Source organism: Vibrio lentus (assembly GCF_030409755.1).
Taxonomy (GTDB): domain Bacteria; phylum Pseudomonadota; class Gammaproteobacteria; order Enterobacterales; family Vibrionaceae; genus Vibrio; species Vibrio lentus.
The window spans coordinates 2248711-2364053 of the sequence record NZ_JAUFQE010000002.1; the positions used below are offsets into that span (position 1 = coordinate 2248711).

Sequence of the window (115343 nt, forward strand, 5' to 3'; positions counted from 1 at the left end):
TTCCGTCGGGAAGTTAGGCAAGAAGTATTCGCCCAATCGCACGGTGACATTACAACGCTTAGCGATCTCAACACTGTTTTCTAGAGCTTCAGGAATGTCTGAGAACAGCTCACACATCTCTTCTTCGCTACGTAGATACTGCTGTGGGCTGTAGTTTTTTGGTCGACGTGGATCAACCATGGTAAAGCCGTCGTGAATCGCCACACGGATTTCATGAGCGTCAAACAAGTCTTCAGAAATGAATACCACTTCGTTGGTCGCGACAACTGGCAAGTCTTCTTGCTCGGCGAGTTCCAGCGCAAAGTGCAGATAAGACTCTTCATCCGGACGTCCTGTACGGATCAGCTCCAGATAAAATCGGTCGGCAAAGTGTGTTTTGTAAAACTCGACACTACTTGCAACCAACTCTCGGTTGCCTTTCAGCAACGCCTTACCAATCTCACCTTCTTTCGCACCCGATAAAAGAATCAGGCCTTCGGCATGCTCAATCAGCCACTCTTTATCAATCACTGGCTGATGCTGTACGTGACCACGAAGGTAAGCTTTTGAAATCAATAACGTTAGGTTATTGTAACCTTTGTTACTCGTTGCAATAACGGTGAGTTTGGTCAATTCGTCGCCAAACTCAGGAGACTGCATCAGGAAGTCAGCACCAATAATTGGCTTAACCCCACACCCATGGGCTGTACCGTAGAATTTCACCAAACCACATAGGTTGGTAAAGTCGGTCAGTGCTAGAGCAGGCATACCCATCTCAGCAACTTTCTTAACCAGTGGCGGTACCTTTGATAGGCCATCCACCATAGAAAAGTCACTGTGTACGCGAAGGTGAACAAATTTTGGATCTGACATTATTTTTCCTGAGTTCTAGGCTTGAGCCTAGGATTACAACTGTGTGTATTCTATTTTTTTCTACTGCAAGTAGGCAACTTTATTCGATGCCCAGCTCCAATCAATAGGAAGTCACTATCAACAAGAAGCAACTATCAATAGGAAGCCAGAGCAATATAAAGTTTAATCGATGCGCTCTAATCTATGCCAAGAATACGTTTTACTGGCTTAAAGCTTTTGCGGTAATGCTCAGTTACACCATGTTTTTCAATCGCTTCGAAATGCGCTTTGGTCGGGTAACCTTTATGTTGAGCAAAACCAAACTCTGGATGAAGCTTATCAAGTTCTTCCATCTCTTGGTCACGAACTACCTTAGCGATGATAGACGCTGCGCTGATTTCAGCAACTCGCAAGTCCCCTTTCACAATCGCCAAACCATCCATCGGTAATTCTGGAACACGGTTACCATCGATCAGAGCCATGTCTGGCTGAACGCTTAGCCCTGCGATAGCTCGCTGCATAGCAACCATGGTCGCTTGTAGAATATTTAACTCATCAATTTCTTGTGGAGAGCAACGGCCCACCGACCACGCCAATGCTTTCTCTTTTATCTCAGGAAGCAGCGCAAGACGTTTCTTCTCTGACAATTTTTTTGAGTCGTTTAAGCCTTCAATGGGATTATTAGGATCGAGGATAACGGCCGCAGTCACGACATCACCGACTAATGGGCCACGACCCACTTCATCCACACCAGCAAACAACTGGTAGCCTTGAGGGTATTCAAACGGAGGAAGCTCTTTTTTCTCTTTTACTGCCATCATTATTCTCTTAGTGTTCTGTAAACAAGCGTTTTATGACTCAACAAATGGTCGGTTAATCAGTTTCAATACCGCGTTAGCCGCTTGTTTATCCGCGTCTTTACGGATCCAGTGATGCATTTCAGTAAAGCGTTCAATCAATGGCGCATTGTCCGTTGAAAGCATCTTGTCGACCGATGGGAAAAGGTAATCTGGGTGACACTCTTCAAGAATGTGTTCTTTTACGATTTCTTCACCCGCTAGGATATTCGGTAACGAGACAAATTCTGTGATCGACAATTTCTTCACGATATAGCCAGTGAGCTTGTTGACCTTGTAGCCTACGACCATCGGACGCTTAAGCAACATACATTCAAGTGCAACGGTACCAGAAGCTAGTAGAACTGAGTCGGAAGCGGTAATCACGTTTCTCGCAGTATCTTCCACTAGTGTGAATTCCAACTCAGGTGCGGTAGCTTGCCATATCTCGATAAACTGTTTTTTACGCTGTTCATTAACCAACGCAACAACAAAGTTAATATCAGGATATTTCTGCTTAATACGCTGACAAGTCTCGATAAATGGCTGAGCAATCAAGCTCATTTCACCACCACGACTACCCGGCAATACCGCTAGCCACTGCTTATCTTGATCAAGACCTAAAAGCTCTCGAGCGTCTCGTTTACTCGGTTCCAAAGGAATCGAGTCTGCCAACGTATGGCCAACGAATTCACAGGCAACGTTATATTTATCGTAGAACGCTTTTTCGAACGGTAGGAAAGCCAATACCAAGTCGGTTGCTTTATCGATTTTAAAGATACGCTTTGGACGCCAAGCCCATACTGAAGGACTCACGTAATGCACTGTTTTGATGCCAGCGTTCTTAAGATCCAACTCAAGCCTCAGGTTGAAGTCAGGCGCATCAATACCAACAAACACATCGGGTGGATTTTGAGTGAAATACTTCACCAGTTCCGCTTTCACTTTAAGTAAGCGAGGCAAACGTCCCAGTACTTCAACCAAGCCCATCACAGCAAGCTCTTCCATTTCGAAAAGAGACTCACAACCAAGGGCTTTCATTTTGGGGCCGCCAATACCGACGAATTCTGCATTTGGGTATTGTGATTTAATCGCTTTTATAAAGCCTTCACCCAGTGTGTCGCCAGAAAGCTCCCCAACAACGATGCCCACACGCAGTGGTTCGTTCGAAACAAAATTCGAGGTGTTAGTTTGTGTATCTTGCTGTGCCATAGTTTTCCCTTCTCGCCTAAAGCAAAAAAGACCGCCTAATGAGTAGCGATCTTTTTGTTATACCAATCTGATTAAGTAATTACTGTCATACTTGCGCTGATTGGTACACAATCACATCAAGTATTAACGAATAATACCGCGCTCAGAGTTCTCTAGCATTTCTAGCATAGGAGTAACCGAAGTAAACTCTTTTGCCATTTCAACTAAAGCCGCTTTCGCTTCTTCAAGTGTTTTACCTGAACGGTATAACTCTTTGTACGCTTTCTGTAGTGCACGAATTTCAGGTTTCTCAAATCCGTTACGCTTCAAGCCAACAAGGTTCAAACCAAATGGAGCAGCGTGGTTACCCTGTGCAAGCACGTACGGCAGTACATCTTGAACAACTGCAGAACAACCGCCAATGTACGCATAAGCGCCAATTGAACAGAACGGGTGAATCGCAGACAGTGCCATTACGCCAGCGTAATCGCCAACCGTCACGTGACCGCCAAGGATAGCGTTGTTACCAATGTGAGTGTGGTTTCCAACGATTACATCATGCGCTACGTGAGCGTTTACACAAAGTAAGTTGTCGTCACCAATCACTGTGGTTGCTTTGTCTTGAGTCGTACCACGGTGGATCTGAACGGCTTCACGAATCACGTTGCGATCACCGATCACTACTGTTGTTGCTTCGCCGCCATACTTCTTGTCTTGGTTTTCTTCACCAATCACAGCGTGTGGGAAGATACGGTTTTCTTTACCAATGGTTGTGTGACCTTTAATCACAACGTGCGACATAATCTCTGTGTCGTCACCAATAGTCACAGTACCAGCAATGTAAGTGAAAGGCCCAACCGTCACGTTAGCACCGATAGTTACATCACCTTCGATTACTGCTGCCGGGTGAATTTTCGCTGTTTCATGAATCATATTAAAACTCTCTACGAGCACATTTAAGTTCAGCTGAACACACTACAGCGCCGTCAACTTTAGCCACACCGTTAAATGATGCAATGCCACGACGTTCTTTTAGGAACTCAACTTCGATAACCAGTTGGTCACCAGGTACCACTGGCTTACGGAATTTTGCTTTATCAACACTTGCGAAGTAGTAAAGTTCGTTACCAGAAGGCGCACCAAAAGATTTAAATGCAAGAAGACCTGTAGCTTGAGCCATTGCTTCTAAGATCAACACGCCTGGGAATACAGGAAGCTGTGGGAAGTGGCCTGTGAACTGAGGTTCATTAACAGAAACATTCTTAATCGCGGTCAGTGTTTTTTCTTTTTCAAAGCTAGTCACACGATCAACCATTAAGAATGGGTAGCGATGAGGTAATAGTTCCTGAATTTCAGTAATGTTCATCGTTGTCTGTTCAGTAGTCAAAGTCGTATTCCTATGTATATTCTTTATTTAATTAGAAGGATTATAAACGAAAAAGACTCGCTGTACGCGAGCCTTTTATTAGAAATGCTGGAATTATGATTCCGCGCTCTTCTCGATAAGTTTTTCAACGGTTTTCAAACGCTTGTTCATTTCATCAATACGATGAACTCGCGTCGCTGTTTTACGCCAGTCTTTATTTGGCTGTAAAGGAATACCAGATGAATACATACCTTTCTCAGTGATGCTGCGCATTACCATCCCCATACCGGTGATTGTAACGCCGTCAACGATTTCAATGTGACCATTAATCACACAACCGCCACCAATAATACAGTACTTACCTATCGTAGTGCTGCCAGCCACAATAGTACCACCAGCAATTGCCGAACCATATCCGATGTGAACATTGTGAGCAATTTGAAGTTGGTTATCTAAGATAACGTTGTCTTCAATCACTGTATCGTCCAACGCACCACGGTCGATGGTCGTACACGCGCCAATTTCTACGCGGTTACCAACGCGAACCGAACCGACTTGAGGGATCTTAACCCACTCGCCTTTTTCGTTCGCATAACCAAAGCCATCAGAACCAATCACTGTGCTTGATTGAATCAAACACGCAGTGCCAATGATCACTTCATGATAAATACTTACATTAGCCCAAAGCTTAGTGCCTGAGCCAATTTGAGCATTCTTACCAATAAAACAACCAGCACCAATGATCACGTCATCACCAAGGACAACACCAGATTCAATCACAGCATTTGCACCAATAGACACATTTTGTCCAATGGTTGCATCACCGGAGATTGAAGCTGAATCAGCGATAGCCGCAGCCGGTGCAGGAGTAATGTCCAGCGCTTGAGCAACTTTAGCAAAAGCAACATAAGGGTCATTAACCACAATTACATTGGTTTTACACAGTTCGCGTTCACTCTCTTTAACCATAATAGCGGATGCTTTACAGTCACCTAGGTGCTTGCTGTACTTCACGTTAGAAAGGAACGTAATACTTCCTTCTAGCGCTTTATCCATAGGAGCAACCGCTGAAACAGTAATAGTACCGTCTCCGTGTAGCTCTCCCCCGGTAATCGTTGCCAATTCGGCTAAAGTCAGATTCTTCATAAAACTTATTTCAGTGCTTTAATTACTTTCTCAGAGATGTTGTATTCTGGCTTGCCATATTGCAGAGCTTGAATATCAACAATCATGTCGTAGCCTTCTTTCTCTGCAACTTTTGTTACAGCATCTTGAATCACTTTGAATAGCTTCTGCTTCTCTTGTGCTTCACGACGTTGGCTTGCTTTTTCTAGTGCTTGAGCTTTGATTTTGTACTTGCTGTCCAATTGACCAACTTCGATACGAAGTTTTTCAATTTCATCAGGACCTAGCAATTCGCCATCACGCTTAAGCTTTTCGATCTTGGTCTTAGCTTCAGCTTGGATGCTTTGAAGCTCAGCCGCTTTATCTTTGAACTCTTCCTGCATTTTTTGAAGAACAACTTCACGCTGAGGTAGAGCCTGGAATACTTGTGCAGTGTTTACATAACCCACTTTTTGCGCAGCTTCTGCAGCTGTTGCAAAGAAAGAAGAGCTAAGAACTACAAGGCCTAAACCTGCTGCTTTAATCATATTTTTCAAAATATTGTCCTTTAAATATTAGAAAGTTCTACCAATGGTAAATGTGAAGAATTCCTCATCATCACCTTCGTAAATTTTAACTGGTTTCGCTAGAGAGAAAACCAGTGGGCCCATCGGAGACATCCACTGAAGGGCTGCACCATAAGATGAACGGTAATTGGTTGGATCTGAGTAATCGTAGTAGTACTGGCTGCCACTGTTAGGTGCGCCACGGTCTACGAACTCAGTATCCCATACACTTGCCATGTCGAAGAAGACACTGGTTCGAATTTGGCTACGCGCTTCATCAGAAGCAAACGGTGTAGGTACAATTAACTCTAAACTCGCCAAAGCAACCGCGTTACCACCAACCGAGTCATCGGTAGCAGAATCGTATGTAGGGTTGTTACCCGTGCTGTTTCCGTAAACGGCTTTTGGACCCGCTGAGTTAGAACCAAAGCCACGCAGCGTTGTAAAACCACCCGCGTAGTAGTTCTCGTAGAATGGGAACAAGTTATCATTACCATCCGTTTGACCATAACCATTACCATAGCCTAATCGGCCACGCATCAATAGTGTGAACTCATGCTTTTTGGTCAGCGGGATGTAATGTTTTACATCGTACTGCGCTTTGAAGTACTTAGCATCAGAGCCCGGTACGGTCATTTTAGCAAAAGCACGTTGGTGGTTACCTTCTGTAGGGAAGAAACCACGGTTAAGATTGTTACGAGTCCAAGAGATATTGATATCGAAGTCATCGGTTAGGATGTGTTCGTCACCATATTGGTCAATACTTCTCGCGAACTGTTCAACTTGGATATACGTCGGAACGTTACCGATCTTGTTGTGCGTGTAGCCTACGCCAAATTCGATACGGTTAAGCTCATCCACAGGGAAACCCCATGTTAGGCTCGTACCATAACTTTGGTTGGTATAGTCGACGATACCCGCTTCAGATGCTTCAAACTCGTTGTAGAAGATCTTACCGCCCAAACTCACACCATCAAGGTTCCAGTATGGGTCACGGTAGTCCAAGCTCACGTTCTTTTGGTAATCGTTCATCATGGCACTTACGCCAACACGGTTACCAGAACCAGCAAAGTTGTCTTGTTGTAGGCCAACTTGGAAGCTCACACCCGATTCAGTACCGTAGCCGACACCAAAGTTGATGCTACCTGAGTTTGCTTCTTTTACGTTGTAAACCAAATCAACTTGATCGTCACTACCAGGAACACGTACTGTCTGTACATCAACCGTTTCGAAGAAACCTAAACGGTTAAGTCGGCTCTTACCAGTATCAATCGATCGAGAGTTAAGCCAGCTGCCTTCCATTTGACGCATTTCACGACGTAGAACTTCATCTTTGGTCGAGTTGTTACCCGTAAAGCGAATATCACGAACGTAGATACGGCTGCCCGCTTCTACATTGATAACAAGCGAAACCTCTTTGGTCTCATCATCGAATTCAGGAATAGTACGAACTTGTGGGTAGGCATAACCTGATTCACCAAGAATTCGCTTAACGCCTTCTTCTAAAGAAGTTACAGAAGAGCCGTTGTACGTATCGCCATCTTCAAATGGGACTAATGCATCAAAGTCAGCCTCACGGCCAATTAGCTCACCACGAAACGCGACATCTTTAACGGTGTATGCTTCGCCTTCATCAATACCCAGCGTGATGTAAACGCCTTTCTTGTCTGGAGAGATCGCAACTTGTGTCGAATCCACCTTAAACTTCAGATAACCACGATCAAGATAGTAAGATTTCAGAGCTTCGATATCACCCGCTAAAACTTGCTTTTGGTATTTTTCATCCGCAAGGAAATTCCACCATGCAACATCTACGTTTAGGTTAAAACGGCTAAGAAGTTCAGCATCAGAATAGACTTCGTTTCCGATAAAGTTAATTTGCTGAATCTTCGCAGATACGCCTTCAGTAAACACAAACTTAAGGTCAGAACGGTTACGTGGCAATGGAGTCACAACCGCTTTTACTGTCGCGTTGTATTTACCTACGCTGTAGTAAAAATCTTCAAGACCTTTCTCGATGTTACTCAGCGTTGTACGATCAAGCGCTTCACCTTCACGAACACCAGATGCATCTAGGTTCTGTTGAAGTTGCTCTTCTTTAATCGCTTTGTTACCCGAGAATGAAATGCTTGCGATAGTTGGTCGTTCTTTTACTTGAACAATCAAAACACCTTCATCACGCAGTACTTTAACGTCCTCAAAGTTACCTGAAGCATATAATGCACGAATGATCTCAGATACATCGCCTTCTTCTACTTGATCGCCAATACGCACCGGCATTTTCAGTAGAGCAGCACCAAGTGCAACACGCTGTAAACCTTCGATCTTAATATCTTGAACTACAAAGTTTTGTGCTCCGTTCGCAGCCACACTAGTGGCCAATAGACTTGCGAACAGAATTTGCTTAATCGCCATACTTATTCTAATTATTCCTTGCTACTAACAATGTCTGTAAGAAACCATTTACAGACGAGTAAAATCGTTAAATATTGCCAGAGCCATCAAAGAGAAGATAATTGCACTTCCCAGTCGATACCCTATTTCCTGAACTTTCTCAGGGACGGGTTTACGAGTAATGGCTTCAATAGCGAAAAAGAGCAAATGTCCGCCATCAAGCATAGGCAGCGGAACCAAATTAATGATACCTAAGTTAACACTGATCAGAGCCAAAAAGCCCAAGAAGTAAACCAGACCATAATCGGCGGTTGTACCTGCACCTTTAGCAATCGAAATAGGGCCACTTAGGTTATTTAAGCCAACATCACCAACGATGAGCTTTTTAAGCATTGTCAGCGTCAAACCAATGATCTGACCTGTTTTATCAAATGCTTTTCCTACAGACTCAATTACACCAAATTGTAACTCAAAGCGATAATCTTCTGGCCATTCTGCGACTTCTGGAGCAATACCCGCATAGCCGATTGTGGAACCATCAGAAAGCTCTCGACTTTTTGGAGTAAGAACCAATTGCTGCTTCACACCATTTCGCAACACGTTGACGTTTATCGAGGTTTCCGGATTCGCTCGAATTAACTCAACTACCGATTGCCACTTTTCAATAGGTTGCTCATTAATTTCGACAATTTTATCACCCGCTTCGAATCCTGCAGAGTATGCAGCACCGTCTTCAATAATTTGAGCGAGCGTTGTCGATATTTCTGGCGAATACGGTCTAAAACCAAGCGTTGTCATTGCAGATTCAGTTTCTGGGTTAAACGACCAGTCTGAAATGTCCAATGTCATTTGTTGCTCAAAGCCAATATCATCAGGAGAAGAAACCGTTACTGTCATGGATTGATCACCGATATGTGATATCAAACCCATGTTTACTGATTCCCAATCTGCGGTTTTGATTCCTGAAATAGATTTAAGTTCCATCCCACTTTCAATTCCGGCTTGTGCCACGATAGATTGAGGAGTGACTTCTCCAATTACCGGTTTAACCGCTGGTACGCCGATCAAAAATACTAACCAGTACGCGAACACCGCAAAGATAAAGTTAAATGCAGGACCTGCACCCACTATCGCTGTTCGTTTCCATAGCGGCTTCTTATCAAAAGCGTATTGCTGCTCTTCGTCAGAAAGGTCGTCAACACGACCATCAAGCATTTTAACGTAGCCGCCTAATGGAATCACTGACAAGCTGTATTCCGTGCCATCACGGCCAACTTTGCTCCAGATTGATTTACCAAAACCAATCGAAAATTTTTCGACTTTCACACCACAACGGCGAGCAACCCAGAAATGTCCAAACTCGTGAACAGCAACCAGAATGCCAAGCGCTACAATAAAAGATGCGAAGTTCCACAGAATTCCACTCATGCTAGCTGCTCTTTAATAAATTGAATGGCTATTTGACGAGACATATTATCGAGCTCAAGAAGGCTTTCCAAGCTATCTAAGCCCTCAGAGTTATATTGTTCACATACTTTGCTCATAACATGCTCGTTAATGATAGCAATATCGGTAAACTTCACATGATTGTTCAAGAAAGCATCGACTGCAATTTCGTTTGCCGCATTAATTGCTGTTGTCGCATGCTGACCTAAGTAGCATGCTTCGATCGCTAATCTCAAACATGGGTAACGAGTTAAATCAGGCTCTAAGAATGTCAACTCGCCAATCTTAGTAAAGTCCAACGGCTTCACGCCCGCTTCAGTACGATCAGGATAAGACATGGTCAAAGCAATTGGCGTCGCCATATCAGGTTCACCCATTTGAGCCAGTACCGAGCCATCTTTGTACTGAACCATAGAATGAATCACAGACTGAGGGTGGATAATAACTTTGAGTTGCTCTTTAGAGGCATTAAATAACCACTTAGCCTCAATGTACTCTAAGCCTTTATTCATCATCGTAGCTGAATCAACAGAGATCTTAGGTCCCATTGACCAGTTAGGGTGCGCAATAGCACGCTCTGGAGTAACGGATTCAAGCTCTGCAACATCGGTATAGCGGAAAGGACCGCCAGAACCCGTCAAGAGAATATGGTTGATACCGTTCTCTTCCAGATTACAACGACCTAGATTGGTTTGTACATTTTGCGGTAGGCATTGAAAGATAGCATTGTGTTCACTATCGACAGGAAGTAGCTCAGCGCCATATTTTTCGACTGCGTCGATGAACAACTGCCCTGACATCACTAAGGCTTCTTTGTTAGCCAGTAAGATACGCTTGCCCGCTTTAACTGCTGACATAGTAGGAAGCAAGCCTGCCGCTCCAACAATCGCAGCCATCACAGTATCGACTTCTTTTAAAGAAGCGACCTGACACATCCCTTCAGGGCCAGATAGCACCTCTGTTTTAGGATGACTGGCAGACAAAATTTCAGCTAATCGAGACGCTGCATCTGGGCACGCCATAGCTACGTAGCTAGGGTTCCACTTTTCAACTAACGCCAACATCTTGTCGACATTCGAACCTGCTGCTAGTGCGACAACTGAATAGAGCGTCGGGTTTTTCTCAACCACTTTCAGTGTACTTGCACCGATAGAGCCTGTAGCACCAAGGATAGTTAGATTTCGCATCGCATATGACCGTAGAAATGTAATAAAGGGCAGAATCACTGCCCTTTTTATTAGAATGCTAAATAAAGCAGAGCAAAGACAGGGAATGCAGCCGTTAAGCTATCTATTCTATCAAGTATACCACCATGACCAGGAATCAGATTACTGCTGTCTTTGACCCCGGAAACACGCTTAAACATGCTTTCAACAAGGTCACCAAGAACAGAGATAACAACCGTCACGAGGGTGATAACAATCATGTGAAGAGGACTGGTAAACTGGATATCAAACAAATCAGCAAAGATCCAAGCCACGATCACCGCAGTAATAATACCGCCAATAAGACCTTCAATCGTCTTATTTGGGCTTACCGCTGGCGCCATTTTACGCTTACCAAAGCTCTTACCTGAAAAGTATGCGCCGCTATCTGCAGCCCACACGAGCAAGCAAACAAACATCACTAGCTTTGCACCATGATAAGGATCCGCATCGATACCGTTAGCGCGCAGAATCACCACACTCCAAAAGAATGGCAGCAGAGTAAGTAGCCCAAAGCCGTGTCTAAGAATAGAAGAGTCTTTCCATGCAGGCATAGACTTAGGATAAGTCACCGCCATACCACTCGCTATCACCCACCAAATCGAACCAATACTAAGAATGGCGTAGTGAGCACTAGAAAGGTGATTAAGGCTAAATGCATCAAAAGGGATAAAAGCAAAACTGGCAGCACTCACCACAACCGTTGGAATCAACGCTAAATAACGCGATGTGCTTTCAACAAACTGAGTCCACTCCCAAAAGCCTAATAGCGTAATTACCGCTAATGAAAGTATAAATGTGGGAAGTGATAACTCGAAAATACCTAGAATAACTAGGGGAGCCAAAATCAACGCCGTAATAATTCGTTGTTTCAAACCAAAAAATCCTTATTAACTATCCATCAGAGCTTTAATCTGTTCACCCGTGCATCCAAAACGACGCTCACGGTTTACAAACCAAGTCACAGCTTCTACTAAGCTGTCTTCATTAAAGTCTGGCCAGAATTGTTCAGTGAAATACATTTCAGCGTAAGCCAATTGCCAAAGCATAAAGTTGCTAATGCGACATTCACCACTGGTGCGAATCAGCAGATCAACTTCAGGAATATCAGACATTGTTAGGTGCTTTGTAATCATAGCTTCATCAATGTCTTCTACATTAATATCACCAGACTTTACCTGTTGAGCAATAGAGGTCATTGCTTGCTGAATATCCCACTTACCGCCGTAGTTAGCCGCAATATTGATAACCATACCAGTATTGGCGTTAGTCAAAGCCTCGGCTTCTTCTATCTTCTTTTGTAGTCGATCATTGAAACGACTTTTATCACCAATAACACGAAGTTGTAGATTATTTTTATGAAGCTTTTTTACTTCACTAGAAAGGACTGAGATAAACAGTTCCATCAAAATACCGACTTCTTCTTCTGGTCGACGCCAGTTCTCGCTGCTAAATGCAAAAAGTGTAACAGCTTTGATGCCAAGTCTGGCAGCAGAAGAGATGGTTTTTCGAACGGCTTGAACACCGTTTTTATGGCCAAAGACGCGAGGCTTGCCCTGAGCTTTTGCCCAGCGGCCATTACCATCCATAATGATAGCAATGTGTTTAGGAAGAGAGTCTGTGAACGCTTGAGAATTATGCATAAAAGAGTGAATCAAATTCTAATAGTCGAACAGAGTAGCATAAAAAAACGCTGAACAGTGAGTACAGCGTTTTTCCAGTAAGTAAAGAATATGGGAAATTAAACTTCCATCAACTCTTTTTCTTTCGTAGCTAGAACTTCATCTACGTTCTTAACAGCAACGTCAGTTAGCTTTTGAATTTCGTCTTGTGCTTTACGATCTTCATCTTCAGAAATTTCTTTGTCTTTCAGAAGTGCTTTAAGATCGCCATTCGCGTCACGACGGATGTTACGGATAGCAACACGGCCACCTTCAGCTTCGCCACGAACGATTTTAACTAGGTCTTTACGACGCTCTTCCGTTAGCGGTGGAAGTGGAACACGGATAACTGTACCAGCAGACATAGGGTTTAGGCCTAGGTCAGACGACATGATTGCTTTTTCAACAAGAGGCGTCAGTGTTTTATCAAATACAGTGATCGCTAGAGTACGTGCGTCTTCAGCAATAACGTTAGCAACTTGGGTCAAAGGCGTTGGTGCACCGTAGTACTCAACAGTCAGACCAGAAAGTAAGCTCGGGTGTGCACGACCTGTACGAATCTTTTGCAGGCTGTTTTTTAGTGCATCAACACTTTTTACCATGCGCTCTTGAGCGTCTTTTTTGATTTCGTTAATCACAATTTCACCTTGATTATGTTCTTTCTTCAAGAAAGCTTTTTATTTGGAGTGATAAGGATAAGCTTACTAAAGTGTAAACCTCAGTAAGCCCGAAAAATTAGTCAGCATCGCTGATTAATGTACCTTCAGTTTCACCCATAACCACGCGGCGTAGTGCGCCTGGTTTATTCATGTTAAATACACGGATTGGCATTTTGTGATCACGTGCTAGCGTAAATGCAGCCAAATCCATTACTTTCAATTCTTTCTCAAGAATCGTGTTGTAAGACAAAGTATCATACAGCTCTGCGTCTGGGTTTGCTACTGGGTCAGCAGTAAATACACCATCTACTTTCGTCGCTTTTAGAACTACGTCAGCTTCGATTTCGATACCACGTAGACACGCAGCAGAATCTGTAGTGAAGAATGGGTTACCAGTACCTGCAGAGAAGATCACAACGCGACCTTGACGTAGTTGGCTGATTGCATCTGCCCAGTTGTAATCGTCACACACACCTTTAAGAGGGATTGCAGACATTACACGTGCGTTTACGTAAGCACGGTGTAGAGCGTCACGCATTGCAAGGCCGTTCATTACCGTTGCAAGCATACCCATGTGGTCACCAACAACGCGGTTCATACCTGCTTCTGCAAGGCCTGCGCCACGGAAAAGGTTACCGCCACCGATAACAACACCTACTTGAACACCTAGTTCAACCAATTCTTTTACTTCTTGAGCCATACGATCAAGGATCGTCGGGTCAATACCAAAACCTTCTTCGCCTTGTAGTGCTTCACCGCTAAGTTTTAACAGAATACGTTGATACGCCGGTTTAGGGTTCGTAGTCATGGAGTTTACCTTCCAAAGAGTTGATGATTAACAGTCATGGATAAAAACTGATTAGCTCAGTTCGCATTCATAACAGCTAAAAGCCAAAAATAATTCACTATTCATAAAAAGACCGCAGCATTTGCCACGGTCTTTTTTTCAATCAATACGCTAAGGATTAACCTTGTTGTACCGCTGCAACTTCGTCTGCGAAGCTCATTTCAGCAGCTTTCTCGATACCTTCACCAACTTCTAAACGAACGAAGGTAGTAACTGATGCGCCTTTCTCTTTAAGAATGTCAGCAACAGTTTTCTTAGGTTCCATGATGAAAGCTTGACCAGTAAGAGATACTTCGCCCGTGAATTTCTTCATACGGCCGATAACCATTTTCTCAGCGATCTCTTGTGGTTTGCCTTCGTTCATAGCGATTTCTACTTGAACAGCTTTTTCTTTTTCTACTACGTCAGCAGGTACGTCAGATGGGTTAACGTACTCAGGCTTAGAAGCAGCAACGTGCATAGCGATGTGCTTAAGCGTTTCAGCTTCGCCTTCACCAGCTACAACAACACCGATTTTCTCGCCGTGACGGTAAGAAGCTAGTGCAACACCTTCAACAAGCTCAACACGACGGATGCTGATGTTCTCACCGATCTTAGTTACTAGAGCGATACGTGCGTCTTCAAACTTAGCTTGAAGAGCAGTGATGTCTAGACGTTCAGCTAGAGCCGCTTCAGCAACTTCGTTAGCGAATGCAAGGAAACCTGCATCTTTAGCTACGAAATCAGTTTGGCAGTTCACTTCAAGAAGAGCAGCAACGCCAGCTTCTTCTTTAATGATGATTGTGCCTTCTGCAGCAACGTTACCAGCTTTTTTAGCTGCTTTCGCTGCGCCAGATTTACGCATGTTTTCAATTGCTAGCTCGATGTCGCCTTCAGCAGCAACAAGCGCTTTTTTACATTCCATCATGCCCGCTGCAGTGCGTTCACGAAGTTCTTTAACTAGAGCTGCAGTTACAGTTGCCATTCTCTATTCCTTAGTAAATTCTAAAAAAGATAAAAAACAGGGGCCTAATTAATTGGGCCCCTGATATTGACTGTATTCAGTCCGTTAAGCCATCGATTATGACCGCTTAATATGAACTAAATATGGCTCAGAGCCGCTATTATTCAGCTTCTACAAAACCGTCTTTTTCAGCAGCTACAGCAGCAACATCTTTGTTACGACCTTCTTTAACCGCGTCTGCAGCAGCGTTTAGGTAAAGCTGTACTGCACGGATTGCATCATCGTTACCTGGGATAACGAAGTCAACGCCGTCTGGGTTAGAGTTAGTATCAACTACAGCGTAAACTGGGATACCTAGGTTGTTTGCTTCTTTAACTGCGATGTGTTCGTGATCAGCATCGATAACGAATAGAGCGTCTGGAAGGCCGCCCATGTTCTTGATACCACCAAGAGATTTCTCTAGCTTCTCCATTTCACGAGTACGCATTAGAGCTTCTTTCTTAGTAAGCTTGTCGAAAGTACCGTCTTGAGCTTGCGCTTCAAGTTCTTTCAGACGCTTGATAGACTGACGAACAGTTTTGTAGTTCGTTAGCATACCGCCTAACCAGCGGTTGTTAACGTAGAACTGGTTGCTGTTGATAGCAGCTTCTTTAACAGCTTCAGATGCAGCGCGCTTAGTACCAACAAAAAGAACTTTACCTTTCTTCTCGCCAACTTTAGCAATTTCAGCTAGAGCTTCGTTGAACATTGGTACAGTTTTTTCTAGGTTGATGATATGAACCTTGCTACGAGCACCAAAGATGAATGGCTTCATTTTTGGGTTCCAGTAACGAGTTTGGTGACCGAAGTGAACACCAGCTTTAAGCATATCGCGCATTGATACAGTTGCCATTTTAAAATCCTCTATGGGGTTAGGCCTCCACACTCCCCATGAATCCGACCCCTAACAACTAACCACTTTTTCAGCCGTTATCTGTGTTGTTGAGGCACCCCGGAACATGTGTCGGAATGTGTGTGATTTAAAGATATAAGTTAGTGGACACGAAGCTTGTTTCGCCAATTGGAGAAAACAGTCCTGATGTCCGGCGCGCTTTATACCATATTTTGTCCATCTATGGCTAGAAAAAAATATAAAAATGGCGGTTGCTATACTGATCTTTGATGCTGTATTTCTCTTATAAATAGTACCAATAACGCAAGAGGCTATCGGCTTAAAGTTGAACACTATTCAATCACGCTTAGTAGTAACCACCAGCATTATATGGGTATCAGAATGTTGCGCTAAAATGCTGCACTGCTAGAATAGCCCCAATATGCACACTTAGGTGCTACCAAATTAAGAGATATGCAATGGCTGTAAAAATTAAAACTGTTGAAGAAATCGAGAAAATGCGCGTTGCCGGCAAGCTGGCTTCTGAAATTCTAGAGATGATTGAACCTCATATCCAAGTAGGTACAACGACAGAAGAACTGAATAAGATCTGTCATGAGTACGCTCTAGAAAGAGGCGCATACTCAGCACCACTTGATTACCACGGTTTCCCTAAGTCAATCTGTACGTCTATCAACCACATCGTGTGTCACGGTATTCCAGCATCACAAGATGAGACTGGTAGCACAGGTCAATTCAAACCTGCAGTATTGAAAGATGGCGACATTCTAAACGTTGATATCACTGTGATTGTTCCTGATGACGAAAATGCAGATCTAAGCACTCGTCCACAAGGGTACCACGGTGACACATCTAAGATGTTCCTTGTGGGTGAAGTTTCTCCAGCAAACAAACGTCTATGTATGGTTGCTCAAGAAGCACTTTACGAAGGCATGCGCCAAGTAAAACCAGGTGTTCAGCTTGGTCAAATCGGTACCGCTATCGAGAAGTACATCAAAACAAACAATAAGAACAACCCACGCGCTAAGTTCTCTATTGTTAAAGATTACTGTGGCCACGGCATCGGTTCTGAATTCCACGAAGATCCACAAGTGGTTCACTACAAAAACAGCGACCGTACCGTACTGAAAGCTGGCATGTGTTTCACAATCGAGCCAATGATCAATGCTGGTAAGTTTGGCTGCCGTCTTGATGACGAAGATAGCTGGACAGTGTACACAGCAGACAGCAAAAACTCTGCACAGTGGGAACACACACTGGTTGTAACTGAGACAGGTTGTGAAGTACTAACACTACGCAGCGACGATACGATTCCACGTATCATGAAGAACGCTTAGTTCAACAAGCTGAATACATCAGACTTTTAAAAATATCCTCGCATTGTCGGGGATATTTTTTTATCTGCGTAATTTCGATTTTCCATCACCTTCTGTTAAATTGTTAAATACTCTCATTTGCTTGCACGGATAGCAGACTATGCCTTATCAATGCCCTATTACGTTCAATGACGAACAAATTGAAATCTGCGAATTAAAAAACCAACTCGAAATCTTCACGCAGTATCAGAAAGATGAATTTCTCAATCATCACCCAGTGACAGACTTAGTGTTGCTGCGCTCTGAATATATGGATTTGCTCCTCAACCGATTATGGGATCATTTTGAATTTAGCAAACTGCCTCATATCGCGTTGGTCGCTGTGGGTGGTTATGGTCGCGGCGAACTGCACCCGTTATCCGACATTGATATTTTAATCGTATCGCAAAAGACGCTGCCTCCAGCGCTTGGTGAAAAAGTCAGTCAGTTCATCACGCTACTTTGGGATTTGAGACTCGAAGTTGGCCACGCAGTGCGTACCATTGCTGAATGTATTGAGATTGGTAGTGACGATTTAACGGTTGCGACTAACTTGCAAGAGTCGCGCTTACTGTGTGGCAGCGAAGACACCTTCCAAGAGCTGAAACTAAAGATTCATTCCGATTCATTTTGGCCAAGTGAGACCTTTTACAAAGCCAAAATTCAAGAACAAAGAGAGCGTCATGCTCGCTACCACGACACCACCTACAATCTAGAACCGGACATCAAATCAACACCCGGTGGATTAAGAGACATCCATACTCTGAGTTGGGTTGCACGTCGACACTTTGGTGCAACGTCTTTATTGGAGATGAGCAAATACGGATTCCTCACCGATGCTGAATATCGTGAGCTCGTTGAATGCCAAGATTTCTTATGGCGCGTTCGCTTTGCATTGCATATCGAACTACGCCGCTACGACAACCGTCTTACCTTCGCGCATCAGGCTCAAGTAGCCGAACACCTTGGTTATACTGGTGAGGGCAATCGCGGCGTAGAAATGATGATGAAGGAGTTCTACCGAACACTTCGTCGTGTCGCAGAGCTCAACAAGATGCTGCTTAAACTGTTTGACCAAGCGATCATCAACGGTGGTCAGACGCAAGAAGCGGAGATTCTCGACAACGACTTCCAACGTCGAGGCTCACTGATCGAAGCCCGTAAGCCAGCCCTATTCCAAGCTCGTCCGGAAACGATTCTCGATATGTTTATCCATATCGCCAATGACTCTTCCATCGAAGGGGTTAGCCCGCCAACCTTGCGACAACTGCGTACGGCACGTCGCCGATTGAACCGATTTCTACATACCATTCCTGAAGCACGTGACAAGTTCATGGACCTGGTTCGTCACCCAAATGCACTGCACAAAGCTTTTAGCCTGATGCATAAACTGGGCGTGCTATCGGCTTACTTACCGCAGTGGAGCCAGATTGTTGGTCAAATGCAGTTTGATCTGTTCCACGTTTACACCGTAGATGAGCACAGTATTCGTCTGCTCAAGCACATCAACCGTTTTAACCAAATTGAAAACCACGATAAGCACCCAATTTGTTGTGAAGTGTATCCGCGAGTTCAGAAAAAAGAGCTGCTGATCCTCGCCGCTATCTTCCACGATATCGGCAAAGGCCGTGGGGGTGACCATTCGGAAATTGGCGCAGTTGAGGCTTACTCGTTCTGCATCGAACACGGGTTATCAAAACCAGAAGCAAAGCAAGTCGCGTGGCTCGTTCAGAATCACCTATTGATGTCTGTCACCGCCCAACGCCGTGATATCTACGACCCTGATGTCATCACTGAGTTTGCTAAAAAAGTCCGCGATGAAGAATCTTTAGAGCTACTTGTGTGCTTAACTGTCGCCGACATCTGTGCGACTAACCCTGAATTATGGAACAGCTGGAAACGCACCCTGTTAGCGGAGCTATTTCACTCAACACAGCGAGCACTACGCCGCGGCTTAGAAAACCCAGTCGATGTCAGAGACCGTATTCGTCACAATCAGCAGATGGCATCAGCTCTACTGCGTAAAGAGGGCTTCACCGCTCGTGAGATTGAAGTGCTTTGGCAACGTTTCAAAGCCGATTACTTCTTACGTCACACGCACAAGCAAATCGCTTGGCACTGTGAGCACTTACTTCGTCTAGAAGACCCAAGCCAACCGTTAGTTTTGATCAGCAAGAAAGCGACGCGTGGCGGTACTGAGGTGTTTGTTTATTGTAAAGACCAAGCCGCACTTTTTGCGACCGTTGTAGCTGAGCTTGATAGACGCAACTTCAACGTTCATGACGCGCAGGTTATGGTCAGTAAAGATGGTCATGTTTTGGATACCTTTATCGTACTCGATCAACACGGTGAAGCGATTGATGAAGCGAGACACAAAGCTGTGGCTAAGCATTTGACTCACGTTCTGGCTGATGGTCGTCCAACTAAAATTAGAACACGCAGAACGCCACGTAACCTACAGCACTTCAAGGTAAAGACTCTGGTCGAATTCCTACCGACCAAGAGCAAGAAACGCACCTTGATGGAACTCAGAGCACTGGACACACCGGGATTATTGGCTCAAGTCGGTGCAACCTTTGCTGAGTTAGACATCAATTTGCACGGCGCTAAAATTACCACCATCGGCGAACGTGCAGAGGATTTGTTTATCCTGACCAGTGAAGCAGGAGGAAGGCTGTCTGAAGAGCAGGAACAAGCACTAAGAGAAAGATTGACTGAGCATGTTTCGGAACTTGCACCCTAAAAAGAGAATCTAATAATCAGATAAGTGTGGGTAAAGATAGAGAGCGATCTTGCCCACAACTTACAATCAATTCCCATATATCAACTATCTAGCTCGTCGTTAGGCTGCTACATTGATCAAGTCAATTACATAAAAGTATTACATTCATAAACTAGAGGTCGCTTATGTATCCAAACCTCACTGGCTTAGGTATCCACGAACCTAAACAGATTGAACGTTACTCCCTTCGCCAAGAAGCTCACAAAGATATTCTTAAGATTTACTTCCGTAAACAGAAAGGCGAACTGTTCGCGAAAAGCGTTAAGTTTAAGTATCCACGACAAGTAAAAAGTGTGCTTGTTAGCGGTGGCAACAATCAATACAAAGAAGTGACCGAGATTAACCGTAATCTCACACTTGTAATTGATGAGCTCAATAAGATCACCAAGCCGATTCCAACCGCAGAAGTCGATGTGAAACAGAAAATTCTTACTGACTTGCGTCACCTAGAGAAAGTGGTATCGAGCAAGATCGCAGAGATCGAAGCGGATCTAGAAAAGCTAAAATGATCCCGCGGTTCACTATGTACGGTTAATAACTAAATACTCGTTACCCGTCCAAATTGCACAGATATTAAAAAGGGCTGATATCACTATCAGCCCTTTATTTTCTATTGTCTACGTTGACTAGACACGTGTGCGTTTACTTAGACAAACATGCTTCAGCATTCACCAAGCTGGTATCCCACTCAAAGGTTTCAAATAACTTTAACCACGTTTCATCTAGGTTGGCCTTCATCACTAACTCTTTTTTAGTGAAAGGATGGATGAAGCGCAATTCAGAAGCATGCAGTAACAGGCGGTGCGAGTCTAAATCGTCACGGAACAATCGGTTATGTTTACCATCACCATGTGAAGTATCGCCTACAATCGGGTGTCTTAGGTGAGCCATATGACGACGCAGTTGATGTTTACGTCCTGTCTTTGGCATCATCTCAATTAAGCAATAACGACTGGTAGGAAAACGGCCTGTTGAATACGGCACTTCGACTTTCGCTAACGGCTCGTAAACGGTGACGGCTTCTTGTGGTTCTTTATCTTCTTTCGCGAACTTATCGGCTATTTTATCCAGTTCAACCTTAAGCGCATAATCGAGCGTATCGCCCTCTTCTATCCACCCACGCACAATCGCATGATAGGTTTTTTGCATCTCGTGGTTGGCGAACATCGGCATCACCTCAGAGGCAACCTCACTTGACAGTGCAAACACCAACACACCAGATGTAGGTCGGTCTAAACGATGCAGAGGAAAGACGTGCTGACCAATTTGGTCACGCAGTGTCTGCATCACAAACTGAGTCTCGTGTTTATCCAACCATGAGCGATGCACTAGCATACCCGCAGGCTTATTCACCGCGACAAAATACTCATCTTGATAAATGATCTCTAACATTACGCGCATACCTCATCAATGCTCAGAATCGTCACTAGCAATTCCGCTTTCTCTGCCTCATTTTTCCACACTTCACCAAAATAAGGATGAATAGCAAAGCCTTTAGGTAGGCTCATTTGTGCATCCATCATTGCATTGATCTTAACGATGAAGATCCACTGCAACCACTCTTCAGGTTGTAGTGAATCAATAGCGAAAGGTTCAACGCTCGCCAGAGCTTCATCCGAAGGCGGAAGAGTACTCCATAGAGAACATTGGCGCATTTGTTGTTCTAATTGTTGAAGTAAAAGAGGTAACTTTGTGGCTGCTGTCATTTTTCACCAAGTTATTTATCTAGTGACCTTGAAATTGGGGCATAGAGTACCATCTATTTAGGAAAGAAAGTTAGGAGCTTTATTACTATGGAAACGATTCACACGCTCACTCAGTTGCTAAAGAATAGCGGTTGCCAATACGATATCTACGACCTCGGTCGCCGTATCCAGAAGATCGACAACACCCTATTCTCTGATGTTGAGCAGGGGAAACAGCCATACCCGTTTCCACTTCAAAAACAAGCTCACTTAGCGATTAGCTACTGGAACGAACACAAGCAACCTTGGATCTGGTTCCTAAAATTCAAACTCGATGAAAGAGGCTTACTGCATCAAGGGGATGTGGGTAATTTTCTTAAGTTTGTTATCGAAGCAATGGGCACGCGTTTGAACGGTGATATCAGCGAAGAGCAACAACAAAAGCTGTCAAACAACCCTTATACCTTCAAGCCTTCTGAAGACAAAATGGCCGTATTCCATAGCCAAGTAAGAGCAGGTTTAGACCTCGCGACGAGCCAATATTACGAGCACGCTCAACATTACTTCACGGGTGAGCTTGGTTGGGATAACTGGAAAACGGTTGGACTACAAGGCATCACTGATATGTGTGCTCGCCTAGGCAGCCAACAAAACGGTGTGTCAATTCGCAAAGCCATCAATAAGCTGCCATCAGAACCGCTATACGCGACGCTAGGTGCGCTTGAGCATACACAAATCAATGACAAACTCGCGCAACGCTTACAAGAGCTTGCGGAGAATGAGATCGCAAGCAAAGAGCCTGACTTGTTCTTACTTTCAGCTTTGGTTCGTGCCCTTTCCGGTGCAGAACAAGGGATCGCGAATAACATCATTAACCAAGTTCTCGCTAGTCCACGCTTGAGCCACCAAGAAGTGTTGATTGGTTTAGCAGGTCGCAGCTGGCATGCGCTACAAGACCCTGCGATTGCTGAGCAATTCTTGTTACGTCTCGCACAAACGGGTAATCAAAACCTGTTCAATCAGTTATTTGCAGATTTAGTGATGATTCCGACACTAAGAATGGTATTTTTACCCTTGTTGAATTCGAACCCATCACCTGAGCTCGCAAACGCATTGATTGAGTTACAACAAGCGGCTAAGTCTCAATAATTGACTGACGACTAACTCAAAAGCGAGCTAGATCTGTAGCTCGTTAACACAAGCTCAAAATTACGATTGGAATAGAGTGATTAAAAGGAAGTATGGATTAAATGATAGATAACTTATTGGCTATTTTGCTTCTGTGCTTCTTTTGCTTTCTATTTTGGCAGCAGCGCAGGCAATCCGAGCTTGCGAAAGCTGCCATTGCGAGAAAGTGTAAAGAGCTCGACCTACAATTATTAAGTGTCGCCTTCAACGGTCATAAACTTAAGATGCGCCATGAGCTCACGACCATTTGGCGCTGGCATACTGTGTACCATTTTGAATTTTCGGCGTTAGGTGATGACCTGTACCAAGGAAAACTGACCATGGTGGGTTTTCGCTCTATGCGGTTTGAGCTACAGCCTCATAGAATGTAACGTCGCAATACGCGGTATAACTATACTCATGATAAGGGCCAAACTGATCTTGTTTGGTCTCTTTAAATGCAAAGCCTAACTTTTCAAGTAACTTAATCGATGGGTTATGACCAACATTAACGGTCGCGACAACATTCGTTAGGTGTTCTTCAAAACAAACCAAACTAAAGAAAGGTTTTAGCACTTCACTAGCAAGGCCTTGATTCCAAAATTCCTTGTCCAGAATAAATCCCAGTTCATGCTTCCCTTCTTCAGACGAAACAAACAAATGCCCGAGGTATTCGCGGGTTTGGTTATGGATAATGGCTCGGCAAAAACCGACGTTGTCGTTCAGTATTTCTTGAAATAGGTGTTTTGCAGAGGCAATAGAATGCGGCCCATTCATTTCAGCACGATTAATGGGGCAGCAATTCAACTTGATAAAGTCATGTTCTAACTGTTCGGTATAAGGTACCAACAGCGTTCTTGAGGTTGCTATCGTCATAAAACACTCCTTGTGTTGACCATTAGCAGAAAAGCAGATGTCGCGCGCTTAGATAAAAGCTCCTGAATTAAATAGAGCCCCTAGATAGAGAAAAAGCCTTAGGAAAAGAAAAGCCCCGACACCGAAGTGTCAGGGCTAGGGTCTTACTCGCAGCAGTCCGGCTACTAATTAATGCTCCATGCATCATCCATAATAGTGGCTGTAATCCTTCAGCTCTTTCCTTTACTTCGCCGTCCTAGCGGTGTCCAATCATCCTGAAAGCTAACAATCCTAGTTAGCGCACATCACTTGTTCCGTGAGCGGTGTCCTTTACATCGTCCTGATGCTAATCCAACCCTTTAAATCCTAAAGGTGTCCATTGTCATTCCGTTGCAGCTAACTTCCTGTTAACTGACTGTATCCCTACAATGTCCTTACGCTCCATGCTTGACTACTCAATCCTAAGTAACCAAATCTTCATCCTGAAGATAACCAAATCCTTGGTGCTTTCCTGTTCCGTGTCAGAATCCTTCCGACAAGGTTTAATTTACGCGATTTAAGATTTCGGACAATAGATTCGCATCACATTTTGAATTCAATAAAGTTGTTAATTATATAAAACAATTAAAATTCAAAAACTTAGCCATATGCATATCAATCTCTCTAGAGAACTATTTGTGTTATCTCACAGCCTTTGTAAGAGATCTCTCACACGCGATGGGCTGTTTTATGATTCGCTATCATTCACTGGAGCGAGTAAAATGACCGAATACTAAAAATGGAGGTCAACATGCTGACAAAAGATGTGTCTGAAGAGTTGAAATCAGTGCTTGAAGGACTGCAAGCACAAGGGAAAGAGCCAACTGTTGCTTTAGTGAAAGCTCGTATGAGTACATCCGTTCCAATGCCAGCTTTGATTACAACCATCAAGAGCTGGAAAAGTGCGAATCGCGTACCTAAAGTGGAAGTCGCGACACAAGAAGAGCCAGCACTTGATCGTGTTAGCCAACTGGAAAAGCAAATCCTTGAGCTTACCGCTCGCGTTGCCACGCTAGAAGCCAAGTTAACTGATCAATAAGTTAACTGGTCAATAAGGCAACTGAGCAATGAGTTGACCGATAAATAAGCTAACAGAGAAATAGAACACTATGAAGATATGGGTTGATGCGGACGCTTGTCCCAAGGTTATCCGAGAAACAATCGTACGCGCAGCTGAACGCACAGGGGTCGAATGTACCTTTGTCGCGAACCATTTGGTTCCCGTTCCCAAGCGTAACAACATTCACTCAATTCAAGTCCCAAGCGGATTTGATATTGCAGATGATGAAATCGTAAAACGCACTGAACCCGGCGATCTGGTGATTACCTCTGACATTCCTCTGGCTGACGAAGTGATCACCAAAGGTGCGCTTGCTTTAAGCTCTCGCGGCGAGCTTTACACCAAAGAGACTATTAAAGCGCGTCTCAACATTCGTGACTTTATGGATACTATGCGTTCAAGTGGTATTCAAACTGGCGGACCAAGCACCCTTTCTCAAACCGACCGTCGTGAGTTCGCAAACCACCTCGATCGCCTATTAGCAAAGCGCTAACCACAGCTTTCTAATGGCGACAGCTTTAGACGTCGTCTCTTACATCGCTATAGCCCAGATGAAATTTTAATCGACATACTCCGTTCTTGATATTTATTACAATAACGGAGTATTGCTTATGATTCGTCGAATCGCCCTCTCGCTATCCATTGTTTTTGGCAGCACCCAACTTTCTTTTGCTGATGAAGACTTTGCCGATGAACACTTTGCTGATCAAGAGTACGGAATCATCGGAGGCAGCATCACCTATGGTGAAAGTGTTTTCTCGACTAAAAGTGCCCCTCAATTTGGCGCGACACCCAACCTATTCTATTCAGGTCCAAAAGGCTTTATCGATGGTAGCTTAGCCAATTGGCAACTGCTGCCTTACGTAGGGCTATCTGGAAATTGGCGCTTTGCTGAAGTGTCAGACACCTTCGTTGACCTACCTAACGGCATTCAAGACAGAGATGGGAATGGAGAACTGGGGATAACCTTAGGAACAGTAGGCGCACGCCTCACCTACTTACACGATGTAACTTCAGAACATGATGGCTACGAAGTTCAGCTTCACTTAGGCAGAACGTTAGAAACCTGGACGCAGCCATTCACCATTACGCCCTACCTAGAAGTCGATTATCGAGACAAGAAACTGTCCAATCACCTGTATGGTATTTCTAACACCGAGTCATCAGCTTCGGGACTAAACCAGTTTGATGCGGGCTCAACCTTTGTCTATCAAGCAGGGTTAATCGGGCTTTATGAGTTCACGTCAACTTGGATTGGTATCGCTCGAGCAGACCTAATTCATCATGACAGCGACAGCGCGTTGATACAACGAGACGTGGGCTGGTCATTCGAACTAGGCGTTACCTATAGGTTTGCGGGATTGTAAGTTTATTGACTCAAACAAAAAGAGCCTGCATTGATGCAGGCTCTTTGGTATCTCGTCTTTTATTCAGTTAATAAGCGAATTGAAATGTTCGCCTATCACTGTTCACTAAGGCGTGTAGTACGTTGCAGCGCCTGGACCTACTGGTAGACCGAATACGAATACCCATAGGTAGAACAAGATGCTCCAACCGAACATGAATACCATTGAGTAAGGCAACATTGTCGCGATCAGTGTACCGATACCTAGGTTCTTCATGTAGCGAGTTGCTACGGCAAGAATAAGACCGAAGTAGCTCATCATTGGTGTAATGATGTTGGTTGTTGAATCACCGATACGGTAAGCCGCTTGAATCGTTTCAGGTGCGTAGCCTACTAGCATTAGCATTGGAACGAAGATTGGCGCGGTTACTGCCCACTGTGCAGAAGCTGAACCGATCATCAGGTTAATGAAGCCACACATTAGGATAAATGCGAAGAACAACATTGGACCCGTTAGGCCGATATCCTGAAGGAATGTTGCGCCGCCTACAGCGACCACTTGACCAAAGTTAGTCCACTTAAAGAAAGCAACAAACTGTGCAGCAAAGAATACAAGAACAATGTACATGCCCATTGAAGACATAGACGTTGCCATTGCATTAATCACATCACGGTCATTCTTCATTGAACCAGTAACTTTGCCGTAAACAAAACCAGGAATCGCAAAGAATACAAAGATAAACGCGACGATACTTTTCAGGAATGGAGAACCTGAAATCGTACCTGCCTCTGAACGCAGAACACCGTCAGCAGGAACCACAGTCCAAGCTAAAAGTGCACTCACGATTAATACAGCAACACCCGCTAGCTTAAGGCCTTTCTTCTCAATAGCAGTAAGTTTACCCATCGAGTCATTTGAAAGATCTTCAGATGCGTCTTCATCGTTGTATTTACCTAACTTAGGTTCAACAATCTTCTCTGTTACCAATGCACCGGCAATCGAGATAAAGAAGGTCGAAACAAACATGAAGTACCAGTTTGATTCAGGGCCAACAGAGTAAGATGGATCAAGCATTTGTGCTGCTGTTTCTGTGATACCAGAAAGCAGTGGATCAACCGTACCGATAAGTAGGTTTGCAGAATAACCACCAGATACACCAGCAAATGCTGCCGCTAGACCTGCTAATGGGTGACGACCCAATGAGTGGAAAAGCATTGCTGCAAGAGGGATAAGTACTACGTAACCTAGCTCTGAAGCCGTGTTAGAGATAATACCGGCAAATACCACGGTTACAGTAACCATGCGCTGAGATGCGCCCATTACCATGCCGCGCATTGCCGCAGATAATAGACCTGAGTGTTCAGCAATCGCAACACCTAGCATTGCAACAAGCACGGTACCAAGTGGCGCAAAGCCAACAAAGTTCTTAACTAGATTAGTTACGATGAGCTGTAAGCCTTCAGCATTAAGTAAGCTTACAACGTGGATCATGCCATCAGCAGCACGACCGCTAGCACCTTCTGGGCGAGGATCCATTACAGATACTTCGAAGTAACCAGCAATTCCTGAAGAAACTAGGATTGCGACACAGAAGATTGCGAAAAGAGTGATTGGGTGGGGTAAAAGGTTCCCCAAATATTCAACGCCATCGAGAAAGCGGGTAAAAATAGGTTTCTTTGGCGAGTTGTTTTTTATTGAAGCTGATGAACTCATCAGTTCCCTCCTTGTAGTGATTCCTGTGCAATTGTGACAAAAATGTTCAAATTGCCAGCGCAGAGTACGCGACAAAATTATCAATTAGAAATTCAAAATGTTACAAAATGTGTAACAAACGACGATTTTTAACTCTATTTGAACAATTAATTAGCAAATAAATCTATATTAAATACAAAATCTAGATTTATAATTCACAACCAAGCATTCACTACAAATATGACTGCCTATATAACTCATTGATTTACATTAAAATAAAACACACCATACTCTAAAGTGCAGTTCGATATTGGCCAAGGTTCCGCTCGAAGGAAAAGAAAAACAGGCAAATGAATGAAGTTTGACTTTCCCCTCGTTTTTACACACGCGTCACATCATATTGACGGTTATTTTTGAACCGCTTTAAATCTTGGATTGGATTTGCAGATCACATAATGACGCCCTCTGCGCTTAACGATCTGGCAATCTGGGTGACGGCTTTTCGCACTTTTAAGTGATTTAACAACTTTCATTATTTAGCTCCCTTACCTAATTGACCAAAGCGACGAGTAAAGTTGGCAACACGCCCTTCTTTATGTAGCACTCTCTGTTTACCCGTATAGAAAGGATGCGATTTTGCAGACACTTCAATCGTGAAATAAGGGTAAGTATTGCCATCTTCCCATTCGATAGTGCGGTCTGTTTTCAGCGTAGAGCCGATTAAGAAGTACTCATCAACGCTGGTGTCGTGGAACACCACTGTGCGGTAGTCAGGGTGGATATTCGGTTTCATTGTATTTCCCTAAATAATTAAACTGATACGTTATAACATATCAAATGATAATTATTATCAAAAGAAAAACAAGCGATTTTATGATATTTTTCCGCCATAGATCGTAATTAGAGAACGTCCACTCATGTACTCCATTGAACCTATTGGCTTTATAGAGTCTCCCTATAAAGAGAAGTTCGCGGTACCAAGGCAGCCTAGATTGGTGCCAACATCCACCTCAAGAGTCAGGCTGGCTGACGCAGCGAATTGTGTTGAGTCTGTTCGTGATATTGAACAATTTAGCCATGTGTGGTTGTTGTTTTTGTTCGATAAGAACCTTGAGGCAGGCTGGAAACCAACAGTGAGACCACCTCGCCTTGGCGGGAATGAACGCATTGGTGTATTCGCATCGCGTGCCACTTTTAGGCCGAATGGAATTGGCATGTCTGCGGTTGAACTCAAAGGGGTATCCCAAGAAAAGGGACAAACTTGGTTGGACTTGGGCAGTGTTGATCTCGTTGACGGCACACCTATCATCGACATCAAACCTTATATCCCCTACTCGGATTCGATTCCCGATGCACGAGGAGGGTTTGCTGCCGATGAACCTGAAGTGTTAGATGTAAACTTCTCGCAGCAAGCTCAAAGTAAGCTGTCTGGTCACCCGCAGGCGCGCCATATCATTCAGGTGATCAAAGAAGTGTTAGGCCAAGATCCACGACCCGCCTATAAGAAAGGCAAGCCAGACAGTAAAGAATATGCGGTAAATTTGTTCGATCTTAACGTGAAATTCGTTGTTGAAACGCTTTTCATCAATGTTACCGACATTGAACGCTTTTGAGATCCCAAATAGGCTGATATTATATGCGGCTATATCAGATTTGCTGTCGTCACTAACTACAGCAAATTTTCTTTTATCAATGATGAAACGGATACCATAGAATGCGTACCAGTAACTACCTTCTTTCTACTCTGAAAGAGACTCCAAACGACGCAGAAGTTATCAGCCACCAGCTGATGCTACGTGCAGGTATGATCCGTAAGCTAGCTTCAGGTTTATATACTTGGCTACCTACTGGTCTACGTGTACTGCGTAAAGTCGAAAATATCGTTCGCCAAGAGATCGATAATGCAGGTGCCGTTGAAATCTTGATGCCCGTAGTTCAACCGTTTGAGCTTTGGGAAGAGACTGGCCGTTCTGAAAAGATGGGTCCTGAGCTACTTCGTTTCACAGACCGTCATTCTCGTCCGTTTGTTCTTAGCCCAACAGCAGAAGAAGTGGTAACGAGCCTAGTACGTAACGAGATCAGCTCTTACAAACAGCTTCCTCTAAATCTGTACCAAATCCAGACTAAATTCCGTGATGAACGCCGCCCTCGTTTTGGCGTAATGCGTGCACGTGAATTCTCTATGATGGATGCGTACAGCTTTGATATCGATAAAGAAGGCTTAGAAAAGTCTTACCAAGCGATGCACGATGCTTACTGTAAAGCATTCGACCGCATGGGTCTTGAGTACCGTCCAGTATTGGCAGACTCTGGCGCAATCGGTGGCAGCGGCTCTCAAGAGTTCCACGTTCTTGCTGAAAGCGGCGAAGACCTAATCGCATTCTCTTCAGAATCTGATTACGCAGCGAACATCGAGAAAGCAGAAGCACTAGCTCCTACTGAAGAAGTTGCAGCGCCAACTCAAGAGATGGAACTGGTTGATACGCCAAACGCAAAAACTATCGCAGAACTTGTAGAGCAACACGGTCTAGCAATCGAGAAGACAGTTAAGACTCTATTCGTTAAAGCATCTGATGAAGTAGAAGCAGATATCATTGCTCTAATCGTCCGTGGCGACCACGAGCTTAACGAAGTGAAAGCAGAAAACCTTCCACAGATTGCTTCTCCACTAGAGATGGCCTCTGAAGAAGAAATCCGTGCACTTGTTGGTGCAGGTCCTGGTTCACTTGGCCCTGTTGGCCTAGAGCTACCATTCATCGTTGACCGCTCTGTTGCTGTAATGAGCGACTTCGGCGCTGGCGCAAACGTAGACGGTAAGCACTACTTCGGTATTAACTGGGGTCGTGACGTTGAGCTTGCTCAAGTTGAAGACCTACGTAACGTTGTTGAAGGTGACCTTAGCCCATGTGGTCAAGGTACTATCCAACTTAAGCGCGGTATCGAAGTTGGTCACATCTTCCAGCTAGGTAATACTTACTCTAAAGCAATGAACTGTAACGTGCTTGGTCCTGATGGTAAGAGCGTAATCCTAGAAATGGGTTGTTACGGTATCGGTGTTTCACGTGTTGTTGCATCAGCTATCGAACAAAACCACGATAAGTTCGGTATCACTTGGCCAGACGCACTAGCGCCGTTCCAAGTTGCTATCGTACCAATGAACATGCACAAATCTGAGCGCGTTAAAGAAGCAGCTGAGAAGCTATACGCTGAATTAACGGCTATGGGTATCGAAGTACTATTCGATGACCGTAAAGAACGCCCAGGTGTTATGTTTAAAGATATCGAGCTAGTGGGTATCCCTCACACTATCGTTATCGGTGATCGCAGCATGGACGAAGGTAACTTCGAATACAAAAACCGTCGTACAGGTGATAAAGAAGCTATCGCAATGGACACGGTTATCGAGCACCTTAAAGCTCAGCTGGCTTAGTAATCCGATTGCTTGTGCTTGCAAGCTGATAGATAAACATTGAAAGGCTACCATTAGGTGGCCTTTTTTGTGTCTGTCGTTTCTCTTCAAACTCCCTTCTATTTATCACCAGAGTAAATAACGTAAGTTAATCCCCTGTTCATCTTTATATCCGTATATTGGTTTCAACTACTCTTAGGCACATCTACATTGGAGGTATCGATGGATATCAAAAGCTTACTTAACCAAGCACTTAAGTCAGATCTCGTTAAACAAGGCACTCAGAAGCTTTCCCAAGGATCTTCGAGTTTAAGTAGCCTCTCTAAAGGCAGTAACAGCAATGGCAAGAGTAGCAGTAAAAGCACACTTGGAGCCTTCGGCGCAGGCGCAGTTGGCGGCGGACTCTTAGGTGCGTTAATGGGATCTAAGAAGACTAAGAAGATGGGTAAGAAAGCAGCTGGGATTGGTGGCGCAGCGGCACTGGGTGCTCTGGCTTATAAGGTCTACAACGATTACCAATCGAAACAAGGCCAAACACCGAATACCGAACAAGCTCAATTTGATGAGAGCGATTCAAACCATAGCGTACTGATTCTAAGATCGATGATTGCTGCGTCCAAAGCCGACGGGCATGTTGATGAAGAAGAGATGGCTAAGATTGAACAAGCCGTCGAGAACATGGGCGCAGATTATCAGCTGACTAAATTGGTGTCGGAAGAATTGCACAAGCCACTCGATCCAAGCGAAATAGCTCAATTAGCAACGTCACCTCAACAAGCGAGTGAGATCTACTTAGCCTCTTTGATTGTGGCCGACGAGCAGAACTTTATGGAAAAGGCTTACCTCAAAGAGTTAGCAAAGCAGCTTAACCTTGCTGATGAAGTGACTTATCAGCTTGAACAGCAGATCTCTAATTAAGCGGTCAATATCAGGCTAATCTACAAACTGACAGAGTGATATATTGAGCCTCAACAAAATGAGATATTGAGCAAGGACAAACTAACTCTGAACTTAATCAGATCCACTTTGTTTTTGCTTATCTCTATGTGTATATTGAGACCAGTTATCATTTGGTTAGGTATAAAAATGAAAGTATACGATTGTTGTGATTTGGTGCGTGAACTGTATTCTCAAATTGGCAGTGGCGACCAAGGCTATATCCCTAAAGCGATCACTTGCGCTGTAAAAACATTGAATGACCTTGCTGCGGATGAATCCCTTCCTAAAGAAGCAAGAGATCGCGCTGCATTTGCCGCAGCTAACCTATTGATCTCAGATTTCGAGGACTAACATGAACCTCGCTAACTTTGAAAAGATGGATCCTGTGATGTTGATGAGCATCGTCAACATGAAACTGCGTGACGACTTCGGTGGTGATTTGGATCGAGTGGTCAACTTCTACGAAATCGATAAAGCCGCATTGATCGCTAAACTCGCGTCTGCTGGTTTTGAGTATCTTCCAGAAGCCAAACAGTTTCGATAATAATTGAAAACAAGCTTCCTAATAAAAGACCAACCTCTGCGTTGGTCTTTTTTTGTTGATGATACGTAGTAACTAAACATGCAGTAAGCCAGTTATAAATTATCTGTCTGCACCTATACTTTTATATCTTAGAGTCAACCAACGCTCCTTGAATCAAAGCGTATTGTTGTATAGGCTACCTCAAACAGCATATAAACCTCATCATTCAACTTGATGATAGCGAAGGATTAACAATGAAAAGACTTGGACTTTTAGCCGTTATTGCAGCCACACTCACCGCTGGTTGCGCTTCAAATACTCAGCAAGACAACTTTCGTGAAGCCTCTTTTGAGCTGTGTAATACCGAAGTCGATATCTACTCAGTAAGTCATGATGAAAGAGTACGCATCGTCTGCTCTGACGGCTCTAAATTCGCTTTAAGTAGCGAAGATACGCTAGAAGTGATGCGTGATATCAACATCGATTACTGTGATGGCGAAGGCCTAGGCAAGTTCAATGAAAGCCGTAAGTACTACTCATTCAAATGTAAGTCAGGCACCTTGCTCAGCATCAAAAAATAAAACCGATGCCAACAAACAACAAAGGGTTAATGTGAAAGCATTAGCCCTTTTTATTACCCGCTCTTTAATTACTCAGATAGCTAACTTTCAAACGTAAAAAAGGCTCCTAGATAGGAGCCTTTCAAATCGTATTTTTCAATCAAATAGCTTTAGTTCAAGGAAAAGGCGCGGAGTTTTCAGCACCTTTCCCTAAAACAAAAAGGGACTCAATGAGCCCCTTTAAAAGTATTTTCACAGTAGTCGTTTGAAATTCTAGGAGAGCACGCGGAGCTTACGGATGTAAGTGAGCATGCTCGACAACGAAGTTCAAATTACTACGAAGAAAAATTAAGCGTAAACAGGTAGACGCTTACAAATTTCTAATACTTTTGCTTTTGTCGCTTCGATAACAGACTCATCGCCCATGTTATCAAGGATGTCACACATCCAGCCAGCAAGAGCTTTCGCGTCTGCTTCTGAGAAACCACGACGAGTAATAGAAGGAGAACCGATACGGATACCAGACGTAACGAACGGGCTACGCGGGTCGTTTGGTACTGAGTTCTTGTTAACTGTAATGTTAGCTGAACCTAGTGCTGCATCTGCTTCTTTACCTGTGATGTCTTTGTCGATTAGGTCAACTAGGAACAGGTGGTTCTCTGTAGAACCTGAAACGATGTTGTAACCGCGTGCTAGGAATTCAGCAACCATTGCTTTTGCGTTAGCCACTACGCGAGCTTGGTATTCTTTGAATTCTGGCTCAAGAGCTTCTTTGAACGCTACAGCTTTACCGGCGATAACGTGCATTAGAGGGCCACCTTGACCGCCTGGGAATACTGCTGAGTTCAGCTTCTTGTAAAGATCTTCACCTTCGTTAGAAAGGATAAGACCACCACGAGGACCAGCAAGCGTTTTGTGCGTTGTTGTTGTAACAACGTGAGCGTGTGGAACTGGGTTAGGGTAAACACCTGCAGCGATAAGACCAGCAACGTGCGCCATATCTACGAAGAAGTAAGCGCCTACTTTGTCAGCGATTTCACGCATGCGCTTCCAATCACAAACTTGAGAGTAAGCTGAGAAACCGCCGATGATCATCTTAGGCTTGTGCTCGATAGCTAGCGCTTCCATCTCTTCGTAATCGATTTGACCCGCTTCATCGATACCGTAAGGAATGATGTTGTAAAGCTTACCAGAGAAGTTTACTGGAGAACCGTGAGTTAGGTGACCACCGTGCGCTAGGCTCATACCAAGAACTGTATCGCCAGCGTTTAGTAGTGCCATGTATACAGCGTTGTTCGCTTGAGAACCTGAGTGAGGCTGTACGTTCGCGTATTGCGCGCCAAATAGTTCACATGCACGTTCGATTGCTAGTGTTTCAACTTTATCTACGAACTCACAACCACCGTAGTAACGCTTACCTGGGTAGCCTTCAGCGTATTTGTTTGTAAGTTGAGAACCTTGAGCTTCCATTACACGTGGGCTTGTGTAGTTTTCTGAAGCGATAAGTTCGATGTGCTCTTCCTGACGAAGAGTTTCTTCTTGGATAGCTGCGAATAGATCCGCATCGTAATCAGCAATGTTCATGTCACGCTTAAGCATCTGTATCTCCTGACTCAGATTGTACTGAAAGTTTCAAAAAAACCACACAACGACCGAAAGCAAACGTTTCCGTCACCGTTTTGATGTGACGCATTCTACATAATTTGATCTAGGTCATAAAGAGCTAATTGCAATTTTATCATGCAGTTTTTTCATAATCACATATAAGATTCATCATGGTTATTAAGCATATCCAACCAAAGATGACGCTTACTGTCAATTTTACGATTTACACCCTGTAAAACGCAGATTACATAGGTTTACCTTAATTTTGCCCCTCTAGCTACCGAAAGCTAAAGTTTTTCTCTACTATACACGCCTTTATTGGTTAGGTAATTATAAAAACGATGGAAAAACACACACGCAAAGAAGATTGGGTAGCAATCCTCACTGGCACGTTTTTAGTGGCGTTAGGCGTATTCTTTTTACAGTCAGCAAACCTGCTTACTGGTGGCACTACTGGCTTAGCTCTGCTTTTGAGTCAATTTACGCCAGTAACCTTTGGTATTCTGTACTTTATTGCGAACTGTCCATTCTATCTATTGGCATGGAAACGATTTGGCCGTCACTTCGCAATAAGCAGTGCCATCTCTGGAGCTTTAGTGTCTGTATTTGCCGACCATTTATACTTGGTGATTTCGTTAGACGTTCATAATGAAATTTACTGTGCAGTCGCTGGCGGCTTGTTAATGGGCTTAGGCATGTTGATCTTGTTCCGTCATCGTTCAAGCTTGGGTGGCTTCAACGTATTGTGTCTGTTCATTCAAGATCGCTACGGTATCTCAGTAGGCAAAACCCAAATGGCCATTGATGCCTGTATTCTGTTTGCATCCTTCTTCTTCGTATCGCCTTGGGTGATTGCAGTCTCTGTATTAGGCACCGCGGTATTGAACATCGTATTGGCAATGAATCACAAACCGACTCGTTATTCCGTGAACTACGCGTCTTAATACCAATCACCCTATGAATTACTAGCTGTTTTTAATAACAAAAACAGCTAGAATTTAGGTTTTATAAACCATCGCCTTTTCTATGCAAGATTACCTCTCTAGCGCCAAAGACCAACAAGCCTCTATTTATATTGAAGGCTTGGAATTCAACCCCAACACACGAGTCTTAAGCTGCGACGAGCAGGTCATTGATTTAGAACCTCGTTCTATCGAGCTCTTAGAGTTATTTCTTACCAGCGTTGGTCAGCCGCTCGCTGCCGAGCACATCATTGAATCTGTCTGGCAAAGTAACTTCATTTCCAAAAATGTTCTTACTAACCGAATCAGCACCTTACGTTCAGTACTTCAAAAATATCTCCCTGATAGCGACGCAACCAAAATATTGGTGACTTACCCGCGCAAGGGCTATTTCCTTAACCCCAGCTCAATTAGCTTTGCCACAGGCTCCCCTGATACCGCAGCGGATGATGCCGTAATAGAACCTCCAACCAGTAAAAAAGGGGACGGCTCCAATCCAGTTAACCCTTGGCTTGTTGTGGTGTCTTTGGCTTTGCTGATCAGCACTGCGGTAATGGGTTATATGCTTTGGCAATCTTCGACTCGAGCTTCCGAAGTCGAACGAGACCAACGATTGATTCCTAAGGTCGAACTTCTGCTGAATCGATTGGATGCCATTGGCGATAATTCCAGAAAATACCGAAAAGTCGTAAAAGCGTTGCTACTTCAACAGCAAATTGAATATGCCTACACCGATCTTGCCAATCAAGATGCGCCAAGCTACTTCCTTGATCCTATAGATAGCTCTCCCTTCTTTCCGGGAGCCAAAAACATGCGTACCAGTGATTACCTGCTTAATATCCAGCTGAAGGATCAAGAAGTAGATAAACGTCTTATCGCTAAAATAAGCCTAATTTACCCAAACTCAGGGAAGCTAGCGTTTGGTGGGGTTTACTCTATTGATGTTAATAATATCAGCAGTAGCGTTATGGAGATCAACCGCGAGTTAGCTAACTACTTTGCTCTGCCCGCACCATTGCCTCCTGAATGGTCAGTCGACAACAACGAAATCAGCGAATTGCTGAGTGGAAAAACCATCACGTTTGATGGCATCAAACTCAACACCATGACTTCAACTCTGATTGCGCGACAACTTGCTCTATTTGAAACGGATCAGAAGAAGCTCATTGCCTTTACTAATCTTGTTCAAACTCGATTTAAGTTACTACCGGACGAGCTCAAACTGTGGCTTGGTATCATTCATTTCAAACTGAGAGACCTACAAACCGCAAAAGAATTCCTGACCAATACCTCAGGAAACTCTACGATCGAAAATGCGTTGGTTTATATGATGGTTTCTCACATTGCTTATAAGCAAGGCAACATGGAGAAGTTCCGCCTGAACTACATGGAGTCTCTGGTTGCGTTATTAAGAGTGGTTCCATCCGAAGATCTGTTCGCTCGACTATCTAAACCTGAATCCAAATCGACCTGCCTACAACCTTGGAAGAGCTTGAAGCTAAGCGTTAAAGAGCCTCTGATCATAAAACAGTGGGAAAGCTTAATGCTTAATTACTGCACGGCTGTTGGGCAACAGATTTCAGGACAAAATAAAAAACCTTTTAAAATAAATAACTTAAATATAAATTAAGATTTTATGTAACTTCGTTTTTTGCCCTATTTACTCTTCAAACAATAGCATTCCTAAAAACATCGAGCCCATCAAGGGCTTCCAACTTTAGGAATGTTCAACATGAAAAAATCCATGACGCTGCTAACAGCTTCTCTCTTTGTTCTTTATGGTTGTGGCGGCGGAGGTGGTTCTTCTTCTGGTTCAACAGGTGGTAACAAAGGGCCAAGCAGTCAGGTTGACTACCCGATAGCGAACTCTGCATTTGCCCCTAAACCAGAAACAACATTGGGCTACTCATTTACCAAAGATGGTCAGGCTGAAGGTGTGATGACCATGAACTTCACACCTTTAAGCGGTGAAGTCATTATTGCAGGGCTAGAAGAAGAGACCGGCAATGAAGCGGTAGTTCAAGTGCTCAATGACCTCATCAATTACGGCACCACCGAATTTTATGTTTCTGAAGACATCATAACGAATGTTGAAGGTACACAAGAAGACGGTAGCATCTATTTTGTAGGCCCCGACCGCAGTCTACATGAGCTCACCAATGCCTACTTGATTGGTAGCCAATACATCACAACCGTTATGCGCAGCAGCCCACTTTTCCGTTTAAAGGGTGCTGACGTAAAAGAGAGCAATCCAATCATTGATATCAGTGAAGAAGCCGTTTCATTGCAAGTGACGTTAGATGGCGAAGCAGTCGCTAACATGCTAAATGACTTTGAAGACCACTCATGGGTATCAAGCCTTCCAACTGATGCTTCATGCCGAGTTACTTGGCAGCAAGAAATTAATGAAACAGGTGTACGTAAGAGTTTCACTGTTTCGGGTAAATCCATCGAAGCTGCGAATCTTACGGAAAAAAACACTTACTACATTGGATGTAATGGTATGGATTCAGCAGAGTTTGGCACATCATCGGAGCGCTGGTTCAACCCAAGCATCGGCTTAATTGAACAAATTGACTTGATGTCTGTAGAGCAATCTAATATCGAAGAATCAGCAGCAAGACTGACCTCGATTAGCTAGCCTTGACCTAGGTTAACTAAACCTAAGCTTAACCGAGGGCTAACCGCAAACAATAAAAAAGGCTTTGGGAGCACTCCAAAGCCTTTGTTCAAACCTAAATCTTTAGGGGGAACTGAGAATTAGGTTTATTGAAATAGTAACGAGGCTAATCTTCAATCAAGATAATACGAGTCTCGTAAGGTCGTAGCACTTGGTGATGAGACGTAATTAAACTCTCGCTCACTTGATAATTGGATAACAGGCTCTTAGCCTTCATCATCTCAAAACGCTCAGGTAAAACGCACTCGGTTTCTTCGCCATAATAGTTATTAATGCACAGCAGAGTTTGCCCTTCACTCTCACGAACATACGCAAAAATGGATGGGTGCTCAGGCAGAAGGTCTTGATAGCGACCATGAGTAATCACCGGTACTTGTTTACGTAACTCAATCAAAGCCTTGTAGAAATAGAAAACAGAGCCTTTATCTTCGAGCGCTTGCTCAGCGTTGATCTCAGTGTAGTTATTCGCAACATCTAACCATGGCTGTGCTAGCGAAAAGCCAGCGTACGTCTCACTATTCCATTGCATTGGTGTACGGGAGTTATCACGAGATTTCTGCGCTAAGATCGTCATCATATCTTGATGAGCCACACCATCACGGTTCACCATGATGTCGTACATATTGGTGCTCTCTACATCACGATACTGGCTGATCTCGGTGTAACCCGGGTTGGTCATGCCAATCTCTTCACCTTGATAGATATAAGGTGTGCCTTGCATCATGTGAACCGAGGCGGCAAGCATCTTGGCTGATTCAACGCGATATTGTTGATCGTTACCTAAGCGGCTCACGACTCTTGGTTGGTCATGGTTACACCAAAATAGCGCTCCCCACCCTTTGCCGTTCAAACCGGTTTGCCAATGATTGAAGATCGACTTGAGCTGTAAGAAATCAAATGGTGCATTGGTCCACTTCTCACCATTGGTGTAATCAACCTTAAGGTGGTGGAAGTTAAACACCATCGACAGTTCGCTGTTATCAATATTTGAGTACTGCTGACAATGTTCCAGTGTCGTTGAAGACATCTCACCAACCGTCACGCTGCCGTACTTCTGGAATACCGCTTCACTGATCTCTTTCAAATATTCATGCACACGTGGGCCATCGGTATAGAAACGGCGACCATCACCAATATCATCATTCGGGAAATCTTGCTGCTTTGAAATCAGGTTAATCACGTCTAAGCGAAAACCATCAACGCCCTTCTCAGCCCAGAAGCTGATAACGTCTTTTACTTCTTCGCGTACAACTGGGTTCTCCCAATTCAGGTCGGCCTGTTCTTTCGCAAATAAATGTAAGAAATATTGCCCAGTGGCCTCATCCATTTCCCAAGCATTACCACCAAACTTAGACTGCCAGTTAGTTGGTGCTTGACCGTTCACTGGATCTTTCCAGATGTAGTAGTCGCGGTATGGGCTGTTTTTGTCACCCAATGCAGACTGAAACCATGCATGCTCTGTTGAAGTATGATTGACGACAATATCCATCACGATGCGGATGCCACGCTGGTGCGCTTCAGACAATAATAAGTCGAAGTCTTCCATGGTTCCGAATTGAGGGTTAATCGAGTAATAGTCTGAAATATCGTAACCATTGTCGATCATAGGTGACGCGTAAACTGGGGTTAACCAAATCGCATCCACACTCAAATGTTTAAGGTAATCCAGTTTCGAAATGATCCCTTTGATATCGCCAGTACCTTTGCTGCCACTGTCACAAAAGCTCTTTGGGTAGATTTGATAGATGGTTGCGGTTTTCCACCAGCTTTCATCATGTTCAGTCATCGCCATCTCTAACACTCACTTACCAGAAAATATAAATAAAAAATCACCATGCTTACATGGTCGAATAGCCGTTATAACTAAGAGAAAAGCGATGACTCAATTGAATCATCGCTTGTTAAATGCATTACGCGTTGGCGGTTTCTAGCTCGCCTTTCATCTGTGCTCGTTTATAGAAGAACAATGTCAACGTTATCGGCAGTACAACCGCCACCAGCATCGCGACTAAGTAAATCGACCAATATTGAGGTTGAATCGATAAGATGCCCGGTAAGCCACCAACACCGATACCATTCGCCATCACACCTGCACTACCACAGATTGCAGCCGCTGCGGCACTGCCGATCATTGCGCTCAGCATTGGGAATTTGTATTTAAGGTTGATGCCGTACATCGCTGGTTCCGTCACACCTAAGTACGCAGAGATTGCCGCAGGTACCGAGATGTCTCGTTCGCCTTCGCGCTTACTCAAAATGATGATGCCGACAACCGCGGAAGCTTGTGCAATGTTTGATAAAGCAATCAAAGGCCAGATTGGTGTGCCACCTAAGTCTTGCATCAGTTGTAGATCCACAGCGTTGGTTGTGTGGTGAATACCTGTAATAACCAACGGTGCGTATAGGAAGCCAAAGACCACTGAACCAAGAATCGCGAAGTCACCTGTCATTGCCACTTTGGCAGCGAATGCCACACCATCGCCCAACATACGCCCGAATGGACCAATAAAGGCGTGAGCCAGAATCACAGACAAGATAATCGAGACAAATGGCACGACAACAAGATACAGATAAGAAGGTACAATGCGCTTAAGGTTAGTCTCAATGAAGGCCAGAGCCACACCCGCTAACATCGCAGGGATCACCTGAGCTTGATAACCGACTTTCTCAATCACGAACAAACCAAAGTCCCACACCTCTGGTACCGATTTACCTATCATGTAAGCGTTCATCAGTTGTGGGGAAACCAAGGTCACACCGAGCGTGATGCCCAAAATAGGGGTTCCACCAAGTTTCTTAACCGTTGCCCAACACACACCAACTGGTAGGAAGAAGAAAATCGCTTCGCCAATCAACCATAAGAAAGAATGAACGGTTGCCCAGAACTGGCTGATCTCAACCAAGGTTTTGCCGTCGAACATGCGAATGTCGCCAATCACATTACGGAAACCAAGAATCAAACCACCAGTAATAATGGCAGGTAGCAGTGGTACGAAAATTTCGGCTAAATGGGAGATACCACGCTCAAGGAAATTCATATTTTGACGAGCAGCCAACTTCGCCTCATCTTTTGATGATGCATCTTTACCAGTTTGCTCAATAAGAAGTGCGTACACCTCATCAACCTCGGTGCCAATAACCACTTGGAATTGACCTGCGTTAGTAAAGCAACCTTTTACCAGCTTAAGCTTCTCTAATTCTGCTTTGTTCGCTTTTTCTGTATCATTCAATACAAAACGCAGTCGAGTCAGACAATGGCTGACACTCGCAATATTCTCTTTGCCACCGACTAACTCGATAAGACGCGCAACGTCTTGCTTCGCTATCTTACTCATACTACCCCACCCTGGTTTCATTCAATTACTCATCTAAACCATGCAGCTATAACCACTCGGATTCAGATTTATGGGAACATTCCCAATTACGATTATTATAATGCCCACATGAATGATAAATTAAAATGGGAACAGTCCCATTAATTGAAAGAGATCACACTCTAATTTTAATCTAAGCGGTTCAATTTCGCTTGATTGAGTGGATTATAGAATAGGTGATTGAGTGTGATGAGAGATCTCTGCATTGCCTAAAAGCTGAGAGATCAATAGATTAGCGGCCAACTTGCCCGCAGACTGATACCCAGGGTCAATGCTAAATACTCGCGGGAACAAGAAAGAGAGAAGATCATTGCCACCAACACCGGTCACCACCACATCTTCACGTTGCAGCTCTTGCAGACGTTTGATGACGCCAAGAGCCAATGTGTCACTGGCACAAACAATCGCTTGAGTCGCAGGAGCGAGCACCTCATCCACCAACTGATAAGCACTTTCATGATGAAGTTGACCAGTACGATAGTTGGCAACTGAGCCTGTGTTTTCACACCACTCGAGATAAGCCTTAAGACGCAGTTCACCGGTTGATTTATCGCTAGGATCAACGCCAATGAAACCAACATCAGAGATCCCCTGATCCGATAGATGCGCTAATGCACTATTGATCACCTGTTGGTTGTCATAGTTAATCGACGTCACGTTCTCGGTATCCAGAGCAATCACAACCGCTTTGTGTTCCCAAGCTTCGATTGCAGGAATATCGCAATCAGTAAAACCAAACACGATTATGCCGTCTACATTGCGGCGCTTAAGAACCTGAAGATGCTCATTGGCTTTTTCTCTATCTAGCTGGCTTTCCATGATCACGACATCGTAATCCGCTCGATACAACTCAGCCAACATAGTGCTAACTGCTTTGTTTTCAGAAGGAGAATCCAGACGAGAGATGATGACACCGATGACTTTTTGGCTGCCACCACGCATCGACTGCGCAGACTTTGAAGGCGTGTACCCAGATTCTTGAATTACTCTTTCCACCCTTTCACGGGTTTCAGGTTTTACTTTTGGATCATTGGTCAGAACGCGAGATACGGTTGACTTACCAACACCGGACAGCTTAGCAATATCGAGAATAGTGAGTTTTTTGCTCATAAAAAGTCTAACGTTAAAGGGAAAAGAAGAAAAAGTGAGGGCGTAATCCCTCACTTAACTGTTTGTAAATCCTAGCAACTACTATGACTTACTTTTGGCAATTTCGATAGACGACACGACCAAGTTCTAGACGTGCGTTGTCACCTTTAGTACGTAAAGTGACACTGTTAATCAGTTCAGAGGTTCCATCATCTAAGATGTATTTCGTTCCTGAACCTGCTGGAACTTGAGTCAGACGGTATTCATTCTCAGGGAGACGTAATACCGCTTTTTCATTATCAAGGTAAGCCACTTCAAACGAAACGTCAGACTCACATTGATAAGTCACGAATTGATTATCCGATGCTGCGCTCTCAGTCTCAGGAGCTGCTGATTTAGAGCACCCGACTAATGCAACTGAACATAGAGATGCTACTAACATAGCTTTCATACTTCGTTCCTCATCTTTATATAGTGGGCAAATATGGTGGACAACACTCATTTGCATACTGAGCGATAGGTCTGTGTTTAGCCTTTCAAATGTGCGGGTACATCTTTAATGCTGTCCAGGACGACACTAGCAAGTGCCTCACCCTTTTCAGTTACGGGTTTACCGGTTCTCACCAACACTCGGGTACCAACACCAGCGGCTTCTGCTGCCATCATGTCTTCAGCTTTATCGCCGATCATGACAGAGTTCGCCATATCAATTTTCAGAAAGTCACGAGCAGAAATGAACATGCCTGGTTTCGGCTTGCGACATTCACAATCTTGCTTGTAGTCGCCAATGGCGTGTTCAGGGTGATGAGGACAGTAATAGATACCATCTAACTCAACGCCATTATCGACAAAGTTCCAATCCATCCACTGCGTCAAAGAAAGAAAACGATCTTCGCTAAACTTGCCACGAGCAATACCAGATTGGTTGGTCACAAGTACCAATAAATAGCCCATATCTTTAAACGCTTTCGCCGCTTCAAACACACCATCGATGTATTCAAAGTCATGCTCATCATGTACGTAGCCGTGATCAACATTAATCACACCATCACGATCTAAAAAAACAGCCGGTTTAGACAAAATTCAGTTCTCTATCAACTCTCTATTAATCATTAATTATTACACGCTTTATTTGCTTCATCACTATCTATTTAGTTTTGCGTTCGTTAACGATTTGTTTCTACCCTAGCAACACGATCGACGTTTAGCCGTCTAGACGTAAAAATATCTATTGACTTAGATCATAGAACACCATAGCATCATCTGTAAATCGAACGAGCTATCGATATATTATTCTGTTTTACCTGCACGAGTTTCCCTATGATTAAAGTGAATCAAGTCAACAAGGTTTTTTATCAAGGCACTAAAGAAATCAATGCCTTAATTGATATCAACCTCCACATTCCTCAAGGTCAAATCTTTGGAGTCATCGGCTCTTCAGGTGCAGGCAAAAGTACCCTAATCCGCTGTGTAAACATGTTGGAAGCTCCAACGTCTGGTGAAGTGATTGTTGACGGTATTGACCTAACAACACTCAGCAAATCAGAACTCAGCGAAGCGCGTCGTAACATCGGCATGATCTTCCAGCACTTCAACCTGCTGTCTTCTCGTACCGTATTTAACAATGTAGCACTGCCTTTAGAGCTTGCTGGTAAAGATAAAGCAGCGATTGAAGCAAAAGTGAGTGAGCTACTTGAACTTGTTGGTCTATCAGACAAGCGTGACACCTACCCAGCCAACTTGAGTGGCGGTCAAAAGCAGCGTGTTGCGATTGCTCGCGCACTGGCCTCTGACCCGAAAGTATTGTTATGTGATGAAGCGACCAGTGCACTCGATCCTGCGACTACTCAATCTATTCTTGAGCTACTACGTGAAATCAACCGCAAGCTGAACATCACTATCCTGCTTATTACTCATGAAATGGATGTAGTGAAAAGCATTTGTCACGAAGTGGCGATCATTGGCGGTGGTGAATTGGTAGAGAAAGGGACTGTCGGTGACATCTTTGCACACCCTAAGACAGAACTGGCACATCAATTTATTCGCTCAACCTTGGATCTAACGATTCCTGAGGATTACCAAGCACGCTTGCAAGAGACTCGCGTAAACAGCAGCTACCCGCTGGTACGCCTTGAGTTTACTGGCGCAACGGTCGATGCTCCGCTGATGACGCAAATCGCACGTAAGTTCAACATCGATGTCAGCATCTTAAGCTCAGACCTGGATTACGCAGGCGGCGTTAAGTTCGGCATGATGGTTGCTGAACTGTTCGGTAATGAAGCCGATGATAATGCTGCTATTCAATTCCTACGCGACAACAATGTAAAAGTAGAGGTACTTGGCTATGTCCTTTAGTTTCAACGAGATTGCTGACTGGATCAGCCTTAACGGTAACCTTCTATTAGGCGCAACAGGCGAAACCCTTTACATGGTTGCTGTCGCGGGCATTGTTGGCTTCGCTGTCGGTATCCCATTAGGCGTGATTCTACATACGACTAAAAAAGGTGGTCTGTTAGAGAACACCAAGCTAAACAAAATTCTCGGTGCGGTTGTGAACGTGGGCCGTTCAGTGCCTTTCTTAGTATTGATGGTTGCTATTATCCCACTAACTAAGATGCTGATTGGTACCTTCATAGGTACAACCGCCGCGATTGTTCCGCTGACGATTGGCGCTATCCCATTCGTAGCTCGACTTATTGAAAGTGCGCTACTTGAAGTACCAACAGGTCTAGTGGAAGCGGCTCAATCAATGGGCGCAACACCAACACAAATCATCAATAAGGTTCTGCTTCCTGAAGCACTACCGACTATCATCAACTCAGTAACGATTACATTAGTGACGCTGGTGAGCTACTCAGCAATGGCAGGAACTGTTGGTGGTGGCGGCTTAGGTGATGTCGCGATTCGTTACGGATTCCACCGTTATGATGTGACTATCATGGCTGTGACGGTAGTGATGTTGATTGTGCTGGTACAAATTATTCAATCAATCGGTGATTCATTAGTTCGCCGTGTTGATCACAGATAACGACTTACAAACCAAACTCAAAGTCGTCTGAACCAAATTAAATAGATTTATTAAAAGGAGATTATTATGAAATTTAACCTTAAAGGTTTACTTACTATCGCGGCAGCGGCATCAGCGCTAGTACTAGCAGGTTGTGGTGACAAAGAAGTCGACACTTCTAAAGTAAAAGTTGGCGTAATGGCAGGTGCTGAAGCACAGGTTGCTGAAGTTGCAGCTAAAGTAGCAAAAGAGCAGTACGGCCTAGATGTTGAACTAGTGACTTTCACAGATTACGTAACACCAAACGCGGCACTGGATGACGGTTCTATCGACATCAACGCATTCCAACACGCACCGTACCTAGATCAGCAAGTAGCTGACCGTGGCTACAAGCTAACTATTGCTGGTAACACGTTTGTTTACCCAATTGCGGGTTACTCTAAAGAAGTGAAATCTGTAGACGAAATCCAAGATGGTGCTCGTATTGCGGTACCAAACGATCCAACAAACCTAGGTCGTTCTCTACTTCTTCTTGAGCAACAAGGTCTTCTTGAGCTTCGTGAAGGTGCAGGTCTTCTAGCAACAGTTCGTGACATCGTTAAGAACCCTAAGAACCTAACAATTGTTGAACTAGACGCAGCACAACTGCCACGCTCTCTTGATGATGTAGCACTGTCTATCATCAACACAACTTACGCGAGCTCTATCAACCTGACTCCGCAAAAAGACGGTATCTTCGTTGAAGACAAAGATTCTCCATACGTAAACCTAATCGTTTCTCGTGAAGATAACCTAAACGCTGAAAACGTACAGAACTTCGTTAAAGCTTACCAAACTGAAGAAGTGTACAACGCTGCTTCTGATATCTTCCAAGGTGGCGTAGTTAAAGGTTGGTAATCAACTAAACGACAGCAATCTATAGATACCCGAAGGGGCTGACATAACGTCAGCCCCTTTTTATTGGTTAGGATTTACAAGAAAGTTCGACTTACCACCAAGCTTCCACTTGCATACCAACGCTCATTTCACTGTTTTTACCTTCACCGAAGGCATTGTCATTTTCAGCATCGTTTAGGTAAGTCGCAAAGATACGGAATTCAGGACGAGACCAGAAACCTACTTGTGGAACCCAAGCTTGAGCGATTGTGAATTTGCCACCCGCCCCATCTTGATTATTAATGGTTTCAACAAAGCCACCAATTTCAAGAATGGTACGCATACGCTTGTCCCACTTGTAAAGCGGACGAATGACAGCACTGAAAGAATCATCATTGCTATTATTCGCACCAACCCCCGTCGACATGGCATAACGAACAGTGTGGCCAAACTCGATATTCTCACCAATCGCAAGCACACCCCAGTTAATCAATCGGAAGCCTTCTGCGTCATTATTGTTTGCATCACGCACGATGCCCTTACCGGTACCAAAGGTTGTCATCTGCTCGGCATAGCCAGAGTTAGCAACTTGGAGAATCGTTTTGTTGAAGCCACCTGTAAGATTTTGATTCAAGCTTGCCGTTAGCATGACGCTGTCATCCGCATCGACCGTTTGACCTTGCTTTTCATTGGCGAAGTTCATATCAATGCCGACCTCAAGGTCCGCATTATTCCACAGTGGGATCCCTGCATAGCGCACGTCTGCAATCATGGCTGTGGTTTCTTTGCCATCAAATACATCACCCGTAACGGTGTCTTGAATCAATGCGACCGATAATTTACCTGGGCCCATATTGATGTGCTCTACGCCGGCACCAATACCACTTACATCCCAGTAGTAGTTATCAACGATGTGTACATCATGACGTTGGTAGTAACGTTCACCCGCCCAAATTCCAATGTCCTTATCTTCAAATAGCCCGACCGCCTGAACATTCAATTGCACCACATCAACGCTTTTATCCGCGGCGTTCTCATCTTGGCCTTGCCAGTACGACAACATGGAATCAACTAGAAATGAAACGTCGTCCTCGGCATACACCTCTTTCTTAAAACCAAACTCGCCATACAGGTCATTTTCGTTGCCAAGTCGGCCAACTTTACTCACCTCCCATTTGCTATTTGAACCGCCTTCATTACTCAGGCCAACGCCGCCGCGCATGTAGCCATTGAATTCCAATGGCGTGGTTTCATCAGCGTATAAATTAGGAGCAAGTAAAGCAGTAGAGAGTGCAGCAGCAATAGGTAACAGTTTCATCGTCCATTCCTTTAAGATCTAGAATTACGTTATTTTTATAAATGGGAACATTCCCATGGGATCGATCCCATTTATATTGAGAGGAATATAAATTGAAAGAGAACTGGTTGATTACTGTGATCCAGTTAACTATTGAAATGATCAAAAGTTGATGGGCGTGGAATTATTTTGGTGAATACTTAAGGACTACAGAGCGAGAGATAAAACACAGAATGGACGTATTAAAGTGCAAAATTCGTTCAACAAGATGGGTTCTCCCAATACTGATAAACGCTCAAGATTAAGGAATAAAAAGAGAAAGAAACGGGAAGCTAACAGGGAGAAAAGCAGAGGAACAAGTATCGAAGTATTGGCTCATACTTCGATACTCTGAATCTAGAATAGAGCTAAGTGGGTTACTTAATATGATCCCAAGAGATGTTCGACACCAAGCGGCAATCGTCACACTTGAAATAGAAAATGTCGTGGATCGGCGCATCTAACAGCCATTCACCACCACATTGTGGGCATTTACGCTCTTTTTCAGCTTTTAAGCTAATGCCGCCCACACGGTATAAGTAGTAATACGTTGGGATCTTAGTGAGGTACTCAATGCGCCCTCTTAAACCCCAGCCGCGTTTGAACAATACGCTTTTGGTATCACTGATCTCGGTTAGAGTTGCGTGTTCAGCACGACAACCACCACCCATTTGAACTTCATCACAGGCTTGCCATTCTGTTTGCCATTTCAGCACGGCTTTATGGTCGCCATTAAATGTCGGAGGGTTGCGATATAAAGGAATAGGCAACAAGCTGTCACCACTGCGCAGCGGTGAACAGGTATGCACGAACGTCGTGTACAACACTTGCCAGCTCGGCGCTTCATCTTCTGCCACTTCTTCGGAGTTAAGATCTCGGCCAAGCAAACGCATTTTAGGCGTAAGTAAGCTCGCGTTAGACAAGCGATCAAAACACACTTTTACGAAATCTGAGTGATTACGTGGGTGTAAGCTATCTTGCTCTGGGCACACAACGCGAACATAGAATTCACCGTCACCCATCACGATTGGAAACTCACGCCCTAACACTTGCCCGTTATAACGAAGTGCATCCATTAAGCCATTAACCGCCTTATCGACAGCGCTTACCGTTGTGTTATCAAAACACTCAAATTGAAGTTCTAGTACGTACATCTATTTATACCGCTGGTTGTAACTTTTCTAAAAATTCTGCCAATGTCTCGGCTAATACATCACGATTTTTGGTGCCTAAGCGCTCTAGGATCACGTTGCCCGTCAGATTACAGATCGAGATAACATCCAGTTCAGCATCAGTCGCTGCGATGAAAACCGTTGGCTTTAACTTCAAACGACGTTGGGTCACTAAGTGACCTAAGATGTTTTCTTGCAGGCATTCGAAGTCATCATCACTCCAAATTTGCAATAAAGTCAGTTCATTACCATCAAAAGTCGCGTTCATATCTGCGCTGTATTGTGCGCCGTAGAAAGTTTTGATGTCTTCATGCAGCGTCAACTCGATACCTGTTTCAACGTTAGTGAAATCAGCAAATTGCTCACGTGGATAGTTTTTCCATAACACGGCATCGCCGCTCTTTTCTTCTACGCAAGGCGACACAATATCCACCAACTCCTCATTGCGAGGTAAACTTTGGTGTTGCAGTTGCCACGCGTCAACGTATCGCTGACTAAAAGAAAGTAGTGCGTCTTGAGCACGTTGAGTCATGAAAATCTCCTAAACACAAAATAATAAATAGAATCCGAGCCCTTTCCGAGCCGATTAAGCGATGACTTAATGACAGGGTAATGGGGATTCAGTAAAATCGACCCCATTCTAATCGAATTTGAAACGAAAGTATGAGCAAATATTCTGACGCAAAAGAGCTAGCGGGTTTAACCCTAGGCCAAAAAACTGAGTACTCTAACCAATACGATGCAAGTTTATTGCAACCAGTACCTCGTAGCCTGAATCGTGATGACCTTGCGCTAAACGGTGACCTGCCTTTTGTTGGCCATGATATTTGGACGATGTACGAACTTTCGTGGCTAAACAGCAACGGCCTACCACAAGTGGCTGTGGGTGAAGTTTTCATCCCTGCAACCAGCCCAAATTTAATTGAATCAAAATCTTTCAAGCTGTACTTGAACAGCTACAACCAGACTCAATTTGAAAACTGGGACCAAGTCACTGAGCGCCTGACCCAAGATTTGTCTGCATGTGCAGGCGAAACGGTGATAGTGAATGTAAACTCAGTAACCGATTACACCAACCAGCCTATCGTAACGATGGAAGGCGACTGTATCGATAACCAAGACATCCAAATCACTAGTTACGACTTTGAAGCGTCACTGCTTGAAGGGGCTGCTGGCGAGCAAGATGTTGAAGAAACACTGCACAGCCATCTATTGAAGTCGAACTGCTTGATCACTAATCAGCCAGACTGGGGCAGCGTTGAGATCGCATATTCAGGTAAGCAAATTGACCGTGAAGCTCTGCTACGCTATTTAGTTTCTTTCCGTGAGCACAATGAATTCCACGAACAATGTGTTGAACGTATCTTCACTGATATCATGAAATACTGTGGCCCATCGAAGCTAACCGTGTTCGCACGTTACACGCGTCGTGGTGGTCTGGATATCAACCCATACCGTTCAACAGAGCAAGATAGACCAAGCCACAATAAGCGTATGGCTCGCCAATAATCAGGCGCAAAGCACTTACTCTTATTTGAACCTATCCAATCTTTAAAGGGACATTGAAATGCGTTGGTTATACGTTGTTAGTCTATTTATTTTAAGCTTCAGTACATCGGTCAATGCGTCGGTCTACTCGTCGGCGTTGCTCAACGAGGCTAACAACCTTGTAGAGATTGAGCCGAGCCAAGCAAAACAAATGGCCAACAGTTACCTAACGCTGCGTGTCCTTTCTGATCAACGTGAGAAAAGCCCATCAGCTATTTCTCGCGAAGAAACTGATTCTTCCATTCGAACGCCAAACAGCAGTATCGATGCCTACAAAATCTTAGCCAAAGCTGAATACAACCTTGGCCATACTCACACTGCTATTCAGCACATTGAAGAAGCCTCAGAACTGGCGAAAACTTATAAGCTTGAATACCTAACGCTTGATCTACAGATACTGAAAGTTAGATTGCTTTGGCTCAGCGATAAAAAGTCGACGAAAGCAAAAAATGAACTCGCCAGTATTGAAGCGAACCTAGAATCAATCAACAAAACGCTGCGTCTAACAGAAGGCATCACCTATCGATTGATCATGTTGAAGGCGGAGATCGCCTCTTATGAAAACAAAATCGACGAAGCCGAAAAGTACTACCAAGAAGCTAAAACGTTCCTAGATCAGCGCTACTCTGAAAAAGTCACGATCGATTACCATATCTCTGTTGGTGAGTTTTACCTAACCCACAAAGAATATAACCACGCGCTTTCTGAATTGTTGTATGGCTACTGGAAATCAGTGGAAGGCAACCTAAGCTCGCGCTTGGCTAAAGTAAACCGCCTGCTTGCACAGCTTTTCTTCGAGCGACAAGTCCTAGATAAAGCGCTAGAACACCTTTCTCAAGCCGCTGATTTTTATGACAACTTCGAAAATTCACCCGTCTTAGCACAAGTGCTCAAGAAGATGGGTGATGTGTACTTCTTCCAAGGTAAATACAACCTTGCCCTCGTGCATTTCTTCAACGTCCTTGATCACGAGAGTACTGACCGAGATATCCACCAAGTCATTGATATTCGTCTAAGTTTATCGGCAACCTATCTGCGCCTATATAACTACCCTCTAGCCGAGCAATACCTAACCCGTGCTCTTGAGCTGCTGGAATATACGGACATTCCAAAGCTGGAAGGTCGTGCTGCACTGTTATCGGCAGGATTGGCTTATCACCTGCAAGAGAGCGAAGATGTGATAAAGCATGCGACACGTGCGCTTGAGATCTCACGTCAGATAGAGAACATGCGCCTTTCGCAGCGTTCGTACTACTTACTCTCTTTGGGTTATGAGCAAGCAGGTCGTCCGCAACAAGCATTAGCTAACCTTAAGCAGTACAACAGCCTGGTCTCTTTGGAACAGCAAAAACTCAACCGTGTTGGTGAAGACGCATTCCGCCAACAGAAAGAGTTTGCCGAACAAACCCTGCACTACGCAGGCCAAGCGCAAGAGCTAGAAAAGTACAAACTAGAGCATCGCAAATTCCAAAAGATATCGTTCGCCCTATTCTTGTTCAGTATTATTCTGTTCTTCTTTGTGCTTCGCCGTGGCTACCTCATTCAAACCTTAGCCAAAGAAGTCGACTCACTACGAACAGACCTGTTTACGCACTCACGATCTAAGCTCCCAAACCTCAGAATGCTGAATGCCAAGCTGTCCAACTCGCTAGAACAAACCAGCCAAACCTTCGAGCAATGGCAACTTGGCGAGCTAATCTATGAACCATTGAATGATCGCCTCCGCTTCGTGATGATTGATTTACCTTTCCTACGTAACATGTATACGCAGAATGGTTATAAAGCGGGTTTAGAGTTAGAAGATGCTTTTGGTGAATTCTTGAAAGAGAAGCTTGAGGGCCCTGCTCGTGTCTATCACTTCTCAGACGCGAACCTGCTTTACATCGAACCTAACTCAGACCGAGATTCATCACCAGAGACGATGTTTAAAAAGATACAATCTTGGATTACCGACTTTGAACCGAAGCGTAATATCAACCGAACAATTCGTATGGGTATCGCTGACTACCCGTTCTTGCCTAGAGCTTACACCGCTATTAATGACCAAGAGCTGTTGGATGTTTTATTGATGTCGACGAACCTAGCTCGTGAAATCAGCCTTAAAGAGCGAAGCAGTCAGTGGGTATATCTCAAAGCCATTGATAATGCGCCCGCAGCAAGCCTTGCAACAGGTAACATAAGAGAAGCTTGTAAACATGCGATTAATCAAGGGTTAATAAAAATACAATCGTCCTACCAGAATGAGGACAACATCAAAAAAATGCTAAAAGATGACTGATTTGCGAGCGGTTGAGACCTGCAACTCGTGACCTTATTTTTAGTTTTGTTATTATCGATGCAATGGAATTTCATCTAAACGATCGTGATCGGTCTACTCGGCGCTAATTAATACATCTATGGGCATTCTCGAACAAGACATTCACGCGCAACTCCACCAGCTGAAAGTTCAGTTGGAACAAGTTCGTTTGACACAGAGAGACACTTCGTTCAAGTTTATTAGAGAGCAGAAAGTTCTAAAGCGTATCGTTACATCATTAAGTGACGCGTGCGTTGGAAGTAACGAACATTTAGATGAAAACCTTATTGCTTTGCGGGAAGAGCTAGAAAAGCAAAAAGACATTAGCTCAATGATCCCAAAACTGGCAGTACTAGAAAGGATGCTTAAGCAGAAAACGTTGGCTATGGATAAACAGAACGGATATCTGGACGATAGCATTAAGCACAGTGGTGAAACGCTACAACGCATTACTGGTCTTCCAGCGCAGTTGAAACGCGAACTACGAAACTTACTTAGCTTCTCCGAATGCAATGGCAGTCAGAAAGTCGACCACGCCATGAAGCTTCTCAGTATTTATGAGCGTGCCATAAAGATTATGGCGAACAACTCTCGCACTCATTTTGGCGATACAGCTCAATCTCCTGAGCAAGAATTACTTTCGGACCTTTCCACAGAATTACAACACTTGATCACCGAACTCGACTTTGAGGGTGAATCAGGTGACTCGCTTATCGATATTCGAGCAAAGCTCCTATTGGGTGTTTCAACACAAAACCTACTTGAACTGTCACTTCAGATCCTCAAACTGGTTATTGAAGGCACCAATCTAGAGCGTAAGAAATCTGAACAGTTTATCGATCAGCTCAATGCTTCACTCTCTTCCAGCATCAAAACTGCAGACCAAAATACCGATCAAAGCCAAAGCTATTTTGAGCACCGCCAAGGCCTTAACTCAGAGTTAAGCGACCTTGTCGTCAAAAGTCAAAACTCGGTTGAGAAAGCCACTGATATTACTGTCTTGAAGCAGTCGATTAATCCGCTTCTTAGCGAGATAGCTTCTCTGTCAGAGCGACTCAATCATGCAGAGCAGAAAGAACAAGCTTTGATCGAACGAATGAGTTATGGAAAGACTCAACTAGACTCTCTCTACGAAGTGACCCAAGACTACAGAAAACGTCTTGAGGATCAGGCTCAGCGTATGCTGCTTGACCCACTCACTAAGGTCTACAATCGTACCGCCTTTACCGACCGCTTAGAGCTTGAATATCGTCGTTGGATCCGCGCACAACACTCACTACGCGTTGTACTGCTAGACATCGATAACTTCAAAGCCATTAACGATAGCTTTGGTTATACCGCGGGTGATAAAGCCCTTAAAATCATCGCAAGAACCATCACCAAAGAGGTCGGTATTACTGATACTGTGGCTCGTTTTTCTGGTGAGGAGTTCGTCTTATTACTTCCTGAACAAACGGATGAATATTGCCATCAGGTGATTCAGAACATTCAGGCTCAAGTAAGTCGCTTACCTTTTAAATTTCGCGACCAACAGATCACCATTACTCTGTGTGCGGCAAGTACTCAGTTTAAAGAATCAGACACACCAGAAGAAGTGCTAGAGCGATTAAATAAGACGCTAAATAAAGCAAAACAACGTGGTACCAACCAACTCATTTGGCACTAAGCCTGCTCATCGTTTAATTTATTTCATTTTTTCAAATACTTATCACATACCAATTCCCTCAATGTTTGCTAAGCTAATGATTAACATTCGCTTAACAAGCATTTTTGACAAGCAATGCGTATATAAGCTTTTAAGTCTTTGTATATGAAATTAAGAATCAGTGTATATATGAACTTAAGAAAATGTGTATACGTACTTAAGCATCTGTATATAGGCTCGTAAGCCATTCTAACTAAGTCATTAAGCAACGCTGTCGTAACCGTTTCGTCTGGTTAACTCTCTCACCTTTAACCAAACACTTTCAACGTTTGCTTCTCACTCTCGAGCCAGAGGGTCACTTCAACGTCCCCCTGCTCTTTTCAACAAGGAGGCATTATGATCACTCATATCAGCCCAGCCGGTAGCATGGATTTACTCTCTCAACTTGAAGTTGAGCGTCTTAAGAAAACCGCGTCTAGTGATCTGTACCAACTGTATCGTAACTGTACGTTAGCGGTACTCAACTCTGGTAGCCACACCGACAACTCCAAAGAGTTGCTCGACAAGTATCAATCGTTTGATGTTGAGGTCGTACGCCGTGAGCGTGGTATCAAGCTCGAACTCAGTAACCCACCGGAGCATGCTTTTGTCGACGGTGAAATCATTAAGGGTATTCAAGAACACCTATTTTCAGTGCTGCGTGACATTGTTTACGTCAACATGCATTTAGCAGACAACCAACGACTCAACCTGACTAACGCCACTCACATCACCAACCTCGTTTTTGGGATTTTAAGAAACGCTGGTGCACTCACTCCCGGCATTGAGCCTAACCTGATCGTGTGTTGGGGTGGCCACTCGATTAACGCCACCGAATACCAATACACTCGCGAAGTGGGTAATGAATTAGGCCTGCGTGAACTGAACATCTGTACCGGTTGTGGACCGGGAGCAATGGAAGGTCCGATGAAAGGCGCAGCTATTGGTCACGCTAAGCAGCGCTATACTGATCATCGTTACTTAGGGCTAACAGAGCCTTCGATCATTGCAGCTGAGCCACCAAATCCAATCGTGAATGAACTGGTGATAATGCCAGACATCGAGAAGCGTCTTGAAGCGTTCGTGCGTATGGCCCATGGCATCATTATTTTCCCTGGAGGACCCGGCACGGCCGAAGAGCTGCTGTATATATTAGGGATCATGATGCACCCTAATAATGTCGATCAACCCATGCCGATTGTTTTAACAGGTTCAAAAGAGAGTGAGGCTTACTTCCGTTCGATTGATAAGTTCATCGGTGAAACCTTAGGGCCTGATGCGCAAAAACACTATGAGATCGTCATTGATGACCCAGCACGCGCTGCGAAAATCATGAAGCAAGCAATGCCAGATGTTCGATCTCATCGTAAAGAGACAGGTGATGCATACAGTTATAACTGGTCACTGCATATTGAGCCTGAGTTCCAACTGCCATTCGACCCTACGCATGAGTCTATGGCGGCACTCGACCTACATATGGATCAGAAAACAGAGAGCCTAGCCGCTAATTTACGTAAAGCGTTCTCAGGCATTGTCGCGGGTAATGTCAAAGCTGAGGGTATTCTTGAAATCGAGGAACATGGTCCATTCATCATTGATGGGGACAAAGAGCTGATGACCAAAATGGATCAACTGCTGAATGACTTTGTTGAACAGCATCGAATGAAACTGCCGGGCGGTACGGATTATGTTCCTTGCTATAAGATCGCACCCAGTAATTAATGACACTCATTCACTGGTAACCAACTCAGTGATAACCAATGCAGTGATAACCAATTGGCAGGTCTAAAGTTAATCAGGTTATGGCGTTTACGTCGCTAACGTTTCAACTCACCAAGTGATACGTTACTATAAGGGGCTAGCAGCCCCTTTTTTATTGCCTATTTAGTGGAAACTTATGTCTATCCATCTTGTTATTATCGATGCCTTAAACCTCATCCGACGCGTGCACTCTGTTCAGCCGGATCCCACCGATATTGCAAGAACCATCACCACAACGGCTCGTACACTCAACCGAATCCTAAACGAATCACAACCCACGCACATCATCGCGGTATTTGATCATCATCTACAAGATCGAGGCTGGCGAGCTGAGGTACTGCCTGCCTACAAGCAAAACCGCAAGCCAATGCCAGAGCCTTTAATGAAAGGGCTCGATGCGATTCAACAAGCATGGTGGGAGCTGGGTATTGATTCATTACTTTCAGACGGCGATGAAGCGGATGATCTAGTCGCAACACTCGCGAAGAAAGTCGCTGACCATGGCGAAAAGGTCACGATCATTTCTACTGATAAAGGCTACTGCCAACTACTGTCACCAACGCTACAGATCCGTGATTACTTCCAACATCGTTGGTTAGATAAGCCCTTCATTGAAGCTGAGTTTGGCGTGAAGCCTGAACAACTGGCAGATTACTGGGGATTAACAGGTGTAAGTTCAAGCCAAGTTCCGGGGATCCCAGGCGTTGGCCCAAAAGCTGCCAAAGAGATCCTAACCACGTATCCAGATATTGAAGCGGCATTCTTAGCTGAAGACTTACCGAAAAAGTATCGCAAGAAGTTCGATGAGCATATTGAATCGGCTCGCGTATGTAAACTCGTTTCTGCACTCAAAACAGACATCGATTTAGGCTTTAATCTGCAAGATATTCGCTACGAAGCGGTGTCTTAGTTCGACGTTACAAGCTCAATCGCTAAAAATCTCACCGTTAGAAATATATCAATTATAAATCAATGATTTAAAAAACCAGTAATTAGAAACTAGAAAAGCCTTAGTCTGAACTAAGGCTTTTTTTGGTTTCAGTTAAGGCGAAACATGTCGCTTATACTGATTAACTTCTATTTCTAGAATGACTTGCAGTAAAGAGTGGACTAGAAGCTATAAGCGATTGAGGCTTTGAAGTTACGACCGGCTTCGTAGCTGGTGTACTTATCTGAACCCCAAGAGATACCAAAGCCAGTATGCTCTGCGTATTTCTTATCAAACAAGTTATCAACACCAAGGTTCATCTCTAGATCTTTAGCAAATGTTGGCGTGTAAGCCGCCCAAATGTTGTGTGTGCCGAAGCCTGCACGTTTGATCTGTTTACCATCTTCGTCCGTGTAGTCGTTACCAGGCACAAAGCGAGAATCCCAACCAAACACAAACTCACTGTTTAGGCTGTAGTTAAAACCTGCCTTGAAGTTGTGAATGCCCGTCTTATTCATGTGGCTCGTTTTATCATTTTTCAGATTCTTTTGGTCACCATCGGAGTACGAGTGGTTAGCATAAACACTTAGCGCATCTAGCTGATAGCTTAATACCGTTTCAACACCCCACACTTCAACATCATACTGGTTAGCTAATGTTGAGTTGTTCTTGGTTGGGTGCATTTGATTATCAAGGTTGTAGGTGTAAGCCGTGAAACCTAGAATGGCGTAATCCGCCGCAAGTAAGCTTGTCAGTTCGTAATCAAAACCTGCTTCGTAGTTATTACCTGTCATCGCCTTAGTATCAGACTGGTCAACATCGGATGCCGCTTTCATCGTTAGCGTTTCTGGCAGTGATGCACCTTTAAACAAACGACCGTAACCAAGACGAAGTTTTAGGTTGTCCGTGGTTTGGTATTCCCCCTTGAACTTTGGAGACAGCTGGTCGAAATCACCCGTGTATACGCCACCCAGCTTATGAACGTCGTAACGCAGACCTGTGGTTAAACGGAAATCACTGAATTCATACATATCTTGCACGTAAAGGCCGTACGCTGTAACCGTGCCGCCATCCATACCGTACTTCTTGGTTTCGCCTTGCTTTGAACCGCTTTGGTAAACGCCATCTCCAGCATCAATCCATTGTTCAGCTTTGTAACCATCAAGGCCGTAAGTAAGCTCATGCTCACCAACCCAAGAAATGTTACGAATGTCACCACCAATGGTCGTCACGTTGTATTCACGATCAGGAATAGCAATTGTACCGTCTTTAATCCAATCGCCGTTCGCGTCTTTGTCCCAAGCAGTGTCAACAAGCGCGTCACGATCCATGTACTGACGGTTGTAGTAGACGTTAGTTTTCAGATGAACCAAATCACTGCCTGCATCGTATTCGTGCTGCAGACTCACTGTATCACGGTTTAGAGAGTGGTAGTTGTGCTCGTCGTCAGCATACAGTGCACCGGCCTTCTCACCAGAAAGCTGACGCTTACCGCCATCACTGTATCGGTTGAATGTTAATTTGAATTCGTTAGCATCATTTGGGATGAAAACAACCTTAGCTAATCCAGACTTCAGCTCACCCTGCTTTGAGGTTACCGCTTTCTGATCGGGAATATGCAGGTCACCATCTTCTGAGTAGTTAGCAATACCCATGAACTGCAGTTTGTCGTTCACTTTTGCGTACACAGCCACGTTAGTTGCAAAGCGCTCGTAAGCCGTTTGGTAGCTTGTTTTTACTCGAGCGCCAATGCTTTCACCTGGCTTAAGAAGGTCGCTCGGATCTTTCGTCTCGTAGCTAAACGAACCGTTGATCGCACCTGAGCCAGATAGCGCAGAGTTGCCACCGAGTTCAATTTCGGCGCGTTTAAGCATCGCAGGATCAATCGCTTGGTCGCCTGAGTGGTGGAAGAGCTGACCTTCTTGACGAGCACCATCAATGGTCACTACAGAAAATTTATCTTCCATACCACGTACAAACACTTTTCGAGAGTAACGTGCGTTTCCGTCTACCGTTACGCTAGGCATGGTGTTCAGAACATCTTTGATGTCCGATGCTTGTTTCTTTTCAAGGATATCTGAATTGATTTCTGTCTGAACGAGTTGATCAAGAGCGGAACCGATAACGACAACGGTTTCTGTTTCGTCTGCAGCAAGGGCAGTAAATGAAGTCAAGGCAACCGTAACGGCCACTGATAATGCTTTAAGTTTCATATTGTGTTTTTATAATTTATAGAATCAAGTGAGGAAGCGTGAATATTACACACTTTGAATGATAATTCTTATCATTTACATTCTTTACTTACATTCACTTACTTATAATAAAATCACTTTTGGCTAGAATGTTCTTGTCGTAAAACTTACTTAGTTTTGCCGCTGAATTATTAATTAAATCCTGCTTCGTATCACCCCTGAATTAGGTAGCCGTAAGCCTCGATCTCTTACGGCTTTTTTAACTGACGATCGCAGAGGTTAAAGCATAAATCGGCGACAATGACCAAACGGCCAACCAAAAACGTCACCATCTATGACACCAAACGACAGACACAAAAAATGCCCCATAAAGGAGCATTTTATTGGCCGCTGACAGACCGATTAATGACTGATATTAGTCACTCTTCCCTGTCACTAATAATTAGTACGGTGAGATATTCGAAAGCGACTGAATATGAACCGTGATCTCTTCGCGATCATGATAAAGGTGCTTCGCCTGCATCTTGAATTTAACTTTGTTATCGATAAGGAACTGTTTTAGGTTCTCGATATCTTGCAGTACTTCATCGTAGCGACCTTTCATTGGCAACTTAAGGTTAAACAAGGCTTCTTTCGCCCAACCTTTGATGATCCACTCACCCATTAAGTGAGCAACACGTGCAGGTTTCTCAACCATGTCACAAATAATCCAAGTCACGTTCTTACGGTCAGGTTCGAACTTAAAGCCATCCACCATGTGGTGCTTAATTTGACCCGTTTCCATCAGGCTATCAGCCATCATGCCGTTATCGACACAGTGAACAAACATAGAGCGCTTAACCAATTGGTAAGTCCAACCACCTGGACACGCACCTAAATCTACGCCCCACATACCCGGAGCCAGACGCTCGTCCCACTCGTCACGAGGGATGAATACGTGGAATGCTTCTTCTAGCTTCAATGTAGAACGGCTTGGCGCATCTGATGGGAATTTCAAACGAGGAATGCCCATGAAGAACTGTGAGTTGTTGGTTGGGTAAGAGTAACCAACAAAGCAGTGACCCGGCGCGATAAAGCATAAATGAAGCACAGGCTTCTTAGCGTTATCTTTCGCAGTCATCAGGCCTTTACCACGCATTGCTTGACGCATCGGCACGGTAAACTTACGGCAGAACTTCAAAAGCTCTTTCGCTTCATTGGTATCTGGCGTTTCAATACGGATATCACCACAACGCGGGAAGCCTTCTTTCTCAGAAAGCGCCTCAAGAATTGGAGAGATACGATCTTCTGTTGGGAGATCTTTGATTTCAACAGCAACCGCTAACATTTGACGAGCAAAGATCAGTGATTGGAAATCAACTTCTTTGATCAGCTTATCGGCTTCGCCAGCTTGATAACATTCAAACAATACAAAGCCTGTATTGCTCTTTAAGCGAGGAAAACCAAACACTTCCAGTTGTGTTGCCTTGTCTTGAATTTCGCCAGCACATTCTTTTTCAAAACCAGAGCGACAATAAAGTAGTACGTGTTTCACTGAGTTACCTCTTTTATATTCAAAGCAGCGAAGGAGAAGACTCCCCAACCAATGATAAATAGTAGACCACCAAACGGTGTTATAGGGCCAAACCATTTTATTCCTGTCAGTGCTAAGCCATAAAGGCTGCCACTAAAACAAAGGATGCCGATGATAAAGCAAATTGCCGCAATGAAAAAATATTTTTGTGATTTAGCGCCAAGTTTCATCTGTAGTAGAGCACCACACGCCAATATCGCGAGCGTATGGATAAACTGGTACTGAACACCGGTCTCAAACACGCCTAGCAGATACTCAGGTAAAATCGCTTTCAACCCGTGAGCAGCGAAGGCGCCAAGCATCACAGCAATCGCGCCAGAGATGCCAGCAAACATTAGTAAATACTTACTTCTCATTGAGCACCTCTTTGATAAACGCTGACAACTTCTCAACGGTTAACGCAATATTCTGCTGTTCAGTGTAACCAGAGCTCTTGCGTGGCTTAAAGCTATGATCGCCATCGGGAATAAACTCAACACGAATTGAATCCGACAAATCGAAGTCAGTGAACTCATCACGCTTACCAAAGGTATCGCGCTCGCCTTGTAGAATAAGACACGGCTTTGTTAACTCAGCCAAGTGCTCACCTTTGTATTTATCTGGTTTGCCTGGAGGATGAAAAGGAAAGCCTAAACACGCCATCGCAGCCACCTTATCAACTTCAGACAAATGGCTCGCCATGCGTCCTCCCATCGACTTACCACCAATCACAAGCTTATCGGCATCAACCTGCCCAATAATCTCTTGGTAGGCTTCAAGTAGCTTAGGGGCTCGATCAGGTGGACGACGCTTACCATCTTCCGCACGTTTGATCATGTAAGGGAAATTAAAACGAATCACTCGTATTCCTTTAAATGCCAACCCTTTGGCTACCGACTGCATGAACTCATGATCCATACCTGCACCTGCGCCGTGCGCGAAGACAAAGGTTACTGGGTTGTCTTCACCATCAATAATGATGTTATTCATCCAGCAAATCCTCTTGTTCACTTTGTGCTTTCGCTAACATCCAATCTCGGAAGGTCGCAATACGTCCCATGTCGGCCTGTTTCTCATGACACACCACATAGAAGGCATTCTTACTCACCAACACTTCATCAAATGGAGCCAACAATCGGCCGGCCTCGATTTCAGGTTGAGCTAAAACGTTGTTCCCCAGAGCAATACCTTGCCCATGGGCAGCAGCTTGCAACACCATGGTCGAGTGGCTAAAGATAGGGCCGTGATTCACGTTAACGCCATCAATGCCATTTTGTTTCGCGAACTGTTTCCAATCTTTTCGAGAGGTATCGTGCAGTAGCGTATGACATGCCAAATCGCTTAACGATTCTAGAGGTTTCGTTCCGAGCAACACCGACGGTGAGCAAAGAGGAATTAAGTATTCTTGGTAAAGCTTATCAGCTCTAAGCCCCGACCAATTGCCTCGCCCGTAGTAAATAGCCACGTCTACGTCATCCGTTAGCGAGCCTTCATCCATATCTACAGCTTTGATTCGCACATCGATATCCGGTTCTTGCTGATTAAAATCAGCCAACCTTGGTACTAACCATTGAATCGCAAAACTTGGCGGTAAGCTGATGGTCAATGCGCCCTTCTCGCTTCGCTCAAGCACCTTGTCTGTCGCCTCAGCCAAAGAAGTGAAGATATCTTTAATATCTAAGAAGTAGCTTTGACCCTCTTCAGTCAGCAACAAAGAGCGGTTTCTTCGGCGAAAGAGCTTTAATGACAAGAATTCTTCAAGCGCCTTAATTTGATGACTTACTGCAGCTTGAGTCACAAATAACTCTTCTGCGGCACGCGTAAAACTCAAGTGTCGAGCCGCGGCTTCAAACACTCTCAAGGAGTTTAATGGGGGTAATCGACGAGACATAGTTACTCTCTAAATAGGCATTAGTTTTTTTTATCTGAAACATTATAATTTGTCCATTGCCTAGCGGCCAGAGAAATTCTATATTTCATCCCGCAGCAGCTAGCCTGAACGGCTTGATTCTCTCCAGAATCAATTGGTTTAGCTCCTGCGATGTTGTGTTTGCAAACTCGTACTTTTCGAGTTGGGTAGAGTTCTACCAAATGTTTTGTTGCAGTTCCATACTGAAACGAGGCATATACTTCCTGTATTTATTTTGACCTGTCTGTCAAATTGGTTTGCACCGCCTTTAAGGCGGTGTTTTTTTATGCCCAAAGTAAAATAACAACAAGTTTATCAATAGCTGTGCTAATTAATCTTTATTATTTTTCATCGCTAATCACAGAATCAGACACCCACTCAAATAATCAACTGAACACATACAAATAGAACCATTGAGTTGCACTAAAAAGTAACAGAATACTTCAAGATACTCACACTTCTTCAGTTACATATAAATCCGTTTAGAGCTCACCATTTCTATCAATCAAAAATTTTAAAGCTGAGCATGACGATAGCACGCCCAAACTCACGCCTCTGTCTGACTACTGTAAATCATTCATAATAGAAAATAAAAAAGCCGCTTACTTTTCAGTAAGCGGCTTTGCAAAATTCTCAACGGTTGGTCAACACACCACTATGGGCGGTAAACCTTAACGTTGTGGAAGCCTTGCTCTTGCAAGTAAAGCGCTTGCAGTCGGCTCATGACACCACGGTCACAGTACAACAAGTACTCTTTCGATTGGTCTAGGTCACCAAACTGAGTTGAAAGCTTGAAGAACGGGATGTGTTTGATTTCAACACCATCGATTTCTAGTGGGCTTTCGTCTTCTTCGTCTGGGCTACGGATATCTAGAACGACAGCGTGCTCAGCAACGGCTTGAACTTGCTCCACTTCTGGTGCCTGTTCTTGGCTCTCTTTCTCGATATCACGAATATCCATAATACGAGCGTTCTCGATCACTTGATCCAGCACTTCGAAGTTAAACTTAGCTTCTTCCGCTTCTAGTTTACCTTTCTTCGCTTTCACTGTTGGCTTCTTAGAGATAACACCACAGTACTCAGGCATTACTTTAGCGAAGTCTTCAGTACCAATCTTACGAGACAGGTCGATGATGTCTTCTTTGTCCCAGTTAATCAGTGGACGAAGGATCAAAGTATCCGTCACGTTATCAATATGACGCAGGTTAGTTAGCGTTTGGCTAGAAACCTGACCAAGAGCTTCACCCGTTACTAGTGCTTCGATACCAAAGCGCTCTGCAACCATACCACCAGCACGCATGAACATACGCTTAAGAACAACGCCCATTTGGCCATCTTCAACGTTCTCAAGGATCTCTGCGACTACAGGTTCAAAATCGATAGAGATGAACTTCACCTTTGCAGATGAGCCGTATTTATTCCATAGGTAGTGAGAAACTTGCTTAACGCCAATCTCGTGAGCAGGGCCACCAAGATTGAAGAAACAGTAATGCACCTTAGAACCACGTTTGATATGTAGGTAGCTCGAAACGCCAGAGTCAAAACCGCCAGAGATCAAGCTCAGTAGATCTTCTTGAGTACCTAGAGGGAAACCGCCTAGGCCTTTATGACGTTCAATTACTTGGTTTAGCTTGTCGTTCTCGACTTCAACCTTAACGGTAATATCAGGGTTTTTCAGTTTTACTTTTGCTGATTCAACCGCTTGGTTTAAACCACCACCTACGTAGCGCTCTAGCTCGATAGAGGTAAAGTCATGTTTACCACGACGCTTAGCTCGCACAGAGAAAGTCTTACCTTCAATAAGACTGCGGCTGCGCTCAAGAACTTGCTCGTAAATATCGTGCAGGTCTTTAAATTCTGATTGCTGAACCTCAAGGGAGTGATGAATACCCGGAGTTTGCGTCAATACTTCGAGTGTTTCTTTGAAGTATTTATCGCTCTCAGACGTCACTTCGATGTGGTCGCGACGGTTGAAGACAGCCACAGACTCAGTACGACGCTGAAGAATAGTACGAATATTACGTTCTAGAATCTTTGTGAAGCGCTTACGCACCGATTCACTTTTTACAAAAATTTCCGGGTGGGGCTTAACAATAAATTTCATAGTACTTTCACGCCAATAAGGTTCACAATTTTAATAAGTTCATCACCACGTAAAAGGTCATTTCACATAGTTATTGAAGCAATAATAGATCAATATTAAATCTAAGGGCGCGAATTATACATGAGAAAGTCAAACAAGGAAAAGAGTGCGTGCTTTGGTGCCATTAATAAACTCACCTTGGCGGCAAGCTACCATCTCAATTTCATCCCACCTCTTCTCTTCTCTTCTCTTCTCTTCTCAGCTTGGTACAAACACTTTTATGTATCACACAAAGAAAAAGCCCAATCTACGACAGATTGGGCTTTGGAATGCATATTCTTGGTAAAGACTATTCGGCGATTGCTGGAACTTCTTCGCTATAGAGCGGCTCACCCTGCATGATACTGATCTCTACGCGGCGATTAAGGCTACGTTGCCATTCCGTATCATTAGACTCGACAGGCTCTGTATCGGCCATACCACGCACTCTCAAACGTTGATGAGAGAAACCACGGACCTTTTCCATTTCTTGAGCAACAGACACCGCACGTTGCGATGATAAGTCCCAATTAGAACGGTAAAGCTCCGAATCGAGTCGCTGGTTATCGGTGTGCCCTGAGATTCGAACAATACCGGGCACATCTTTAACAAGCTCAGCAACCTGTCGAACTAGTGGTCGGAACTTAGGCTGTAGGAAAGCAGACCCCGATGGGAATGCACCCTTCTCGCGAATTCGAATCACAATCTGCTGGCCAAGATTTTCAACTTCAATCGCACCTTGGTCGATCTCTCGCTCAAGTGCTTTCTTGATGCTTTCCATCAAGGTTTCCATCTCTTGCGATTGAGCCTCAGCTTGCTGCTGTTGCTGGTCTGACTCAGAGTTTTGATTGTCGTGAGTCGACACCTCTGGAGACTTACCTCCGGTCATCTTGCCTTGGTCACGCATCGTACCACCAGCACGCTCAGATTCACCTTCATGAAACTCTAGCGTTTGCTGAGTAATATCAATGGTTTGCTGCATAATCACGTCAATCGGTGTCGGCTCTGGGCGACCAGGGCGGAACTCTTGTGCAATGATGCTAGTGCCTTTAGGAATGTCTTTCACTTCCAAGCGGTTTTGGACACCGAATGCAAACTTCATCGAACCGGCAATCTGCTTGAACTTCAATACGTCCATCTCAGAAAACGAGAGCAGCAGTACGAAGAAACACATCAGCAGTGACATTAAGTCAGCAAATGTTCCCATCCATTGAGGTAAACCGGGAGGGGGACATTTACATGGATTGTCTTCATCCATCTTCATTCTTCCCCCTTAATCAGTTTCACCATCAAGACTGCGCTTACCTTCGTTCAGGTAACTCTTGAGGTAACCGTCAATCACTCGTGGATTTTGACCATCTTGTATGGCTAATACACCGTCCATTACCAAGCGACGGTTGAGCGTCTCTTGATCTCGGCGCAATGCAAGCTTGTCCGCGATTGGGAAGAACACCATGTTCGAAAGAATCGCACCATATAGAGTCGTTAAAAGTGCAACCGCCATCGCAGGACCGATCGCTTTAGGATCATCCATGTTCGAAAGCATCGCAACCAGACCAACCAAGGTACCGATCATACCCATTGCAGGGGCAACATCACCGAATGCAGAGAACACTTTCGCGCCCTGCTCATGACGCTCTGTGGTTAACGCGATGTCTTTTTGCAATGCGGCACGCACCACATCACCATCATGGCCATCGACCAATAGATCGATGCCCTTTTGCATGAAGCTGTTGCTGATTTCCATCTCTTCAAGTGCTAAGAAACCACCTTTACGTGCTGCATCAGCCATCTCTACAACTTTAGCGATAAGATCTTCAGGCTCGTCAGCTTTAAACATAAATGCTTTGCCAGCGATTTTGGTCGCACCAAAGAATTGTCCCATGGTGAACTTCATCAGAACAACAAACGTTGAACCACCAACCACGATCAAAATGGATGTCGTGTCATAGAACATCCCGAGGCTTCCACCTAGGATCATTGCCATGATTACAAAGGCAAATCCACCAATCAAACCTATTAGGGTTGCTAAATCCACTGAGCACTCCTCATGCTTTTTTGTAGCTCTATGTCGACGATAATCTTTTTATCGGCAAGACTGTAAGATCTTTTAGTTAATTCTTGGCCTAAGTATCACACTTTTCGTTTTTGAATCACAACTATTAGCTTACTTTGGCCTTATCCGTAGCGCATAAACTCGATAAAGCTAAGGTTATTCAACCAAAGTGAGTTCAAGCCCCTTAAAAACGAACTTTCTAGCAAAATTTCTTGGTTACATTTGACCATCTCAGCGGCCTAGGGTAACGTTCGTTCATCTTTCCAAACGCAGATTTATTATGGCTACTAAGAAACCTGAAAATATGAGCTTTGAAGCGGCTATCGAAGAGCTTGATGGCTTGGTTGATCAACTAGAAAATGGTGATCTAGCTTTAGATGATGCGCTGAAAAAGTTCGAACGAGGCATCTCCCTCGCTCGTGCTGGTCAAAGTAAACTAAACGACGCTGAACAGCGTGTTAGCATCCTGCTGCAAAATGACGAAAATGCAGAACTGAGTGACTTTAACCCACAACCTGAATAACAAATTGTATGAGATCCCCTATGATCGAGACGTTATTGTCTTATCAAGCACGTAATAACGAGCAACTTAACCTTTGGCTTGATCGCCTGCCACACCAAAATCAGAACCTAATCAACGCGATGCGTTATGGGTTACTTTTAGGCGGCAAACGCGCACGTCCGTTTCTTGTCTACATTACAGGGGAAATGCTCGGTTGCACCGCGGAAGAACTCGACACTCCAGCTTCAGCAATCGAATGTATTCATGCCTATTCTCTGATTCACGACGACCTTCCTGCAATGGACGACGACGAATTGCGTCGTGGCCATCAGACTTGTCACATCAAATACGATGAAGCAACGGCAATTTTAACTGGCGATGCACTACAAACTCTCGCGTTTACTATACTTGCGGAAGGCACATTAAGTGCTGACGGGGAAAGCAATCGCGTTCGAATGATTCAACGCCTAGCAGAAGCGTCTGGTGCACAAGGTATGTGTATTGGACAAGCTCTTGATATTGAAGCTGAAAACCGCTCTGTCACGCTAGAAGAGTTAGAAGAAGTTCACCGTAACAAGACTGGCGCTCTAATGAAGAGTGCGATTCGTTTAGGTGCTCTTGCTGCTGGCGAAAAAGCGTTTGAAGTAATGCCTCAATTAGATAAGTACGCCGATGCAATCGGGTTAGCCTTCCAAGTTCAGGATGATATTTTAGATATCATTAGCGATACCGAAACTTTGGGTAAACCACAGGGCTCTGACCAAGATTTGAACAAAAGCACCTACCCTTCTTTGTTAGGTTTAGAGGGCGCTCAAGAAAAAGCGCAAACTCTGCTACAGGAAGCGCTTCAAGCTTTGGCTGCAATCCCATACAATACCCAGTTACTCGAAGAGTTCGCCCGATACGTCATCGAGCGCAAGAACTAAGACAATAAGCGCGCATTACCTATGACTCTTGATATATCAAAGTACCCAACTCTTGCTTTGGCTGATAAGCCAGAGGATTTGCGTCTACTTCCAAAAGAGACGCTTACACAGCTTTGTGATGAATTACGTACCTATCTTCTTAACTCAGTGAGCCAGTCAAGTGGTCACTTAGCATCAGGCTTAGGTACAGTAGAGCTTACAGTTGCTCTGCACTATGTGTACAACACGCCTTTCGACCAGTTGGTTTGGGATGTTGGCCACCAAGCATACCCACATAAGATTCTTACTGGCCGTCGTGACCGCTTATCGACTATCCGTCAAAAAGATGGACTGCATCCATTCCCATGGCGTCAAGAGAGCGAGTACGACACGCTTTCTGTTGGTCACTCTTCAACATCGATCAGTGCCGGACTCGGTATGGCGATCAGTGCGAAGAAAGAAGGCAAGAATCGTAAAGTCGTCAGTGTGATTGGCGATGGTGCGATCACCGCAGGCATGGCCTTCGAAGCGATGAACCACGCGGGCGATATTCATAATGACATGCTGGTTATCCTTAACGATAACGAGATGTCGATCTCTGAAAACGTCGGTGCTCTGAACAACCATCTAGCTCAAGTTCTTTCTGGCAGTCTTTACACGTCAATTCGTGAGGGTGGCAAGAAAGTGCTATCGGGCGTTCCACCGATTAAAGAGCTCGTTCGTCGTACAGAAGAGCATCTAAAAGGCATGGTTGTTCCTGGCACCATGTTTGAAGAGTTAGGCTTTAACTACATTGGTCCGGTTGACGGTCACGATGTGAATGAGCTGATCAAAACGCTGAAGAACATGAGAGACCTAAAAGGCCCTCAGTTCCTGCATATCATGACCAAGAAAGGCAAAGGCTACGAGCCCGCTGAGAAAGACCCAATTGGTTATCACGGCGTACCTAAATTCGATCCTGCACACTCAAGTCTGCCTAAGAGCACCAGCTCTAAACCAACTTTCTCTAAGATTTTTGGCGACTTCCTGTGTGATATGGCCGCGCAAGATCCTAAGCTAATGGCGATCACGCCAGCAATGCGCGAAGGTTCTGGCATGGTGCGTTTCTCGAAAGAATACCCAGAACAGTACTTCGATGTAGCGATTGCTGAGCAACACGCAGTGACACTAGCAACTGGTATGGCGATTGCGGGTGATAAGCCAATTGTGGCTATCTACTCGACCTTCCTACAACGTGGCTACGATCAACTGATCCACGATGTAGCTATCATGGATCTACCGGTTATGTTCGCGATTGACCGTGCTGGTCTTGTTGGCGCCGATGGTCAAACACACCAAGGTGCGTTCGACTTAAGCTTTATGCGCTGCATTCCAAACATGGTGATCATGGCACCAAGCGACGAAAACGAATGTCGCCAAATGCTATACACAGGCCACCAGCACACAGGTCCAAGTGCCGTTCGTTACCCTCGTGGTAATGGCATGGGTACTGAGATTCAAAGTGAATTTACTGCGCTAGAGATTGGTAAAGGTCGTATCGTTCGCGAAAGCGAAAAAGCAAAAGAGGGCTCGAAAGTCGCTATCCTGAGCTTTGGTACTTTCCTTGAGAGTGCACTTCAAACCGCAGACGCTATCGATGCGACAGTGGCTGATATGCGCTTTGTGAAGCCACTCGATGAAGCTCTGATCAAACAACTTGCTGCTGACCACGATGTACTTGTGACAATCGAAGAAAACGCGATTGCAGGTGGTGCTGGCGCGGGTGTGATTGAATTCTTGATGAAAGAAAAGCTACTGATGCCAGTATTGAACCTTGGTCTACCAGACAAGTTTATTGCTCAAGGCACTCAAGGTGAACTGCATGAAGAGCTTGGCTTAGATGCTAAAGGCATAGAGAAGTCTATCTCTGATTACCTTGCTAAATAGCTTTCACAAGCAAACGGCATAAGCAACAAATCAAAAAAGGTTGGCCCTAGGGTCAACCTTTTTAGTATCCGCTAACTCGTTAGCTAAACCTTATAGCTCAACTAACTTTCGCTTATCCAAACTTGTAGCCCAAACTTAGCAACAAGGCTTAAGCACTGGTGCGTCATAGTTCTCTGGTTCATCAGAGTAGATAGCAACGTTGAAGTTCTCAACCAAGCCTGTCTCTTCAACACACTGCTCTTGGAAGAACTGTTGAATCTCACGACGTTGGCAATGCGCTTCAAACGCTTCGTTGTCCGCCCAGATCTCATTGAAAGCAATCGGGAAACTCTGACCTTCTGCAAACGGGCTCTGAATGTGACGAGTCACCGTATACTGGATACAACCATCTTCACGCATTGTGTTTGGTTCTAGAGACTTTAACACTTCAAACAACTCGTTCAATTTGCCTTCTTTTGGCTGAAATTGAGCAACACAGTAAACCTTCTTAGACATTGTTATTCCTTGTTTTTATCTATTATTGTTCGTTCTCTGGATATTGATTCTTAAACGAGCCAGCCTGAAAAATGTGCCACGGCATACAGCGAAATCGCCGCCATAATACCCGCCACAATATCATCAATCATGATGCCTAAGCCGCCATGAACTCGCTTGTCTAACCAACCAATTGGCCAAGGCTTTACCATATCGAAAAAACGAAACAGAACAAAGCCAGCGAATAGCCATTTCCAATCATTAACAGGAATACCCAACAACGGCACTAGGCCCATGGTGATCCAAAAGCCTGCAAACTCATCCCATACAATAGAGCCGTGATCGTGAACCCCCATATCATCAGAAGTCACTTGGCATATTTTGATACCAATAATGCAGCTCACAACCACAAGAATGATATAAATAGGGAACGGTAACTGAACCAGCAATAGATAAAATGGGATCGACGCAAGCGTGCCCATGGTGCCGGGAATAATAGGCGATAAGCCACTACCAAAACCCGTTGCTAATAAGTGCCAAGGATTTTTAAGAGAAATAAGAGAAAGTGGGTTTGTCATCAATTAACCTTAAAGTGATCGTAACCAGTTAAGTTCCAGCTTAGTGGTTCACCATTATTGTGTAATTCAAAATATTCTACAGGTCTTATCTGGCCAATGCAGGTGACTTTTGTGCCAGTGTGTGACAAAGCACTTTCCAGTGAACCTTTATTTTCTTCCGGCACGGTAAAGCAGAGTTCGTACTCTTCACCACTGGTAAGCGCATACTGCTGTGCAGAAGCGATATCGGAAGAAAACTGGCGTAATTCAGCGGAGATAGGCAACGCACTCACATCAATGCTTGCACCGACCTGAGAACGCTTCAGGATATGCTTTAGGTCAGCAATCACGCCATCAGAGATATCAATGGCAGACGAAGCAAGGTTCACTAATGCTTGACCAGCCAAAACTCGTGGAGTGCTCAGGTAGTGCCTCTCTTCAAGCTCAAGCGCATAAGGCTTAGCTTTGTTCTGTTCAGGGTCTAATATCACCTCTAGTCCCGCTTTACTGTCGCCTAAGTTGCCCGTTACATAAATCCAGTCACCCACTTTCGCGCCATCTCTGCGTAGTGCTCGACCTTCCGGTACAAAGCCCTGCACAGTCAGCGTTAAACTCAGCGGCCCCTTGGTCGTGTCACCACCAATAAGTTGAATTCCAAAGTAGTCTGCAAGTTTGAAAAAAGAATCACAGAAGGGAGCAAGCCACGCTTCATCGACTTCAGGCATGGTTAAAGCAAATGAAACCCAAGCAGGTGTCGCGCCCATAGCCGCAAGATCACTGATGTTGGAAGCCAAGGCTTTGTGTGCCACCCAAGCTGGGTTTGCTTCCGCTAAGAAGTGAGTGCCCGCCACTAAGGTGTCCGTACTGATCGCGATCTGAACATTACTTGGCGCTTTGACCAAAGCACAGTCATCGCCCGCTGCCAGATGTACGTCTTTACGTTGTGGTTGTCGATTTACAAAATATTTTTCAATCAGGTTAAATTCGCCAGACATCACATGCCCTATCTTTAGTCTTCATACAAATCACGGTAATTATTGATATTACAGAAATTTAGTTACAAAAAAGGCCAGCATAAAAGCTGACCTTTAGATTCAATATACGAACGTCTTATTTCTTACGAACGTGCGGTGCAGCTTTATCAAGCACACCGTTAACAAACTTATGGCTGTCTTCTGCTGCGAATACTTTCGCAAGCTCGATAGCTTCGTTGATAACCACTTTGTATGGTACATCTTCGCGACGAGTCATCTCGTACATAGCTAAACGTAGAAGCGCTAGTTCCATCAAATCCAGATCTTGCATAGGGCGAGATACGAATGGACGAAGCTTGCTATCAAGTTCCATGTGGCTAAGAGCAACACCAGTTAGTAGGTCGCGGAAGTATGCAACGTCTGTTTCTGGCATAGCAAGTGCAGGTTCTGCGGCATGATGCTCTTCTTCATCATACTTACCACCAGATAAGAACTGTTCTTCAACGGTAGCAATATTTTCTTTAGTAATTTGCCAAGAATAAATTGCTTGTAGAGCAAATTGACGTGCGTTACGACGTGCGGCTGGTTTCACACTGGCCCCCATTAGGAATCGATTTCAGAAAGAACGTTGATCATCTCAAGTGCGCTAAGTGCTGCTTCTGCACCCTTATTACCAGCCTTGGTTCCTGCGCGTTCAATAGCTTGATCGATCGTATCAACAGTAAGAACACCAAACGCTACTGGAAGAGAAAATTCCAGAGACACTTGTGCCAAACCTTTATTACATTCACTACAAACATAGTCAAAGTGAGGTGTACCGCCACGGATTACTGTACCAAGAGATACAATCGCATCGAACTTACCTGTTTTTGCAACGCGCTGCGCTACAAGTGGAAGTTCTACTGCACCAGGGCAACGAACAACAGTGATGTTGTCTTCGCTTACTTGTCCATGACGCTTTAAAGTATCGATTGCACCAGAAAGTAAACTTTCGTTAATAAAACTGTTGAAACGAGCAATAACGATAGCAATTTTTGCATTTGGCGCTGGGAAGCCACCCTCGATCACTTTCATAAGCCTTCCTTTAACTATTTTCATCAAGTGAGAATCGCCGGATTCTAGCACAAAACTGTGAGCAATATCTAATGCTAATTTAGAAGAACAGACACCGGAGATGTAAAGATGATAACGCAGCGCTGCTGCCAACCTTACTGAAGCAGCAAGTAGCCAAGCTTGTGTAATCAACACGTTTTGAATCGGGCTTGGCTACTTTGCTCTTTTATCGAAATTAACCTCTAAAAGAGCCACTGAAATCATCGGTAAATTATGTCGCTATAAACGGACGGACGTCGGCTTACTCACAAACGTATTCAACCACGTTAAGACCAAAACCACCCAATGCGTGGTAACGCTTGGTGCTTGAAGAAAGCAGACGCATATCGTGAACGCCTAGGTCTTGAAGAATCTGAGAACCCACACCAACACGACGAGAAGTACCTTGCTTCTTAGCCATGGTTGGTTGCTCATTCTTATCTTGAGCTTCGAACGTCTTCACTTTATGAATCAAAGAATCAGACGACTCTTCGTTACCCAGAATAACCAACACACCGCCTTCGTCGCCAATGCGCTTCATCGCTTTATCTAGCGACCAGCTGCGCTCGGTACCGCGATCAGAATGAAGCAGATCGGTAAACGTATCATGCAGGTGAACACGCACTAAAGGGGCGCCTACAGACAAGTCGCCCTTTTGCATTGCGTAGTGGATCTGGTTATCAATCGTGTCACGGTAAGTCACAAGCTCAAAGTCACCAAACTCTGTTGGCAAATGGCATTGTGCTACACGTTCAATCGTCGTTTCTGTGTTGTTGCGGTATTCAATCAAATCAGCAATGGTGCCCAGTTTGATATCGTGTTTTTCAGCGAAGACTTCAAGATCAGGACGACGTGCCATGGTGCCGTCGTCATTTAGGATCTCAACGATAACAGATGCTGGCTCACAGCCTGCTAGACGAGCTAAGTCACAACCTGCTTCAGTATGACCAGCACGAGTTAACACGCCACCTTCTTGAGCTGTCAGAGGAAAGATATGGCCAGGTTGAACTAAGTCAGCCGCTTTTGCGTCTTTTGCTACTGCCGCTTGAACAGTAACGGCGCGGTCTGATGCAGAAATACCCGTTGTTACGCCCTCAGCAGCTTCAATTGAAACCGTAAAGTTCGTCGTGTATTGAGCGTTGTTGTCTTGAACCATAGGCGCTAGACCCATACGATTTGAACGTTCTTTCGTCAATGTTAGACAGATTAAGCCACGGCCATACATCGCCATGAAGTTAATCGCTTCTGGCGTGACATGTTCTGCTGCCATAATCAGATCGCCTTCATTCTCGCGATCTTCATCATCCATCAGGATAACCATTTTTCCTAGGCGAATGTCTTCAATAATTTCTTGAGGAGTACTAATTGGCATTGTTCTATATCCTTTGAAATGGTTCTGCTTCCTAGAACCGACACTATTTAAACCTGATGATATTGCTCGCTTTCACAAAGTGATGTTTAGTGCACTTTGTACCAACGGTTAGGCAAAACCATTCTGCTGTAATAATTCCATCGTCAGTCGAGATTCAGGCTCAGACTCTTGCTGTTGGCCTTGCAGTAAACGCTCCATATAGCGCGCTAATACATCGACTTCTAGATTCACTTTACGACCAACATTGAATTGATCAATGGTCGTTTCTGAAGAGGTGTGGGGAACGATCGTCAGCTTAAAGGCATTCTTGCGTAAATCGTTCACCGTCAGGCTAATACCATCCACGGTGACTGAACCTTTTTGAGCCATATATTTTGAGATCTCTGCTGGCATTTCAACCCAGAACTCAATCGCACGACCGACTTGGTTACGCTCAACAATCTCACCCACGCCATCAACGTGACCCGAAACTATATGACCACCGAAACGCGTGGTCGGTAGCATTGCTTTCTCTAGGTTTACCTTGTCGCCAGCTTGGTAATCGACAAAACCCGTTTTTTTCAGGGTCTCAAGCGAAAGGTCTGCACTGTAGCTGTGGTCGTTATACTCAACTACCGTCAAACAAACACCATTGGTCGCGATACTGTCGCCTAACTTAACGTCAGCCATATCAAGATTACCAACATTAACCGTTACGGTGATGTCTTCTCCGCGGGGAGTGATTGCACTCAATGTACCTACGGCTTCTACAATTCCTGTAAACATTTTAAAACTCTTTTTGTTGTCAACGACATGTATTTGGTTAGCAGAACTATTTCCACTATGGCTTCGTTACTATTTGTTTCGCGACTATTGGTTAGCCACAATTGGTTTCGCGACGATGCGAATATCCACACCAACCTGTCGAACATCTTTAATTTCTAGGTCAATCACATCAGACATTGAAGTGAGCCCTAATGCGCCCATCAAACCTCGTCCGTCACTGCCCATTAGTTTAGGTGCTAAATAAAGGATTAGCTCATCCACTAACTGCGCTTCAATCAAGCTTTTTGCCAATGTTGCGCCCGCTTCTACCCAAATATGATCAATATGGTTCGCTGGCAATTGACGCATCAGATCGTGTAAATCGAGCTGACCTGCATCTGTGATTCCGACTTCAATATCAGCAGAGGTTTCAGCGACTCTCAATACCGATGTTGGAGTTTGGAATAACTTGAGCTCAGGATACAGTTGATTTTGGCGATCAAGAATTACGCGAATTGGCTGACGCAACTCGTCTTCAACGTAATTTGTTTTGGTACAGCTTGGCAACTCTGCCCAACGAACATTCAGCGATGCGTTGTCTTCAATCACCGTTTGGCTGGTTGATAGCATCGCGCCTGATTTTGCTCGATAGTTCTGAACATCACGACGCGCTTCTGGCGATGTGATCCATTGGCTTTGACCATTTCCCAATGCCGTTTGGCCATCAAGGCTAGCGGCCATCTTTAACTGAACGAATGGCATGCCCGTTTGCATACGCTTGATAAATGCAGGATTTAAATCGAGAGCATCTTGCTCTAACAAGCCGATTTCAACCTCAATGCCTGCGTCGCGTAGCATCTTGATACCACGGCCTGCGACTTTAGGGTTTGGGTCCTGCATGGCACAAATCACTTTTGAAACTTGAGCCTTAATCAAACCTTCAGCACAAGGTGGTGTTCGACCATAGTGCGAACAAGGTTCTAGCGTGACATAAGCGGTCGCACCTTTTGCCTTGTCACCCGCCATTCTCATAGCGTGTACTTCGGCATGAGCTTCGCCAGCTTTGGCATGAAAACCTTCGCCAACGATCTGACCGTCGGTTTGTACGATGACACAACCCACATTCGGGTTGGGTGCAGTGGTGTAAATGCCGCGTTTTGCTAACTGAATAGCACGCGACATCATTTGAAAATCTAGGGGAGTAAAATTAGACATGATTGAGGAATTAGTCCTCTAATTTAGCGATTTCTTCGCCAAACTCTCGGATGTCTTCAAAGCTGCGGTAAACAGAGGCAAAACGGATGTACGCCACTTTATCCAATACTTTCAATTGACCCATAACAAGATTACCAATCATCTCGCTTGGTACTTCACGCTCACCAGTTGCACGGAGTTGTGACTTAATCGTACTGATCGCAAGTTCAATGGCATCAGCACTCACTGGGCGTTTTTCTAGGGCGCGCTGTACACCACCGACCATTTTATCTTCATTAAATGGTTCGCGGTTTCCATTCGACTTTATGACTTTAGGCATCACAAGTTCTGCCGATTCGAACGTCGTAAAACGTTCACTACATGCAAGGCATTGACGGCGACGACGAACCTGATGGCCATCGGCTACCAGTCTTGAATCGATTACTTTAGTGTCGTTCTCTGAACAAAAAGGACAATGCATATCACCTCCAAATAATTGAATATCAGTGTAACGGAATTGCCAAACGTTAGGAAAGAAAAAGGGCCAATTAAGGCCCTTTTGTGTGGTGATTCATTGATTATTGCTACTCAAAAGCAATTTCAAAAATGAGCTGAGGAATAAAATTAACGACCAGCGTTAACCACGAACCAAATAGTTCGCTTTGCCCACCCATTTGTAACTTGTCAGTTCTTCTAAGCCCATTGGACCACGAGCATGCAGTTTCTGGGTAGATACTGCGACTTCAGCGCCTAAACCAAACTGTGCGCCATCAGTGAATCGTGTTGATGCATTCACATAAACCGCTGCTGAGCCGACTGAGTTAATAAAGCGCTCTGAGCTCTCTAGACTATTCGTCATGATCGCATCTGAGTGGCTCGCATTGTGTATGCGCATGTGGTCAATCGCTTCTGCCACATCCGTGACTACTTTCACACCTAACGTGTAGCTTAGCCATTCAGTGTCAAAGTCACCTTCAACTGCATCACGTTGGTCTTCAAAACCCGCTAGCAGCGATTTTGCGCTAGTGTCAGCAACCAAGGTAACCTTGCCCGCTAAACGCTGTGTTAGCTGCGCTAAGAAAGCTTCAGCAACCGCTTCGTGCACTAATAATGTATCTAGCGAGTTACACGCAGATGGGCGTTGTACTTTAGAGTTTTCAACCACATCTACCGACTTCTCTAGGTCCGCGCTTTCATCAACAAAGATATGGCTGATACCAAAACCACCAATGATCACTGGAATGGTGCTGTTCTCTTTACACATCTTGTGCAGGCCAGCGCCGCCACGAGGAATGATCATATCCACGTAGTCATCCAGTTTAAGCAGTTGAGATACGAGTTCACGATCAGGTTTCTCGATGTACTGAACAGAAGCAGCAGGAAGCTCAGCCTTCTCTAATGCAGATTGGATGACTTTAACCAGCTCCATGTTTGAGAAGAATGTCTCTTTGCCACCACGTAGGATGCTTGCGTTACCGGTTTTAAGACACAGTGCAGCAATATCGATGGTTACGTTTGGACGCGCTTCGTAGATAACACCAACCACACCAAGTGGTACGCGGCGGCGAGACAGTGACATACCGTTTTCCAGTACCTTGCTGTCAATCTCGCTGCCGACTGGATCATTCAGGCTAATCACGTTACGTACATCGTTAGCGATACCCGTTAGACGCTCTTCGTTCAGCAATAGGCGATCAAGCAGTGCGTCGGTCAGACCCGCTTCACGACCAAGTTCGATATCTTTTGCGTTCGCTTCTAAAATCGTTGCTGCGTTTACTTCTAACTCATCAGCGATGATCGCCAATGCCTTGTTCTTTTGCGCCGTTGATGCGGTCGCTAGGTGGAAAGCAGCGTCTTTTGCTGCAATACCCATGTTAGTTAAATCCACGTTTAACTCTCCCTAAATTCTGTCTGTCTTTGGATGTAACAAGGCGATTCGCCTTATCATCACGAGCTACTCTTGAATTACAACCAGGTCGTCACGGTGAATGACTTCTGACCCGTAATCGTAGCCAAGAATGTCGCCAATATCTTTACTGTGCTTGCCTGCTATTTTTGCTAGGTCTTGGCTTGAGTAGCTAGCGATACCACGAGCCACTACCTTGCCTTTGCTGTCTGTGACTTGGGTAACTTCACCACGAGAGAATTCGCCTTTAACTCGAACAACCCCTTTTGCCAACAAGCTGCTGCCTTTGGTGTTAACGGCATTGACTGCACCATCATCGACCACGATGTCACCAGCTGAAGCTGGGCCAGCTAAAATCCAGCGTTTACGGTTTTCAAGCGCTTCCGCTAAAGGCAAGAAACGTGTGCCTTGTGGGTTATCACTCAGTGAATCAAACACCACATTTTCAGCACTGCCCGCAGCAATGATCACTTCGATGCCTGCGCGACGAGCAATATCAGCCGCCTGCAGTTTTGTTGCCATGCCGCCGGTACCTAATGTCGTACCACTGCCGCCTGCGATCTTGCGCAGTGTGTCATCAATGGTTTTCACTTCTTTGATGAGCTCAGCGTTTGGATCTTTGCGAGGGTCAGCGGTAAACAAGCCTTTTTGGTCAGTTAATAGCAAAAGCTTATCAGCGCCGCATAAAATACCAACCAGTGCCGACAAGTTATCGTTGTCGCCCACTTTAATTTCGTTGGTGGCTACTGCATCGTTTTCGTTTACTACCGGAATAATATCGTGTTCAACGAGTGCGTTGATCGTGTCACGTGCATTCAGAAAACGCTCGCGATCATCGAGATCAGCACGAGTCAGTAGCATCTGGCCAATTTTAAGGCCATAGATAGCAAACAAAGACTCCCAAACTTGAATCAACTGACTTTGCCCAACTGCCGCAAGCAATTGTTTACTCGCCATCGAGTTGGGAAGTGCGGGGTAACCAAGGTGCTCACGTCCGGCTGCAATTGCACCAGACGAAACCATAACCACAGAGTGGCCTTGTTTTTTTAATTCAGCACATTGACGAACCAGCTCAACCATGTGAGCGCGGTCTAATGCCAATGTTCCACCAGTTAAGACACTGGTACCCAGTTTAACAACGACAGTTTTACTCTGTGTTGTTGTCCCGCTTTGATGATTTGTTGTCATGAAGTCTTTTATGAATAAAACAAATAAGAGGTGATGTTTTAGCAATCAACAAGAGAATTCACAAGTAGAAAAGGTGCGAAATCGCACCTTTTTGCTTTATAGAGAAGAGTAACCTTTAAAATCAGACGAATTCGACAGACTCTTCGTCTAACTGAACGCCGATTTCAAATTTCTTTTGAAGTTCGTCAACCAGCTTTTGGTGAAAGGCTTCTTGAGTTCGAGAGACCTCAGCGACCGCCTTTTTAGGTAATGGTAAAGGATCCCAGTTACCATCGATGTTGTATTTACCCGTGTTGTACTTCGCCGAAAATCCTTCTTCCGACTTATCCAACTCTAGCCACCAGCCCCAGAACTCGCGCTCTTCTGGTGACTTTTTATCGTTCACACACACAGATAAGCAATCAAAGATATAGTGGCCTTCTTCTGATTGCGGCTCCCTCAAATACGGACCAATGGCCTTTAAAACGTTTAACAAGCGATAATGTGTCGGTTGCTGTGTCACTTCTGACATATTGAATCTCCATTTTCAATGTTAAGAATGACTCTACTCAGACTGCAATACGTAGAAAGCACGCAGTTGGATTTTATAAATTTTCTCTGAGTATCAGGTACTTACTTTGTACACTTTTCATGCTTAACTAATTTAGGAGAAATGTCATCTAAATAATTCATCCTCAAGCCACTTTATCGCTAATTCGAGGGATTGCTCATACCCCTGTGTAATTGATTTAGTTTTGATTTTCTTCGCTTTGCCGTAATCACTGTAAATAGCAACCAGTTGATTATCCAGATGCGGTGAAACAGGGTCACCTTCCAAAGCCAATGCCAAAATAGGAACACTGGTTTTACTGTTAGCCAGCAAGCCTTGCACCTTCAATGACCAAGCCATCAGTTGCCCAGAAAGGCTATTGATATCCACCGCTCCTTTGCCAAGGCGAGAAGCCAACACATCCAAATGCATCTTAGGCATCTGCTTGAGTTTGTCTGCATGAACAAAGATATCGTGGATCGGTGCGCCAAGAGAGATACAGGCTTTCAGTTTGTGCTGCTCAAGGAAGGATAGCCTCACCATCGCGTTACCACCGAATCGGAACCCAAACAGACCGACTTTATGATGGTCGACCCATGGAATGTTAGGCAGTTCATTCAACACGGCTTGATGCAGGCAAGAAGAGTCTTCGGTCAATGGCCAGTGTGAACTGTGCCCTATCGACGGCATATCAATCGTTAGCATCGCAATGTTTTTCGGTGCTAGGTAATCTCTAAACAAACGCCACATGTCAGTTTGCAAGCTATCTAAACCCGCACTCACGATCACGACAGGTTGTGGTTTGTCTGTTTTGGTTAGATGTAAGTTCGCCTTAATCTTTTTGTTTTGATACGGCACTTCGATTTGTTTGACGATCAATTTGGTGTGTTTGATCGCTTCAGAATACGCCGCATTCGCTAATACCTGCGCCTGAGCAGCAAGGTTGTCGTTCTTTAGATGTGGGTAACCCGCAATGCTGAAACACAACGATGCTGAAAACAGCTCTTCAGCCATCTCTTCACCGTTCTTCTCATTAGAACGATTCTGATGCTGCATACCTAGCTTGGTCCATTCGTATGCCCAGTTACCACTGCGGTAGCCCATCACGGTATCTAACCACTCATCGGTGGTACGAGAATTATCGGATGAGGCGATGCGTGCCAATACCGCTTCTTGCTCTATCGGGTTTACGCCTTGCCATACCCACTGAAGACGTCTTAGGTTTCGATACCAAGATGAGTTCTGCTCTTCACGCTTTTTATCCAACAGTTCTTCTGAACTTGGCATGTAACGCGTGAGCATTGAGGTCTCTTTAGCCTGCTTGTGCTTTACAAACAAGGTTTCCGAAAGGTTCGAGCTCGTTTCTTCTGATTCAGACATTGGGACACTTAATAAGAAATGGTTGTTACTAATCATATAAAAAAAAATGACCCTATAAAGGGTCATTTCTCAAAAAACTAAGTTTACACTTATTTTGACTTGCGATTTACCGGCTCAACGAAGCTTAGGCTAGTATCCCAAGGTTGCTCAATCCATGTGTCTTGAGCGATATCAACGATGTATTCGTCTAACAAATCTGCGCCAGATGGTTTTGCACATACAGCGATAAGTTTCGCTTTAGGGTACATTTCGCGAAGCTTGCGTGCAGTGTCACCACTATCAACCAAGTCTTCAACGATTAGGAAACCTTCGCCGTCACCTTCAGGTGCTTTAACGACTGTCATATCACGTTGGTGATCGTGGTCGTAGCTAGAAATACAAATCGTATCTACGTGACGAATACCTAGTTCACGAGCCAAGATTGCACCAGGAACCAAACCACCACGGCTTACTGCCCAGATACCTTTCCACTGTTCTGCTGGCATTTGCTTTTCAGCTAGTTGACGGCAGTAAGTCTGCATGTTGTCCCAAGTGATAACGAATTTGTTGCTCATAGTATAAAACCTAATAATTTTGTCATGTTATTAGAGGCTATGCCTTACATAGCCTCTTCAGCGATTAAGCAGAAATCTAGACGATTAAGCGAAAATGTATTTAAGAATAAAGATAACCGACATTACCCACACAGCAGGTGAAACGTCGCGACCTTTACCACTTAGCAGCTTAATTGCAGCGTAAGCGATGAAACCTAGTGAGATACCCTCAGCGATAGAGTACGTCAGCGGCATAAGCAGACATGTTACCACGACTGGTGCAGCTTCCGTAAGATCACGCCAATCAATGCCAACTAGGCCAGACATCATCAAAATTGCTACATAGAAAAGTGCACCTGATGTTGCGTAAGCCGGAATCATACCTGCAAGTGGCGAGAAGAAAAGAGCCAGTAGGAATAAGATGCCAACTACAACCGCAGTTAGACCGGTACGACCGCCTTCAGCAACACCCGCAACACTCTCAACGTAAGATGTCGTATTTGATGTACCTAGCAATGCACCAATAGATGTCGCTGTAGAGTCAGCAAGCAGTGCTTTGTTCAAGCGCGGTAGTTTGCCGTCTTCTTTGATTAGGTTTGCTTTCGTTGCAACACCAACCAGAGTACCCGCGGTATCGAACAAATCGACGAACAAGAATGCGAATACGACTGAAATCATACCAATTTCAAATACAGCAGAGAAATCAAGCTGCATGAATGTCGGAGCTAGGCTTGGTGGAGTAGACATGATGCCGCCGTACTGAACGTCACCAATTGCAATGCCGATAGCCGTGATTGCTAGAATCGCAATCATTACCGCACCCTTCACACCACGGTGAACAAGAGCAATAGTCAGGAAGAAACCAAGCGCACCTAACATTGGCGCAATCGCAGTGATATCGCCAAGTGAAACCTTAGTCGCTGGGTTAGAAACAACGATGCCTGCATTGCTAAGCGCGATAAACGCAAGGAAAAGGCCGATACCCGCAGAGATACCAACACGCAGAGACATAGGGATCGAGTTGATAATCCATTCACGAATCTTAAAGATACTTAAGAAGATGAAGATTACGCCTGATACGAAAACCGCTGCCAAAGCAACTTGCCACGTATAACCCATACCCATTACAACAGCGTAGGTAAAGAATGCGTTCAAACCCATGCCTGGAGCTTGCGCGATTGGGTAGTTAGCAACAAAACCCATGATGAAACAGCCAATAGCGGCTGCTAAACAGGTTGCTACAAATACAGCGCCATGGTCCATACCAGCATCAGCTAGAATCATTGGGTTTACAAAAATGATGTAAGCCATTGTTAGGAAGGTTGTTAGACCTGCGATGATTTCAGTGCGCACATTGGTGCCATTTTCACTGAGTTTGAATAGCTTTTCGAACATTATCGAATCCTATAAGGGTAAAAAGTAAACGGTTGCGTAATCGATTGGCTGTGGATTATAAAGTTATCAAATAACAAATTCCAGATAGAATTAAGGCTCTAATCGATATTTATCAGAATGCCGTATGAAACAAAGCGATTAAAAACGAAGACCACAAAGAAAAATAACGATTAAAAACAATAAATTAAGCAAAATAAATACGATGAGATTACTTGGCTACTTTTTAAACCATCAGTTATTTTCATTGAGAAGTTAGCCATCCAATTCTCAATTTAAACCCACAAGAGATGTGTATTTTTCAACAGGATCAGTAATAAGGCGCAAATTGATATTTTAGCGTTTAAAAAACAACCGCTGAGAATGGTAAAAAAAGTGGTGAATTGACGCGGTAGGAAAAAAGTAGCAGGCAAAAAAAACGCCACTCAATACTGAGTGGCGGTAGAATCTGTCAACCAAAAGGGTTGTAAAAGAATTCCAATATATAGGGGTGAACAAAACTGTTCGAGTTACATGCTTGTGGTATTAGTAACCAAAGCTTGTAGGGTATGCAAAGTTGCTAGTGTAAACAGAGCTGTTAAGCCAGAACATTGCAGATGGTAAACCTTTCATAACTATCACCTTAATAAATCAATAAAAAACGAATTTGATTTCTCGGTTCCTTGGAGGCGATAAAACGGACTCATCCTTTGAGCATTTACTCTTCACTTCAGAAGTTGGTTATTAATATACCCGAAAGAAAAAAGATTACAAGTATTTTTTGCTATACGTCACACTTTTGGCTAATTATGGTTATTTAAGAAACTTTATTTTGTAATTAAATTACAGAATAGACTTAAACAAACGTTTGCTTACGCCATTTATAAGCATCAAAGCGCTTAATCATGATCAGATAGACAAGATCGCTTTCAAAATTTGAGCTATTTGAGGTTTAGAACCGCTACTCGTCAAAACGCTCAAGTGGTATGCTGTTGCCATCAAAACAGACCCATATTTTAGATTTTTATTCTAAGGTTTTACCTATAGAAATCCTAAATATATGGTTACCAAATAAAAAAGGAGTCATCCGTGTCTGAATTCCATTCTGAGATCAGTAAATTATCCCCTGCCCCTATTTGGCAGTTCTTCGATAAGATTTGCTCAATCCCACATCCTTCTAAGCATGAGGAAGAGCTAGCTCAATACATTATTGCTTGGGCAACAGAGCAAGGTTTAAATGTACGTCGCGACCCAACGGGTAACGTATTCATTACTAAACCTGCAACGCCAGGCATGGAAAACAAAAAAGGTGTTGTGCTACAAGCGCACATCGATATGGTTCCACAAAAGAACGAAGACACGGTTCACGACTTCGCTAAAGATCCTATCCAGCCATATATTGATGGTGAGTGGGTTACAGCAAAAGGCACAACGCTGGGTGCTGATAACGGTATGGGTATGGCTTCTTGTCTTGCTGTACTGGCATCAAACGAAATCAAACATGGCCCTATCGAAGTTCTACTAACAGTAGATGAAGAAGCAGGCATGACTGGTGCTTTCGGTCTTGAAGCAGGTTGGTTAGAAGGTGATATCCTTCTTAACACCGATTCAGAGCAAGAAGGCGAAGTGTACATGGGTTGTGCTGGTGGCATCGACGGCGCAATGACATTTGAAATTGCACGTAACGCAATCCCAGCAGATTTCGTAACACGTAAGCTAACGCTAAAAGGCCTAAAAGGCGGTCACTCTGGTTGTGACATCCATACTGGTCGTGCAAACGCGAACAAACTGCTTGCTCGCTTCCTTGCGGGTCACGCAAAAGAGCTAGACCTTCGCATCGTAGAATTCAAAGGTGGTAGCCTTCGTAACGCTATTCCTCGTGAAGGCTTCGTAACGGTTGCTGTTCCAGCAGCAAACCAAGAGAAACTGGCTTCGCTATACAACTACTACACAGAGCTGCTTTCAACAGAGTTAGGTAAAGTAGAAGACAGCATCGTGACTTTCAATGAAGAAGCTTCTGTAGAAATGGGCGCACTTGCGTCAGCAGACCAAGCTCGCTTTATCGCGGCACTTAACGCATGTCCAAACGGCGTGATTCGTATGAGTGACGAGATTGAAGGTGTTGTTGAAACGTCTCTAAACGTAGGTGTTATCACAACAGAAGAGAACTCAATCACAGTGCTTTGCCTGATCCGTTCTCTTATCGATTCAGGTCGTAGCCAAGTAGAAAGCATGCTTCACTCTGTTGCTGAACTAGCAGGCGCTAACATCGCATTCTCTGGTGCTTACCCAGGTTGGAAACCAGACGCAGACTCAGAAATCATGCATATCTTCCGCGACATGTACGAAGGTATCTACGGTCACAAGCCAAACATCATGGTTATCCATGCTGGCCTTGAATGTGGTCTATTCAAAGAACCTTACCCGAACATGGATATGGTTTCTTTCGGCCCAACCATCAAGTTCCCTCACTCTCCAGATGAGAAAGTGAAGATCGACACGGTTGAGCTATTCTGGAACCAAATGGTTGCTTTACTTGAAGCCATCCCAGAAAAAGCATAATTCGATAAGCTATGTTTATTCAATGAATCGTGCTTTTCAATAAATAGTACTTTTCAGTAAACACCGTTTATCCGACACAAAATAAAACAGGTACTCAATGAGTACCTGTTTTTGTATCTAATCTTTGTAAACGACTATTTGTGACGAAAGAAGTAATACCAATCACAGTAAGTAAGTGTTCAGAAATAGCGCAGGAAAAAGGCTTGAGAACAAGGCGTGATTTTCTGATAAGTAGTTATTCTACAATCAAAAATTACAACGCAGTTATCGAGATTTTTAACAAGCTAGGGTGACCAGTTATTTACTACGATTGGTATAACTAAGCGCGTGTCGCCGCGTAGCTCTCTAGCTCATCAATTGAAGTTTGTGCCACAACTTCACCATCGATGAAGTACGTCACCATCTCGCCATCGCGAACACCGATTAACGTCGCACGCTCACCAGATTGGTAAGTAATGTCCATTTGGATCGTGTTTTCATCAATCTGCTGCATTTGACCTTTCTCGATCACGTCTGCACTCGTAATTGGACCTACAGGCGCTTCAGTTAGAGAAGGATCCAACTGATGGTTGATGTCTAGGTACGTATCAGTCTTTGTATCAAAGATGTGCGGAGAACCAGTTAGTGGGTTACTACCAGTCCAGAACTCTAGTGAGTTGAATACTAGGTAATCGGCAGCAACCGTTAGGCCGTAAGCAGGCGCTAGTAGCATGTTCAAGCCACCACGTGCGTAACGGTTATCAACAGCCTTAACGTTAAACTTCATTAGGTAACCGGTTACTGCGTTACTACCAACACAGCCAGATAAAGCGACAGAAACCACCGCCAGTGCAACGACTTTTGAAATTGTTTTTTTCATTTTTATCTCGATATATGAATTTGGCCGCCAAAAAATGGCGATGGATAATACCAATCAACCGAACGGAAAATATCAGAGTTAAATCAATGTATTGTCAGAAAATTCACAATTTAAAACACCCTCTAATTAGCCAAATCAAAAACAGAAACCAATTCAGAAGCCTCTCCATAAAAAACTTTTGTCGTGACCGTAAAGTGATTGATTCGTACTAAAAATCAACGATTGATACATTCCGTGTTAACGAATTATCACTATGTTGAGAACAACCTAAATGGCAAGACTAAAACCTAATCAACCCTTCGAATTACTTGGTTATACTGTTCAGCCAGGGCAACGAATGGAGATTGAACTACAAGCTGCCCTGCTTTACACGCACTCTCCACTTTCGATCCCGATTGAAATTATTCACGGTCGCCAAGCAGGTCCAACACTGATGGTAAATGCGGCTATCCACGGCGATGAGCTAAACGGTGTTGAGATTGCACGACAACTGACAAACGCGATTGATCCAAAGAAGCTGAAAGGGACATTAATTGTTGTGCCGATCGTTAACGTGTTTGGCTTTATCCATAAATCTCGTTACCTACCAGACCGTCGCGACCTAAACCGTTGCTTCCCAGGTAGTGAGAAAGGATCGCTAACATCACGCATCGCTTACACCTTCTTCGAGAACGTGGCGAAGCACTGTGATTATATTCTGGATCTACACACAGGTGCGATTCACCGTACTAACTTGCCACAGATCCGTGCAAACCTATCGAACCCTGAAACACTGCGCATCGCAAAAGCATTCGCAACACCAGTGATCATTGATTCTCCATTGCGTGACGGTTCATTGCGTAGCGAAGCAGAAAAGTTGGGGATTCCTGTATTAACTTACGAAGGTGGCGAAGCACTGCGTTTTGATCACCTAGCGATTCGTGCGGGTTACCTTGGCGTGCATCAAGTAATGAAAGAAATCGGCATGCTGCGCCCTAACCGTAAGAAGTTGCCAGAGCCAGTACTGAGTAAATCCACCAGCTGGATCCGCGCTGAGTCAGACGGTATTTTGCGTAACATGGTAAGGCTGGGTGAACAAGTTGAAGCAGGGCAAACTCTGGCTTACATCAGCTCACCTCTAGGTCACCAAGAAGGCCAAGTAATCACAACTAAAGGCGGTATCGTGATTGGTCAACAAACACTGCCTCTAGTGAATGAAGGTGACGCGGTGTTCCACATTGCTTACTTCAAGCAAGATGATGATGAAGTGGGACAGTCTGTTGAGAGTTACATTGAAGAAGTCGCGGAAGATGATTGGTTAACGACTCTGAACAACTAAGTTTGCAGAGTAAGTTAGCTGAATAACGCTCAGAAATGCAAAAGCCCCAATATACTTTTAACTAGAAAGAGAAAAGTTATATTGGGGCTTTTTTCTGCTCTTCTTCAAACAAGAAGAGCATAAATTATTGCGACTTACTCGTCGTCTAGCTCTTCTGCGCGAGCTTTTGCACGTGCTTCACGCGCTTGCTCAGCTTTAAGCTCTTTAGTGTGACGCAATTCATCACGCTCTTTACGTTGCTCTGATTTACGATCGTTACGCTCAGCTTGGTTTGCGATGAAAGATGCTAGTTCTTTCTCAGCCCACTCTTGTGCTAGAGCTTCAGTTTCAAAACCAGACTCACGCTTAGATACTGTTGTGCTGCGAGACGTTACTTGACGAGTAATCTCTGCACACCAACCGTTGCGTTTTTCTGTAATGCGGATATCAAATTTTTTGTTCTTAGACATGTTCTATTTATTCCTAAGGGAGATCATTAAGGGATCGGTCAACTTTGATAACTCCATCTAAGTGAGCATCTTTTAACACCATCCCTTGGTAAGCGCGGTATTAGAGCACAAATCCATGGATATTGCTGCAAATATTTGCAGCGGATCACACTCCATTGCTGCAAATCGTTTGCGGCTCATTTCAATTCTTTCATAACCCTCTATTCACCAGCAATTTCGGCGCTGTTTTATCGACAGCAATGAAATGAACTATGCTCAAACAGAGAGAAATAAATCGCCTAAAATCTCACATTAATAGGCGTAAGCATCTCACCTACTCCGCCCATAATTAAAATAGCTAAGGAGTTGCTATGGATAGCTTCATCAAAAAATTACCGAAGGTTGAGCTTCATTTACACATAGAAGGCACACTAGAACCTGAGTTGATGTTCGAACTCGCCAAGCGCAATAACGTGTCGATTCCCTTTGAGAATCCAGACCAAGTTCGCGAAGCCTATCAATTTCACAACCTGCAATCCTTCCTCGATATCTATTACCAAGGCGCCAACGTGCTGATCCACCAGCGAGATTTCTACGACCTAACTTGGGCTTACCTATTGAAATGCCAGCAAGACAACGTAGTTCATACCGAAATATTCTTTGACCCACAGACTCACACCGAACGTGGAATAGGTTTCGACACAGTTGTTGGTGGCATAACTCAAGCTTTACAGAAAGCAGAACAGGAACTTGGGATAAGCAGCCAACTGATCATGTGCTTTCTACGCCACCTTGATGAAGACAGCGCGTTCGAGACGCTCAAGCAAGCCCTGCCCTACAAAGATAAAATCATAGCGGTTGGGCTAGATTCATCAGAGCAAGGCAACCCGCCTGAAAAATTTAAACATGTCTTTCAAGAAGCCATCAACCAAGGTTTCCTAACTGTGGCTCATGCAGGAGAAGAAGGCCCAGCACAAAATATAAGTGATGCGTTGAGCTTGTTAGGCATAACCCGAATTGATCATGGCGTTCGCTGTGTTGAAGATGACGACTTGATGGAACAGTTGATAGCAAAGCGCACACCGCTGACCGTATGCCCGCTATCGAATACCAAGCTCAAGGTCTTCGAAACCATGCAACAACACAACATTGTCAAACTGCTGAGGAAAGGGCTGTGCGTCACCATCAATTCCGATGATCCCGCTTACTTTGGTGGTTACATGAATGACAACTTCCTCGCTGTCGCCAATGCTCATCCACTGACGAAAAACGAATTAGCGCAATTCAGCATCAATGCCATTGAAGCGAGCTTCGTTTCCCCTCAGGCTAGACAAGAACTCACCGCGCAAGTCCGCCAATATCTAACAGTGAATGCTTAATAAGCCAATAGATAATACTGAACGAACGAATGGATAATACTGAACGAATAGAGAAAGTGCACTTTTCAACACGATCAAAAAAGGGAAGCTCATTGCTTCCCTTTGATTATCTAAAGGCTTAACTCGCAAGCTTCATCAATCCTCTGATTAACCTGGGTGACCATCCACTCGTGGGGTTAATAACATCATGCCAAACTTCCAGATAAACAAACCAAACGCCAACGTCCATAAACCCGCGCTGATGTTGACCATCTCAAATAAGTAAGCAGGGAAGAAAGTGACACCTAAGCTACGAACTAATGCCGCGATAAAGATAGCCGAGAACGCCAGCGCCATGCTTGGCCCTTTATAGATAGCACGGCCTGTGTGTCCCATGGTGACACGAGTGATCATCGCAAGAATGAGCCCACTCAAACCGCCAATCGCAAACAGGTGCAGCATGTTATGGCTTGCAAATGGATTATCTAACAATCCTCTTAGCAACAAGCTCAAAGGAATACACATATAAGCCGCATGCAGTGACCACACCAAAGGCTCAGACAACGTTGTCCAAGGCTTCCAACGGACAAAGCGAACCAACTGAGTCACACCTGCAAACACCATCAACTCATTGCCCACTTGAGCAAAGGTCAACGGGAAGAAGCTCAACACAAACAATCCAACCAAAGGCAGGTTCGCGAGCCATTCCAACCAAACCAGTGGTTGTGCTTTTTCAAAGTCAAAACGACGGGCCGTGAAGAACGGGATAACTCGTCCACCCATCACGGATAATAGCAAGGTAAACCACCATAACATTGCGTGCCATACTGCAGACGATGGGAATGGAGGCATGCCTTTAATCGTCGCGTAACTAGCAAAGTTGGCGACAATAGCCAATATAAACAGCGGCACAAAAAACAGGTTCTTCCAGCCTTTCGATTTCACGACACGGAAACCAATCTCGTAAGCGGCAAAGATCAAGAACAACGCTTCAACCGATGAGATTAACCACAATGGCGCCGGTGTCCAAAATAGAATACGAGGTGCTAGCCACAAACCAACGAGCGCAGCTAATCGATAATGTTTAGTTCCGTTGACTCCCGTCCACGTTTGCACTGCAGTCAGAACAAAACCAACCACAATCGCCATAGAAAAACCAAACAGCATTTCATGTACGTGCCACCAAAGCGCGGGCACTTTTAACACTTCAGGCTGACCATTTTGGAACATGACAACCCAAGCGACGATAGCAATCACGGCATAGAGACTGCCAAGAAAGAAGAAAGGTCTAAAACCTAAACGAAGATAAGCTGGAATCGCATCTTCTACGCTTTTATCTGTGATATTTAACAAACTCATTCCTCATTTCAGATAACAAGCCAAGTGTGGCTTATATTGAATTGCTACCAATAGCCAAATTCAAGGTGCAGTAATCATCACCGCAATATTGCCTAACACAATGCATGAAACGCGCCAAAGATATAAACCCAATAAAAACAAGCAACAAGGTGTATTTAGATATCAAAAAAGTGTCAATTAAACACACCACAAAAAGTCATTTAGACTCGAAGGTGTGTAAAATAAAAAACTACTGACATTTGATGAAGCCAAACATATAGTAAGACTAGTCTCAAATACAAAAGAACAGACAGGGAACGCGATGTATATTTTTGGTTATGGTAGCTTGATCAACTCCTCTTCTCGTCAACTCACAGGTCAAACAGGACAAGCGATTCCTGCGATAGTGCACGGCTTAGTGCGCCACTGGAGTAAAATCGATGACAGCTATGTTTTGTCACCGTTGATCGTCAATCTTGGTGAGGGACAAGTGAATGGTGTTTTGCTTGAGGTCGATGATGTTGCGTTGGCTGAATTTGATCGTCGTGAGCGTGGTTATCACCGAATTGAGTTAAGAAACGAGCAGATAGAGAGCCAAACCGAGTTTAAAGCGGATCAATCGATCTGGGTATACATCAAAGACGAAATCGAAGCGCCTTGTGAAAACAGCCCTATCGTTCAAACCTATGTTGATACCGTCATGGCAGGATGTTTAGAGGTGTCTGAAAGCTTTGCTGCGCACTTTGTGGAACATACACAAGGCTGGCACCATCCATTAGAAAATGATCGTCACCAGCCGAAATACGGCAACCTTGCTGGGGTTTCTGATCACCACCACAGTGTGATTGATGGCTTGATACTGACCGTTCGTAGCTAGTTTTTGAGGGCTTTGGGCATTTTGAAGCTTCGGCAACTTGGAGCTTCGGCAATTTAGATCTTCGATCATTTGAAGCTTTGAGAGCAGATAGGTCGATGAGCTTATAACGAATAGTCTCACCGACTAATCTAGACAACTTAAACCACTCGAATACCCGCTGGCATCGCACGTTCCGGTGTCAGTAATACACTTTCAGATTCATCATCTGTTTCCGCACATAACAGCATGCATTCAGAAGTGTGGCCTCTCATCTTCGCTTTAGCTAGGTTACACAACACGACAACCTGCTTGCCCATTAACTCTTCCTCGGTGTAGTAAGGGACTAGGCTAGTCACCGTTTGTAGAGTCTTCTCACCGATATCCACTTGCACGATGTACAGCTTGTCTGCGTTTTCATGACGCACAACCTCGATGATCTTACCCACTCGCATTTCTAACTTAGCAAAGTCACCATAAGAGACAGTATCCATTTCTCACTTCCTATATTAATTTATTTTTATCAATTAAATTATTTACTAAAATTAAGTAAAATGTAAGTGTTTACACTAGCACTAAGAGCAACAATTACAAGCGGTAAAGATCTCATTACTGGAAGTAAAATGAGAGTTTCATTGCCTTAGTATCATTGTCGGTGTTAAATAGATTCAGCAATATATAGAGGTTAAAAATGGCAACAATTAAAGATGTAGCAAAGGAAGCTGGTGTTTCTGTTGCAACCGTATCTCGAGTAATCAACAAGTCTCCAAAAGCAAGCGCAAGCTCGGTAGAGTCTGTGACTAAAGCGATGGTTAAACTGGGTTACCGCCCTAATGCGAATGCTCGTGCGTTGGTCAGCCAAAGCACCAACACTGTGGGCGTGTTAGTCGGTGATATCTCCGACCCCTTTTTCGGCACTCTGGTTAAGGCTGTCGATAATGTCGCTCGTGAGAACGGAAAACATATCCTCGTTGGTAATGGCTCACACGATCGTGAAGAAGAGAGACAAGCGATTGAGTTGCTGATTAATAGCCGTTGCGATGCCTTAGTGATCCACTCTAAAGGACTCACCGACGAAGAGCTGATTGCCTATGCCAAAGAAGTGAAAGGCTTAGTGCTGATCAATCGTTATATTGCTGAGATTGCGAACCGTTGTATTTTCTTAGACAACAAGAAAGGCGCGTACCTCGCCACTGAATATCTGATTCGTCATGGCCACAAAAACATCGCCTGCATCGCCTCTTCTCACAGCATTGAAGATGCCGATGAACGAGTGCAAGGTTACTTAGCAGCACTCTCCGATTACAAAATCGAGTTATCTGATAGCTATATTGAATATTCAGCGCCCACCAGTGATGGTGGCGAATACGCGATGACTAACTTACTAACCAAGTCACTACCTATCACCGGCCTTGTTGCTTACAACGATTACATGGCAGCAGGCGCACTCTCAGTGCTTGATGAAAACGGTATTCAAGCGCCAGACAAGGTTTCTATTGTTGGTTTTGATGACGGCTTAATTGCTCGCTATGTTCACCCTAAGCTGACGACTATCCGCTACCCTATTCAGATGATGGCAGAAAAAGCCACTCGACTCGCGCTAGTGCTGGCTAAAAGTGAAGCGGTTTCCTCTGAGCCAATGATGTTCTCTCCGACTCTGGTTCGTAGAAACTCAGTTGAGAAAGTCGTCTAGCCGCAAAGCAGCCTCTACTTGCTTTCGCTAGTCTTCTGACCAGCTGTTAGCATCGAATATAGAGCACAAAAAAAAGCCCTAACAGAAGCTATTCTGTTAGGGCTTTCTTACCTTACTCTCCCCAACAATAATTCCCTTTGTTAGGCGCCAATTTGGCATAAACCATTTTGAGCTAGAGCAGACTAGTTTGAATAATCCCCCGAAAATTCAAACTGGTAACAGGTTCGGTAGCGGTATTCTTGTTCAGGCCTAAGAATACAACTGTCCTGTTTCCACTCTGGATGGTTAGGTGAGTCAGGTAAGAACTGGGTTTCCAATGCAATTCCTGCGTAGTCTTCGTAGCTGCCACCCTTTCGATTAGGTGTTCCGCCCAACCAATTACCGGTATACAGCTGCATTGCTGGCTTGGTTGAAAAGACTTTCAGAGTGACAAGTGCATCAGGCGAAGTCACTGTAGCCGCACATTGATCGCGTTTACAGTTTTCCGCTAAAAGAAAAGAATGATCATAACCTTTGGCCGCTTTTTGCTGTTCATCACCCAATAAGCGTTCAGAGATCATCATAGGCTGATTGAAATCAAAGCTGGTTGATTTCACCGATTTCAAATTACCTAATGGGATACCCACCTTATTCGTCGGTAGGTATTGCGAGGCATTGATGCTGACAATATGAGACAAACAATCGTGATCGCTGTTTGCGCCAAGTAAATTAAAGTAAGCGTGGTTAGTTAGGTTCACGACCGTAGCTTTATCGGTTGTCGCAAAGTACTCGATAGACACTCGGTTGTCTTCGGTTAACTCGTAACTCACAGACACATTCAGCAACCCTGGGAAACCTTGGTCGCCATCAGCAGACACTAAGCTATAAACGACCGACATCGGTGTTTGAGCGGTTAACTGCCAGCGGCGCTTATCAAAGCCATCTGAGCCACCGTGTAAAGTATTACCGGATTGATTCGCATCGAGCTTATAACCCGTGCCATCAACTTTAAAACGACCATTGGCAATGCGGTTAGCATAGCGCCCGACCGTCGCACCAAGATAGCTGGCTTGTTTCTGAAAGTTTTCCATTGAATCGACGCCCAACAGAACTTCTCGTTGATTTCCCTTTACTGGCAGGATACAGCTCAACCAAGTCGCGCCAATATCCATGAATGTTAGTTGCATGCCATGCTTGTTGGACAAGGTAACTAACTGAGCAGGGTGACCATCATAGGCTGCCGTTTGTGTCATGGATTGGTGCAAGTTCTGCTCTGATGTCATTCTAAATTCCTTCCTAGTGCCAACAAAAAGCCTCTACATTTAAGCAAAGGCTTTACCATTTGGCCTACCATGAACTTTTTACTTGGTAAGCACTATCTTTCAAGCATGAAATCTCGAAACAGCTAGATTACTTCAATTAGGCTAGCGCCGTCTTTCGCTTGGCACACATAAATCGATTCTTTTAGGCCAGTCGCTGCTTGGTACTTCTGTTCTACCGTTGTTTTAATTTCATCAACTAAAGCAGGCGGAACCAATGCCACGATACAGCCACCAAAACCGCCGCCAGTCATGCGCACGCCACCTTGGTCACCAATCACGTCTTTGACCATATCAACCAGAGTGTCGACTTCTTTGACTGTGATTTCAAAATCGTCTCTCATTGAAGCGTGAGATTCTGCCATCAACTCGCCCATACGCTTCATATCATGAGTACGTAAAGCTTGAGCCGCTTCAACCGTACGGTCATTTTCCGTGATCACGTGACGAGCGCGCTTAGCGACTATTTCATCAAGCTCAGTGACTTTGGCATTGAACTGTTCAATCGTCACATCTCGCAATGCTGGAACACCAAAGATGCGCGCGGCTTCTTCACACTGTTCACGACGCGTGTTGTATTCACTGTCGACCAAACCGCGTTTCTTGTTTGAGTTGATGATTACCACAGCCATGTCTTCTGGCATAGAAACCGCTTGAGTTTCTAGGCTACGACAGTCCAACAGCATCGCGTGGTTTGCACGACCTTCAGCAGAAATCATTTGATCCATGATGCCGCAGTTGCAACCAACGAATTCGTTTTCCGCTTGCTGACCATTCAACGCAACTTCAGCTTGGCTGATCTCTAGGTTGTAAAGCACCTTAAATGTCTGACCGATGACGACTTCCAGAGCCGCAGAAGAACTTAAACCCGCACCTTGAGGCACGTTGCCGGTTACAGAGATGTCTGCACCTTTAAACTCAAACCCACGACCCATTAAGCATTTCACAACACCACGAATGTAGTTCGCCCACATCTTGTCTTGTTGGAAAGTGATCTCTTTAGTGATATCGAATTCGTCTACTGCATTATCGTAGTCGACAGATACTACGCGCACGATGTTGTCGTCACGCTTAGCCGCTGCAACTACCGTTTGGTAGTTAATGGCACACGGTAGAACAAAACCATCGTTGTAGTCAGTGTGCTCACCAATCAGGTTCACACGACCCGGAGCTTGAACGATATGAGTCGCTCGGTAACCAAGGACTTGCTCAAAAGATGCTTTCACGTTTTGGATTAGATCAGACATAAGTAAACTCTCTGCTTAAACTCTTTAATCAATTGGTTATGGCCCCTTTACGGCACCACTTTAATTCTTTTAGATTCCCGACTCCTTTGTTCCTCACTCTCGGGATTGACGCTAAACGTTTCAATGAAACTGTCATTCCAGAATCGAGGAACGAGATATCAGGAATCTTGCTCGTTATCTACGAAGCAACGTATTACTGCTCTTTGTAGTGAACGTCGCTCAAATCACGAAGACGTTGCGCAGCTTGCTCTGCGGTTAAGTCACGTTGAGATTCAGCCAGCATTTCATAGCCCACCATGAACTTACGAACCGATGCGCTGCGCAGTAGCGGTGGGTAGAACAAAGCGTGCAGTTGCCAATGATCGATGTCGGTGCCTTCTTCGAAGAACGGCGCATAGTGCCAACCCATCGAGTACGGGAATGAACACTGGAACAAGTTATCGTAACGGCTAGTCAGCTTCTTGATTGCCAGCGCCAAGTCATCACGCTGCTCGTCCGTCAATTCACTCATGCGGCGAATATGCGTTTTTGGTAGCAACATGGTTTCAAATGGCCACGCAGCCCAATAAGGCACCACGGCAATCCAATGTTCAGTTTCAACCACAGTGCGAGAGCCATCTTTCATTTCAGCTTCAACGTAATCGACTAATAGGTTTGAGCCTTGCTGTTCAAAGTACTCTTTCAGTAGCTTTTCTTTACGTTCAATTTCGTTGGGTAAAAAACTGTTCGCCCAGATTTGACCGTGTGGATGAGGCTGAGAACAGCCCATGGTCTCGCCTTTGTTTTCGAAGGCTTGAACCCATAGGTAATCTTTACCCAGTTCTTCAATTTGCTCGTTCCAGGTATCAATCACACCACGGATTTTATTAACCGGTAACTCTGGCAGCGTTTTGCTATGATCCGGAGAGAAACAGATAACACGGCTCAACCCGCGAACACCTTGAGTCTTGAATAGAGGGTTTTCAGACTCTGGAGCGTCAGGTGAATCAGGCATCAACGCCGCGAAATCATTACTGAATACGTAAGTGCCGTCGTAATCTGGGTTTTCATCACCCGAGATACGTGTATTGGTTGGGCACAAGAAACACTCTTTCTCATACGCTGGAAGTTGCGCTGTTGATGGCTTTTCATCTTGGCCGCTCCACGGACGTTTTGCGCGGTGCGGTGATACCAAGATCCACTGACCCGTTAATGGGTTATAACGACGATGCGGGTGGTCTACTGGGTTAAATTCAACTTTTGACATGTTTAGATTGCTCTCAAATTTTGTGTCTTGGTCAATTCACCAAGATGAATAATTCTTCTACAAGGAGATTCCCTATCACGCTCGTTCCTCACTGTAGGGAATGACGTTCAGAAATCGTAGTTTTAAAATTCGTCATTCCAGAATCGAGGGACGAGATATCTGGAATCTCTCTTCATCTGCATTCCCCAATGAAATTGGAGTTGCAGCTAGGCAGCAAGATTTCCAATATCCATGAGCATAGATCTTCTATGTGATTGGAATTGGTAAGCGCAGCTAACAACGCTGCGGCTTCAATTACGAAGGGGAATAGCCGTTCGGGTTATTCGACTGCCAATTCCACGTATCTGCCGTCATCTCCATCACACTGCGAGTCGCTTTCCAGCCTAACTCGCGCTCTGCTTTTTCAGTGCTTGCCCAACATTCGGCAATATCACCAGCGCGGCGTGGACAAAGTTCATAAGGGACAGGCTTACCCGATGCTTGTGCGAAGGCTTCAACCATCTCAAGTACACTTGAGCCTTTACCTGTGCCTAGATTATAAATATGTAAGCCAGCCTTCTCGCCCACCGCTTTTAACGCGGCAACGTGACCGTCTGCTAAGTCCATTACATGAATATAGTCACGAACGCCTGTGCCATCGACGGTTGGGTAATCGTTTCCAAACACAGCCAATTTTTCACGGCGACCAACGGCTACTTGAGCAATAAACGGCATTAAATTATTTGGAATACCTTGTGGGTCTTCACCCATGGTGCCTGATGGATGTGCGCCAACAGGGTTAAAGTAGCGCAGTAACGTCACGCTCCAGTCGTTTTCAGCGTTGAACAAATCGCTCAAACACTCTTCCACCATGTATTTGCTACGACCATAAGGGTTGGTTGTTGCGCCAGTTGGTGAGGTTTCAGTAATTGGCACTACTTCTGGGTCACCGTAAACAGTAGCCGAAGAACTAAATACGATACTTTTCACACCCGCTTTCTTCATGCTTCTAGCTAACACTAGTGAACCATTTACGTTGTTATCGTAGTATTCCAAAGGCTTAGTCACCGACTCCCCTACCGCTTTCAGGCCAGCAAAGTGAATCACGGCTTGGATATCGTTTTCTGAAAATACGCTATCTAGAAAAGATTGATCACGAATGTCGCCAAGATAAAACGTTGGTCGCTTTCCGGTTAACGATTCGATTCGTTCTAGCACCAGCTCTTTACTGTTGCAAAGGTTATCAACGATGATTGGCTCCATACCTGCCTGTATCATTTGAATGCATGTATGACTTCCGATGTAACCCATGCCGCCCGTAACCAGTACTTTCACAATCAACCTCTCTTTGTCATCATTCGTGGCTTAATTCGATCTGATATTCAGCTCAATAACGCCCTATACCAGAAATAGTAGCAGCCATTTTGACTATAATTCTGTGATCAAAACCACGAAGTGTAAACGTTTACACTAACTTTGCGCACTGTGACTGAACATGGCATGGAGATAACCTATGCTCGATTAAACCTAATACATTGAATTTTAATAAGATAATTATTGATAACTAGATTTGAGACATCGTAGAGGAGTTGAACATTTATTTTACTAAAAGTTAATGCAATGGCTTCCAGTTTGATTACAATAGGTCTGTAGAATAAAGAGGTGCATTGCTTTTTTACTAAAGATGTATTTTCAAAGCAACGCAATGTTCCAATAACAGGAAGTGAGTATGGCAACGTTAAAAGATATCGCGACTGAAGCAAATGTTTCACTGGCTACAGTTTCACGGGTTCTCAATGAAGATCCTACATTAAGCGTCAAGGAAGAGACCAAAAGGCGTATCTTTGAAATTGCCGAGAAGTTGGAGTACAAAACCAGCAGCTCACGAAAAACCGTTAGCAGTAAAAAACAAAATCATCACTTCCTTGCCTTGTATAACTACAAGCAAGAAGCTGAAGTTAACGACCCTTACTACCTATCCATTCGCCATGGTATTGAAACTCAATGCGAAAAAATGGAAGTTGGACTAACCAATTGTTATGAAAGCAAAATACAGGTTAGCTCTAGCAACATTACCGGTGTTTTATTAGTCGGTAGAATGACACAAGAAGTTATCGAGCAAGCGAAAAAGCTGACCGATAATATTTGCTACGTCGACTTTACGGATCACTCAGAACCTTATGACTCTGTCGATATCGATCTTGCTCGTATCAGCAAAGAGATCACCAACTTCTTCATTAACCAAGGTTATCAACGCATTGGTTTTATTGGTGGGCAAGACGACATCAATACTTCAGACATTCGAGAAGTGGCTTTTGCTGAATACGGTGGCCTTAAAAACGTAGTCAGTGAGCAAGATATCTATCGCGGTGACTTCTCTAGCTCGTCGGGCTACGACCTAGCGAAGAAAATGCTAGAGAGCGAGAATTACCCGAAAGCCATGTTTATTGCATCAGATTCCATCGCTATTGGCGTTTTACGAGCGATTCATGAGCACGGTTTGCGCATTCCTGAAGACATTGCGCTGATCAGTGTAAATGACATCCCAACCGCTAAGTTTACCTTCCCATCTTTATCAACGGTTCGTATCCATTCTGAACTGATGGGAATTCAAGGTGTTAACCTGCTGATAGAGAAAGCGCGCGACGGACGAACCATCCCACTTAGAGTCTACGTCCCTAGTAAACTCAAGCTGCGCGATACAACAAAATAATCATATAAATCAAACATATAAAATAAGGCCACCTTTATTGAAGGTGGCCTTTTTTATGTCTTTCATATACGCCAACATACGCATATCTCCCTTCTGAAATACTCACCTAAATCACCAAATGACATTCTTTTAAGTGGATCACACACCACTGTAAAAAGCCCACAAAAAACGTGATGGAGTTAAAGTAAAACGTTTTCACCAATTTCATTTAGTAAAACTTTTACTAATAATTACCTCAGTCCAAAAATACTCGTATTCACTACGACCCAATTACGCATAAGAACGTCGGTCAGCAAATTGCATTTAGGCCGAGAGAGAGGCAACGTGAACAACTGGGAAAACTTCCTGAACTTACATGAGAACCGTATGGCACCGCGTGCATACTTCTTCTCATACGCATCAGAAAAGAATGCAAAAACGTTTCAGCGTGAACTTAGCAGCCACTTCCAACTGTTGAGTGGCCAGTGGAATTTCAGCTATTTCACCAATCCACTATTGGTTCCTGAAGAGTTCTACTCTCAAGAAATGAAAGACTGGGGGCACATTACGGTTCCAAACATGTGGCAAATGGAAGGCCACGGCGATCTTCAATACACAGATGAAGGTTTCCCATTCCCAATTGATGTGCCTTTCGTACCATCAGACAACCCAACCGGCGCATACCAACGCTCTTTCTTCCTAGGCGAAAGCTGGGACGAGAAACAAACCATCATCAAATTCGATGGCGTTGAAACTTACTTCGAAGTTTACGTAAACGGCGAGTACGTGGGTTTCAGCAAAGGCAGCCGCCTAACCGCTGAGTTCGATATCTCTAGCCACGTAAAAGCAGGCAACAACCTACTTTCTATTCGCGTAATGCAATGGGCCGACTCAACCTACATTGAAGACCAAGACATGTGGTGGACGGGCGGTATCTTCCGTGATGTTTACCTAGTCGGTAAAGAACAACTGCACGTTCAAGACGTTACCGTTCGCACTGACTTCGACGACGCTTACCAAAGCGCTACCCTATCGTGCAAAGTGGAACTAGAAAACCTAACAGCAGCAACAAACGCAACCCTTGAGTACGCATTGCTTGATGGCGGCCAAGTTATCTCACAAGGCTCAGTAGATAGCTTAGCCGTCCCTAATCATAAAACTGGTGGCAATGTAGATACTCAATTCTCTATTGATCTGGTTAACCCAGTTCAATGGAACGCTGAAAACCCTTACCTGTACCAACTGCTACTGACGCTGAAAGACGCTAACGGCAAGGTGCTGGAAGTAATTCCACAACGCGTTGGTTTCCGCGATATTAAAGTGCGTGATGGTCTGTTCTACATCAACAACAAGTACGTGATGCTGCACGGTGTAAACCGCCACGACAACGACCACCTGAAAGGTCGTGCTGTCGGCATGGATCGCGTAGAGAAAGACTTGGTACTGATGAAGCAACACAACATCAACTCAGTACGTACAGCACACTACCCGAACGACCCACGCTTCTACGAACTGTGTGATATCTACGGCCTATTCGTGATGGGTGAAACCGATGTTGAAACACACGGTTTTGCTAACGTTGGCGACCTAAGCCGCATCACTAACGATGCAGCATGGGAAGCGGTGTTTGTTGAGCGTATCGAACGTCACATTCACGCTCAAAAGAACCACCCTTCTATCATCATGTGGTCGCTGGGCAACGAGTCTGGCTACGGTTGCAACATCCGCTCTATGTACGATGCTGCAAAAGCGATTGATGACACGCGTCTGGTTCACTACGAAGAAGACCGTGATGCTGAAGTGGTCGACATCATTTCAACCATGTACTCACGCGCTCAACTGATGAATGCCTTCGGTGAATTTCCACACGAAAAGCCACGCATCATCTGCGAATACGCACACGCAATGGGTAACGGCCCGGGCGGTTTAAGCGAATACCAAAACGTATTCTACAAGCATGATGCCATTCAAGGTCACTACGTTTGGGAATGGTGTGATCACGGCATTCTAGCGCGTGATGAAGCAGGTACTGAGTTCTACAAGTACGGTGGCGACTACGGTGACTACCCGAACAACTACAACTTCTGCATGGACGGTTTGATCTACCCAGACCAAACACCGGGCCCAGGCTTGAAAGAGTACAAACAAGTAATTGCCCCAGTGAAGCTTCGCGATTTCGATGCACAAACGGGCACCTTCACTGTCGATAACAAACTTTGGTTCTCAAACATTGATGACTACACCATCACTGCGGAAATCCGCGCTGAAGGTGAAACCATTGCTGTACAACATATTAAGGTTGAAGAGCTGGCTGAAAACTCTAGCCGCGAACTGACACTTAACTTGCCACAGCTTGATGAGCGTGAAGTGTTTGTGAACTTTACTGTTCGCAAAGATTCTCGTACTTCATACAGCGAAGCGAACCACGACATCGCGGTTTACCAATTCCAAGTGAAAGAGAACACGGCGCAGCTAGAAGCCTTCACCAACAACAATGCAACGGCACTGAATGTTGAAGAATCTCGCCTCGCTTATGTAATCAAAGGCCATAACTTTGCACTGAACTTCTCGAAAGTGAACGGCAAGCTGACGTCATGGTTAGTCAATGGCGAAGAACTGATTAAGTCGGAGCCTAAACTGAACTTCTTCAAGCCAATGATCGATAACCATAAACAAGAGCACGATGGTTACTGGGAGCCTGCGCATCTACAAATTATGCAAGAGCACTTCCGCACGCTAAACGTGGAAGAGAACAACGGCAAGATTGAGATCACCACCACCAGTATCGTTGCTCCACCGGTATTCGATTTCGGCATGCGCTGTGAATATCGCTACCAAATCAGTGCCGAAGGCCAACTGAACGTTGAACTGAGTGGCGAACGTTACGGTGATTACCCACATGTGATTCCAGTGATTGGTTTCGATATGGGCATTAACGGTGATTTCGACCAAGTTCAATACTACGGCCGTGGCCCTGAAGAGAACTACCAAGACAGCAAACAAGCCAACATGATTGATGTTTACCAATCAACCGTGGCTGACATGTTCGAGAACTACCCGTTCCCACAAAACAACGGCAACCGCCAACACGTTCGTTGGGCTGCACTTTCAAGCCGCGCGGGTAATGGTATTGCAGTAAAACCACAGCAAGAAATCAACTTCAGCGCATGGTTCTACACCAACCAAAATCTGCATCAAGCACAGCACACAATCGAACTAGAGAAGAGCGGTTACATCACGCTAAACCTAGACCACCAAGTGATGGGCTTAGGCTCGAACTCTTGGGGCAGCGAAGTGCTCGACTCTTACCGAGTTTACATGGACGAGTTCCGCTACGGCTTAACTCTGATTCCATTCCAAGCAGGCGATTGCGACGCGCAACACCTAATCAGTCACAACTTTGGCGATGAGTTTTTTACGGCGAATACACCGAAAGCTCAACCACAAAAGAACGAGGCATAAGCGATGATCGTTTTAGAAAACTTAGAACAATTTAAAGTCGTTTACCGCGACGGTCGTAAATGGCAACGCTGTGTAGAAGCGATTGAAAACATCGGCAACATCAAAGATGGCGTGATGTATTCAATTGGTGACTCACTGGCTTACATGATTGAAGACGGCGTGGCTCGTGACACCGAAAGCTTTACTGGCAATCGTCGTTACTTCGACGTGCATTACTACCTAGAAGGTCGTGAAACCGTCGATTTCGCAGCCAAGTCAGAGCTAGAGCAAATCCAAGCTTACAGCGATGAGACTGACCGTGAACACCTAATGGGTAACGGTGAAACTCGTGAACTCATTGAAGGTCAAGTAGCGATCTTTGATAACAGCAAAGCTTACCGCTTCCACGGTGATAACCGAGTACGCAAAGTAGTGCTGAAAGTGACTATTGAAGACGGTTACTTCCTTAATAAGTAAGTAACTGAAAGCAACAACAAGATCTATTCACAGTGTGTACTGAGCCTTGCCGTTCAAGTCTCAGTCACACTGCATAACGCCTTTACGCTTCTTCCCTACAAGGAAGCTTAAAGAAATAACGACTATAATTACGTGACCCTTGGAGGACACTATGTCTGAATCTGTACGCGGTAAGTTAGGTAAATTTGCCTTGCTCTCCATGACATTTGCAGCGGTATTTAACGTTCGCAACATTGTAAATAACAACATCGAATTGGGATTGAGTTCAGCCCCTATCTTTTTGCTTGCCACTCTTATTTACTTCATTCCATTCGTGTTCATTATTGCTGAATTCGTATCAGCAAATAAAAATTCTGAGTCAGGCATGTATGACTGGCTTAAACAACCTTTGGGCTCAAAAGCGGCCTACTTAGGTTCATTCCTCTATTGGTTCGTTAACCTATTCTGGTTTGTATCACTGCTGCCTAACGTTATCGCATACGCATCTTACGCAATGCTTGGCTACGAGTACGCCTTCTCTCCTATTGTGACATCGGCAATCTCAATTGGTCTATTTGCGGCGGCAACGCACATCTCGACTAAAGGCGCGAGCTGGTTAGGTAAGATTGCAGAGATCGTGGCATACGGTGTATTTGCACTGTTCGCGGTTTACGTTATCGGCGCCCTAATGGCATTAGGTGGTAACCATGAGCCAGTAGAACCAATCACGCTAGAAGCAATGACGCCAACCATCAACTGGGCAACACTAGGTATTATGTGTTGGATCTTCCAAGCAGCCGGTGGTGCAGAAACCGCAGCCGCTTACCTAAACGATGTTAAAGGTGGTCATAAGTCTTTCATCAAGGTGATCATTAGCGCGGGTATCGCTATCGGTATCATGTATGCAGTCGGTTCTCTATTAGTGAATGTATTCGTTGCACGTGATGAACTCACTTATGCTGGCGGCATGGTTGAAATCTTCACTGGTATGGCGAACTACTTCGACATTTCGCAATCTCTAACAGGTCGCTTCGTCGGTATCATCCTATTCGTCGCTATGTTCGGTTCGATGATGATGTGGACAGCAGCTCCAGTAAAAATTCACTTCTCTGAAATCCCTAAAGGTGTTTACGGTGAGAAGACGACTGAGCTTAACGAACACGGTGTGCCAGTACGCGCAGCATGGTGGCAATTTGCGTTCGTATTCCTAATGCTCGTTATAAACGGCTTCGGTTCTGAGTCTGTACAAGACATGATGAACACAGCGATTAACCTAACAGCAGGTACGGCAATGTTACCGCCTATCTTCATCATGGTGGCGTACTTTGTATTCCGCTTGAAGCATGACGATACGCCACGTGACTTCCGCATGGGTACTCGAGTTCAAGGTATGGCTGTTGTATCTGTACTTATCGGTATCTTCGTTGTGAGCATGACAGCGTCAGCATTCCCGACGGGTGTAGACCTAATGCAAGCGTTCTTCGTTAACGTATTTATGACGGCAGTGTTCTCAGCTATCGCTTGGTGGTGGATCTCTCGCTTTGAAAAGAAGCAAGCAGGTAAAGACGCGAAGTTAGAAGCCGCAAAGCAGTCGTAATCCAAAATTGACATCTCTAATTGAAAAGCGCCTTTATGGCGCTTTTTTTTGTTTTAAATCAGAGTATTAAATAACAAAAAAACAAGAATAAAAACGTCATTCCGTCAAGGTTTCACTTCACGAAAAACGCTAGTTAAATCGTAATAAATCCCGAACAAAAACACAGGTAAAATATTAACTAAATTTATTTACTCAATATCACATATTTGATCAATTCTGATTAACTTCCCGCCGCTTAATCTTTAATCTCCTTGCTGAAGAGATAGAAAAACTCATAGAACGAAAAACGACACAAAGCCCCTACAAGCCTGTTACATCGTCGTACATGAGAAAGCCAATTTCTTTGATGAATGCCTTAGTGTCGCATTTGAAATTCAAGTAATAAATTTACTGAAATCGAGAAGACAAACGCCAAGGGATTCGTTCGTAAATCAATACAAAAATAATAAATGAGCCAGACCTGACTTCATGAAGCGGGTGTTTGCCAAACCAACATAACAATAAAAACACGGCCTAGATCTCCCTCTCTAGGACCTAGTAAATAACGATCATCAACGTGATTCACCGGAGAACATCATGTCCGATAATAAACGCAGTACGATAGGCAAGTTTGCCCTACTGTCTATGACCTTCGCGGCGGTATACAGCTTCAATAACATCATAAACAACAACATCGAGATTGGCCTTTCCTCAGCTCCGATGTTCTTTTTAGCAACCATCTTTTACTTTGTGCCCTTTTGTTTGATCGTGGCTGAGTTTGTATCATTGAATAAAGACTCTGAGGCGGGTGTTTACTCTTGGGTTAAAAGCTCTCTAGGCGGTCGCTGGGCGTTTATTTCAGCTTACACCTACTGGTTTGTTAACCTATTCTTCTTCACCTCTCTGCTGCCTAGAATCATCGCTTATGCGTCGTATGCTTTCTTAGGCTTCGAATACATATTTACGCCGATCACCACGGCGATCTTGAGCACGATTCTATTTGCGGTTGCTACACACATTTCAAACAACGGCGCGAAGCTACTTGGCCCAATCACCTCACTAACATCATCACTGATGTTGTTGCTGACTCTGTCTTACATCCTGCTTTCAGGCGGTGCTTTGATCGGTGGTATCGAGCCAGCTGACCCAATCACCATTGAAGCGATGACACCAAGCTTTAACTGGGCATTCCTTGGGGTAATCACTTGGATTTTCATGGCGGCTGGCGGTGCTGAATCGGTTGCGGTTTACGTCAACGACATCAAAGGTGGACACAAGTCTTTCGTTAAAGTGATCATCATTGCCGGTATCTTTATCGGTGCGCTTTACTCAGTTGGCTCTGTGCTTGCGAACGTATTCGTTGCTCGCGAAGAACTTAAGTTTACTGGTGGTTCGGTGCAGGTATTCGAAGGGCTAGCAAGACACTTTGGCCTGTCTGAAATCTTGATGAACCGTTTCGTTGGTGTGGTTTCATTCACTGCGATGTTGGGCTCTCTACTGATGTGGACAGCGACTCCGGTTAAGATTTTCTTTTCTGAGATCCCTAAAGGAATCTTCGGTGAGAAAACGGTCGCTCTAAACAAACAAGGCGTTCCAGAGCGTGCGGCTTGGGTTCAATTCTTCATCGTCATTCCACTGATGTTCATCCCAACACTTGCATCGGACACCGTACAAGACCTAATGAGCACCATCATCAACATGACAGCAGCAGCCTCTATGTTGCCGCCACTGTTCATCATGATCGCTTACCTTCACTTGCGTGTAAAACTCGACCATCTCCCACGTGATTTCCGCATGGGCTCACGCCGAGTGGGTATCACAGCGGTGTCGATTCTTATCGCTATCTTTACGGTGGGTTTCTTTGCATCAACCTTCCCGACTGGCGCAGACATCATGACCATCATCTTCTACAACGTGGGTGGGATTGTGATCTTCCTTGGCTACGCATGGTGGAAATACGGTCAATACGAGAAAAGCTTATCTCCAGAAGAGAAGAAACTAGAAGCAAAGCCGGAAACTGCTAACGCCTAGTGTTCACCTTACCTTGGTCTTAATCTTGATTTGAACTCTCTTAGGCACTCACTATTTGGCGAGTGCCTTTTTATTCGCTTCCCTTTTTTCTTATCGCCGCTCCTTACATCCTATTTACCGAGTTATTCCTTTCATCAAAATTAGATTCACAACACCGATATATCCCTTGCCTGATATTTGTTTATAAATTCAACTAAAACCCAAAACAAATCAACGATAAACTTTTACTAAAAATAGATCACACTTTTAAGCTTATTTAATTTTAAACACAAAAATAATCATTAATATTGGTTTTGCGATCGTAAGTGACCTGACCATATACGCCTTGAAGAGCACCCCATATTAGAAGTCAGAACTGCTTACGAAGCTTCATTTATAACCCCGACACAGAAGTGAACAAAATGAAAAGTAGTTTTACTAAAAAGACTCTTATTACAAGTTGTATTCTTGCTGCCCTTACGGCTAATGCGCACGCTGATGAAACCGCGGCTAACCACAGCGACACTCAGCCCCCTAAAACAGAATCAGAAACGCTGTTTAACTTTTACGGTGAGCTTGGCCTTGGTGGTCATGTGGCACTCGAAGGTGATGATAAGGGTCGCTACGCAGACGGCACTTACATTGAAGCGGGTTTAGCTATCGAGCACGGTAATTGGTTTGGTCTTGCTTACATGGAAGGCTGGACGGTACAAGCCGATGACGAAGGTAACGCTTGGGCGACTGGCCACGGCTGGGGCGGCTTCGAAGGTGGTTTTAACCGCTTTTACGCTGGCTACCGCACCGACGAAAAAACAGAATTTATTGTCGGTCGTATGGACTCGTCACTGGATGACGTTCAATGGTGGGGTGACCCTACAGTTGAGTACGGCTACGCAATCTCAAACACGCGTGACGTACACCTTGGTGTGAAGATCCAAAACCTAGAGGGCAAGCTTCGCTACAGCGTTTCTTTCGCGCCAGAGTCTGATTTCTCTGAAGACGATGCTCTCGTTCACTTCGGCAAATACGACAGTTTCGCAGACCAATGGAAAGATAAGAATGCCATGGTCAATGGTTACCTCCAATACGATCTGACTGACGATCTGACCCTAATGGGTGGCGGTGAAGTTCGTAACAAAGATGGTGGTGAACTATTGCTATTGGGTGCTGAATACAAAAATTTCGCTACTCGTGTTTGGCACGATACCGATAAAGGCAACCAAGAATCTTTCGGTAGCGAGTCAGGTATTCAAACCAGTGCGTGGTACGAAGCAGCACAAGGCGTTTACCTATCAGCAGCCTACAACTACGCAAACTTTGACGGTGACAATGGCGACAAAGAGATCACCTCTTACATCAATGCTGGAGTTTGGTACGAATACGGAAACGGCGCATTTGCGACTGCTTTCGACAGCCGCTTTGGCGTAGGCAGCGACACTGAAATCGGCGACGCACAAGTGTTCGCAATGCAATACTTCTACTGGTAATAACAGGAACTCATCATGAAACTGAATAAATCATTCGCAGCTCTCGCTATTGGCGCAGCACTTGTTGTTACTGGCTGTACATCAAACTCCATCTCTGGCTCAAGTTCTGATGCAGAGCAACTGCAAGCAAACGAATTTAAGAACGTTATCGACCGCACTGGCTCGCCAGAATACATGCGTGATTACGACTTCGATGACCATCAACGCTTTAACCCATTCTTCGACCTAGGCGCATGGCACGGTCACTTGTTGCCAGATACAGCAGAAGGCATGGGCGGATTCCCAGGAACGGCACTGCTTACCGAAGAATACATCAACTTCATGGCTGATAACTTTGACCGCCTAAGCGTGTTCAAAGATGGCAAAAAAGTCACGTTCACCATGGAAGCTTACAGCCTACCGGGCGCATTGGTTCAGACACTAAAATCTGACGATGTAACGGTAGAAATGACGATGCGTTTTGCTTCAAACCGTACCTCTCTGCTAGAAACCAAAATCACTACCGACTCCCCAGTAGAACTAGTGTGGGATGGTGAGCTACTCGAAAAGACACACGCGAAAGAAGGCGTAGCACAAACCGACAAAACAATCGCTGAAACTTACCCTGAGTATGACCGTCAAATCGTCGCAACCGACGATGGCCTGAAAGTCACCTTTGGTAAGGTGCGTTCAACTTGGGATCTGCTGACTTCAGGTGAGTCTGAGTACCAAGTTCATAAGTCGATTCCAACGCAAACTAAGGTCGATGGCCTAACGTTTACTTCAACGGCAAACATTGAAGAATCAACCACCATCTACACCACATACTCGCACGTTTTAACTGCAGAAGAAGCGCAAGCGGAACAGCCTGAAATCAAAAAGATCATGGCAAACCCTACCGACTTCTTAGCGGCATCAGCAGAACGTTGGGAAGGTTATCTTGAGATGGGTTTAACCAACCCGAACGCAACACCAGAACAAGAACGTGTTGCGGTTAAAGCGATGGAAACCCTAAACGGTAACTGGCGTGGCGCTGCAGGTGCGATGGAGTTTGATTCAGTGACACCATCAGTGACCGCACGTTGGTTCTCGGGCAACCAAACTTGGCCGTGGGACACATGGAAACAAGCCTACGCAATGGCTCACTTCAACCCAGACGTAGCGAAAGACAATATCCGTGCGATGTTCGCTTACCAAATTCAGGCTGACGACGCCGTTCGCCCTTGGGATGAAGGCTATGTGCCCGATTTATTGGCTTACAACCTAAGCCCAGAACGTGGCGGCGACGGTGGTAACTGGAATGAACGTAATACCAAACCAAGCCTAGCGGCATGGGCAGTAATGGAAGTCTACAAGACCACCAGCGATGAAGCTTGGCTCGAAGAGATGTATCCAAAGCTCGTGGCTTACCACGATTGGTGGCTACGCAACCGTGACAACAACGGCAACGGTGTACCTGAATATGGCGCAGCACGCGACAAAGCACACAACACACCTGAAGGTGAAATGTACTTCACTGTGGTTCGTGGCGACAAACATGAAACAGTCGTAGGCCAAGCAGCACTAGATAAAGTTGTGGCTGAAGGTAACTACGATTACATCGAAAGCCCAGCTCAAACAGCCGCATCTTGGGAATCAGGTCGTGACGATGCAGCCGCATTCGGTTTCATCGATAAAGATCAGCTAGACGCGTATGTCGCGAACGGCGGCAAGCGTAGCGATTGGGATGTTGAGTTCGCTCAAAACCGCGCTGAAGACGGAACATTACTAGGCTACTCGCTACTGCAAGAATCTGTCGACCAAGCAAGCTACATGTACAGCGACAACAAGTACCTAGCAGAAATGGCTGACATTCTAGGTAAAGACGCAGAAGCAAAAGAGTTCCGCGAAAAAGCAGAGCACCTATCGAACTACATCAACACCTGTATGTTCGACGAAGGCACTAACTTCTTCTACGACATTCGTATCGAAGACAAACCACTAGCCAACGGCTGTGCAGGTAAACCGATTGTAGAACGTGGTAAAGGCCCTGAAGGTTGGTCACCACTGTTCAATGCAGCTGCCACTCAAGCTAATGCTGATGCAGTTGTCTCTGTAATGAAAGATACAGAAGAGTTCAATACCTACGTTCCACTAGGTACTGCGGCGCTTTCAAGCCCAGCATTCGGCCCTGATATTTACTGGCGTGGACGTGTTTGGGTAGACCAGTTCTACTTCGGCCTAAAAGGCATGGATAGCTACGGCTACCGTGACGATGCGATTGAAATGGCAGGTGCATTCTTCGATCACGCTGATGGATTAGTGCAAGACGGCCCTATCCGTGAGAACTACAATCCACTAACTGGTGAACAACAAGGTGCACCAAACTTCTCTTGGAGTGCCGCTCACCTATACATGCTATACAACGATTTCTTTACTGACGCAGAGTAAATCGAATCTATACCTGTCTTCTGGAATTCAATGAAAAGATAACCTCATAAATTTCAGGCTTTGGCACTCAGTATCTCGCTGAGTGCCTTTTTTACACCTGAAGCCAAATAATCGAACAAACAAGCACTTAGACTATTTGGCCTACCATGATCCTTTTACTCTATTCGCTGTACGTTAGCTGTGTTTACTAGATAACTTTAACATTGAAAAATAATTCACCATAGAGCTATGAAACGATTCAAAAAGTTTCATGCACTCTACTTGGTTTTTGGGTTTAACGACCTTACTGGGATTTTCTTTATCCTTAACCGCTATCCGGACATTAATTTGATAGTCGTTTACGCAATAATGGCTAAACTATAGTGTCGCCTACCCCTTTTTTGAGAAAACCTAAATGCCTAATGCAGATTCCACCCTAAACAAACGCATGGGAATCGTTGCGCTCACCTGGCCAATTTTTATCGAAGTTCTTCTAAGAACCGCACTCAACACCAGTGATGTATTCATGTTGTCGGGATACTCAGACAAAGCCGTGTCTGCCGTTGGTGTTATCTCTCAGATATCCTTTTTTCTGATCATCGTATCAACCATGGTCAGCAGTGGTACAGGCATCCTAATTGCTCAATACAACGGCGCATCTCGTACTCAAGATAGCGCTCATGTGGGCGTGGCAAGTATTATCCTAGCCATTGTTACTGGTGTGTTGTTGAGTATCATCGCCGTTCTTGGCGCTGAATATTTTATTCCGCTCTATCAACTGGAAGCTCAGGTCGAACAGTACGCTCAAGAGTACCTGTTCATCAGTGGCGCACTCACCTTCAATGTGACGATAGGTGTGGTTCTCACCACAATTCTACGTAGCCATGGTTATTCGAAATCGCCAATGGTCATCAATTTGATTGCTGGTGTTATCAACGTATTCGGTAACTATTGCGCACTCTACCAACCTTTTGGACTGCCCGTTTACGGCGTACAAGGGGTGGCTACCGCAACTGTGATTAGCCAACTAATTGGTATGTTCATCTTAATTGGTGTGGTGAGAAGTAAAGGCATTGAGCTACCAATGAAGCAATTCAAATCTGTACCTAAAGCCATCTATCAAAAGATCATCAAGATTGGTTCTATGAATGCAGGAGAAGTGCTCTCTTACAACATGGCGCAGATCAGCATTACCTTCTTTGTGGTGCAAATGGGCACTTCTTCATTGGCGGCGTTTACCTACGCGCAAAATATCGCTCGCCTCTCTTTTGCCTTTGCACTGGCCATTGGTCAGGGTAGCCAAATCCAAACCGGATACTACATCGGCAAGGGTTGGATAGATGAGATAGCCAATCGTGTACAACGCTATTTTGTAGTTGGCTTTATCGCCTCTATCAGCATTACCTGCGTGGTCTATATTTTCCGATTCGAGATTTTGGACTTATTCACTCAAGATCCAGAGATCATCGCACTCACCGCAGCACTGATTGCAGGCTCTATCCTGTTAGAAGCTGGTCGCGTATTTAATTTGATTTTCATATCTTGCTTGAAAGCTGCAGGCGATATTAAGTTTCCGATCAAAATGGGCATTCTCAGCATGTGGGGCATTGGCGTTGCTATGAGCTATTTGCTTGGCGTGCATTGGGGGTATGGCGTGTTAGGCGCGTGGATGGCAATTGCAATGGATGAATGGTTCCGAGGAATCATTATGGCGTATCGTTGGAGAACAAAAAAATGGACTCGTTTTTCTTTGTAGATAGATTGTTGAAAAGCTTTACAGTTTACTTCGAACAAAAGAAAAAGCGCTAGGGGGAGCTAGCGCTTTAAGACCAACTAAGTCCGTTTAGCCTGGTAGTTTTTTAAGCTATATCATTAGGATATAACCAATTTTTTTACTTAGGTAAATCAAAAAGCCTATTCTTTACGACTGCTTTGAGTCGTAAATTAAGTATAGTCGGGTTATGAAAAATGGAAGGCTTTATTTCGTTTATTTTTACCTTAGACACAAGGTTGAAAAGTAGAAAACCAGCTCAAATGAACTAACCTTTAATCATGATAGAAAATCTTGATGAAGGGCTATATGGATTCAGAGACGACCACCGCCAAACCCGCTCCTCAAAAAGAACAATCAAACTTGTTATCGTCTTTACTTCATGAATTCAGAAGAAACAAACTGATTCTGTATTATGTTGCATTTACGACACCGTTAACGTTAGTTGTTAATTATTTCGTGCCTCATGAAGTTCGATACAACATATATACCTACTTAGAGATCTTAGCCACGGTCTGTTACGTCACCTTTATTTTATGGGCGACATACTACTACTGCCATTTATTGTTCAATCGAGAAAAAAGACCCACTAAACAATTCATCAATAAAATTAAAACTCTGTTGTTTCCAGTATCAAAGCCGATCTACTTTATTTTATTAATGCTCGTCTTAAACATCTCATTCTCTAGCTATACCTTCTTAAAATCAGTCATTCCTTATCTCAATCCATATTTTTTAGATCTCGATTTTTACCATTTAGATAAATGGTTGCACTTTGGCATTTCACCTTGGGAAATCACCCACTTTTTTTTACCGAATTCAATAGCTTCACTCGCCATCAACATCTTGTACAACTTGTGGTTTTTTATCATGTGGGGAATGCTGCTTTATTTTGTCATTTACCGTAAAGATGACCAACTTCGCAACCAGTTTTTACTCACATTCTTAAGTTCATGGTTTATCATTGGGAACATAATGGCGACCCTTCTGTCATCAGCAGGCCCTGTTTTTATTAGTCACTTCAATGATCAAGATTTGTATCTTCCTTTGATGCAAAGATTAAACATGCAGAGCGCAGAACTCACTGAACGTGGCTTTATGTCTTTGTGGGCACTCAGTACTCAAGATGCGCTTTGGGCAAGCTACGTTGGAGGAGTTGGGGATATAGGGACTGGCATCTCAGCCATGCCCAGC

General features: G+C 44.5%; 105 protein-coding genes (2 of these 105 only partly in view). 42 read left to right on the forward strand and 63 right to left on the reverse strand.

Translation table 11 applies throughout. The features are described 5' to 3' along the window. The 16 genes from dnaE to rpsB form a co-directional block, all read right to left on the reverse strand. A protein-coding gene (gene dnaE, locus QWZ07_RS18380) for a DNA polymerase III subunit alpha (protein WP_192852232.1) crosses the window boundary here: on the reverse strand, positions 1 to 852 show its beginning. The gene continues 2628 nt to the left of window position 1, outside the view; the window shows 852 of its 3480 coding nt (coding positions 1-852); its start codon is at positions 850 to 852; the stop codon falls past the left edge of the window. A 176-nt stretch (positions 853 to 1028) separates the two neighbouring features. Beyond that, positions 1029 to 1649, reverse strand: a complete 621-nt coding sequence (gene rnhB / locus QWZ07_RS18385) for a ribonuclease HII (protein ID WP_192852334.1) — start codon at positions 1647 to 1649, stop codon at positions 1029 to 1031. Positions 1650 to 1682: 33 nt separating this feature from the next. Next, positions 1683 to 2879 (reverse strand): lipid-A-disaccharide synthase, encoded by a 1197-nt coding sequence (gene lpxB / locus QWZ07_RS18390; protein WP_192852233.1) that lies wholly within the window; start codon positions 2877 to 2879, stop codon positions 1683 to 1685. A 123-nt stretch (positions 2880 to 3002) separates the two neighbouring features. Continuing rightward, positions 3003 to 3791 (reverse strand): acyl-ACP--UDP-N-acetylglucosamine O-acyltransferase, encoded by a 789-nt coding sequence (gene lpxA / locus QWZ07_RS18395; RefSeq protein ID WP_017107191.1) that lies wholly within the window; start codon positions 3789 to 3791, stop codon positions 3003 to 3005. Position 3792: 1 nt separating this feature from the next. Next, entirely contained in the window at positions 3793 to 4245 is a 453-nt protein-coding gene (fabZ, locus tag QWZ07_RS18400) for a 3-hydroxyacyl-ACP dehydratase FabZ (protein WP_017107190.1), read from the reverse strand. 93 nt (positions 4246 to 4338) lie between these two features. Beyond that, a complete protein-coding gene (lpxD, locus tag QWZ07_RS18405; RefSeq protein WP_192852234.1) occupies positions 4339 to 5370 on the reverse strand; it encodes a UDP-3-O-(3-hydroxymyristoyl)glucosamine N-acyltransferase in 1032 nt (343 codons plus the stop codon). Positions 5371 to 5375: 5 nt separating this feature from the next. Next, positions 5376 to 5876 carry an OmpH family outer membrane protein gene (locus QWZ07_RS18410; protein ID WP_029223473.1) on the reverse strand — a complete coding sequence of 167 codons (501 nt, stop codon included), beginning with the start codon at positions 5874 to 5876 and terminating at the stop codon, positions 5376 to 5378. Between the two features lie 27 nt (positions 5877 to 5903). After that, the gene (gene bamA / locus QWZ07_RS18415) at positions 5904 to 8309 is read right to left on the reverse strand and encodes an outer membrane protein assembly factor BamA (protein ID WP_017107187.1); all 2406 of its coding nucleotides are present in this window, start codon (positions 8307 to 8309) and stop codon (positions 5904 to 5906) included. 48 nt (positions 8310 to 8357) lie between these two features. Next, on the reverse strand, positions 8358 to 9716 hold the full coding sequence (gene rseP / locus QWZ07_RS18420; protein WP_102459729.1) for a sigma E protease regulator RseP: 1359 nt from the start codon (positions 9714 to 9716) through the stop codon (positions 8358 to 8360). Further along, entirely contained in the window at positions 9713 to 10921 is a 1209-nt protein-coding gene (gene ispC, locus QWZ07_RS18425) for a 1-deoxy-D-xylulose-5-phosphate reductoisomerase (RefSeq protein ID WP_017110384.1), read from the reverse strand. The genes rseP and ispC overlap by 4 nt, the downstream gene beginning before the upstream one ends. Before the next feature lie 50 nt (positions 10922 to 10971). Continuing rightward, on the reverse strand, positions 10972 to 11814 hold the full coding sequence (locus QWZ07_RS18430; RefSeq protein WP_192852235.1) for a phosphatidate cytidylyltransferase: 843 nt from the start codon (positions 11812 to 11814) through the stop codon (positions 10972 to 10974). Positions 11815 to 11829: 15 nt separating this feature from the next. Further along, positions 11830 to 12582, reverse strand: coding sequence for an undecaprenyl pyrophosphate synthase (gene uppS / locus QWZ07_RS18435; protein ID WP_192852236.1), 753 nt, complete (start codon positions 12580 to 12582; stop codon positions 11830 to 11832). Positions 12583 to 12680: 98 nt separating this feature from the next. After that, positions 12681 to 13238, reverse strand: a complete 558-nt coding sequence (frr, locus tag QWZ07_RS18440) for a ribosome recycling factor (RefSeq protein WP_029225913.1) — start codon at positions 13236 to 13238, stop codon at positions 12681 to 12683. 97 nt (positions 13239 to 13335) lie between these two features. Then, on the reverse strand, positions 13336 to 14067 hold the full coding sequence (gene pyrH, locus QWZ07_RS18445) for a UMP kinase (RefSeq protein ID WP_009847418.1): 732 nt from the start codon (positions 14065 to 14067) through the stop codon (positions 13336 to 13338). Between the two features lie 157 nt (positions 14068 to 14224). Beyond that, positions 14225 to 15070 (reverse strand): translation elongation factor Ts, encoded by an 846-nt coding sequence (gene tsf, locus QWZ07_RS18450; protein ID WP_017107181.1) that lies wholly within the window; start codon positions 15068 to 15070, stop codon positions 14225 to 14227. A gap of 139 nt (positions 15071 to 15209) precedes the next feature. Continuing rightward, positions 15210 to 15941, reverse strand: coding sequence for a 30S ribosomal protein S2 (rpsB, locus tag QWZ07_RS18455; RefSeq protein ID WP_032500394.1), 732 nt, complete (start codon positions 15939 to 15941; stop codon positions 15210 to 15212). 458 nt (positions 15942 to 16399) lie between these two features. Between rpsB and map the strand changes: the two genes are divergently transcribed. From map to QWZ07_RS18470, 3 genes are all read left to right on the forward strand, one after another. Further along, the gene (gene map, locus QWZ07_RS18460; RefSeq protein ID WP_192852237.1) at positions 16400 to 17278 is read left to right on the forward strand and encodes a type I methionyl aminopeptidase; all 879 of its coding nucleotides are present in this window, start codon (positions 16400 to 16402) and stop codon (positions 17276 to 17278) included. A 139-nt stretch (positions 17279 to 17417) separates the two neighbouring features. Next, positions 17418 to 20039 (forward strand): bifunctional uridylyltransferase/uridylyl-removing protein GlnD, encoded by a 2622-nt coding sequence (glnD, locus tag QWZ07_RS18465; RefSeq protein WP_102361935.1) that lies wholly within the window; start codon positions 17418 to 17420, stop codon positions 20037 to 20039. 164 nt (positions 20040 to 20203) lie between these two features. Beyond that, positions 20204 to 20587, forward strand: a complete 384-nt coding sequence (locus QWZ07_RS18470; RefSeq protein WP_017107178.1) for a DUF3461 family protein — start codon at positions 20204 to 20206, stop codon at positions 20585 to 20587. Between the two features lie 133 nt (positions 20588 to 20720). On the opposite strand, the gene truC is transcribed toward QWZ07_RS18470, so the two are convergent. Both truC and QWZ07_RS18480 read right to left on the reverse strand, forming a co-directional pair. Beyond that, positions 20721 to 21470: a tRNA pseudouridine(65) synthase TruC gene (gene truC / locus QWZ07_RS18475; RefSeq protein WP_192852238.1), complete on the reverse strand. Its 750-nt coding sequence runs from the start codon at positions 21468 to 21470 to the stop codon at positions 20721 to 20723. Then, a complete protein-coding gene (locus QWZ07_RS18480) occupies positions 21470 to 21784 on the reverse strand; it encodes a YqcC family protein (RefSeq protein WP_102297062.1) in 315 nt (104 codons plus the stop codon). Before QWZ07_RS18480 ends, truC begins: the two co-directional genes overlap by 1 nt. Positions 21785 to 21871: 87 nt before the next feature. Between QWZ07_RS18480 and QWZ07_RS18485 the strand changes: the two genes are divergently transcribed. Together QWZ07_RS18485 and QWZ07_RS18490 are read left to right on the forward strand one after the other, a co-directional pair. Then, positions 21872 to 22912, forward strand: coding sequence for a DUF3549 family protein (locus QWZ07_RS18485; protein WP_017079398.1), 1041 nt, complete (start codon positions 21872 to 21874; stop codon positions 22910 to 22912). Between the two features lie 101 nt (positions 22913 to 23013). Further along, a complete protein-coding gene (locus QWZ07_RS18490; RefSeq protein WP_017069389.1) occupies positions 23014 to 23322 on the forward strand; it encodes a DUF3301 domain-containing protein in 309 nt (102 codons plus the stop codon). Here QWZ07_RS18490 and QWZ07_RS18495 read toward each other — a convergent pair. Next, positions 23288 to 23806 carry a GNAT family N-acetyltransferase gene (locus QWZ07_RS18495; protein ID WP_017060749.1) on the reverse strand — a complete coding sequence of 173 codons (519 nt, stop codon included), beginning with the start codon at positions 23804 to 23806 and terminating at the stop codon, positions 23288 to 23290. The genes QWZ07_RS18490 and QWZ07_RS18495 overlap by 35 nt on opposite strands. A gap of 769 nt (positions 23807 to 24575) precedes the next feature. On the opposite strand from QWZ07_RS18495, the gene QWZ07_RS18500 reads away from it, so the two are divergent. The 3 genes from QWZ07_RS18500 (at position 24576) to QWZ07_RS18510 (ending at position 26251) form a co-directional block, all read left to right on the forward strand. Further along, complete coding sequence (locus QWZ07_RS18500) at positions 24576 to 24863, forward strand: hypothetical protein (RefSeq protein WP_017107174.1); 288 nt, start codon at positions 24576 to 24578, stop codon at positions 24861 to 24863. A 70-nt stretch (positions 24864 to 24933) separates the two neighbouring features. Next, entirely contained in the window at positions 24934 to 25377 is a 444-nt protein-coding gene (locus QWZ07_RS18505) for a YaiI/YqxD family protein (RefSeq protein WP_004734361.1), read from the forward strand. A gap of 118 nt (positions 25378 to 25495) precedes the next feature. Next, entirely contained in the window at positions 25496 to 26251 is a 756-nt protein-coding gene (locus tag QWZ07_RS18510; RefSeq protein ID WP_192852239.1) for a MipA/OmpV family protein, read from the forward strand. 105 nt (positions 26252 to 26356) lie between these two features. On the opposite strand, the gene QWZ07_RS18515 is transcribed toward QWZ07_RS18510, so the two are convergent. The 3 genes from QWZ07_RS18515 to QWZ07_RS18525 all read right to left on the reverse strand — a co-directional run bounded on the left by QWZ07_RS18515 (position 26357) and on the right by QWZ07_RS18525 (position 28715). Continuing rightward, positions 26357 to 27943: an AbgT family transporter gene (locus QWZ07_RS18515; protein WP_029225911.1), complete on the reverse strand. Its 1587-nt coding sequence runs from the start codon at positions 27941 to 27943 to the stop codon at positions 26357 to 26359. Between the two features lie 386 nt (positions 27944 to 28329). Next, the gene (gene ykgO, locus QWZ07_RS18520) at positions 28330 to 28455 is read right to left on the reverse strand and encodes a type B 50S ribosomal protein L36 (protein ID WP_010436457.1); all 126 of its coding nucleotides are present in this window, start codon (positions 28453 to 28455) and stop codon (positions 28330 to 28332) included. Beyond that, a complete protein-coding gene (locus QWZ07_RS18525) occupies positions 28455 to 28715 on the reverse strand; it encodes a type B 50S ribosomal protein L31 (protein WP_054541634.1) in 261 nt (86 codons plus the stop codon). Before QWZ07_RS18525 ends, ykgO begins: the two co-directional genes overlap by 1 nt. Before the next feature lie 124 nt (positions 28716 to 28839). Here QWZ07_RS18525 and tsaA point away from each other — a divergent pair, with 124 nt between their 5' ends. From tsaA to QWZ07_RS18555, 6 genes are all read left to right on the forward strand, one after another. After that, entirely contained in the window at positions 28840 to 29535 is a 696-nt protein-coding gene (tsaA, locus tag QWZ07_RS18530) for a tRNA (N6-threonylcarbamoyladenosine(37)-N6)-methyltransferase TrmO (protein WP_192852240.1), read from the forward strand. 101 nt (positions 29536 to 29636) lie between these two features. Then, entirely contained in the window at positions 29637 to 31352 is a 1716-nt protein-coding gene (locus tag QWZ07_RS18535) for a proline--tRNA ligase (protein ID WP_076668285.1), read from the forward strand. Positions 31353 to 31553: 201 nt separating this feature from the next. Continuing rightward, on the forward strand, positions 31554 to 32249 hold the full coding sequence (locus tag QWZ07_RS18540) for a tellurite resistance TerB family protein (RefSeq protein WP_192852241.1): 696 nt from the start codon (positions 31554 to 31556) through the stop codon (positions 32247 to 32249). Between the two features lie 168 nt (positions 32250 to 32417). Further along, positions 32418 to 32621 carry a YaeP family protein gene (locus QWZ07_RS18545; RefSeq protein WP_009847436.1) on the forward strand — a complete coding sequence of 68 codons (204 nt, stop codon included), beginning with the start codon at positions 32418 to 32420 and terminating at the stop codon, positions 32619 to 32621. Between the two features lies 1 nt (position 32622). Then, the gene (locus tag QWZ07_RS18550; RefSeq protein WP_004738555.1) at positions 32623 to 32814 is read left to right on the forward strand and encodes a DUF4250 domain-containing protein; all 192 of its coding nucleotides are present in this window, start codon (positions 32623 to 32625) and stop codon (positions 32812 to 32814) included. Between the two features lie 233 nt (positions 32815 to 33047). Next, the gene (locus tag QWZ07_RS18555; RefSeq protein WP_017107167.1) at positions 33048 to 33374 is read left to right on the forward strand and encodes a hypothetical protein; all 327 of its coding nucleotides are present in this window, start codon (positions 33048 to 33050) and stop codon (positions 33372 to 33374) included. A 327-nt stretch (positions 33375 to 33701) separates the two neighbouring features. On the opposite strand, the gene glyA is transcribed toward QWZ07_RS18555, so the two are convergent. Beyond that, on the reverse strand, positions 33702 to 34952 hold the full coding sequence (glyA, locus tag QWZ07_RS18560) for a serine hydroxymethyltransferase (RefSeq protein ID WP_017106297.1): 1251 nt from the start codon (positions 34950 to 34952) through the stop codon (positions 33702 to 33704). Positions 34953 to 35299: 347 nt separating this feature from the next. Here glyA and QWZ07_RS18565 point away from each other — a divergent pair, with 347 nt between their 5' ends. From QWZ07_RS18565 to QWZ07_RS18575, 3 genes are all read left to right on the forward strand, one after another. Beyond that, positions 35300 to 35902, forward strand: coding sequence for a YitT family protein (locus QWZ07_RS18565; protein WP_017106296.1), 603 nt, complete (start codon positions 35300 to 35302; stop codon positions 35900 to 35902). An 82-nt stretch (positions 35903 to 35984) separates the two neighbouring features. Beyond that, entirely contained in the window at positions 35985 to 37550 is a 1566-nt protein-coding gene (locus QWZ07_RS18570) for a winged helix-turn-helix domain-containing protein (RefSeq protein WP_192852242.1), read from the forward strand. 102 nt (positions 37551 to 37652) lie between these two features. Further along, positions 37653 to 38561: a hypothetical protein gene (locus QWZ07_RS18575; protein ID WP_192852243.1), complete on the forward strand. Its 909-nt coding sequence runs from the start codon at positions 37653 to 37655 to the stop codon at positions 38559 to 38561. Positions 38562 to 38706: 145 nt separating this feature from the next. Here the strand turns inward: QWZ07_RS18575 and treC are convergent, their stop codons facing one another. The 5 genes from treC to gmhB all read right to left on the reverse strand — a co-directional run bounded on the left by treC (position 38707) and on the right by gmhB (position 44143). Continuing rightward, positions 38707 to 40392: an alpha,alpha-phosphotrehalase gene (treC, locus tag QWZ07_RS18580; protein WP_192852244.1), complete on the reverse strand. Its 1686-nt coding sequence runs from the start codon at positions 40390 to 40392 to the stop codon at positions 38707 to 38709. A gap of 118 nt (positions 40393 to 40510) precedes the next feature. Continuing rightward, positions 40511 to 41935, reverse strand: coding sequence for a PTS trehalose transporter subunit IIBC (gene treB, locus QWZ07_RS18585; RefSeq protein WP_032499611.1), 1425 nt, complete (start codon positions 41933 to 41935; stop codon positions 40511 to 40513). A 204-nt stretch (positions 41936 to 42139) separates the two neighbouring features. Continuing rightward, positions 42140 to 43084, reverse strand: a complete 945-nt coding sequence (treR, locus tag QWZ07_RS18590) for a trehalose operon repressor TreR (RefSeq protein WP_017106292.1) — start codon at positions 43082 to 43084, stop codon at positions 42140 to 42142. Positions 43085 to 43172: 88 nt separating this feature from the next. Then, a complete protein-coding gene (locus QWZ07_RS18595; RefSeq protein WP_017110401.1) occupies positions 43173 to 43514 on the reverse strand; it encodes an MliC family protein in 342 nt (113 codons plus the stop codon). 77 nt (positions 43515 to 43591) lie between these two features. After that, the gene (gene gmhB / locus QWZ07_RS18600) at positions 43592 to 44143 is read right to left on the reverse strand and encodes a D-glycero-beta-D-manno-heptose 1,7-bisphosphate 7-phosphatase (RefSeq protein ID WP_192852245.1); all 552 of its coding nucleotides are present in this window, start codon (positions 44141 to 44143) and stop codon (positions 43592 to 43594) included. A 240-nt stretch (positions 44144 to 44383) separates the two neighbouring features. Between gmhB and metN the strand changes: the two genes are divergently transcribed. The 3 genes from metN to QWZ07_RS18615 all read left to right on the forward strand — a co-directional run bounded on the left by metN (position 44384) and on the right by QWZ07_RS18615 (position 46967). Beyond that, entirely contained in the window at positions 44384 to 45418 is a 1035-nt protein-coding gene (metN, locus tag QWZ07_RS18605) for a methionine ABC transporter ATP-binding protein MetN (RefSeq protein ID WP_065103078.1), read from the forward strand. Further along, positions 45408 to 46091, forward strand: coding sequence for a methionine ABC transporter permease (locus tag QWZ07_RS18610; protein WP_004734372.1), 684 nt, complete (start codon positions 45408 to 45410; stop codon positions 46089 to 46091). Before metN ends, QWZ07_RS18610 begins: the two co-directional genes overlap by 11 nt. A gap of 66 nt (positions 46092 to 46157) precedes the next feature. Further along, positions 46158 to 46967 carry a MetQ/NlpA family lipoprotein gene (locus QWZ07_RS18615; RefSeq protein ID WP_102384777.1) on the forward strand — a complete coding sequence of 270 codons (810 nt, stop codon included), beginning with the start codon at positions 46158 to 46160 and terminating at the stop codon, positions 46965 to 46967. Positions 46968 to 47058: 91 nt separating this feature from the next. On the opposite strand, the gene QWZ07_RS18620 is transcribed toward QWZ07_RS18615, so the two are convergent. From QWZ07_RS18620 to syd, 3 genes are all read right to left on the reverse strand, one after another. Beyond that, positions 47059 to 48264, reverse strand: coding sequence for a carbohydrate porin (locus QWZ07_RS18620; protein WP_192852246.1), 1206 nt, complete (start codon positions 48262 to 48264; stop codon positions 47059 to 47061). A 395-nt stretch (positions 48265 to 48659) separates the two neighbouring features. Further along, positions 48660 to 49436 carry a Zn-ribbon-containing protein gene (locus QWZ07_RS18625; protein WP_017106286.1) on the reverse strand — a complete coding sequence of 259 codons (777 nt, stop codon included), beginning with the start codon at positions 49434 to 49436 and terminating at the stop codon, positions 48660 to 48662. 4 nt (positions 49437 to 49440) lie between these two features. Next, entirely contained in the window at positions 49441 to 49986 is a 546-nt protein-coding gene (syd, locus tag QWZ07_RS18630; protein WP_017106285.1) for a SecY-interacting protein, read from the reverse strand. A gap of 131 nt (positions 49987 to 50117) precedes the next feature. Between syd and queF the strand changes: the two genes are divergently transcribed. The 5 genes from queF to xni all read left to right on the forward strand — a co-directional run bounded on the left by queF (position 50118) and on the right by xni (position 57653). Then, the gene (gene queF / locus QWZ07_RS18635; RefSeq protein ID WP_017110407.1) at positions 50118 to 50963 is read left to right on the forward strand and encodes an NADPH-dependent 7-cyano-7-deazaguanine reductase QueF; all 846 of its coding nucleotides are present in this window, start codon (positions 50118 to 50120) and stop codon (positions 50961 to 50963) included. Positions 50964 to 51021: 58 nt separating this feature from the next. After that, a complete protein-coding gene (locus QWZ07_RS18640; RefSeq protein ID WP_102300272.1) occupies positions 51022 to 53280 on the forward strand; it encodes a tetratricopeptide repeat protein in 2259 nt (752 codons plus the stop codon). 118 nt (positions 53281 to 53398) lie between these two features. Next, positions 53399 to 54964, forward strand: a complete 1566-nt coding sequence (locus QWZ07_RS18645; RefSeq protein WP_192852247.1) for a GGDEF domain-containing protein — start codon at positions 53399 to 53401, stop codon at positions 54962 to 54964. 375 nt (positions 54965 to 55339) lie between these two features. Beyond that, on the forward strand, positions 55340 to 56704 hold the full coding sequence (gene ppnN / locus QWZ07_RS18650) for a nucleotide 5'-monophosphate nucleosidase PpnN (RefSeq protein WP_102300271.1): 1365 nt from the start codon (positions 55340 to 55342) through the stop codon (positions 56702 to 56704). Positions 56705 to 56879: 175 nt separating this feature from the next. Next, positions 56880 to 57653: a flap endonuclease Xni gene (gene xni / locus QWZ07_RS18655; protein WP_017110410.1), complete on the forward strand. Its 774-nt coding sequence runs from the start codon at positions 56880 to 56882 to the stop codon at positions 57651 to 57653. A gap of 200 nt (positions 57654 to 57853) precedes the next feature. On the opposite strand, the gene QWZ07_RS18660 is transcribed toward xni, so the two are convergent. From QWZ07_RS18660 to pomA, 8 genes are all read right to left on the reverse strand, one after another. Next, positions 57854 to 59884 carry a TonB-dependent receptor plug domain-containing protein gene (locus QWZ07_RS18660; protein WP_192852248.1) on the reverse strand — a complete coding sequence of 677 codons (2031 nt, stop codon included), beginning with the start codon at positions 59882 to 59884 and terminating at the stop codon, positions 57854 to 57856. Between the two features lie 421 nt (positions 59885 to 60305). Then, entirely contained in the window at positions 60306 to 61397 is a 1092-nt protein-coding gene (gene rlmM, locus QWZ07_RS18665; RefSeq protein ID WP_192852249.1) for a 23S rRNA (cytidine(2498)-2'-O)-methyltransferase RlmM, read from the reverse strand. Then, on the reverse strand, positions 61394 to 61792 hold the full coding sequence (locus tag QWZ07_RS18670; RefSeq protein WP_192852250.1) for a DUF423 domain-containing protein: 399 nt from the start codon (positions 61790 to 61792) through the stop codon (positions 61394 to 61396). Before QWZ07_RS18670 ends, rlmM begins: the two co-directional genes overlap by 4 nt. Then, on the reverse strand, positions 61782 to 62405 hold the full coding sequence (locus tag QWZ07_RS18675; RefSeq protein WP_192852251.1) for an alpha/beta fold hydrolase: 624 nt from the start codon (positions 62403 to 62405) through the stop codon (positions 61782 to 61784). Before QWZ07_RS18675 ends, QWZ07_RS18670 begins: the two co-directional genes overlap by 11 nt. Further along, positions 62398 to 63306, reverse strand: coding sequence for a transcriptional regulator GcvA (locus QWZ07_RS18680; protein WP_017106275.1), 909 nt, complete (start codon positions 63304 to 63306; stop codon positions 62398 to 62400). Before QWZ07_RS18680 ends, QWZ07_RS18675 begins: the two co-directional genes overlap by 8 nt. Before the next feature lie 673 nt (positions 63307 to 63979). Continuing rightward, positions 63980 to 65428: a tRNA uracil 4-sulfurtransferase ThiI gene (thiI, locus tag QWZ07_RS18685; RefSeq protein ID WP_102339890.1), complete on the reverse strand. Its 1449-nt coding sequence runs from the start codon at positions 65426 to 65428 to the stop codon at positions 63980 to 63982. A gap of 328 nt (positions 65429 to 65756) precedes the next feature. Further along, positions 65757 to 66704, reverse strand: a complete 948-nt coding sequence (locus tag QWZ07_RS18690) for a flagellar motor protein MotB (protein WP_029223478.1) — start codon at positions 66702 to 66704, stop codon at positions 65757 to 65759. A gap of 15 nt (positions 66705 to 66719) precedes the next feature. Next, positions 66720 to 67484 carry a flagellar motor protein PomA gene (gene pomA / locus QWZ07_RS18695; RefSeq protein WP_017106271.1) on the reverse strand — a complete coding sequence of 255 codons (765 nt, stop codon included), beginning with the start codon at positions 67482 to 67484 and terminating at the stop codon, positions 66720 to 66722. Between the two features lie 298 nt (positions 67485 to 67782). On the opposite strand from pomA, the gene xseB reads away from it, so the two are divergent. Genes xseB through dxs form a run of 3 tightly spaced genes read left to right on the forward strand, consistent with a single transcriptional unit; the run spans position 67783 to position 70835 of the window. Beyond that, complete coding sequence (gene xseB, locus QWZ07_RS18700; RefSeq protein WP_004734405.1) at positions 67783 to 68025, forward strand: exodeoxyribonuclease VII small subunit; 243 nt, start codon at positions 67783 to 67785, stop codon at positions 68023 to 68025. A gap of 20 nt (positions 68026 to 68045) precedes the next feature. Then, complete coding sequence (gene ispA / locus QWZ07_RS18705; protein ID WP_012604642.1) at positions 68046 to 68930, forward strand: (2E,6E)-farnesyl diphosphate synthase; 885 nt, start codon at positions 68046 to 68048, stop codon at positions 68928 to 68930. A 21-nt stretch (positions 68931 to 68951) separates the two neighbouring features. Continuing rightward, positions 68952 to 70835 carry a 1-deoxy-D-xylulose-5-phosphate synthase gene (gene dxs, locus QWZ07_RS18710; protein WP_076668262.1) on the forward strand — a complete coding sequence of 628 codons (1884 nt, stop codon included), beginning with the start codon at positions 68952 to 68954 and terminating at the stop codon, positions 70833 to 70835. A gap of 135 nt (positions 70836 to 70970) precedes the next feature. On the opposite strand, the gene QWZ07_RS18715 is transcribed toward dxs, so the two are convergent. The 16 genes from QWZ07_RS18715 to vcdP all read right to left on the reverse strand — a co-directional run bounded on the left by QWZ07_RS18715 (position 70971) and on the right by vcdP (position 84782). After that, complete coding sequence (locus QWZ07_RS18715) at positions 70971 to 71330, reverse strand: putative quinol monooxygenase (RefSeq protein ID WP_065103066.1); 360 nt, start codon at positions 71328 to 71330, stop codon at positions 70971 to 70973. A 50-nt stretch (positions 71331 to 71380) separates the two neighbouring features. Next, complete coding sequence (gene pgpA, locus QWZ07_RS18720) at positions 71381 to 71887, reverse strand: phosphatidylglycerophosphatase A (protein WP_192852252.1); 507 nt, start codon at positions 71885 to 71887, stop codon at positions 71381 to 71383. Then, a complete protein-coding gene (thiL, locus tag QWZ07_RS18725; RefSeq protein ID WP_017633415.1) occupies positions 71887 to 72861 on the reverse strand; it encodes a thiamine-phosphate kinase in 975 nt (324 codons plus the stop codon). The genes pgpA and thiL overlap by 1 nt, the downstream gene beginning before the upstream one ends. Positions 72862 to 72976: 115 nt before the next feature. Next, entirely contained in the window at positions 72977 to 73444 is a 468-nt protein-coding gene (nusB, locus tag QWZ07_RS18730) for a transcription antitermination factor NusB (RefSeq protein WP_004734399.1), read from the reverse strand. Beyond that, on the reverse strand, positions 73444 to 73914 hold the full coding sequence (gene ribH, locus QWZ07_RS18735) for a 6,7-dimethyl-8-ribityllumazine synthase (RefSeq protein ID WP_004734398.1): 471 nt from the start codon (positions 73912 to 73914) through the stop codon (positions 73444 to 73446). The genes nusB and ribH overlap by 1 nt, the downstream gene beginning before the upstream one ends. 280 nt (positions 73915 to 74194) lie before the next feature. Continuing rightward, positions 74195 to 75304: a bifunctional 3,4-dihydroxy-2-butanone-4-phosphate synthase/GTP cyclohydrolase II gene (gene ribBA / locus QWZ07_RS18740; protein ID WP_004734397.1), complete on the reverse strand. Its 1110-nt coding sequence runs from the start codon at positions 75302 to 75304 to the stop codon at positions 74195 to 74197. A 108-nt stretch (positions 75305 to 75412) separates the two neighbouring features. Further along, a complete protein-coding gene (locus tag QWZ07_RS18745; protein WP_192852253.1) occupies positions 75413 to 76069 on the reverse strand; it encodes a riboflavin synthase in 657 nt (218 codons plus the stop codon). 84 nt (positions 76070 to 76153) lie between these two features. Further along, positions 76154 to 77233, reverse strand: coding sequence for a bifunctional diaminohydroxyphosphoribosylaminopyrimidine deaminase/5-amino-6-(5-phosphoribosylamino)uracil reductase RibD (ribD, locus tag QWZ07_RS18750; protein WP_390226459.1), 1080 nt, complete (start codon positions 77231 to 77233; stop codon positions 76154 to 76156). Positions 77234 to 77273: 40 nt separating this feature from the next. Further along, positions 77274 to 77723 carry a transcriptional regulator NrdR gene (gene nrdR / locus QWZ07_RS18755; RefSeq protein ID WP_017106265.1) on the reverse strand — a complete coding sequence of 150 codons (450 nt, stop codon included), beginning with the start codon at positions 77721 to 77723 and terminating at the stop codon, positions 77274 to 77276. Positions 77724 to 77879: 156 nt separating this feature from the next. Continuing rightward, positions 77880 to 79130 (reverse strand): glutamate-5-semialdehyde dehydrogenase, encoded by a 1251-nt coding sequence (locus QWZ07_RS18760; protein ID WP_192852255.1) that lies wholly within the window; start codon positions 79128 to 79130, stop codon positions 77880 to 77882. Positions 79131 to 79196: 66 nt separating this feature from the next. Then, a complete protein-coding gene (gene proB, locus QWZ07_RS18765; protein ID WP_192852256.1) occupies positions 79197 to 80381 on the reverse strand; it encodes a glutamate 5-kinase in 1185 nt (394 codons plus the stop codon). A gap of 76 nt (positions 80382 to 80457) precedes the next feature. After that, complete coding sequence (crl, locus tag QWZ07_RS18770; RefSeq protein ID WP_017091097.1) at positions 80458 to 80847, reverse strand: sigma factor-binding protein Crl; 390 nt, start codon at positions 80845 to 80847, stop codon at positions 80458 to 80460. Between the two features lie 144 nt (positions 80848 to 80991). Further along, positions 80992 to 82245, reverse strand: a complete 1254-nt coding sequence (frsA, locus tag QWZ07_RS18775) for an esterase FrsA (RefSeq protein WP_026012376.1) — start codon at positions 82243 to 82245, stop codon at positions 80992 to 80994. 89 nt (positions 82246 to 82334) lie between these two features. Next, positions 82335 to 82799 (reverse strand): xanthine phosphoribosyltransferase, encoded by a 465-nt coding sequence (gpt, locus tag QWZ07_RS18780; RefSeq protein ID WP_017084190.1) that lies wholly within the window; start codon positions 82797 to 82799, stop codon positions 82335 to 82337. Positions 82800 to 82883: 84 nt separating this feature from the next. Further along, entirely contained in the window at positions 82884 to 84173 is a 1290-nt protein-coding gene (locus tag QWZ07_RS18785; RefSeq protein ID WP_017106261.1) for an NCS2 family permease, read from the reverse strand. Between the two features lie 522 nt (positions 84174 to 84695). After that, positions 84696 to 84782, reverse strand: a complete 87-nt coding sequence (gene vcdP / locus QWZ07_RS26545) for a small protein VcdP (protein WP_016767614.1) — start codon at positions 84780 to 84782, stop codon at positions 84696 to 84698. 456 nt (positions 84783 to 85238) lie between these two features. On the opposite strand from vcdP, the gene QWZ07_RS18790 reads away from it, so the two are divergent. Next, positions 85239 to 86711, forward strand: coding sequence for an aminoacyl-histidine dipeptidase (locus QWZ07_RS18790; RefSeq protein WP_102361916.1), 1473 nt, complete (start codon positions 85239 to 85241; stop codon positions 86709 to 86711). Between the two features lie 319 nt (positions 86712 to 87030). On the opposite strand, the gene QWZ07_RS18795 is transcribed toward QWZ07_RS18790, so the two are convergent. Beyond that, a complete protein-coding gene (locus QWZ07_RS18795) occupies positions 87031 to 87570 on the reverse strand; it encodes a DUF3332 family protein (RefSeq protein WP_029223480.1) in 540 nt (179 codons plus the stop codon). Positions 87571 to 87841: 271 nt separating this feature from the next. On the opposite strand from QWZ07_RS18795, the gene QWZ07_RS18800 reads away from it, so the two are divergent. Further along, on the forward strand, positions 87842 to 88888 hold the full coding sequence (locus tag QWZ07_RS18800; protein ID WP_065103060.1) for a succinylglutamate desuccinylase/aspartoacylase family protein: 1047 nt from the start codon (positions 87842 to 87844) through the stop codon (positions 88886 to 88888). Between the two features lie 134 nt (positions 88889 to 89022). Here QWZ07_RS18800 and QWZ07_RS18805 read toward each other — a convergent pair whose 3' ends face one another. Beyond that, the gene (locus QWZ07_RS18805) at positions 89023 to 89337 is read right to left on the reverse strand and encodes a DUF3622 domain-containing protein (protein ID WP_017106303.1); all 315 of its coding nucleotides are present in this window, start codon (positions 89335 to 89337) and stop codon (positions 89023 to 89025) included. A 350-nt stretch (positions 89338 to 89687) separates the two neighbouring features. Between QWZ07_RS18805 and QWZ07_RS18810 the strand changes: the two genes are divergently transcribed. Further along, positions 89688 to 90695 (forward strand): adenosine deaminase, encoded by a 1008-nt coding sequence (locus QWZ07_RS18810; RefSeq protein ID WP_102306452.1) that lies wholly within the window; start codon positions 89688 to 89690, stop codon positions 90693 to 90695. A gap of 147 nt (positions 90696 to 90842) precedes the next feature. Here QWZ07_RS18810 and QWZ07_RS18815 read toward each other — a convergent pair whose 3' ends face one another. Next, the gene (locus tag QWZ07_RS18815; RefSeq protein WP_029225831.1) at positions 90843 to 92027 is read right to left on the reverse strand and encodes an NnrS family protein; all 1185 of its coding nucleotides are present in this window, start codon (positions 92025 to 92027) and stop codon (positions 90843 to 90845) included. A gap of 307 nt (positions 92028 to 92334) precedes the next feature. Here QWZ07_RS18815 and QWZ07_RS18820 point away from each other — a divergent pair, with 307 nt between their 5' ends. Further along, entirely contained in the window at positions 92335 to 92889 is a 555-nt protein-coding gene (locus QWZ07_RS18820; protein ID WP_192852257.1) for a gamma-glutamylcyclotransferase family protein, read from the forward strand. A gap of 137 nt (positions 92890 to 93026) precedes the next feature. On the opposite strand, the gene QWZ07_RS18825 is transcribed toward QWZ07_RS18820, so the two are convergent. Next, a complete protein-coding gene (locus QWZ07_RS18825) occupies positions 93027 to 93359 on the reverse strand; it encodes a tRNA-binding protein (RefSeq protein WP_017110426.1) in 333 nt (110 codons plus the stop codon). Positions 93360 to 93556: 197 nt separating this feature from the next. Here QWZ07_RS18825 and QWZ07_RS18830 point away from each other — a divergent pair, with 197 nt between their 5' ends. Further along, entirely contained in the window at positions 93557 to 94558 is a 1002-nt protein-coding gene (locus QWZ07_RS18830) for a substrate-binding domain-containing protein (RefSeq protein ID WP_065110878.1), read from the forward strand. Between the two features lie 182 nt (positions 94559 to 94740). Here QWZ07_RS18830 and galM read toward each other — a convergent pair whose 3' ends face one another. From galM to galE, 4 genes are all read right to left on the reverse strand, one after another. Further along, positions 94741 to 95820, reverse strand: coding sequence for a galactose-1-epimerase (gene galM / locus QWZ07_RS18835; RefSeq protein ID WP_192852258.1), 1080 nt, complete (start codon positions 95818 to 95820; stop codon positions 94741 to 94743). Between the two features lie 122 nt (positions 95821 to 95942). Next, on the reverse strand, positions 95943 to 97103 hold the full coding sequence (galK, locus tag QWZ07_RS18840; protein ID WP_192852259.1) for a galactokinase: 1161 nt from the start codon (positions 97101 to 97103) through the stop codon (positions 95943 to 95945). Between the two features lie 193 nt (positions 97104 to 97296). Continuing rightward, positions 97297 to 98349, reverse strand: coding sequence for a UDP-glucose--hexose-1-phosphate uridylyltransferase (locus QWZ07_RS18845; RefSeq protein WP_017069513.1), 1053 nt, complete (start codon positions 98347 to 98349; stop codon positions 97297 to 97299). A gap of 294 nt (positions 98350 to 98643) precedes the next feature. Beyond that, positions 98644 to 99663 carry a UDP-glucose 4-epimerase GalE gene (galE, locus tag QWZ07_RS18850; protein ID WP_017110431.1) on the reverse strand — a complete coding sequence of 340 codons (1020 nt, stop codon included), beginning with the start codon at positions 99661 to 99663 and terminating at the stop codon, positions 98644 to 98646. Positions 99664 to 100057: 394 nt separating this feature from the next. On the opposite strand from galE, the gene ebgR reads away from it, so the two are divergent. From ebgR to QWZ07_RS18895, 9 genes are all read left to right on the forward strand, one after another. Then, positions 100058 to 101041, forward strand: coding sequence for a transcriptional regulator EbgR (gene ebgR, locus QWZ07_RS18855; RefSeq protein WP_017110432.1), 984 nt, complete (start codon positions 100058 to 100060; stop codon positions 101039 to 101041). 324 nt (positions 101042 to 101365) lie between these two features. After that, positions 101366 to 104482, forward strand: a complete 3117-nt coding sequence (gene ebgA / locus QWZ07_RS18860) for a beta-galactosidase subunit alpha (protein ID WP_192852260.1) — start codon at positions 101366 to 101368, stop codon at positions 104480 to 104482. 3 nt (positions 104483 to 104485) lie between these two features. Next, on the forward strand, positions 104486 to 104938 hold the full coding sequence (locus QWZ07_RS18865) for a beta-galactosidase subunit beta (RefSeq protein WP_192852261.1): 453 nt from the start codon (positions 104486 to 104488) through the stop codon (positions 104936 to 104938). A 151-nt stretch (positions 104939 to 105089) separates the two neighbouring features. Beyond that, positions 105090 to 106514, forward strand: coding sequence for an amino acid permease (locus QWZ07_RS18870; RefSeq protein WP_017110435.1), 1425 nt, complete (start codon positions 105090 to 105092; stop codon positions 106512 to 106514). A gap of 576 nt (positions 106515 to 107090) precedes the next feature. Beyond that, the gene (locus tag QWZ07_RS18875; RefSeq protein ID WP_017110436.1) at positions 107091 to 108524 is read left to right on the forward strand and encodes an amino acid permease; all 1434 of its coding nucleotides are present in this window, start codon (positions 107091 to 107093) and stop codon (positions 108522 to 108524) included. A gap of 401 nt (positions 108525 to 108925) precedes the next feature. Further along, positions 108926 to 109990: a protein YgjJ gene (gene ygjJ / locus QWZ07_RS18880; protein WP_192852262.1), complete on the forward strand. Its 1065-nt coding sequence runs from the start codon at positions 108926 to 108928 to the stop codon at positions 109988 to 109990. 15 nt (positions 109991 to 110005) lie between these two features. Continuing rightward, a complete protein-coding gene (ygjK, locus tag QWZ07_RS18885) occupies positions 110006 to 112399 on the forward strand; it encodes an alpha-glucosidase (RefSeq protein WP_192852263.1) in 2394 nt (797 codons plus the stop codon). A 394-nt stretch (positions 112400 to 112793) separates the two neighbouring features. Then, the gene (locus QWZ07_RS18890; protein ID WP_192852264.1) at positions 112794 to 114134 is read left to right on the forward strand and encodes an MATE family efflux transporter; all 1341 of its coding nucleotides are present in this window, start codon (positions 112794 to 112796) and stop codon (positions 114132 to 114134) included. 312 nt (positions 114135 to 114446) lie between these two features. Then, positions 114447 to 115343, forward strand: the 5' portion of a protein-coding gene (locus QWZ07_RS18895; RefSeq protein ID WP_192852265.1) for a phosphatase PAP2 family protein. The gene runs 225 nt beyond the window's last position; only the first 897 of its 1122 coding nucleotides appear in the window; it begins with the start codon at positions 114447 to 114449; its stop codon lies off the right edge, out of view.

What these genes read in the sequence shown, in the direction of transcription:
- rnhB (WP_192852334.1), bottom strand. Translation starts at nt 1,649, where the DNA reads ATGGCAGTAAAAGAGAAAAAAGAGCTTCCTCCGTTTGAATACCCTCAA.
- lpxB (WP_192852233.1), bottom strand. Translation starts at nt 2,879, where the DNA reads ATGGCACAGCAAGATACACAAACTAACACCTCGAATTTTGTTTCGAAC.
- lpxA (WP_017107191.1), bottom strand. Translation starts at nt 3,791, where the DNA reads ATGATTCATGAAACAGCGAAAATTCACCCGGCAGCAGTAATCGAAGGT.
- lpxD (WP_192852234.1), bottom strand. Translation starts at nt 5,370, where the DNA reads ATGAAGAATCTGACTTTAGCCGAATTGGCAACGATTACCGGGGGAGAG.
- QWZ07_RS18410 (WP_029223473.1), bottom strand. Translation starts at nt 5,876, where the DNA reads ATGATTAAAGCAGCAGGTTTAGGCCTTGTAGTTCTTAGCTCTTCTTTC.
- bamA (WP_017107187.1), bottom strand. Translation starts at nt 8,309, where the DNA reads ATGGCGATTAAGCAAATTCTGTTCGCAAGTCTATTGGCCACTAGTGTG.
- rseP (WP_102459729.1), bottom strand. Translation starts at nt 9,716, where the DNA reads ATGAGTGGAATTCTGTGGAACTTCGCATCTTTTATTGTAGCGCTTGGC.
- ispC (WP_017110384.1), bottom strand. Translation starts at nt 10,921, where the DNA reads ATGCGAAATCTAACTATCCTTGGTGCTACAGGCTCTATCGGTGCAAGT.
- uppS (WP_192852236.1), bottom strand. Translation starts at nt 12,582, where the DNA reads ATGCATAATTCTCAAGCGTTCACAGACTCTCTTCCTAAACACATTGCT.
- pyrH (WP_009847418.1), bottom strand. Translation starts at nt 14,067, where the DNA reads ATGACTACGAACCCTAAACCGGCGTATCAACGTATTCTGTTAAAACTT.
- tsf (WP_017107181.1), bottom strand. Translation starts at nt 15,070, where the DNA reads ATGGCAACTGTAACTGCAGCTCTAGTTAAAGAACTTCGTGAACGCACT.
- rpsB (WP_032500394.1), bottom strand. Translation starts at nt 15,941, where the DNA reads ATGGCAACTGTATCAATGCGCGATATGCTTAAAGCTGGTGTTCACTTC.
- map (WP_192852237.1), top strand. Translation starts at nt 16,400, where the DNA reads ATGGCTGTAAAAATTAAAACTGTTGAAGAAATCGAGAAAATGCGCGTT.
- glnD (WP_102361935.1), top strand. Translation starts at nt 17,418, where the DNA reads ATGCCTTATCAATGCCCTATTACGTTCAATGACGAACAAATTGAAATC.
- QWZ07_RS18470 (WP_017107178.1), top strand. Translation starts at nt 20,204, where the DNA reads ATGTATCCAAACCTCACTGGCTTAGGTATCCACGAACCTAAACAGATT.
- truC (WP_192852238.1), bottom strand. Translation starts at nt 21,470, where the DNA reads ATGTTAGAGATCATTTATCAAGATGAGTATTTTGTCGCGGTGAATAAG.
- QWZ07_RS18480 (WP_102297062.1), bottom strand. Translation starts at nt 21,784, where the DNA reads ATGACAGCAGCCACAAAGTTACCTCTTTTACTTCAACAATTAGAACAA.
- QWZ07_RS18485 (WP_017079398.1), top strand. Translation starts at nt 21,872, where the DNA reads ATGGAAACGATTCACACGCTCACTCAGTTGCTAAAGAATAGCGGTTGC.
- QWZ07_RS18490 (WP_017069389.1), top strand. Translation starts at nt 23,014, where the DNA reads ATGATAGATAACTTATTGGCTATTTTGCTTCTGTGCTTCTTTTGCTTT.
- QWZ07_RS18495 (WP_017060749.1), bottom strand. Translation starts at nt 23,806, where the DNA reads ATGACGATAGCAACCTCAAGAACGCTGTTGGTACCTTATACCGAACAG.
- QWZ07_RS18500 (WP_017107174.1), top strand. Translation starts at nt 24,576, where the DNA reads ATGCTGACAAAAGATGTGTCTGAAGAGTTGAAATCAGTGCTTGAAGGA.
- QWZ07_RS18505 (WP_004734361.1), top strand. Translation starts at nt 24,934, where the DNA reads ATGAAGATATGGGTTGATGCGGACGCTTGTCCCAAGGTTATCCGAGAA.
- QWZ07_RS18510 (WP_192852239.1), top strand. Translation starts at nt 25,496, where the DNA reads ATGATTCGTCGAATCGCCCTCTCGCTATCCATTGTTTTTGGCAGCACC.
- QWZ07_RS18515 (WP_029225911.1), bottom strand. Translation starts at nt 27,943, where the DNA reads ATGAGTTCATCAGCTTCAATAAAAAACAACTCGCCAAAGAAACCTATT.
- ykgO (WP_010436457.1), bottom strand. Translation starts at nt 28,455, where the DNA reads ATGAAAGTTGTTAAATCACTTAAAAGTGCGAAAAGCCGTCACCCAGAT.
- QWZ07_RS18525 (WP_054541634.1), bottom strand. Translation starts at nt 28,715, where the DNA reads ATGAAACCGAATATCCACCCTGACTACCGCACAGTGGTGTTCCACGAC.
- tsaA (WP_192852240.1), top strand. Translation starts at nt 28,840, where the DNA reads ATGTACTCCATTGAACCTATTGGCTTTATAGAGTCTCCCTATAAAGAG.
- QWZ07_RS18535 (WP_076668285.1), top strand. Translation starts at nt 29,637, where the DNA reads ATGCGTACCAGTAACTACCTTCTTTCTACTCTGAAAGAGACTCCAAAC.
- QWZ07_RS18540 (WP_192852241.1), top strand. Translation starts at nt 31,554, where the DNA reads ATGGATATCAAAAGCTTACTTAACCAAGCACTTAAGTCAGATCTCGTT.
- QWZ07_RS18545 (WP_009847436.1), top strand. Translation starts at nt 32,418, where the DNA reads ATGAAAGTATACGATTGTTGTGATTTGGTGCGTGAACTGTATTCTCAA.
- QWZ07_RS18550 (WP_004738555.1), top strand. Translation starts at nt 32,623, where the DNA reads ATGAACCTCGCTAACTTTGAAAAGATGGATCCTGTGATGTTGATGAGC.
- QWZ07_RS18555 (WP_017107167.1), top strand. Translation starts at nt 33,048, where the DNA reads ATGAAAAGACTTGGACTTTTAGCCGTTATTGCAGCCACACTCACCGCT.
- glyA (WP_017106297.1), bottom strand. Translation starts at nt 34,952, where the DNA reads ATGCTTAAGCGTGACATGAACATTGCTGATTACGATGCGGATCTATTC.
- QWZ07_RS18565 (WP_017106296.1), top strand. Translation starts at nt 35,300, where the DNA reads ATGGAAAAACACACACGCAAAGAAGATTGGGTAGCAATCCTCACTGGC.
- QWZ07_RS18570 (WP_192852242.1), top strand. Translation starts at nt 35,985, where the DNA reads ATGCAAGATTACCTCTCTAGCGCCAAAGACCAACAAGCCTCTATTTAT.
- QWZ07_RS18575 (WP_192852243.1), top strand. Translation starts at nt 37,653, where the DNA reads ATGAAAAAATCCATGACGCTGCTAACAGCTTCTCTCTTTGTTCTTTAT.
- treC (WP_192852244.1), bottom strand. Translation starts at nt 40,392, where the DNA reads ATGGCGATGACTGAACATGATGAAAGCTGGTGGAAAACCGCAACCATC.
- treB (WP_032499611.1), bottom strand. Translation starts at nt 41,935, where the DNA reads ATGAGTAAGATAGCGAAGCAAGACGTTGCGCGTCTTATCGAGTTAGTC.
- treR (WP_017106292.1), bottom strand. Translation starts at nt 43,084, where the DNA reads ATGAGCAAAAAACTCACTATTCTCGATATTGCTAAGCTGTCCGGTGTT.
- QWZ07_RS18595 (WP_017110401.1), bottom strand. Translation starts at nt 43,514, where the DNA reads ATGAAAGCTATGTTAGTAGCATCTCTATGTTCAGTTGCATTAGTCGGG.
- metN (WP_065103078.1), top strand. Translation starts at nt 44,384, where the DNA reads ATGATTAAAGTGAATCAAGTCAACAAGGTTTTTTATCAAGGCACTAAA.
- QWZ07_RS18610 (WP_004734372.1), top strand. Translation starts at nt 45,408, where the DNA reads ATGTCCTTTAGTTTCAACGAGATTGCTGACTGGATCAGCCTTAACGGT.
- QWZ07_RS18615 (WP_102384777.1), top strand. Translation starts at nt 46,158, where the DNA reads ATGAAATTTAACCTTAAAGGTTTACTTACTATCGCGGCAGCGGCATCA.
- QWZ07_RS18620 (WP_192852246.1), bottom strand. Translation starts at nt 48,264, where the DNA reads ATGAAACTGTTACCTATTGCTGCTGCACTCTCTACTGCTTTACTTGCT.
- QWZ07_RS18625 (WP_017106286.1), bottom strand. Translation starts at nt 49,436, where the DNA reads ATGTACGTACTAGAACTTCAATTTGAGTGTTTTGATAACACAACGGTA.
- syd (WP_017106285.1), bottom strand. Translation starts at nt 49,986, where the DNA reads ATGACTCAACGTGCTCAAGACGCACTACTTTCTTTTAGTCAGCGATAC.
- queF (WP_017110407.1), top strand. Translation starts at nt 50,118, where the DNA reads ATGAGCAAATATTCTGACGCAAAAGAGCTAGCGGGTTTAACCCTAGGC.
- QWZ07_RS18640 (WP_102300272.1), top strand. Translation starts at nt 51,022, where the DNA reads ATGCGTTGGTTATACGTTGTTAGTCTATTTATTTTAAGCTTCAGTACA.
- QWZ07_RS18645 (WP_192852247.1), top strand. Translation starts at nt 53,399, where the DNA reads ATGGGCATTCTCGAACAAGACATTCACGCGCAACTCCACCAGCTGAAA.
- ppnN (WP_102300271.1), top strand. Translation starts at nt 55,340, where the DNA reads ATGATCACTCATATCAGCCCAGCCGGTAGCATGGATTTACTCTCTCAA.
- xni (WP_017110410.1), top strand. Translation starts at nt 56,880, where the DNA reads ATGTCTATCCATCTTGTTATTATCGATGCCTTAAACCTCATCCGACGC.
- QWZ07_RS18660 (WP_192852248.1), bottom strand. Translation starts at nt 59,884, where the DNA reads ATGAAACTTAAAGCATTATCAGTGGCCGTTACGGTTGCCTTGACTTCA.
- QWZ07_RS18670 (WP_192852250.1), bottom strand. Translation starts at nt 61,792, where the DNA reads ATGAGAAGTAAGTATTTACTAATGTTTGCTGGCATCTCTGGCGCGATT.
- QWZ07_RS18675 (WP_192852251.1), bottom strand. Translation starts at nt 62,405, where the DNA reads ATGAATAACATCATTATTGATGGTGAAGACAACCCAGTAACCTTTGTC.
- QWZ07_RS18680 (WP_017106275.1), bottom strand. Translation starts at nt 63,306, where the DNA reads ATGTCTCGTCGATTACCCCCATTAAACTCCTTGAGAGTGTTTGAAGCC.
- thiI (WP_102339890.1), bottom strand. Translation starts at nt 65,428, where the DNA reads ATGAAATTTATTGTTAAGCCCCACCCGGAAATTTTTGTAAAAAGTGAA.
- QWZ07_RS18690 (WP_029223478.1), bottom strand. Translation starts at nt 66,704, where the DNA reads ATGGATGAAGACAATCCATGTAAATGTCCCCCTCCCGGTTTACCTCAA.
- xseB (WP_004734405.1), top strand. Translation starts at nt 67,783, where the DNA reads ATGGCTACTAAGAAACCTGAAAATATGAGCTTTGAAGCGGCTATCGAA.
- ispA (WP_012604642.1), top strand. Translation starts at nt 68,046, where the DNA reads ATGATCGAGACGTTATTGTCTTATCAAGCACGTAATAACGAGCAACTT.
- dxs (WP_076668262.1), top strand. Translation starts at nt 68,952, where the DNA reads ATGACTCTTGATATATCAAAGTACCCAACTCTTGCTTTGGCTGATAAG.
- QWZ07_RS18715 (WP_065103066.1), bottom strand. Translation starts at nt 71,330, where the DNA reads ATGTCTAAGAAGGTTTACTGTGTTGCTCAATTTCAGCCAAAAGAAGGC.
- pgpA (WP_192852252.1), bottom strand. Translation starts at nt 71,887, where the DNA reads ATGACAAACCCACTTTCTCTTATTTCTCTTAAAAATCCTTGGCACTTA.
- thiL (WP_017633415.1), bottom strand. Translation starts at nt 72,861, where the DNA reads ATGTCTGGCGAATTTAACCTGATTGAAAAATATTTTGTAAATCGACAA.
- nusB (WP_004734399.1), bottom strand. Translation starts at nt 73,444, where the DNA reads ATGGGGGCCAGTGTGAAACCAGCCGCACGTCGTAACGCACGTCAATTT.
- ribH (WP_004734398.1), bottom strand. Translation starts at nt 73,914, where the DNA reads ATGAAAGTGATCGAGGGTGGCTTCCCAGCGCCAAATGCAAAAATTGCT.
- ribBA (WP_004734397.1), bottom strand. Translation starts at nt 75,304, where the DNA reads ATGCCAATTAGTACTCCTCAAGAAATTATTGAAGACATTCGCCTAGGA.
- QWZ07_RS18745 (WP_192852253.1), bottom strand. Translation starts at nt 76,069, where the DNA reads ATGTTTACAGGAATTGTAGAAGCCGTAGGTACATTGAGTGCAATCACT.
- ribD (WP_390226459.1), bottom strand. Translation starts at nt 77,233, where the DNA reads ATGATGTCGCGTGCTATTCAGTTAGCAAAACGCGGCATTTACACCACT.
- nrdR (WP_017106265.1), bottom strand. Translation starts at nt 77,723, where the DNA reads ATGCATTGTCCTTTTTGTTCAGAGAACGACACTAAAGTAATCGATTCA.
- crl (WP_017091097.1), bottom strand. Translation starts at nt 80,847, where the DNA reads ATGTCAGAAGTGACACAGCAACCGACACATTATCGCTTGTTAAACGTT.
- frsA (WP_026012376.1), bottom strand. Translation starts at nt 82,245, where the DNA reads ATGTCTGAATCAGAAGAAACGAGCTCGAACCTTTCGGAAACCTTGTTT.
- gpt (WP_017084190.1), bottom strand. Translation starts at nt 82,799, where the DNA reads ATGAGCAACAAATTCGTTATCACTTGGGACAACATGCAGACTTACTGC.
- QWZ07_RS18785 (WP_017106261.1), bottom strand. Translation starts at nt 84,173, where the DNA reads ATGTTCGAAAAGCTATTCAAACTCAGTGAAAATGGCACCAATGTGCGC.
- vcdP (WP_016767614.1), bottom strand. Translation starts at nt 84,782, where the DNA reads ATGAAAGGTTTACCATCTGCAATGTTCTGGCTTAACAGCTCTGTTTAC.
- QWZ07_RS18795 (WP_029223480.1), bottom strand. Translation starts at nt 87,570, where the DNA reads ATGAAAAAAACAATTTCAAAAGTCGTTGCACTGGCGGTGGTTTCTGTC.
- QWZ07_RS18800 (WP_065103060.1), top strand. Translation starts at nt 87,842, where the DNA reads ATGGCAAGACTAAAACCTAATCAACCCTTCGAATTACTTGGTTATACT.
- QWZ07_RS18805 (WP_017106303.1), bottom strand. Translation starts at nt 89,337, where the DNA reads ATGTCTAAGAACAAAAAATTTGATATCCGCATTACAGAAAAACGCAAC.
- QWZ07_RS18810 (WP_102306452.1), top strand. Translation starts at nt 89,688, where the DNA reads ATGGATAGCTTCATCAAAAAATTACCGAAGGTTGAGCTTCATTTACAC.
- QWZ07_RS18820 (WP_192852257.1), top strand. Translation starts at nt 92,335, where the DNA reads ATGTATATTTTTGGTTATGGTAGCTTGATCAACTCCTCTTCTCGTCAA.
- QWZ07_RS18825 (WP_017110426.1), bottom strand. Translation starts at nt 93,359, where the DNA reads ATGGATACTGTCTCTTATGGTGACTTTGCTAAGTTAGAAATGCGAGTG.
- QWZ07_RS18830 (WP_065110878.1), top strand. Translation starts at nt 93,557, where the DNA reads ATGGCAACAATTAAAGATGTAGCAAAGGAAGCTGGTGTTTCTGTTGCA.
- galM (WP_192852258.1), bottom strand. Translation starts at nt 95,820, where the DNA reads ATGACATCAGAGCAGAACTTGCACCAATCCATGACACAAACGGCAGCC.
- galK (WP_192852259.1), bottom strand. Translation starts at nt 97,103, where the DNA reads ATGTCTGATCTAATCCAAAACGTGAAAGCATCTTTTGAGCAAGTCCTT.
- QWZ07_RS18845 (WP_017069513.1), bottom strand. Translation starts at nt 98,349, where the DNA reads ATGTCAAAAGTTGAATTTAACCCAGTAGACCACCCGCATCGTCGTTAT.
- ebgR (WP_017110432.1), top strand. Translation starts at nt 100,058, where the DNA reads ATGGCAACGTTAAAAGATATCGCGACTGAAGCAAATGTTTCACTGGCT.
- QWZ07_RS18865 (WP_192852261.1), top strand. Translation starts at nt 104,486, where the DNA reads ATGATCGTTTTAGAAAACTTAGAACAATTTAAAGTCGTTTACCGCGAC.
- QWZ07_RS18870 (WP_017110435.1), top strand. Translation starts at nt 105,090, where the DNA reads ATGTCTGAATCTGTACGCGGTAAGTTAGGTAAATTTGCCTTGCTCTCC.
- QWZ07_RS18875 (WP_017110436.1), top strand. Translation starts at nt 107,091, where the DNA reads ATGTCCGATAATAAACGCAGTACGATAGGCAAGTTTGCCCTACTGTCT.
- ygjJ (WP_192852262.1), top strand. Translation starts at nt 108,926, where the DNA reads ATGAAAAGTAGTTTTACTAAAAAGACTCTTATTACAAGTTGTATTCTT.
- ygjK (WP_192852263.1), top strand. Translation starts at nt 110,006, where the DNA reads ATGAAACTGAATAAATCATTCGCAGCTCTCGCTATTGGCGCAGCACTT.
- QWZ07_RS18890 (WP_192852264.1), top strand. Translation starts at nt 112,794, where the DNA reads ATGCCTAATGCAGATTCCACCCTAAACAAACGCATGGGAATCGTTGCG.